Here is a 115,343-nt window from a genome sequence, read left to right on the forward strand (position 1 = left end):
AGTCGCTCCAGTCGAGCCCGTCGCTCCGGTCGAACCGGTGGCGCCAGTTGCACCTGTGGCTCCCGTTGCTCCGGTCGAGCCAGTGGCACCCGTCGAGCCAGTCGCTCCAGTCGAGCCCGTCGCTCCGGTCGAACCGGTGGCGCCAGTTGCACCTGTGGCTCCCGTTGCTCCAGTCGAGCCAGTGGCACCCGTCGAGCCTGTCGCTCCGGTCGAACCGGTGGCGCCAGTTGCACCTGTGGCTCCCGTTGCTCCGGTCGAGCCAGTGGCACCCGTCGAGCCTGTCGCTCCGGTCGAGCCGGTTGCTCCAGTCGAGCCGGTTGCGCCAGTTGCACCTGTCGAGCCAGTTGCTCCGGTCGAGCCAGTTGCGCCTGTCGAGCCCGTCGCTCCGGTCGAGCCGGTTGCACCTGTCGAACCGGTTGCGCCAGTCGAGCCAGTCGCTCCGGTCGAGCCGGTTGCTCCAGTCGAGCCGGTTGCGCCAGTTGCACCTGTCGAGCCAGTTGCTCCGGTCGAGCCAGTGGCACCCGTCGAGCCTGTCGCTCCGGTCGAGCCAGTGGCACCCGTCGAGCCTGTCGCTCCGGTCGAGCCGGTTGCTCCAGTCGAGCCGGTTGCGCCAGTTGCACCTGTCGAGCCAGTTGCTCCGGTCGAGCCAGTTGCGCCTGTCGAGCCCGTCGCTCCGGTCGAGCCGGTTGCACCTGTCGAACCGGTTGCGCCAGTCGAGCCAGTCGCTCCGGTATCACCCGTGGCGCCGGTCGCACCTGTGGCTCCGGTTGCGCCAGTTGCTCCTGTATCACCGGTTGCGCCGGTCGAGCCCGTCGCACCGGTATCGCCGGTCGCACCCGTGGTTCCTGTTGCACCAGTGTCGCCAGTCGCACCTGTCGAACCAGTCGCTCCGGTCGAGCCGGTTGCGCCGGTCGAGCCAGTCGCTCCGGTATCACCCGTGGCACCAGTCGAGCCGGTCGCACCGGTATCGCCGGTCGCACCCGTGGCTCCTGTTGCACCAGTGTCGCCAGTCGCACCTGTCGAACCAGTCGAGCCGGAGGCGCCGGTCGAGCCAGTCGCTCCGGTATCACCCGTGGCGCCGGTCGCACCAGTCGCACCTGTGGCTCCGGTTGCGCCAGTGGAGCCCGCGGCTCCGGTATCACCCGTTGCGCCAGTCGAGCCGGTCGCACCTGTCGAGCCAGTAGCGCCGGTCGAACCGGCGGCGCCGGTCGAGCCAGTCGCTCCGGTGTCGCCCGCCGCGCCTGTAGAACCCGTGGCGCCAGTGGAACCCGCGGCGCCGGTATCACCTGTGGCTCCGGTTGCGCCAGTCGCTCCCGTCGAGCCGCCCGCACCCGTCGCACCCGTGGCTCCGGTCGAGCCGCCTGCGCCGGTCGAACCTGTGGCTCCTGTTGCGCCCGTCGCACCCGCGGCGCCAGTATCACCTGTGGCTCCGCTTGCGCCAGTCGCACCCGTCGCGCCGCTCGCGCCCGTCGCACCTGTGGCTCCGGTCGAGCCGCCTGCGCCAGTCGCACCCGTCGCACCTGTGGCTCCGGTCGAGCCGCCTGCGCCAGTCGCACCCGTCGGGCCGCCCGCGCCCGTCGCACCTGTGGCTCCGGTCGAGCCGCCTGCGCCAGTCGCACCCGTCGGGCCGCCCGCGCCCGTCGCACCTGTGGCTCCGCCTGCGCCAGTCGCACCCGTCGCGCCGCTCGCGCCCGTCGCACCTGTGGCTCCGGTCGAGCCGCCTGCGCCAGTCGCACCCGTCGGGCCGCCCGCGCCCGTCGCACCTGTGGCTCCGGTCACACCCGTGCCGGTAGCGCCCGTGGCGCCTGTCGCACCTGATGGGCCACTTGCGCCAGTAGCCCCTGTTGCACCCGTCGCACCTGTGGCTCCGGTCGCACCCACGCCGGTAGCGCCCGTGGCGCCTGTCGCGCCGGTCGGGCCCGCCGGGCCCGTCGCGCCCGCCGGGCCTGTCGCGCCAACTGTACTGGTGCTGAAGCTCCCAACATCAAATTGATTGCCGCCGGCCCCATTGGAGGGACCCGCTGCGAAACTGTAAGTATTACCGACACCCGGAGTAAGTGTGCCATATAAATTGAAGCCGGCGTCGTAAATCACATAAGTATGAGTTTCATTTGGTATTGTAATAGTTATCGCAAATTCGCTGACAACGCCATTACCCGATTGTGGCAGTGGAAAGCTGCCAACCAATAAATCAGGATTTGCTGTTGTATCTATTAAATAGTAGGTGTTAATAGTTGAGGAGCCATTCTGATTAGTCAAATTGCCAGTGAGTGTCAGATCGACCGCAAGCACACCGGCGTAACTTGCCACCCCATCCGGGGTCAGCGGCGGCGTGGGCGCGCTCGTGCGTGCGGACAGTTCCCAGGCGCCGCCCAGGGCGGCTGCGCCAACCAGCGATCTCGATGCGCCGACGGCCGCGCCGACGGCCTCTTCCAGTGCCGCCACGAAGGTCTCGCCCGCATCCCCTAACGCCGTCTCGCAGCTCCACAGCCGCAGCTCGCCGTCCGCGGCAAGCGCCCTGCCGATCGCGGCAAAATCGTCAGCCGCTTCCTTCAACGTGCCGGTCGACCACTCTCCTGAGGTGAAGCCAACCCGGCCAGGTGCGCCATGTGCCATGATATGGATCGCATCGAGGCTTTCGTGCCCTGCGAGCGCGGCAGCGATCTGCTGCGCGGCCGGCCGGCAGCCATCGAGCACGACAGCCTGGACTTGCGCTCGCACGTTGCCGAGAACCGTCTCGAGGTCGGAGATTGAAGGATCCACGAAGAGAATTTCAGAGGCACGGGCCATGACTGGCTCCTGTTGGCTTCGAATTCGATTCAAGGGGAAACCGCCCACCGGCTTGGCCGGCGAGCGGTCGTAAGGAGAAGGAGCTTGGGCGCGGTCATCTTCCGGACGGGCCGACGGCGCCGTCGGGACGTTCAACAGCGGGGCTCTCTACGCGGAGGAAGCTGCAGGGCTGGAAATTCCCGCCATCTTCAAACGTGCCAATCGCAAATGAGCCGGCTGCGGCTGGAACCTTGACAGTGAGAGCGACGGCGAGGCTTCGCTTGACGGCTTTGGGAAGAACGACCTGACCGACGATGGCGTTCTTGGCCGTGTCCAGAATAAAATAAGGCACATTTTCGGTCGTATCGCCGATAGGCAAGACGCCTCTGACGGCGACTTCCATGACCGCAAACCCTGCTATGTAGCTCATCATTGTTCTCCTCGGTCGGCGGCGGCTGGGCCACCTGCTTCTCTTGTTCGTACCCTTAGGTTCAATCGCTGGTTTCAATCGCCGGCGAGCGCACGCGCTCGCCGAAGCCGTTCGCGCCTGCTATCGGTCCGGTGCGCATCCGCGTATGACGGGCAGGTCTACGAGACGGGCGGGCAAGGCTTGACAGCCTCTTCGTCACGCTCGATCGAACGGTGCGCCACTTGTCTTCGCTGAGGTGATTGAGGACCCCGCAGGCCCTGCCGGCGGCCAGCTGCGGATGATTGAGGGGTTGACCGAAGCGGGCGCCCGCGTCGCGGCCGCATCGTTTCATACGCCATATTACACTCACCACAGCCAACTCCCGTAACGCGTGTCTCGAATTCTCGACGACGACTTGCGAGGGAAGCGACTGCTTGCGAGGGAACATCAGGTTGGGAAACGCCGGCCTTGAGTTCAAGGCGTCACGACATCTTTACTTGCACCCCACCGCACACTCTGTGCGCCCTCACGCACGAAGTGACTTGCTCCAGACACTCTCTAGGCTCACAAACTGCGCAGACCGACAGGCATCCTGCCCGGTCCACGGCTACCCTCCATGCACAAGACATTAGTAAAATCTAAAATTAGCAAGTTGTAAATAACCCTGTTAACAATTTGTTAATTATTGAACACGGGTAACTACTTTTCGGTCGACATCTACATGGCGCTCGTGGGCCAAACGCGTCGAAAAATCCGAGGCTTAAGGGTGCCCCCCTTGGTTCGCGTCGTGCCCTCACGATATCGTGACGGAGTTGGCTCGTGAGCGATCGAGCCGAACGGAGCGCTTGATCGCCGAAGGCTGGTTCAGCGGGACGTCGAGACCCTTGCGGCGGCGGACAGCCCTAGCTAACAATGGATAGCGTGGGGGTCGCGTTTGCAAAGGAAGGGACGAGCGATCCTTTGCATACAGGTCATGCGAATGGCCGAGGCAGGGGGGTATTGCGCATGGGGCATGAAGGTCGGACAAATCCGCATCGGAGCGGATCGCTGCCCCAGACGGCACGATGGCATAAAAGTGACCGCCTCGGCCCGCAGTTATCCGGGGAGCAGACAGTCAGCATATGACAAGCCGCAAGCGCCTCTGCCTCAACATGATCGTCAAGAACGAGATGGCAAATCTCGAGCGCTGTCTCGGCGCGGTTGCAAGCCACATCGACTGCTGGGTCATCGGCGATACCGGCTCGACCGACGGGACACAGGATTTCGTCAAATCGTTCTTCGCCGCCCGCAACCTGCCAGGCGAGTTGCACGAATTTCCATTCCACAATTTCGAGCAGGCGCGCAACGCCGCGCTCGATCACGCCTATGCCTCGCCGCTCGCTTATGACTATCTGCTGTTCGACGACGCCGACATGGAGTTGGTGGTCGAGGACGCGGGCTTCCGCGAGGGGCTCGACAAGCCAGGCTACCGGCTGCTGCAACGCTCGGATTCCGGCCTCGCCTATTGGAACACGCGCCTTGCCAGGCGCGACGCGGGCGCACGCTACCATGGTGTAACCCACGAATATCTCGACGTGCCCGGCGGCGTGCAAGAACTACGCAGCGCCTGGTACAAGGACCACGCCAGCGGATCGAACCGGGTGGACAAGTTCGAGCGAGATGCCAGGCTTTTGCTGGAGGCGCTTGAAAAGGATCCGGACAATCAGCGCTACTGGTTTTACCTGGCGCAATCCTACCGCGACGCCGGGCGGACGGCGGAGGCCGCGGTGGCTTACGCCAAGCGCGCCGCGATGGGCGGCTGGGACGAGGAGGCGTGGAACGCCCGGCTGCAAGAGGCGCGCTGTCTGCGCACGCTCGGCGACGAGGCCGGCTTCATCGGCCAAGCGCTTGCCGCGTTCAACCAGCGGCCGCAACGTGCCGAGCCGCTGTATGACCTGGCGCGGTTCTACCGCGAGAAGGGAATGAACGACGCCAGCGTGCTGTTTTCGGAAGCAGGGCTGGCGGTCAAGCGACCCGAGGACATCCTGTTTATCGAGGACTACGCCTACACGACAGGCCTGCTGGAGGAGTACGCGATCGCGGCAAACTACGCGCGCGATCCCGTGCGCAAGGACCGCGGCTTCGCGGCGTGCAACTGGCTGGCGCTGAACCGGACCATCAGCGATGGCCCCAGGGAACTGGCGTGGTCGAACCTGTTCTTCTATGTGCAGCCCGCCAAGACGGTGATGCCGTCCTTCAGCGCGCGTCCGGTCGGTTTCACGGCGCCCGATGGCTACCGGCTGTCGAAGCCGTCGGTGACCCTGTGGGGCAGCCAGATCGTGCTGTTGCAGCGGACTGCGAATTACACCCTGGCCGAAGACAACCTCCAATACGACACGCCGGACGGAGTGCCGGCTCACACGCGCAATTTCCTGCTCCAATTGAGCGATGAACTCGCCATCCAGTCGGCAAGCGAGATTTTGCCGCCGGCCGACATGCCGGAACCTGCTTTCGACCGGGTTCTCGGATTTGAGGATATGCGCCTGTTCGCCTGGCGCGATGCGCTGTGGGGCGTCTCGTGCGTGCGCGAACTGACACCGGAGGGTTGGTGCGAACAGGTCATCGCGCGCATCGACGAGGGTGGCGCCTGCCGGCTGATCGATTGGCACGTACTCCGTCCGGCAGGGCCGCGGGTGCACGAGAAGAACTGGATGCCGCAAGTCAAGCCTCCCACGGCGGAGGCAGGCGGAGAGAAGCTGCAATTCATCTGTTTCGGTGACTCCATCCGGATAGTGGACGAGCGTGCTGCGACAGTCCTTGAGACGTCTCCCGCGATCGCAACCCACAAATTCAGGGGAGGAACCCAACTAATCGCTTTTGTCGGTGGTTGGCTCGCATTGATACATGAAGTCCAATGGAGGACTGCCGAGAAGCTACATTGGTGCATGCATCGGTTCGTCTGGTTCGACGAAACAACCGTTCTGCGAAAAGTGAGCCGTCCGTTCTTCTTCAACAAAAAAGGCCCTGAATTCGCTGCAGGTCTTGCCTGGCATCCGGATGAAGCGCGTTTGCTGATTTCTTACAGTGTGGCCGACAGCGAGTCCTGGATTGCGACCGTCGATGCGGGGGAGGTCCAGGCCTTGCTGGAGGATGCGGATAGCCTGCCATCGGGCGTGGCTGACACAGCGTCCAGGCTGACGCTGTCGTCACCGGCCTCGCGGCTCCAGCCAGATCATTCAGCGCATACCGCTCCTCCAACCGAAACGGGGATGAAGCCTGACCGTGCTGGTGATGGCGCGGCTGGGGACAGAGGCGAGGCGCTGGTCGAAGCCATCGCCTCCCGCCGCGTGAAATCAACGGAGGAGTTCTTCTATGAGCTTGCGCCGTTTCTGCGCGACGTCGATTCTCCGCTGGAACGGCGGGAACGATCGCGCCGGTTCGACGCGCGGATCAATCCCTTCCTTGGCAGCGACGACACCGCACTTCCCCAGATCAACTGCTTCTATCAGGTGATGTCCGACAAGGCCGAGCATCGTACGCTGATTGCCGCCACAACGTCGATGCGAGCGGCAGGGCATCCGGTGCGGGTGTGGAGCTATGCACCGGAGAAGCTCGAATTCCTCATCCCGCATGGGATCGAAATCCGCAATGCCGACGACGTCATGCCGCGCGCCTTGTTCGAGCGGATCGTCGCCGGCTCCGAGATCAGGTATTTCAGCGACGTCTTCCGCTACGCCCTGCTGTACGAGCATGGCGGGCTATGGATGGATTCCGATGTCGTCATGCTGCGGCCCTTCCCCTTCCGCGGCGATCATTTCTTCAATCTGCAATGGCGGGGAGCGCACAAGGGCCACTTCATCTGCGGCAACGTCATGTATGCCCAGCCCTACAGCCGCCACCTCAGGGCCCTCTACGAGATTTCGATTGAACGTTTCCACAATGCCAACGGCAAGGAGTTTGGAGATATCGGCCCCAAGCTGCTGTCTGACTATATTGCCTCCGATAGGGGATCCGAACTGCAAGAATGGGTGTTCAGCCCGATGTTCTTCAACACGATCGATTGGACTGAAATCGACCGGTTCGAGAAGCCGATAGTGGAACTGGCTGACTATCTGAACGATGATCGCGTAGTCGGCCTCCATCTTTGGACGGCGCGAAACGACGCTCAGCCGGGCGGCGAAGGGGCGCCGCTGATCTCTCAGCTGATCAGCCCGCTCGACAGTTTCCCCACGCTCACAAGTCTCGCCGACCGCTTCAACACCGACAAGAACCGGCACACAGGCAACCACCATTGCTACGCAAGGATCTACGATCGCCTGCTGTCGCCCCGACGGCTGTCCATGCGGCAGCTGATGGAAATCGGGCTGTGTCGTGGATTGGCGGAAGGCAACCAGACCGAGACGCCTTCGGTCAGCCTGTGGCATAGCTATTTTCCGTTCTGCCAGGTCGTCGGCGTCGACCTGACCGATTTTTCTCCGCTGAATAACGAACGTTTTAAGTCGTTCGTTTGCGATCAGTCCAAGCTGGGTGAGTTGCGCGGCGTCGCCGCGAAGCTCGAACCTGGCTCGCTCGACGTGATCATCGATGACGGCAGCCACGCCTCGTTCGACGAGCAGTTGACGCTCCGCGAGTTCTTCCCGCTACTCGCCGAGGGTGGTTGGTACTTCATCGAGGACCTCGATTGGCAGCCGCCGGGCGAGGACGCCGGCAAGATCACGCTTACGAAGACCCTGCTGCGGGAGATCCAGCAGCATGGTAGCGCGCGCTCGGTCGATCCGCTGGGTGTGAGCGCGCTTGCCGATCAGTTCGCCGAGATCCTGTTCTTCGACAGTCACTATGAGCTGAATCGGGCAAGGTTGCTCGGTGGCCTGGTGGCTATCCGCAAGGGCGCGTCGGGGCATGTTCATCAGGCGAGGTGTATTACAGCACGTTGAGTGAAGGGGCTTGATTTGAAAGTTGCGGTCTACACCATCGCCTTGAACGAAGCCGCAAACGCTGAGCGCTGGGCCAATTCGGCCGTCGACGCCGACTATCGCATTGTGGCCGACACCGGCAGCACGGACGACACGGTGGAGCGACTAACCCGCGCGGGGGTAACGGTACACAGGATAGCAGTCCGCCCGTGGCGCTTCGACGACGCCCGCAACGCCGCAATGGCCCTGATCCCGCCTGACGTTGATGTATGCTGTACGATGGACATGGACCGGTTTCTCGAGCCTGGCTGGCGGGCGAAGCTCGAGGCGGCATGGACCCCTGAGACGACAGCCCTTTATTGTCAGACGGTCTACAGATCCAGTGTCGAGGACCCGACGCCGCTGCGAAGCTGGCCGGCGAAGAACTTTCACCATCGCTGGGGATATCGCTTCAAGCGGGCTGTCCACGAGGCTCTGGTCTTGACCAGAGACAAGGAAATCACCGCGAATAGCAGTGATATCGTCATGTTCGAGGTGCAGGACCTCGCCAAGCCAACAAGGAGCAGCTACCTGCCGCTGATGGAAGTGGCACATAAGGAAGACCCCGGCGACGCTCAAATATGCTTCTGGCTCGGACGGGACTTGATGTGGGCCAACCAGCATGATCGTGCCGTCCAACTGCTTGAGCGCTACCTTGCATTGCCGACAAGCACATGGGGCGAAGAACGCTCCGAGGCAATGCGCTACATCGCCCGCATGCGGCCGGAGCAGAAATTGTCCTGGCTGGACAAGGCCCGGATGGAGGCGCCCCATCGGCGCGAAATCTGGCTCGACCTGGCCGAAGAGTTCCATGGCAAGGCCGACTGGCTGAACCTGTTCTGGGCCTGCACCAATGGGATCGAGAAGACGCACCGCACCGGCAGTTATCTGGATGACGCGCATTGCTGGGGGTTTCGACTTTTCGATCTCGGCGCCATTGCGTCGTGGCATCTTGATGTGATGGGTCGCGCCGTCGAGTGGGGGCAAAGGGCGCTTGAACTGGACATGGGCAATCAGCGCCTCAAGGACAATCTCGATTTCTTCATCCGGCGGCGAGAAGAGGCACGAGTACAAAATGATTGAGCTGTCGACATTGCCTCGCGCGCGGCTATTCACGACGTTCGGCACAGTCATGTATGTCGAGCCCTTCACGGGTGAATTGCGACACGGCCCTGTCGAGAGCTGCCCGGCGAACGCATTTTTTGAGCCGGGCAACAGTTCGGGAGGCACGAACCGGCAGGGTCGGCTGATCCATGCCGTCGACAGTTCGCATGAACCGATCGCCTGCAATCCTGACGTCTGTTTTTCCTTCTCACAGTCGCAACACGAAAATCGGGCAGTCGATCCCACGACATTCGAATTGATTCCGCTGGAGCGTGGTTTGCTGACGCTGAAATCCGGCACTCTTTTTTTGTCGGCCACGCCTGACGGCCAAATGAGGCTCAGCGCTCCTGTTTGCAGCACATGGGAGCTATTCATCGCTTCGGAGAACTGGTGCACTGAGAACCCTGGGGGCGAACTTAGCAATGCTTGGCGCTCCAGTGACCTCGCCTTCGATAGAAGAAGGATTGAGAGTTACATCGTTCATCCTTCAATACGGGCGAATGCGAACAGGCAACCTCGCGCCGGTAAGATACTGATCTACGGATACACAAAATGGTCGCATGGTCGGGTGTACTATGACCTATGTAGACACCTGCATGACCGTGGATATATTGTAGATATACTAGACTGGCAGGTAAACCACGCCGATTACTTTCAAAGCATTATCCAATATTATGATCTTATATTAGCAGCCCCCGACGGCATTTCGACTTTGATCGATGGATACCGCGTTCCATACGAAAAAATCATCGCCATTTCACATCATGAGTTTGACATACGAATGTTGATTGAACAGAAAGGGATAGAAGTATTCGACAAGTTTGCTAACTACGGTGTAGTGAGCGAGTATGTTTATTGTGCGTCTATGATGAGGGGGGTATCGAGGCCTCCCACGGTTGCGCCCCTCGGTATAAACTACGATGAATTCTATACCGATGTCCCAGAGTGCTTAACAACGGTTGGTTACGCTTCCTCCATGTCGGTCAAGACATTTGGTGTCGAGTGGAAACGTGGCGATCTTGCGGAGGCAGCCGCGCTAGATGCCGGCCTCGCGTTCAGAGTTGCTGGTTCAACCGGAAATCAAACCTCGTTTCACGACATGCCCAGCTTCTACAAATCGGTAGACGCCGTGGTGACCAGTTCGATCAGCGAGGCTGCTCAACTGCCCGTCATGGAAGCCGCCGCCGCTGGCAGACTCGTGATCGGCACGCCGGTGGGGCACTTCCCGATGAAAGCGTACCAGGGGGGCGGAGTTCTTGCGCCAATCGAGGCCGAAAAGTTCAAGGCTTTCACCTCCGCCACCTTGCGGTACTACAAAGAGAACCCGATTGCCTACGTCGATAAGTGTCGCGCCATACAACAAGCTGCCCGAAGTTTCGATTGGCAATACGCAATTGGCGGATGGATCGATCTAATTGAGCAAGCAAGATCACCGTCTTCACAGCGAACTCCGAGCGCCGGCGAAGATACCACCAATGAAGAGTATCAGTTTACAACTGATTGGTTTTCTAACAATATACCGGCCTGGAAGTCGCTGATTGACGAAAAAAAACCCACAAGGATTCTTGAGATTGGGTCGTTTGAAGGTCGATCAACTTGCTATCTCATCGAGAATTGTTCGAAGATCGGGCCAATCGAGATTTATTGCGTCGACACCTGGGAGGGAGGGGCCGAGCACGACAAAGATGCTATGGGCGAGGTGGAACGGCGCTTCGACTACAACTGTGCTCTTGCAAGGCGACGAGCCACACATGCGGCGTCAGTTATGAAGTTGAAGAAAACCTCGACCGAGGCACTTTCCGAAATGATTACGCGACGAGATGCGGCGTTCGATTTAGTCTATATCGATGGGTCGCATCAGGCACCAGACGTACTTGCCGACGCGGTACTTGCCTTTAAAATGCTTCGCGTTGGCGGTCTCATGATTTTCGATGATTATCTCTGGCGATTGGAACCGGACGGCCAGCAAGATCCGCTGAATATGCCAAAACCGGCGATAGATGCTTTCGTAAATATTTTCCAACGAAAACTTAGAGTCATGGCCGGATTTCCAATTTGGCAGCTGTATGTCGAAAAGAAGTTCCAATGATTTAGTTGCCCCTAGAAGGATGCTTGTGCGTTGTCTTTTTGGCAGGACCGGATAGTGTCTGAGCGAGCACTGACAGCTCGCATTCTATGCGCTATTACGTTTCACTTCGATCGGTCCCGCCTTGGTTACTTGGCGGAAGTCCTGCGTTCCCTGGCCGAATATCCGGTAGCCGCGATGGACGTCATAATCGTAACGAACGCAGTCCACGAAGATGAACTAGGTCTACTCAAGCGCCTTTGCAGAGAAACGCTATCGAAGAACGGGGGGGCGGTCCGCAGTTACGGCGATCTTACTGACCCTTGGGATCTGACGTGGTGTCACAAGGCGATTATCGCCAGGGAATTCCTCCAGGAAAATCACGGTCGCTACACGCATTTCATCTATCTAGAGAATGACATTCGCCTTAGCTTCCTCAATTTTTGCTACTTCGTCGAATTCCGGGAGGCGCTTCGCGGATTTGGGCTGGTGCCGTCGTTCATTCGGGTGGAATACAGTACAGCTTTTGGTGGCTTCACCTCCAGCGACGTTTTTTGGCCGGTTTACGTGCCGGTTCAGCCCCATGTGTTACTGGGCGACATCGTTCTCGCGAACATGCCAAATCCGTACAATCCCATGTTCATCCTCGATCTCGAACTGGGTGCGGAATATGTCCAATCGCCCTCATTCGACCGACAGGCAAGCGGGACAGTATGTCCGTGGGGTGTGGCGGAGCGGGCTGCTATGGGGCTGTGCTTGGAAAATGTCCCGGCGCCTTTCCAATGTCGCTACGTCGTTCCAATTTGTCAGAAAACAGACGCGGTTCCGGCCTTTGCATGGGTGTGGCACATGCCAAATAACTATGCCGGCAATCCGCACTCGCCGTTGGGCAAGGTCCGGATGGATCAGATGTTCGTCGGCGCGGGAGAACTGGGGCAAGACGGCCGCTGGAGCATGACAAATCCCGTGGGAGCCACCACTGGCGATCGGGAGGATGGGAGTTTGCCAACCGCCGATGAGTTTGCCCAACGTTACCACGTTAGGGTTTCTGGCGGAGCCGACATCGACGCCATAGATACCGACGCTTCGCTGGTAGTCGAGGATGTGCCGGCGTTCCGAGATCAGTATTATCTAATTACTCATCACGATACCGTCGTTTTCGCAGATACCGATTTGAGGCTGGTTCGCCACGCACCTTTTGGTATCGCGCCGTGGAACCTGGTGATTGAGTTGACCGATCAGAAGGGTCGATTGCTGATGCGAGGAAAATCTCCCGGAGAGGTTCGCCAGCTATGGGCCGGGAGATCGGACAGCGATATCAACGCACAAATGGGTCGCGCGAACCTCGATTGCGATATTGAGAATTTTTCCGATGGCAGCATCGGTATCCGTGCTGGTGACAACTATCTAGGATCGGACCTAGATGGTGTGGTTTACAGAAAGAGCTGGTGTCGGGATTGGGAGCGTTACCTACTAGTTAGAGCGGACACGATCGAAGGCCTGGCGCTTCTGCGCCGTTACTCTTGGTTAAGCCACACCGATCGACAGTTACGCTCCTTGGCCGCGCAGCCCATCGACTTCGGCAGAGAGCGCCCCGCTGAGTCCAGCGCGCTGGCGGCATCGTGTGCACCAGGAACCGCTGCGTTCCGTCGCAAGATCGCATTCGGGCCAACTTCTCTGAAACTGATCGAAAGGCGCCCGCAATTCGTCTTTGAGCCATGCAACCCGGCCCTCGGGCAAATCATTCCCGAGCGACTAAGAATATTCGACAGCGGCACGGAAACCCAAAGCGATTTCTCGCTCTTCCGACCGCTCGTCCATTTCTCGCTCGGAAACGAGGATTCGCAGCTTGAAAAGCTTCGGCATTCTCTGGACTCGTTGAGCCGCCAGACGGGACTTGCCGCCACGATCAGCATTGCGAGCGCTCAACCCAATGCGCACCTGAGGCAGCAGATTCCGGAGCCGTATCGCAGTGATGCCTTATTTTTGAATCTTGGATCAACCTATGACGACATGACTGGTGCTTTGGAAGGCATATTCGACTATCATCCTGTGGTTCTTGCGAATGCGGGATGCTCATTTGGTACCGATCTCGAGGAAAACCTCATAAGGCTGCTGCTCTTGCGCAAGGGAGAATTGGCGCTGGGCCCTGGAATGGCAGCGTACGCAACCGCGCCAAACCTTCCGGCGTAGTTCAGAGACTCGGAAGATCCCCGGCGCAGAGCGGCGTAGGCTGCAAAGCCAAACCCGACAGGAAACTCGTCATGAGTAGGCGCGATTTCGCGCTTCGTTTGGGATCAGCGCTTAGGACGTTTTCCGGGAGTCTGAGCCGTGATGCCACAAACGCCGTGCCTCAGTTCTTCGGCGACTGCAATATGGGGAGACTATCCCAATGCAAGTAAGCGTATTGAATCACATAGATTTGGAGCGGGAGTTCCAATACGTTAAAAATAGGGGTTTCTTACAACCGACTGAACTCTGTCAGATAATGTCGTCGTACGGTAGCGACAAAGGGATCGGGTTTCATAACTACACCGTGGCCTACGACTGGCTGTTCTCCAGGTTTCGCAACGAGAAACTCGCACTGTTTGAGTTGGGACTGGGTACAAATAAGGTGGGAGCGCCTTCTTCAATGGGTGCCGAGGGAAAACCGGGGGCGTCGCTGCGCGGCTGGCGCGCGTACTTCCCGAATGCACAGATATACGGAGCCGATATCGATTCCGACATTCTGTTTGAAGAAGATAAGATTCAGACATTTTGGACCGACCAAAGGAACCCTCATGCAATTCGGGGACTTTGGGAGGAAGTCGGAAATGTTATGTTTGACGTTATGGTGGACGACGGACTTCATGAAGCCGCGGCCAATATTTGCTTCTTTATCGAGTCTTTTGTGAAACTCAAGCCGGGTGGTGTTTACGTTATAGAGGATATCACACCACTTGATGCTGATCTCATGGCCTCCTTCGTGCGTTGTATGGCCAGCGTTTCCAAGTACACGATCTACGAGGAGTTGGATCATCCCCTGAACAAAATCGATAACAGGCTTGTCATCTTTCAAAAGGCCTGAGCTGCGAACATGGTCTCGTTGGGCTAGGAATATCCTCGCGTGACCAGCTGCGGAAAGATGGCGATAGCACCATCGCCTCGGCGAAGCGGCTCATGCGGTGAAGTGGGGGGCTTGGCCACCTGCCGCTGTCTGGGTCAACGATTGGCCTCGAACGATTTGACGGACGCGTAAGGTCGCAATAGCCTTTTCATCGACGGCGGCCAGGCTCGCTTGATACGCGCTATGCTTCCAAACCTTCCCCCTTGCGGATCAAGATGGCATTCTAATTCGGGGCGGTGGGACATCAGGCATCGAAATGCTAAGGCGAGATTTCGTTACACTGTTGGGGGGCTTTGCGGCTGCATTGAGCGGCCGGGACACCCCGGGAAAAGGTTACGCTGCCATGACGCCGCCGACCAATCCATCTATAACGCTCCTCACAGCCCCGATCGAGCTCGCCGGCGATTGGGGCCACATGCTGCCACGTTCGGCAGATCAGGTCGTCGAGCGTATGCGGCATGCCTGCCTGGATGACGTCCGCCTCGTCTCCGATCGCCAGCCGACGCGGCTGCGTGTCGACGAGCACACGTCCGGGCAGCCGGCCATTTGGCTGCATCCCGACGGCAGCAGCATGGCCTGGATCATCGTCGATATCGGCGAGAGTGACTGGTCGAAGCTCGCCTACCAGTTCGGCCATGAGCTCGGCCATGTACTTTGCAACAGCTGGCAGGCGGACGCCAAGCCGGCGCCGCCCTGCCAGTGGCTCGAGGAAGCGATGGTGGAGGCCCACTCGCTGCGCGGGCTCGGGCGTCTGGCGAAAAGCTGGAAGGAGGCGCCGCCCTTCGCCGGCGACAACGCCTTCGGCGATGCCATTGCCGGATATCGCGAGAACATCGTCCGAGGCTATACCGCACTTGCCGACAGCCAGGGGCTCACCAGCGACGCCGCGGCGTGGTTCGCCGACCATCGCGGCGAGATCGAAATACCCGGCCTCAATCCATTCGCCCAGGCGATGTCCGTGACCATCCTCGCCGAATACGACCGCGCGCCGGACTGCCTCGAGGCGCTGGGCGCACTCAACCGCTGGCCCGGGCGCACCGGTCTACCGATCGCCGAATATCTCGTCCGATGGGAGGCCAGCTGTGCCGAATTGGGCGCTTCGCCCAGCTTGCCGATCCGCCTGCGTGATTTGCTGCACGTTCCGCAAGTGGCCAAGTGAAGAACACCTCGAGGTCTTGTCTCGCCGATTGCGTTGTTCATCGGCGCCACCGGCATAGCTAGCAAGCCTCGACCAGCGCCGGACATGCAGGCCAAGGATGGTCAGACATGAATCATCGGCATTCCATGCCGATCCAGATTGCCAAATTTTGGTAGAGTGATTATACCAGTTGATAACATGACGATTGGTTGATCGATCGTTGGACATCGGGAGTAGTGATACATGACGACGATTGCACTGTTCGGTGCCGGCGGGAAAATGGGTTACCGGCTGTCGACCAATTTTCGCGGCTCGCCTTACACGATACGCCATGTCGAGGTCAGCGAGGCCGGCCGCGAGCGGCTGAAGTCGGGGCTGGGTTTCGATGCCGTCAGCGCCGATGACGCGCTCAAAGGCGCCAACGTGGTGATCCTGGCCGTTCCCGATACACATATTGGCAAGGTCGCGGCGAGCATCGAGAGCAAGCTCGCGCCAGGCACGATGGTGGTGGTGCTCGACGCCGCGGCACCTTTCGCCGGCCATCTGCCCAAGCGGCCGGACCTGACCTATTTCGTCACCCATCCCTGTCATCCGCCGATCTTCAACGACGAGACCGACATGGCGGCCAAGAAGGACTATTTCGGGGGCGTCAAAGCCAAGCAGCACATGGTTAGTGCGCTGATGCAGGGCCCGGAAGAGGACTATGCCAAGGGTGAGGCGATCGCCAAGATCATCTGGGCGCCGGTGATGCGCTCGCACCGCGTCACTGTCGATCAGATGGCGCTGCTCGAGCCGGGTCTTTCGGAGACCGTATGCGCCTCGCTGCTCGTCGTCATGAAGGAAGCTGTCGATGAAGTCGTTGCGCGCGGCGTCGACAAACAGGCGGCTCTCGACTTCCTGCTTGGCCATATGAACGTGCTCGGCGCCGTCATCTTCGGCGAAACCAAGGGCGTCTTCTCCGACGCCTGCAACAAGGCGATCGAATTCGGCAAGCCAGTGCTGATGCGCGACGACTGGAAACGCGTGTTCGAGCCGGAAGAGATCGCCGCCAGCATCCAGCGCATCACCTGAAGCGAAGCCTGGGCGGAACGGCCGGAAGGGCCGAGACACTTCGATGAAAAACCTCGCTTGCGAGCGTTTGGGCCGTCGACGCCCTCGTCAAACGCGCTCATCAGGTACATATCATCTGAATTTGTGATTGACTCATCATACCAGTTGGCTTAGCTTTTCTTATGCTCAGGCCACAGGGCTTGGCAGGGACTTCGTGGCCTGGACGAGCGGAGGACTGGCAGGGGGCACGACGGCCCGTTCAGGGTAATGCCGGCAAACAAACGGTTTTTGAAACTGAGACGATCCGCGGTCTGAAGGCAGACGGCGGCCTGAGTTGATCAAGGTTTTTTCAAACGGGAGGACTTCATGAAACTGACACGCAGACTGACACTAGCGGCTTTTGCCGGAATGCTGGCGCTTGGCACCGCCGCACCAGCCTATGCGGCCGATCTCATTGCCATCATCACACCCTCGCACGACAACCCGTTCTTCAAGGCGGAAGCTGTCGGCGCGGAGGCCAAGGCCAAGGAACTCGGCTATGAGGCGCTGGTGCTCGTCCATGATGACGACGCCAACAAGCAGTCCGAGCTGATCGACACGGCGATCGGCCGCGGTGCCAAGGCGATTATCCTCGACAATGCCGGCGCCGACGCCACCGTTGCCGCCGTGCAGAAGGCCAAGGACGCGGGCGTGCCTTCGTTCCTGATAGATCGTGAGATCAATGCCACCGGCGTTGCCGTCGCGCAGATCGTTTCCAACAACTACCAGGGCGCCCAGCTCGGCGCGCAGGAATTCGTCAAGCTGATGGGAGAGAAGGGCAATTTCGTCGAACTCGTCGGCAAGGAATCCGACACCAATGCCGGAATTCGCTCCAAGGGCTATCACGACGTCATCGACGACTATCCGGATCTGAAGATGGTTGCCCAGCAGTCGGCCAACTGGAGCCAGACCGAAGCCTACGCCAAGATGGAATCGATCCTTCAGGCCAATCCGGACATCAAGGGCGTCATCTCCGGCAACGACACGATGGCGATGGGCGCCTATGCGGCGCTGGTCGCGGCAAACCGCAAGGACGTCATCGTCGTCGGCTTCGACGGATCGAACGACGTGCGCGATTCGATCACCGCGGGCGGCATCAAGGCGACAGTCCTGCAGCCGGCCTTTGCGCAGGCGCAGATGGCGGTCGAGCAGGCCAACGACTTCATCAAGAACAAGAAGTCGCCGGCCAAGGAAAAGCAGCTGATGGACTGCCTCCTGGTCAATGGCGACAATGCTCCCAAGCTGGAAACCTTTGCGCTGACCAACTGAGCCGGCGTGACATGAATAGCGAGGGGCGAATCTCGGTTCGTCCCTCGCCGCCATTTTCTGCGGATGCCGACCATCATGCCGAGTAACAGACCACCATGCTGAACAAGCCGACCTGGCCGATCCTTGCCGTGACACTCGGCATCAGCCTGACCGCCTGCAAGGTTCTGCCGACTCCCTCGGGTGACAGCGGCGGCGCTGCCGCCTTCAATCCTGACAAGATGGTCGAGGCGTTGTGGGCGGCGAAGGTCGTGCCCTATCTCCAGCAGAAAGCCGGACCCTTTCCCGAGGTTCATGCCCTGGCGAAGACCGATCCGGCGGCTGCCGGCGTCAAATACGGCAATCCCAACAAGCAGGCGAATTCGCCGTGGACCTTCGCGGTTCGTGTTGACGGCAAGATCGTTGCCGCAAACACGGGCTCGCGCGCGGCGACGATGGATATCGATGTGGACGGCGACGGCAAGGCGGATGCACGCGTGCAGATCGGACCCGCCATGCGCGGTACGGCGTTGCGCGACAGCCTCGACTTCGTCCAGTTCAACGACTTCACCAACCAGATCGACTTCGCCCAGTTCGGCAAGGCGTTCAACGCCCATGCCGACAAGACCGTGCTTTCGAAGCTGCCGCGTGAAGCGCTGGAAGGCCGCACCGCCAAGGTTCTCGGCGCCTATACGCTCGAAGGCGGCCAGGACCTGCCGCTGGTGACGCCGGCGGAGGCAGAAATCGGGCCGCGGCCATGAGCGATCACGATGTCATTCTGAAGCTGGAAGACGTCTCCAAGGTCTATTCCGGAACAGTTGCGGTCAAGCGGGCGAATTTCGAGGTGCGCAAGGGCGCGGTCAATGTGCTGGTCGGCGAAAACGGGGCAGGCAAATCGACGCTGATGAAGATCATCGCCGGCGTCGAAAGACCAACTGCCGGCCGCATCCTTCTGGAAGGGGAGGACGTTTCCTTCTCGTCATCCGCCGACGCGGTGAACCGCGGCATCGGCATGGTGTTCCAGGAGTTGAACCTGTTCGGCAATTTGACCGTCGCCGAGAACATTTTCGCCACCCGCGAGATCACCAACCGGTTCCGCAAGATCGACCGCAAGCAACAGGAGCGCCGCGCCGCGCAGTTTCTCGAACGCCTGCAGGCCGGCATCCGGCCCGACATGCTGGTCGAGGATCTGCGCATCGGCCAGCAGCAGCTGGTCGAGATCGCCAAGGCGGTCTCGCTCGATGCGCGCATCCTGATCATGGACGAACCGACTTCGGCACTGAGTTCCGCCGAAGTAGAGATCCTGTTCAAGGTGATTGCCGACCTCAAGGCGCGCGGCGTGGCCATCGTCTACATCTCGCACCGGCTCGAGGAGCTGATCCGCATCGGCGACTACATCACCGTGCTGCGCGACGGGCACATCACCGGCCAGGAGGAGATGAGAAACGTCGACACGCGGTGGATCGTGCGGCAGATGATCGGTTCCGACGCCAAGGATTTTGCCAAGGCCGATGGCCATGTTCCCGGCGAAGAAATATTCCGCACCCACGACATCTGCCTGCCGCGTGCGACCGGCGGCCTTGCGGTCGACCACGTCTCGCTGTCGCTGCGCGCCGGCGAGATCCTCGGCATCTACGGCCTGATGGGCGCAGGACGCAGCGAGTTGTTCGACTGCATCATGGGCCGCCATGGCCAGGCCACCGGAACGATCTTCATTGCCGGCAAACAGGTCAAGGAGCGCGACACGACGCGGCGCATCCGGCGCGGGCTGGCGCTGATCCCCGAAGACCGCCAGCGCGAAGGGCTGGTGTCGATCCTCTCCGTTGCCAGCAATCTGACGCTGGCCAGCCTGTCGCGGTTTGTCCGCCTGTTTCATATCCGCGGCGGCCCCGAAAGGCTGGCGGTGGTGCAGATGGTTCGGGAACTGGCGATCAAGGTTGCCGATCCGGCACAGGAGGTCTCGTCGCTGTCCGGCGGCAACCAGCAGAAGGTGGTGATCGGCAAGGCCCTGCTCACCGGCCCGAAGGTGCTGCTGATGGACGAGCCCAGCCGTGGCATCGATGTCGGCGCCAAGGCCGACGTCTTCCGCACCATGCGCAAGTTGTCGCGCGACGGATTGGGCATTCTGTTCGCCACCTCGGACCTCGACGAGGTTATGGCGTTGTCCGACCGGATCGCGGTGATGAGCAACGGAAAACTGACCGGCATGTTCGATCGCGCCGAGGCGACGGAGGCGGCCCTTGTCGCCGCCTCGGCGCTTGGCCATGGCCCTGTCCCGCACACGGAGTACACCGCCCATGACTGACATCCCGGCCAAGGCGGCTATTCCCTCCGCATCGAGCGGCTCCCTGCTGCTGACGCTGATGAAGGCGAGGACCTTCATCGCACTGATCGCCGTGCTGGTCTTCTTCTCGATCGCGGCACCGAATTTCCTGTCGACAGCCAACCTGATCCTGATGTCGAAGCACGTGGCGCTGAATGCGTTCCTGGCCATGGGCATGACTTTCGTGATCATTACCGGCGGCATCGACCTGTCGGTCGGCTCGATCGTCGGCCTGTGCGGCATGGTGGCCGGCTATCTCGTGCTCAACGGCATCGACCTGCAGATCGGCTACACCATCTATTTTAACGTCGTCGAGATCGCGCTGATCACGCTGGCGGTCGGCATCCTGATCGGCGCCGTCAACGGATTGCTGATCACGAGGCTGAATGTCGCGCCGTTCATCGCCACCCTCGGCGTGCTCTATGTCGCGCGCGGCCTAGCGCTGCTGTCGTCGGATGGCCGCACCTTCCCCAACCTCGTCGGCAAGCCGGAACTGGGCACCACCGGGTTCGGCTTCCTCGGCGCTGGGCGGCTGCTCGGCCTGCCGGTGGCGATCTGGATCCTGATCGTCGTTGCGCTGGCGGCGGCCTATCTCGCCAAATACACGCCGCTTGGCCGCCATATCTTCGCGGTTGGCGGCAACGAACGGGCGTCGCGAATTTCGGGTGTCCGCGTCAACACAGTGAAGATGTTCGTCTATATGTTCTCCGGTTTCTGCGCGGCAATCGTCGGCCTGATCATCTCGTCCGAGCTGATGGCCTCGCATCCGGCGACGGGCGAAAGTTTCGAGCTCAATGCCATCGCGGCGGCGGTGCTCGGCGGCACCTCGATGTCGGGCGGTCGCGGCACGATCGGCGGCACCATAGTCGGTGCCTTCGTCATCGGTATTCTTTCGGACGGGTTGGTGATGATGGGGGTGAGTTCGTTCTGGCAGATGGTGATCAAGGGCCTGGTCATCATTGTCGCCGTCGTCGTCGACCAGGCGCAGCGCCGGCTGCAGAGCCGCGTGAGACTGATGCAGATGGCAAAGGCAGGCTGAGCATGGCGGAATTGCGCGGAGCACTGATCGGCTGCGGCTTCTTCGCCGTCAACCAGCTTCATGCCTGGCGCGACATCGCAGGCGCCACGATCGTCGCCATTTGCGACCGCGATCCGGACCGGCTGCGGATCGTCGGCGACCAGTTCGGCATTGCCCGGCGCTACACCGACGCGATGGCACTGTTTGCCGGCGAAAGCCTGGATTTCGTCGATATCGCCACCACGGCGCCCAGCCATCGTCCGCTGGTCGAGATGGCGGCGCAACACCGCGTGCCGGCGATCTGTCAAAAGCCGTTCGCGCCGACGCTAGCCGATGCCAAGGCGATGGTGAAGGCATGCACCGATGCCGGCGTACCGCTGATGGTGCATGAGAATTTTCGCTGGCAGTCGCCAATCCAGGCGGCGCGCGCCGTGCTCGACAGCAACGAGATCGGCACGCCGTTCTTCGGACGGATCTCGTTCCGCTCCGCCTATGACGTGTTTTCCGGACAGCCCTATCTGGCAACAGGAAAGCGCTTCATCATCGAGGATCTCGGCATCCACATCCTCGACATAGCCCGCTTCCTGCTGGGCGACGTCTCGACGATCACGACGCGAACGGCGCGCATCAACCCTGCTATCGCCGGCGAGGACGTCGCGAGCATGCTGATGGACCATGCCAGTGGCGCGACTTCGGTGGTCGACTGCAGCTACGCGACGAAGCTTGCCGTCGAACCGTTTCCCGAAACGATGATCGAGATCGACGGCACCGACGGCACGATCCGGCTTGTACAAGGATACCAGCTTACCGTCACCGGCAAGAGCGGCACGAGAGTGACCGACGTCTCGCCGCCGCTGCTGCCCTGGACTTCGCGTCCCTGGCACAACATTCAGGAAAGCGTCGTTGCCATCCAGCAGCACTGGGTCGACTGCCTGGCGAAGAGAACGGAGCCCGCGACCTCGGGTGCCGACAACCTCAAGACCTTCGCACTGGTCGAGGCCGCCTATGCGGGTGCTGCAAGCCGCGAGCCGGTGCAACTCGACACTTTGCTCAGATGACCGCCGACACCTTTCGCTTCTACGGCACGCATGCGACCGAGGTCGAGCCGGTCAGGCTGAGCGCGGGTGCTCTCAGCGCGGACTTCGTCAACGGCAATCTGCGCACCATCCGTCATGGCGGCACCGAAGTGCTGCGGGCCATCGCCTACATCGTCAGGGATCGCGACTGGGGCACTTACGATCCCGAACTGACCGACCTTGTCATCGACCAGGGCACAGACACTTTCTCGATCAGCTATTCGGCAAGCTGCACCGGGCCGGACGCAAGCCGGCTCGGCTTCCGCGCCACCATCAAGGGCTCCCGCGATGGCCGTCTGGTCTTCGACGTGAGCGCTCTTCCCGAAAGCGACTTCGAAACCAATCGCTGCGGCTTCTGCATCCTGCATCCGATCGCCGGCCTCGCCGGCAGCCCGGTAGCGGTCGAGCACACCGACGGCAGCACGGTGGCGACCAAGCTTCCGCTGCTGATCGACCCCTGGCAGCCTTTCAGGGATTTGCGTGCGATCACTCATGAGGTGCGGCCAGGCGTCAGTGCCGAATGCCGGATGGAAGGCGACGTTTTCGAAATGGAAGACCAGCGCAACTGGTCGGATGCCTCCTACAAGACCTATGTGCGGCCGCTCGCTTTGCCGTGGCCTTATGTGCTGCCTGCCGGCCAGCCCCTGCGCCAGACAATCAGCCTGCTGATCATTGGTGAAGGCAAAGCACCGGCTACCGCCGTGGCCAGCGAACCGGTCCGCGTCGAACTCGGCGAGGCCGGACCGAGGAAGCTGCCCGATGTCGGCATGATCATCTACCCCGACGATGTCGAGGCGGCACTGGCGAACCTGCCGCTGCTGTCGGCGCTTGGCCCGCAACAGCTGGTCCTCCACTACGATCCAACGCGCGGCCATGGGCTCGACGCCTTGCGATCCTTTGCCCGGCTCGCGGCAGCCTACCCGGCCCGGACGACGCTCGAATGCGTCGTTGCCGGCGTGGGCGATCTCGAGGCCGAATTTTCAGCCATCGCCGGCATGGTGCAGCAGGCAGGGCTAGAACTCTCGGCCATCGCCGTCTCGCCTTCGGTCGACCGGCAGTCGACGCCGCCGGGAAGCGCATGGCCGGAGTGCCCGCCATTGGAAACCGTCTATGCCGCCGCGCGCCGCGCCTTCCCCGATGTCCGCCTCGGCGGCGGTATGTTCGGCTATTTCACCGAACTCAACCGCAAGCGCGTGCCGGCGGACCTGCTCGACTTCATCACTCATTGCACCTGCCCGATCGTGCACGCGGCCGACGATCTCAGCGTCATGCAATCGCTGGAGGCGCTGCCCTTCATCACCCAATCGGTGCGGGCGATCTTCGGAGAAACACCCTACCGGATCGGCCCCTCGACGATTGCCATGCGCCAGAACCCCTATGGTGGCGCGACCAAGGCCAATCCCTGGGGACAGCGCATTGCCATGGCCGACCGCGATCCGCGCCACGCCGGCCTGTTCGCAGCCGCATGGACGATCGGCTATGCGGCACACGTCGCATCGGCCGGGCTGGAGATGCTGACGCTCTCCGGCTTCACAGGGCCGTTCGGCGTGCTGGCGGGACCGGGCGAGCCAGTCGCGGACGGATCACCCCGGCCGATCTACAGGGCGATCAAGGGGCTTTGCGAACTGGCCGGCCTCGCACATGTCGCGGCAACGACGAGCGATGAGACCAAGGTGCTGGCGCTGGCCGGGCGCTCCGCCTCTGGTCAGACGATCGTGTGGCTGGCGAACCTAACAGCGGACGACGTGCCGGTCGACATTTCAGCGCTTGGCAGAGGTCGCCTTGTCATGACGCCCTACGCGATCACCCGGTTCGGCTGAACCTGCGGATTCACTTTTCGGAGTTCATCACATAGAGCGCACGCGAGCGCTCGAGGTGCTTGATCATCGCCTTCTCGGCACCGTCGGCATCCTTCTTCTCGATGCGGCCGATGATCTCTTCATGCTCGGTCAGCGTGAACTTCTCCTTGCCGGTCCAGATCAGCATTTCGGTGTGATATTCCTTCAGCCAGCCCAGCATCGCCTCGCTGACGGCGACATAGATCGGGTTGCCCGAGATCGCCGCGATCTGGGTATGAAACTTCATGTCGGCGGATATGAAGGCTTCGGAATCACCGCGAAAGCTGCGCTGCTCGGCAACGGTTGCGCGCAACCGCTGTACATCCTCGGCGGTGGCTTTTTCGGCTGCTTCCCGGACCATCCCTCGCTCGAAGAAGATACGCGCCGTCTTGAGATGCTCCAGCGTGTCCTTCGACGACGACAGGATGATCTTGGCTGCGCCGTCGACCTGCCTGATGATCGACTTGGCGGTCAGTTGCAGCACCTTGGCGCGCTCGCCATGCGAGATCGCCACCAGCCCCATATTGCTCAGCGCCTGCATCGCCTCGCGGATCGCCGGACGGCCGACCTGGAAGCGTTCCATCAGTTCGCGCTCCGAGGGCATGTCATCGCCCGGCATCAGTTCGCCGCTGGTGATCAGGCGCTTGAGCCGCAAGAAGACCTCGTCGGAAAGCTTGCGCCGGACAATCGGTTCGGAACGGTTCATCGTCACGAATCACTCCCTTGATCCGGCCTATCTAACACTGCCGCCACAATTCCCGGAAATTGCGGTCGGTCGACCCGACCCAACTTCCACTCCGATATCTCTTGCAATACTTATGTACTCATTATACCAGATTTCAATCATCGGTGAACCTTTTTCGAACGCCCGGGCTTGAGACGACGGACCATGATCACCCTCACCTATCGCATCGAAACACCAGACAGCATCGAGGCGCTGGCGGCCAAGATCGCCAGCGACCAGTCGACCGGCACATTCGTCGCGCTGCCGGGCGAGACCGAGGAGTTGAAGGCCAGGGTGGCTGCGCGCGTCCTGGCGATCCGGCATCTGCCCGACGCCATGCAATCCTCCATTCCGGAAGCCGGCGATGGACCGTTCAAGCGTGCCGATGTCGACATCGCATTTCCGCTCGACGCCATCGGCACAGACCTTGCGGCGCTGATGACTATCGCCATCGGCGGTACCTATTCGATCAAAGGGCTGTCCGGCATTCGCATCGTCGACATGAAGCTGCCGGAGCAATTCCGCGGCGCGCATCCAGGCCCGAAGTTCGGCGTCGCCGGCAGCCGCCGGCTGACTGGCGTTGCAGATCGTCCGATCATCGGCACCATCGTCAAGCCGGCTCTGGGGCTGAGGCCGCACGAGACGGCTGCGATGGTGGGCGAACTGATCGAAGCCGGGGTCGATTTCATCAAGGACGACGAGAAGCTGATGAGCCCGGCCTATTCGCCGCTGGCCGAGCGGGTGAAGGCGATCATGCCTCTGATCCTCGACCACGAGCAGAAGACCGGCAAGAAGGTGATGTATGCCTTCGGCATTTCGCATGCCGACCCTGACGAGATGATGCGCAACCACGATCTGGTGGCGAAGGCCGCCGGCAATTGCGCGGTGGTCAACATCAATTCGATCGGCTTCGGCGGCATGGCGTTCCTGAGAAAACGCTCCAGCCTGGTGCTGCACGCCCACCGCAATGGCTGGGACATCCTCACCCGCCACCCCGGCCTCGGCATGGACTTCAAGGTCTGGCAGCAATTCTGGCGGCTGCTCGGCGTCGACCAGTTCCAGATCAACGGCATCGCCTCAAAATACTGGGAGCCGGATGCATCCTTCGTCGAATCATTCAAGGCGGTGACCACGCCGATCTTCTCGCCCGATGATTGCGCCCTGCCGGTGGCGGGCTCGGGCCAATGGGGTGGGCAAGCGCCGGAAACTTACCAACGAACCGGGCGCACGGTCGATCTGCTCTATCTCTGCGGTGGCGGCATCGTCAGCCACCCGGACGGGCCGGGCGCCGGCGTCCGCGCCGTCCAGCAAGCCTGGCAAGCGGCGGTAGGCGGCATTGCGCTGGCGGACTTCGCCCTGACTCATCCCGAACTGGCACGGTCGATCGAAAAATTCGGCGATGGCAAGGCGGCCTGACCCCATGCAGAACCTGCTGCTCAGCTACTATGGCGACGATCTCACCGGCTCGACCGACGTCATGGAAGCGCTCGAGCTCGGTGGCGTGCAAACGGTGCTGTTCATGCGCCAGCCGGACGAAGCCCAACTTTCGCGTTTCTCACATTGCCAGGCCATCGGATTGGCCGGCACCAGCCGCAGCGAGACGCCGCACTGGATGGACACGCATCTCAAGGACGCTTTCGCCTGGCTGAAGACGCTGAACGCCGCGATCTGCCACTACAAGATCTGCTCGACCTTCGATTCCAGCCCGATTACCGGCAGCATCGGCCGGGCCATCGAGATCGGCCGCGAGGTCTTCAGTCAGGACAGTGTGCCCCTGCTGGTCGGCGCGCCGCAGCTCAAGCGCTACACTGCCTTTGGACACCTGTTCGCCGCCTATCGCGACCAATATTTCCGCATCGACCGCCATCCGGTGATGAGCCGCCACCCGACGACGCCAATGGATGAATCCGACCTGCTGATCCACCTGTCGCGGCAGACCGGACTTGCCTCGGGATTGCTCGACCTGGCTACCCTGCAATCCGCGTCACGGTCGCAGGCATTCGATCGCCTCGTGGAGAATGGCGCGGCCATCGTGCTTGTCGACGTCGACAGCCGGGAGACCCAGGCACTGGCCGGCAAGGAGATCTGGCGCATCCGCAAACAAGGCGGCTCCTTTGTCGTCGGCTCGTCCGGCATCGAGTACGCGCTGCTGGCCGAATGGGCCTCGAATGACATCGTCGCCACTGGACCAGGCTTCACGCCGCCGGGCGCTGCCGACCGGATCGCCGTCGTATCGGGCAGTTGCTCGCCGACAACCGAACGACAGATCCGGCATGCCCTGGGCGACGGTTTCGACGGCATCGAGGTCGATCCTGTCGAACTGGTTTCGGAGGCTTCCGCGCAGGCGATCACGCGTGCGGCGGCAAGCGGTCGCGCCAGCCTGCAAGCCGGGCGCAGCGTCATCCTGTTCACCGCGCTTGGCCCCGCCGCCGACAGGGGCGCAGAAATCGACCGGCAGGAAGGCGCCCGCCACAAGCTCGGCCGCGGTCTCGGCGAACTGCTTCGCGCGCTGACGATCGAACAGAAACTGCGGCGCGTGGTCATCGCCGGCGGCGATACCTCGAGCCACGCGCTCGGCCAGATGGGCATCGACGCGCTGACGGTGCGGATGCCGCTGCCTGCCTCGCCAGGCTCCCCGCTATGCGTCGCCCATTCGCGCATTGCGGCGATCGACGGACTGGAGGTTGCGCTGAAGGGCGGACAGGTCGGAACCGACCGCTATTTCAGCGCGATCCGCGACGGCCTCGGTGGTTGACAGGATTGCTCCGTGGCGAACAACCTTGTCGCCAGCGGATAATCAGCGACCATGGTGGGCCCGGACGATGATGCCCATTAGGCATTGATTTTATCTGTTTTTCGTGGATCAGATGGGCGGTATTCCCGTATCGTTGCGTACAGTCCCCGTGCTCACAACACTTCTGTCCCGGTTGAGCCTCAGGATCCCCGGATTGTTCACGCCCGTAAGCGCGGCAATCACCGCGGCCGTTACTTCGGAGGTGTTGGCTGCGCCACCAAGATCCGGGCTTAGATATTCTCCTCGACCGGTAACGGTTTCGATCGCAACCATGAGACGTCGCGATGCAGCCTGCTCACCCAGATGGTCCAGCATCAAGCTCGCCGTCCAGAACGATCCAAGCGGATTGGCGACGCCCTTGCCGGCAATGTCGAAGGCCGAACCATGGATGGGTTCGAACATCGACGGGCGATTGCGCGACGGATCGATGTTCGATGTCGAGCCGATGCCGAGCGACCCGCCAAGTGCCGCAGCCAGGTCGGACAGGATGTCCGCGTGGAGGTTGGTCGCCAGAACCGTGTCGATGCTGCCAGGCTTGTTGACCATGCGCTGCGTCATCGCGTCGACCAGCATCCAGTCGACAGTCAGACCAGGGTGGTCGCGCACCACTTCGCGCACGACTTCGTCCCAGAGCACCATGCCATGGCGCTGTGCATTGGACTTTGTCACCACGGTCAGCAGCTTGCGGGGGCGCGACATGGCAAGGTCGCAGGCAAAGCGGGCGATCCGTTCGATGCCGGTGCGGGTAAAGACGGCGACATCCATGCCGACCTCGATCGGCAGGCCGCGATGGGCGCGACCGCCGACGCCGGCATATTCGCCCTCGCTGTTTTCGCGGACGATTACCCAGTCTATCTGCTTGCCGAGTTCGGGGCGCAGCGGGCCGGTCAGTCCGGGCAGCAGCGGGCCGGCCTGACATTGGCGTACTGGTCGAACCCCTGGCAGATGGCCAGACGCAGGCCCCAGAGCGTGATATCGTCGGGAAGGTTCGGATCGCCGACTGAACCGAAATAAATGGCATCGAAGCCCTCGATCTGAGCAAGACCATCTTGCGGCATCATGCGGCCGTTGCGGCGATAGTAATCCGAGCCCCAGTCAAAGCGCTTGAAATCGAAGGCAAGGCCCGGCTCGACGTCTGCCAGCGTTTCCAGCACCTTGACGCCGGCCTCGACCACCTCCGGGCCAATACCATCGCCGCCGATGACAGCGATCTTGTGCAAGGACATTTTCAGATTCCTTCTCGATGGCAGCGACGATGGCGCTGGTCATTCCTTCGGTGTTGGTGGTTCCACGTATGTCGCCCGTCCGCGTTTCGGGCCGCGAGAGCGCGGCAATGGTTGATTGAGGGCTTGGAAGATAGGAACGTTACAAGCGATGCTCTTCAGCCAGCCGCTTGAGCCGACTTGCGCCGCGCATCACTGACCGTCAACCAGACAGCGGAGACGAGAAAGTAGAAGGCGCCGAAGGCCGCATAGGGCGCGATATTGGTGATGTCGATCGTCGCGGTACTGCCCGCCATCTTGACGAAGAAAATGCCTGCCAGTGCCGACTGAGCGCCGCTCAGCACCATTGCCCACTGCGCGCCGGACTTCCAGCGCCTGATCGCGGTTGCGAGCTGAAAGAGGCCCGAAAGGACCGCCCAGACGCCGAAGACAGCCAGCACCGCATTCATGCTGTTGCCGAGGGCAATGGCGACCGCCACTGTTGCGATGATGCTGATGACGAAGTTAAGCAACTGCGTCTTGTTGCGGTTCAAACCGCCGGTGCGTTGGGCGTCGATGAGGTTGGCCAGCGCATCCCAAACCGGATAGGCGACCAGCATGATGGCAGCCAGGGCCGGCATTGCTCTGGCGATCGTGAAAGCCACGACGACCCAGGCGGCCGAAACGGCAAATCGTATGAAATAGTAGCTCTTGAGCCAGGTCTTTGGGGATTGGACCAACCTGGCTTCATTGGTTTCAGCGGGCATTTTGACTTCTCCTTGGTGTTTGAATGCCTACCTACTAGCAGGTAGATTTGGCGACGACAACCGGTTTTATCGTCGGTCCAATCAGGCTAGGCTCGCCCAAGGCCCAGACGGCGGGAAACGTGGCGACCAGAGCTCGGCACGACCGATCAGCGAGGCGGTGGCGGAGATCGTGATCGAGACGCGTTCCATGGCCACACGTAGCCCGGGCAGCCAAGCAGCCAGGCAGCAACTTCAACGGCCGTGTTGGCCATACGAAATGGTTGACCTAGGTTTTTCAGCAGCGATGCACTGGAGGTCTCAACGGCTCCCGTGATGTGCGAATTCGGTCGCGGCAGCTTGCCACAATGCCGCGCAAATGACTGGTCAGTGAGCCTTGGTCGATAACCGGTGCAAGGTCGGCGTCAGGATCGCGCCAAAGATGGCAGGGCTGCCATAGGCACGCGCCGACAGCATCGCGCCATGGACAGTCGCCATGAAAGTCTCAGCTTCCAGCTCGGCAGAGCCGGCGAATTTGAGAACTCCCTGTTCAGCGCCCCGCTCCATGACCTTGGTCAACCAGGACGACAGAAACCGAAAGTAAGCCCGCACCTCGACGGCAACCTCCGGCGGGAGTGCCGGGAGTTCGCTGGCAAGCAGGGCGCAAACGCAAAACGGGATGCTCGCGTCTTCAATGCATTTTGCCCAGTAGCCAGCATAGGTTTGAAGCAGTGCAAGCGGGTCAGGGAATTTACTTTCCAGATCTGCCATGCTGGCCTCGGTACGCTCGCGATGGCGCGCCACAAGCGTGCGAACAAGGTCGACTTTGCTGGGGAAATGATGGTGGATGCTCGCCTTGCGGATCCCCACCACCTCAGCGATATCAGCATAGCTGAATCCGTTGTAGCCGCCCGAAACAATGAAGTTGTGCGCGGACGAGAGGATCTGATCGGACGTCATCACAAGATTGCTCATGCGATATACCTACCTTCTAGTAGGATAGTTGTCAATCGGCCTTTGCTCCTTCACCCAGGGATGCTGAATTGGATCCAGCCTTGGATTGCGCATCACCCCGGGCCGTTCAGTCGCCGGGATATCCACCACGAATAAGCCACACATGCGAGTGCTGCGGTCAGCAGGATCGCCAGCACAGCAGGGCCGACGCGATCGTCCGACAAGCCGAAAAGAGGCAGCGACGCCGTGAGCAGCCCGGCCGCTGGAAAGACGAGGCCGCCGAAACGGTGGGTTCTCGTCCAGACGCCCCGATCCGCAAGCGTCCAGGGTGTTCTGATACCGAACCATCGGTTGGGCTGCAGGAACGGCATTCGCGCACCAACGATGATCATGATCACGCCGAGGGTGATCGGCATCAGCCGAAGGCGGTTCGTCTGGAATCCAAGCGCCGAAGCAATCAGGAAGGCCTGCAGCAGGATGAGCAGCACAAGGCCGGTGAGCCACACCTGGTCCGGCGCGAGGCTTCTTGCGGGTTCGACGGGTGCCTGCCTGTTCTCGACCTGGTGTCTCGGCCACAGCTGAAGGACCATCCACAGCGCGGCGAGCAGCGCCGGCGCACCGAGCAGTGCGACCCACCGGCCCGCAAAGACGTCCGCTTCGCCCGACGCCGACCAGTGGACCGCAACGCGTGCATCCGGCGACGTGAAGAGTGCCGCGACGATGCCGCTCAATACCATCACAATGAGCGCTATCAGCCTTCGGTGAATGAGAGATCTCCCTGTTCGACCATTTTGCCAGTTTAGGCCGCCGGTTCGCAGCGCCGCGTCCGCTCGCGCTACCGCGAAGGAATGCTGCGCCGAATCGGCGTCAGGATCAACGGCATGGCCAAATCACGGCTTCGCGTTCGACGTGAGGCCGATTGTAAATCCTTTGTTAACTCAAGTTAGCAATGGCTAAATAACGTACTTTTCTTGCCTGAAAACCGGCGGTAGGATAGTAATCTTTAAGTTTTCGCCACGAATTTGGAAACAATATTACGCTGGCAAACTGACGACTGTCACATTCGAGAGGCATTGCCGACGCGCTCAACGTAGGGGGGAACCTATGGTGTCGCCGTACGCAGATTTCATCAAGAAGCTCCACAGGGACAAAGGGTTCCGGCAGGCATTCGCCGACGATCCGCGCGGCGTTCTTCGGGCGAGCGGGCTCGATCCAGACCTCCTTGACCTGCCTTCCAAGATCGATTTCGACGCGCTGGAACGGCGGATCGACGCGCAAATTTCCACTGCTCCGCCGGATGCGGCCACACTGAAGCATGCGTCGGCACAGGAACTGTGGGACAGGTTCAATTTCATCCGCGTCAACTATGATCTTGCGTCGCCGTCGATCCCAGCGACGGGCATCATCTACGGCACGACGGCAACCACCTCGGTCATTTCCCTTGTTACGGCGCAGGGCAGCGCAGCCCGCATGGATGTGGAGTTGGCGCGTCTCGGCCGGCTGCGCAAATTGACCCGGCTGCCAGCAAAGGCCCTCAGTTTTACGGTGAGCGGACCGGACGGGAGATCACTGCACGGCCTCGGCATCGAAGCGATCAAGGCGCTGGTCGGCCGCCTGCGCTGAGCGGACGCCCGCAAGCATGCGGAGAACAAGGAGCTTGTCATGGGAACCGAAGCGGCGAGTTTCATCAACCGGTTGCGCAAGGACAAGGACTTTCGCCATCGGTTTGTCCGATCGCCCAAGGACGTGTTGTCCGAAGAGGGACTGAATCCCGACGTGCTGGCGCTTCCGGACCGCATCGACGAACGGGATCTCTTGAAGAAACTCGAACACGTGTTTTCAGGGCGAGAGTGGCAAGACGAGTTCGCACGGGCCAAGCCGGAGACGTTGACGGCCGGGGAGTTGTGGGAGCGGTTCGGCGTGATCGGCTGGAAGGGTGCGGCAGCCGGGGGCGGGAAACCCGGGATCGACGTGTCGGTTGCCTCGGCGGTGGTCATCTACGGCGTCTCCGTGGTGACGTCCTTATCTACGCAAGTGGCGGCCGCCGGATCATTGGCCATGACATCGGTCGAGCAGCTGAGGTCACTGCGCGAACTGGCTCGCTTTCCAAAGGAGAAGCTCAGCTTCTCCATCGTCGGGCCGGATGGCGTTGCCATCGAGGGCGTGAACGCCGACATGCTCGCCGCCTTTCTCGCACGTGTGAAGTGATGGTGCGCCGCAATGCTTGACGTTTACGACGGCGATCCGACGAAGACGGTGCGCTGGTGGTCCGGGCCGTCCGAGCCACCACGTGTCTGCGTCTGGGAAATCACGCTGAAGTGCGATCTCGGATGCCGGCATTGCGGTTCGCGGGCAGGCGCTGAACGCCCTGGCGAGCTGACGCTCGAGGAGGCGCTCGACACCGTGAAGCAGCTTGCGGCGCTTGGCGTTCGCGAGGTCACTCTCATCGGCGGCGAGGCCTATTTGCGGGATGACTGGGTCGACATCGCCAGCGCAATCACCAAGGCCGGAATGGCCTGCACCATGGTGACCGGCGGCTATCGCCTCGATGATTTCCGCATCCAGGAAGCGCTCGCGGCGGGCATCAGGCGGATCGGCGTGTCGATCGACGGCATCGGGGCGACGCACGACCACCTTCGTGGTCGCATCGGCAGCTACGAAGCAGCACTCGACGCGGCGAGACGGATCATGGCCACTGGCCGGATCGGGCTGAGCGTCAACACCCAGATCAACCGGCTTAGCCTGCCGGAATTGCCGGCGCTTGCCGACCTGTTGGTCGAGATCGGCGCGAGCGCCTGGCAAGTGCAGCTGACGGTCGCTCTCGGCCGCGCGGCAGACCGTCCGGATCTTCTGCTGCAACCCTACGATATGCTCAACGTGATGCCGATGCTCGCAAGGCTCAAGCGGACGATACTGGAGCCGGGTGGTGTCCAGCTCTTCCCTGGCAACAACATCGGCTATTTCGGTCCGCACGAGCCCTATCTGCGCTATGGCGGCGCCGACGGGCATACATGGAGCGGTTGCCTCGCGGGCCAGGCTGCGCTGGGCCTCGAAGCAGACGGCACATTGAAGGGCTGTCCCTCCTTGCCGAGCGCCGACTATGGTGCGGGCTCGGTGCGCACCAGCACCATCGAGGACATGTGGCGGTCGAGCGAGCGTATACGCGGCCTCGGCGCCAGGACGCGCTCCGATCTGTGGGGTTTCTGCGCCACCTGCGAACACGCCGATCGGTGCAAGGCCGGCTGCACATGGACGGCACATGCACTGTTCGGGCGCCCCGGGAACAACCCGTTTTGCCACCACCGGGCACTGACGCTCGCGGGACAGGGCCTGCGCGAACGGATCCGTCTGGTCGAGCGTGCCCCCGGCGTGCCGTTCGACTACGGCCGCTTCGAGATCATCGAGGAGCCGCTCGATGGCGAGGAAGGCGATCAAGGCGGGCTCGAGGAGCTTGCCGCGCTCGCAACGCTCCTGGGCGCAGCCGGCAGCGGTGTCTGGTCGAACGCCGGGCTGCGCGCGGCGACGGCAAAGACGGCGCAGCCCCGTCACCGGGAGGCCGCACCATGAATGCGACCGGCACCGACGTTCAACGTCCGCTCGAACTGGGAATCATGTTCACGCACCGTTGCCCGATCGCCTGCCGCCATTGCGGCATCCTTTCCGGCCCGGATAATTTCGACAGCATGGCCATGGAATTGGCGGAGCGCTGCATCACCGAGGCGGCCTTGCTCGATCCCAGGCCGGCGACGATCGTCTTCACCGGCGGCGAGCCGATGATGTACCCGCAGCACCTGGAGCGCCTGCTTGGCGTGGCCAACCAGCTGGGATTTGCGACACGCGTGATCACCAACGGTTTTTGGGGTCGCAATCAAGCCACAGGTCGGCGCCTGCTCTACCGGCTGCAGCTCGCCGGGCTTGATTCCCTCAACTTCAGTGCCGACAAATTTCACCTGGAATTCCTCCCGGCCGAGGTTTTCCGTCGCGCAATCGAGATCGCCTGGGAGGCAGGCTTTCCGGTCATCGTCAACACGGTCCTCAATATGCCTGGCGATCCTGTCGCCCTGTTCTCGCGACTCTATGGCATACCCACCGAGAAGATCCGGCTCTTCGACGAGGACGAGTTCATCAGGCAGGTGGCTACCGATACAGTGCCGCCCGAATTGACCCAGATGGTGAACCTCTCGTTTGGCAGACTTGTCGGCCTCGGACGAGCCGCCGAATACCCCGAAGAGCACTACCGCTCGGATCTCGCCGCCTACACGTACACACCCTGCCAGGAAGTGGTGCACCGGCCGGTCATCTACCCCGACGGCAGTTTTCAGGCGTGCTGCTGCGCCGGCGGCAAGATCGCAAGCTTCACGGTCGGTAACGTCCGCGAGCGTTCGCTCGCGGATCTGTTCGACGAGATGCGAACGCGAACGCATTTCCGGTTCATAAATCAGTTCGGTCCGCGCGCACTGCATGAGGCGATTGCGGAAATGAGCCCGGAGCGCTCCTCCGACCCTGACGGCTACGCCTCGATTTGCGACGTCTGCGTCGCGGCCACGAAAGGCTTGTGCGCGAAGGACGTCGACGCGCGTCTCGATCACTGGCTGCTCAAGCGATTTCTCGAGAAGGATGAAATCTCGGCCGCGAGCGGACCAAGGCGGCCGGAGCCGGCGGAGCGTGACGAGGAAGGCGTGATCGCGGCTGGCTTTTTCGACACCGGTCGGCGACTGGCTGGCTCGCCGGAAGATATGAAAATTTCAACTGGATCGCTTGAAAATGTAATATGAGTAACATATAATAAAAAAATCTTGAACAGTGCTAAAATCTGTGCTGATATTTAGTCGGCGCGGTATTTATATTTGCCTACAAGACGGATATATCTCGCATCTCTTGATTGATATTTATTTGTGCGGGTGTAATTCTGTGGTCAGGACGGATTTTTGGAGTATCGATGGTTATATCGATGCGGCAGGAGCGGCGTCCCATGAGTATGCTTTCTCCAGTTGACCAAGCGACGTCGTCGACGGTCGCGTGCTGTCTTGAGCTGGAAATACGCGACGAGCACGGACGGCTTCCACAAGGAAACATGTTCCCGGTGCTGACCCATCTCGACAGCGGACGCACCTGGCGCATCCTTCGCTATGCCCGCGCCTTCGACGGTCTGCTGTTCAGGGATTTGCCGCCCGGCGAGTTCAGACTGCATGTTGCGAGCCCGCGCCACGAAACGGTGCAGATGGAGATCATGCTTGCCGCGGGTGGGCGCGAGCGGATCAATCTGCAACTGAAAAGAAAGCCGGGGCGCGAACCGCTGATCATCGATATCGGCGGCGCCGACGAGGATACGCTGACCCCTGCCCGCCATTCGGTCTCTCGGCTCGTATCCTGTCTCCTCAGTGATCGCGCCGTCCTGAGCGCGGTCGAGGCGCCGCTCGATGCGTTGGGTGGGATCGAGGATAGCGAGCGGCACCATGCCCGGCGGCTGCTTTGCGTCGGATTTCCCATCCCGCGCCGGCCGCTTGCCCAGCGTCTGTTCTGGAGCATTGTTGACCGGCGCTGCCGTCTCGAAGCATTGCTCGCCACGGTGTTCGCCAATGAGGCGGTTGCCGAAATGCTGAACTGTGAACCAGATCAGGTGGCGGATGAAGCGCGGACGGCAGTCGACGGACTGGACCGCCTGGATATCGCCGACGCGTTGATGATGCTGGCGCTCTACAGCGCGCCCTGGAAGGCGGTGATGTCCGAGGTTTGCCGCACTCAGGCCGGAATTCGCGACGTGCTGATTCCAGCCGGCCTTGCCCACATGCTGCAGCCCGATGCAAACCCGGCAATCCCGACACGGCCGAGCGCGCGCGGGCGCTGGGCCGGCGAGCCGTCCGACCAGACTGTGCTCGAGGCAGGTCCGCTGATAGCGCGCATCGCCCTTGTGATAGCTGGCGCGTCCGAGGCACAGCCGGCCTATTTCGCGCTGTTCGACCCGGTCCTGAGACAGATGCGGGAGGGCAACGCATGAACGCCGGCAGGAAACCAACCACGCTGACCTTGCTGACGTCCTACCAATGCACGGCGGCCTGCGAGAACTGCTGCTTCGCGTCGCATCCCGGGATCGCGGAGAAACTGCCGTTGTGGCGCATGCTCGATGCCATCGAGCAGGCGGCCGAGATGCCGTCGATGAAGCTTGTGGTCTTCTCCGGCGGCGAATGCTTCATGCTGGAAGATGAGCTTGTCGTAGCGGTTGCGCGCTGCACCGAGCGAGGGCTCGCCAGCCGGTGTGTCACCAACGGCTATTGGGCGAAGTCGGCGCAAGCCGCCCACGCACGCCTCGAGCCGCTCTACAGGGCGGGCCTGCGTGAAATCAACTTGAGCACCGGCGATCACCATCAGCAGTTCGTACCGGTCGAGCGCATCGCCTACGGCGCAGCCGCAGCGATCAGGCTCGGCATGAATGCCGTCGTCGTGGTGGAACGCGAGATGGACCGGACTTTTCATGCCCAGGGACTGCTCTCTCACCCGGAAATGGCAGCGATCCGCGACCATCCCAACCTGATTGTGTTCGACAGTCCCTGGATGGCGATGGAGGATCGCAATTCCGTGCGGCATGGCCCCGCCAGCCTCACCAACCACCTGAACATTCACCGCCGCGCCCCGTGTGAAAGCGTGCTGGACACGATGGTGGTCAATCCGCGCGGCGAGGTCGGCGCTTGCTGCGGTTTGACGCGCGAACAGATTCCCGAAATGCAGATCGGATCGCTTCAAGACGCCACGCTCGTGGAACTCGCGGAAGCCGCCGGCAATGACTTCCTGAAGATTTGGCTCGCGGTAGAGGGGCCGGAGCACATACTCGCCTGGGCTTCCACGATCGATCCACGCATCGACTGGGAGAACCGTTTCAATCATCACTGTGACGCATGCCGCGCGCTCTATGACGATGCATTGGTGCGCGACGTGCTTGCCCACCATTGGCGCGAGCGGCGCGACGACGTGCTTTACCGTTATCGGCTGGCTCATCAAAAACCCGAGGCAGAGTGGCCGGACCAGTCCAGCCGGCATGCGCCAATCGCCTCATCCCGGCAGGAGGCCATGGATCATGCACGATAGCGATCTCATCAGAAAACTCGTCACCGATAACCCTCCGGAAAAAGTCAGGAACCTGTCCGAAAGACTCGCGTCCGACCCGAGCCTGCTCGAGAAATTCGTCGACAAGCCGTCAGCCGTGCTGAAAGATCACGGCCTTGCGGTGAGCGGCGACATCAAGCTCGGCGACCGTGAAAAGGCGATGATCCGGATGTTCTCCGATCCTCGCGTCATCGAATTGTACAACAACGGCAAGATCGACGACCTGCGCGCCCACATCACGGACAAGTACAGGGAAATCGTGATCACCAATCCCGGCGACACCCACGCAGTGGCGGTCGCGGACTTCGACGTGGCGATCGAGGTCGAGGTCGTCGCCGTCGCGGTGGCCGTCGCGGCGATCGTTGTAGCGGGTGCTGCCGACAGGTTTTCCAAGCTGGCAACGATCGAGGCCGAGGCGGGAATTCTCAGCGCCAAGGTGGCGGCGCTCGAGGCTCGGGTCAATCTTGTCGACAAGCTCGATGCGAAGGTCACCCGTCTCGAGCAGCGCATTCGCTGACGCGGCATCACCGGGTGAGCGCCACGGCGTTCACCCCTTCTCTTCGTCCGTGTGGACAAAGGAGGGCTTGCATGCGGCAAAGACTGTTGCGGGAATTTGTGACGGCACCTCCACCGGTCGGGCTGACCCGGTTGCGCGACGACATCGCTGCCGATCGCAGGGTGCTCGACAGTTTCTGCGATCATCCCGCAACGGTCTTGCGGACCTATGGCGTGGACGCCGACCAGACGATTGCGCTTGGCGACCGCGAGAAGGCAATAATCCGGCTGTTCTTCGACCCTCAGGTGGTCGAGCTGCATAGCCGCGGGGAACTCGACCGGCTGCGCGAATACATCCTTACGCATCATCCTGAAGTCGGTATCGCCAACCCGACCGATCTGGCCGGGGCGTTTGCCTATGTCGACGTCGACGTGGCGATCATTGCCGAAGCCGTGGCAGTGGCGGTTGCGGTGACGGCGATCGCCGTCACCGGTTCCTTCAAATCTGGAAGCACGGTTGGCAAGGCGATCGAGCCGCTCGCCGCGCGCATTACGGTTCTAGAGGGCCGGTTGGCGAGCCTGTCGCGGCTGGAAGTCCGCCTCGCCGAACTGGAACGGCGAACACAGTAAGCCTTGGAGGCCGCCGATGCGCAAAGACAAGATGGCCGCTAAATCGAGAGTGCTGCTGTGCGTGATGCCGTTCCTGCCGATCGAAAGGCCGGCGCTCGGCGTGAGCCTGTTTGCCTCACGTCTGCGACAGCAAGGCATTGCGTGCGACGTGTTCTACGCCAATCACCGCTTTGCCGACCGCATCGGCTTTCCGCTCTATCAGCGGATCGCGCAAAGCGCTCCGACGCACGACCTGCCGGGGGAATGGGTGTTCAGCCGCGCACTCTGGAGGCACGACGCGCTACCCGACGAGGCCTTCGATACGTACGCCAGGACCACGCCTGGCGATTACTATCCCAACGCCTTCCTGGGCCAGATCCGCTATGCACGGGAGCAGGCTCCCCAGTATATCGACGATCTGGCGGAAACGATCGACCTTGAAGACGTCGACATTGTCGGTTTCTCGAGCACCTTTCAGCAGAACATCGCGAGCCTTGCCATGGCCAAGGCGCTCAAGGCGCGTGCGCCAAACCTCCATGTCGTGTTCGGCGGCGCCAATTGCGAGGGTGAGATGGGGCTTGAACTGCATCGCAGCTTTGCCTTCATCGATGCGGTCTGCCGCGGCGAGTCCGATACGAGTTTTCCGCAGTTGATCGAGGCCGTTCGCAAAGGTGCGGACATGTCCACCATTGGCGGCCTTGTCTATCGCGGTGCGGCAGGCGAAACGGTCGAAAGCCTCGTGCCACAAGCCGCGATCCGCGACATGGACAGCCTCCCCTTTCCCGATCACAGCGATTTCCTCGCCGCGTTCGAGCGGTCCACTGCCCCGCAATTCATCGAACCGGAGCTGACCATCGAAACCTCGCGCGGATGCTGGTGGGGCGAAAAGCACCACTGCACCTTTTGCGGCCTCAACGGCCTCGGTATCGGCTATCGTGCAAAGTCGGCGGACCGCGCGCTGGCCGAGTTCCGCCATCTGCGCGACAGCACGGGGATTCATACCTTCTTTGCGACCGACAACATTGTCGACATGCGCTACTTCACCACGGTGTTCCCGTCCCTGGTGGAGGACGGCACCAGGCTGCAGCTGTTCTACGAGACCAAGGCAAACCTCAAGAAAGACCAGATCGGGATTCTCAGGCGCCTGGGAACGACCTGGATGCAGCCCGGAATCGAGCACCTAAACACGCATGTGCTCAAGCTCATGGACAAGGGCATTCGCGGCATCCAGAATGTGCAGACCTTGAAATGGGTCCGCCAGCACAAGATGCTGGTCACCTGGAACGTTCTCTGCGGCTTTCCTGGGGAACGGCCGGAGGACTATGAGGAAGCTATCCGTTTCATGCGGTCGATCCGTCACCTGACCCCGCCGTCGTCCTTCGCTGCGTTTCGGCTGGACCGTTTCTCGCCGATGTTCGACCGGCCGGACGAATTCGGGCTTTCCGGCATCAAGCCATACCCATCCTATGACCTTTGCTACCCGGGTGTTTCACCAGATGCACGGGCGCGCATCGCCTATTTCTTCACTTACCGCGGCACCACCGACGCGCAGACGCTGAAGGGGATCAATCGCGCCTGGAGCGAGGCGCAGGACTGGAAGCAGGAGCACCGGCACGCCGCGCTGAGCGCTATAGTCGGCACCGACCTTGTTACCATCATCGACCTGCGGCCGGGTCACCCGGTTCGCCCTTACATTTTGATCGGGGACGATCGGCTCGTCTATCTCGGCCTCGACAGCATTCAATCCATTGCTTCCCTCACCGCCAATTTGCGCAGCGTTGCGCCCGATCGTGCATGGGACGAGGCAGCCGTGGCCAAGACGGTGCAAGACTTCATCCGAGACGACCTCGTGCTCCAGGAGGACGATCTCTACCTTGCGCTGGCGATCCAAGTTCCCGCCGACACGAGCCAGGATGCCGAGCACGTGGATATGGCGGCACCATCGATGCGCTTTGCCCGACAAGACGAAGCTGTGGTGACCTGAGCCGGTGCAATGAAGCCGATCGATTTACCTCGCATGGAGGGTTTCCAAATTTTGCTTCGCGGCGAACTCTTCGTTGAACAGGCGCGGCGGCGCGTGTCGCCAGCCGTCGACGAATATCACTGGACCACGCACGCCGAAAAGGTTGGCGGCCCCAAGCCTGTTCAAGAAGCGGCAGTCATTGAAATCGGTGATGACGGCAAGGTTGCGAACTATTCGCTGTTTTCATCGGGCGCCGTGCTTCAGCACGCCGTTTTCGGTCGGAACCGCGCGCTCCTGACCTTGCGCGACGGCAACGAGCATGAGTTGACGCTGACTGTTGCACCCGACCTCGTGCTCCAGCAGAATTTGCTTCTGCAGCTTTCGCGCTCACTTGCCGCGCTCGATCGCGAGGAAGGTCCGCGCAAGCTTCACTACTTTTCGCCCGAAGCACTGGCGGTGCGCGAGATCGAGGTCGCGCCGGCTGGAACGCTGGACTGGGAGACGTCGATCGGCATACGGCTCAACATGAGCGCCAGTGGCGCCCTTGTCTCCGCTGTGGGAATGGACGAGAAGGGAACGCTTGTCGGGCGGGCGGGCACGCCGGTGTTCCACACGGTGTCGATTGAGACGCTTCGCGGCGCCGAGGAAAGCATCGAACCGCCACCGCCTCCCCCTGGCATCGACCGCGAAGAAATTACGATCGAGAGCGAGGATATCACGCTGCACGGCCTGTTCGTGCACCGCCGCGAACCCGCCGGGCCTTGTCCGGCCTGCCTGTTCCTGAATGGATCGGGCTCCATCACCCGCTGGGGCGGTGCGCCCGGCATGCGCCTGAAGACACTCGAGACGATGGATGCGCTCGCGCAAGTCGGCGTAGCCAGCTTGGCGATAGATGCGCGCGGAGCAGGCAAAACCGGATTCGGCAAAGCCGACCGCCCCTTGGGTGCGACGCGGCTGGCCGATGCTGCCGCCGCCTGGCGTTGGCTCGCCGCGCGCCCCGATGTCGATGCCCTGCATCTTTTCGCCGCCGGTCATAGCCTGGGCGCCCTTGTGATCCTGCAACTGTTGACTGCCGACCCGGCCCTGACCCCAGCCGGCCTGATCCTACTTGCGCCCCCGGGCAGGCCGTTGCGCGATATCCTGATGGAACAGAATGCACGCGAGAGCGCTCGCCTGCAGGTGTCGGAGGAAGAGGCCGGCAAGCGGGACGCCGCACTACGGCAGTGGCTCGACCGGGAAGCAAGGACAGATGGCACGGAACTGCGGCTCGGGGGCCTGAGACCGCTCACCGATCCAGCCGTCCTCGAGGCCGATCCACGCGCGGCGGTTGGAGCCGTCCGCTGTCCGATGCTGATCTTGCACGGCGATAAAGACATACAGACATCGGCCGACCGTGATGCCAAAGCGCTGCATCGCGCCGCCCGCAGCCACAACGTCCGCTCTACATACAAGGAAATCCACAACGCCGACCATTTGTTCCGGCTCGAGCCCGAAGCGTCGACGCCGGAGCGTTACCGGCAGGATCTGCCACCGAACCCGGAGTACCTCGCGGCCGTTACAGAATGGGTTTCTGGACTTGCTTCCAGTGCGCCCAAACTGCGACGTTGACGCCAATAGAGTTACGCTTGGCCAAATACATTCTGGCGAAGCGTCTGACTGGAATAGCAACTAGCGGCGCCTGATTCAGTCAGAGCGCTTTTGGTAAAGTTTTTAAGTATTTCTTTCTATAACAATTTTATTCAATAATATATGTAACAATAAATCTATTGACGATAAGCATTGCAATCTTTAAGTTGTTTGAGCGGCGCAGATGGGAGCCGCTGGAGTGTAGTGAAGCCGTCCGATTTGGAGGCCGATCACCAGTCTGTTTGTCTTGAGTGCGACAGACGAGACCGTTCGGCAACGCTGCCTCCGACTGGTTTTTTCGGGAGGGCCGGCATGGTCCGACGTAGAAGTCGCGCGTCCGACGAAGTCGCTTCCAAGCGACGTTCTGCGCCTGAGCCGTCAGAGGGCCCACGATCGCGGGAGCTCGCCATGAGTGCTGAAAATGCCTATTCGAACTACTGCCTGAAAGGGTTTGAGGTGGCGCAGCAATATGCTGCGCGTGCGCAGGAACTCTACGGCCGTAACCGCCAGCAGTTGGAAGAGGCCGAAGTCCCGGCCCGTGATCAACTCCAACAAATCATGGCCTCGTGGCAGCGGGCGTTGAGCGAGGCTGGCAACGGCGACGACGCGCAACAGCGCGCCGCCTCCGCATGGCTCGATCACGCGCGCCAGTACGGACAAGTGATCAGCAAGCATCAGAACAGCGTCGGGCAGACCATGAAGGACTTGAGCGAGCAGTTGGCGTCCGCATATGACGAGGCTCAGCAAAAGGCCCGCGCGAATTTTTCGGACTATCTGGCCGACCTGCAGGCACTGGCGAGCGGCAAATCCGACGAATGACAAGGCTCTTTTCGGGGTCGGCATATGACGGCAATCCCCATATCCGGCAACATGAGTGCCGAACGTCGTTCGCTGCTCGGCAGGTTGCTTGGCTCGGCCGGGCTGCAGCCCCCCGCGTCAGATGATCCGCCGCTGTCGCCCGGCGGTCACGCTGGCCCGGCAGCGCTTTCGTGGGCCCAGCAGCGCCTGTGGTTCATGCAGCGCCTCGCGCCGGCAAGCCCTTTCTACAATGTGCCTCTGAACTTGCCCCTGCGCGGGCCTCTAAACGTTGCGGCGCTCAAGCGCGCCCTTGATCACGTGGTTTCACGCCATGCCGCCCTGCGCACCGTCTTCACTGACATTGCGGGCGAGCCGATGCAGCAGGTGATGCCACCCGGCCCGGTGCCGATGCCACTGCTCGACCTTATGCATCTTGAGCCGAAGGAGCGCGAGAAGGCAGCGCGCCGCGAAGCCGGTGAACAGGCGCGGCTGACGTTCGATCTGCAGCGTGGCCCCATGGTGCACGCACGTTTGCTGCGGCTGTCGATGCACGAACACTGGCTCCTGCTGACCCTGCATCACATCGCTTGTGACGGCTGGTCCATGCAGATCATGCTGCGAGAACTGGCTGCCGCCTATGGGGCCTTCGTCGCCAACCGGCCCTCCCCACTCCAACCCCTGACGATCCAGTATGCCGATTTCGCCGAATGGCAGCGCCAGCACTTCAGCGGCGAGCGGCTGGAGACGGAACTGTCCTATTGGCGCCGGCAGCTCGCCGATCTGCCGCAATTGGCGCTGGTGCCGGACCGACCGCGCCCGGACGAGCCTAGCTTCGAAGGCGATTTCGAGGAGTTGAGCATCGGGGCCGCCGTACTCGTTTTGTTGAAGCGGGTGGCAAGCGAAGAAGGTGCTACCCTGTTCATGGTGCTGTTGGCAGGTCTTGCCACGTTGCTGCAACGCTACACCGGCGACGAGGACATCGCGATCGGTGCCCCGATCGCCAACCGTACGCGGCCCGAGGTCGAGGCGCTGATCGGTTTTTTCGTCAATACGCTGGTGTTTCGCATCGACGTCAGCGGCAGGCCGACCTTCCGCGAACTGGTGCGCCGCGTGCGGCAGACCGCGCTCGATGCCTACACGCACCAGGACATGCCCTTCGAGAAATTGGTCGAAGCGCTCCAGCCCGAGCGCCAGCCTAACCGCAATCCGTTGTTTCAAATCGGGCTGGTGCTGCAGAACGCGTGGAACATCGATAGCGGCAGTGCACTACCGGCTCAGGATTCGGTGGTGTCAATCGAACGCGGAACCTCCATTTTCGATATCGCATTCCACCTGCATGAGCATGCCGGCGGAATTTCCGGAGGCATGGAATACAGCACCGCGCTGTTCGATCCCGAGACGGCCGCGCGCATGGTCAGGCATTTCTGCTTCCTGCTGAACTCGGCGGCGGCTGACCCCGACCAACCGATCGATACAATCACGATGCTCGACCGGGACGAGCAGCGCCGGTCCTGGCACGCGTCCGAGGGCAAGACGGTCGCTTTCGACGAGACGCCGCTCTGCCAGCAATTCGAGCGCTTCGCAGCGAACGCACCTGAGCGTATCGCACTTGCCGGCCCCGCGGGCACCTTCACATATGGGGCGCTTGATCAGCAGGCTGAAAGACTCGCCGCCGGACTTGAGGAGGCCGGCGTTCGGCCGGGCGAACCGGTATTGCTGCTGCTCGATCGCTCCCCTGCGGCGGTCGTCGCGATACTCGCCACGCTGAAGGCAGGCGCGGCCTTCGTACCTCTCGATATCGATCTCCCGATCGAGCGCTTGCGCTATATTGCGGAGGATACCGGAGCGCGCCACGTCCTCACCGAGCCTGCGGCGTGGGAGCGCGTCGAGGGCGCGCTGTCGTTGCTCGAATGCCGGCCACTTTTCGTCAGCGCGATGGCGCGCGACGACACCACGGTCCCGCGTGCAACTGAGCGCGCATCGGGTGAAGTGGCCTACATCATCTACACTTCGGGCTCGACGGGCCAGCCGAAGGGCGTGGTCATCGGACAGCGGGGACTTGCCAATGTTCTGGCGGCCCAACGACGACTGCTCGGGACGACGGCACAAAGCCGCGTGCTGCAGTTCGCCTCGCTCAGCTTCGATGCCGCCGTGTTCGAACTCGGCCTCGCCCTCGGCGTCGGCGCCACGCTGGTGATCCCGGGACCAGAGCAACGCATGCCCGGTCCCGGGCTCGCCCGGCTCATCGACGAGGTGCGCGTCACCCACGCGGTGTTGCCGCCTTCCGCGCTGTTCGCGTTCGATGCCTCGGGGTTGCGAACTCTCACCACGCTGATGGTGGCAGGCGAAGCCTGTCCGGCCTCGATAGTGGCACACTGGGCGCCCGGCAGGCGCTTCTTCAACCTGTACGGCCCCACGGAAACGACCATCTGGGCGACGTGGGAACGAAGCGAGGATTTTTCGCGCGCGCCGACCATCGGCGTGCCGATCGACAATATGCGCGCCTTCGTCCTCGATGCGCATGGGGAGCCGGTGCCGATCGGCATCCCAGGCGAGCTCTGTCTGGCAGGGGTCGGACTGGCGCGGGAATATCTTGGCAGGCCGCAACTGACGGCCGAGCGGTTTGTCGAGCTGCCGCCGGGTAATGGCCCTGCCGAAAGACTCTATCGCACCGGCGACCGCGTGCGATTGCTTGCAGACGGGCGCATCGACTTCATCGGCCGCATCGATCGTCAGATCAAGCTTCGCGGTCACCGCATCGAGCTCGGCGAAATCGAGGCGGCATTGCAATCGCATCCAGAGATCGCCGAGGCGGCGGTCGCGGTGCGCGAGGTCGGCGCTGGAGATGCGCGTCTCGTCGCATACGTGGTGCAGCGCGACGACCCACGCGCACCTGACGCACAGTTCGAGAGCGCAGCTTCCAGCGAGCAGGTAGAACACTGGCACCGCATCTACGATGAAACCTACGGTACGATCACGGACGCTACCGACCCGGCATTTGTGATCGATGGTTGGAACAGCAGCTACACGGGCCTGCCGCTGGACGAGCGGACGATGCGAGAGTGGCTGGCAAGCACGGTTGAGCGATTGAATTCTCTCGCCACCGAGCAAACCCTCGAAATTGGATGCGGCACGGGGTTGCTGGCTTTTCGCCTGGCACCCAAGGCCCGGCGCTATGTGGCAACCGATATCTCGCAAGGCGCGCTTGACCATATGGCCAAGCATGCGGCCAGCACCGGGATCAAGGGTATCGAGTTCCGCCGTTGCGCTGCGCACGAGGTCGCAGCCCAATCGATGGGCGCGGTGGACCTGGTGATCCTCAATTCGGTCGTGCAGTACTTCCCGAGCGAGCGCTACCTAATCGACGTGATAGGCGCCGCATTGTCGACTCTGGGCGCATGCGGCACCGTATTCATCGGTGATGTGCGGAGCCTGGCGCTGCTGGAGTGTTTTGCTGCCTCCGTGGAGTTGTACCGGGCCGAGTCCGACCTGTCGTTGGCCACCTTGCAGGAACGTGTCGCGCGCCGCCTGGGGCTGGAGCAGGAGCTGGCGGTCGATTCCGAATTTTTTCTCGCGCTGGCAGCGGATTTCCCCGGCATCCGCGCCGTTGAGATTCTGGCCAAACCGTGCCGCGCCGACAATGAGCTGACGCTTTTTCGATATGACGTCATGCTCCATGTCGGCTGGTCGCCTGAGGTCGTGGAGGCGGCTGACACCTGTGACTGGGCGAGCGTGGGCAGCGCCGAGGCGCTGGTGCGGACGTTGCGGGCACTTGACCGGAAAACCCTGTTGGTTGCCGACATTCCAGGCCGAACCATCGCGGCGGAGATGCACGCCGCCGCAGAGGTCATGGGCAGCGATGGATCGCGCTGCGTCGGTGACCTGCGCTCGAACGCGGGACAGGTGACCGTGCAGGGGCTTGATGCGGACCAGTTGCTCGCTTGCGCAGCCGAAGCCGGCTGCAAGGTCGAGCTTCATGTTGCGGGACGCCACGCGACCGGTCACATCGACGCCGTGTTCAGTCCGCTTTCAATGAACCGGTCGGGCCGCGGGCCAATCCCGCGGCGCACTCTTGGAGGCGGCCGGCGACGCTGGACCAACAACCCGCTGCAATCCGCCTTCGCGCGCAAGATGGTGCCGCAGGTCCGCGCCTTCCTTGCCCAGCGTTTGCCGGCCTACATGATCCCATCGCGCTTCCTGCTGCTTGACGCGTTGCCCATGACCGTGAGCGGCAAGATCGACCGCCACCGCCTGCCGAATATAGACGGTATGCGGCCTGAACTCGGAGCCGAGTACGTTGCCCCATCGACAGCCGCCGAACTGCGGCTCGCCGCCATCTGGGGCGACATATTGCGGCTCGAGCAGGTGGGCATCAACGACAATTTCTTTGAGCTCGGCGGCGACTCCATTCTCGGCATCCAGGTCGTCAGCCGCGCGCGTCAAGCGGGGCTGTCGATCGAGCCGAACGACATCTTCGTCCACAAGACACTGGCCCTGCTTGCTCGCGCCGCGAAGCCGACCGAATCCGTCGAAGAGGACGTTGGTGAAGAAGAGGACGTCGGGGGGTTCGCCCGTCATATCAAGGCGGAGGACCTGGTCACGTTGATGTCGCGCCTAAACCGTGGCCAGGGAGACCAGATTGAACACGAACAGCGTTGACGTTGAAGATTTCTGGCCACTGGCGCCGCTCCAGGCGGCGATGCTGGTCGCCAGTCTGCGCGCGCCGGAAAGCGGCGTCTTCGTACAGCAGGAGGTGATGTCGCTGCCCGAGCCCGTCGATGCGCGCACGTTCCAGACGGCGTGGCATGACCTGGTTCGGCGCACGCCCGCACTGCGCACATCCTTCCATTGGCAAGACCTTGAGCAGCCGGTGCAAGTTGTTCACCGTCACGTCGCGCTGGCTTTCGAAGAACTCGACTGGCGAAATCTCGACGCGGCCGCCTTCGAAGCTCAGCTGGCACGGTATCTGGGGGACAGCCGCCGGGCCGGCTTCGTGCTCGATCGTCCACCTTTGATGCGGCTGGCGCTGATCCGCGGCCGTGCCGGCCAAGTGAGATTTGTCTGGCAGTTCCATCACATCCTGCTCGACGGATGGAGTGCGCAACTGCTGGCAACGGAGATGATCGAACATTACCGCGCGCAGGTCCGCAACATCCCTTACCAGCCTCCGGTGCGACGCTCGCTACGCCACTACATCGACTGGCTGGCCACGCGCGACCTCGAAGCAGCGCGCGAGTATTGGGCCGATGTGCTTCATGGCTATGACGAGCCGGTGGAGATTGGCCTGCCACGGCCATTTGGCCGAGCGACTCTTGCAGATGCAGACACCGAGGTCAGCGGCAACCTTGATGCAGAAGAATCGGAGCGGCTCAGAGCGTTCGCGCGCCAGCACGGACTGACGTTGAACACCGTGTTGCAAGGTGCGTGGGCTTTGCTGCTCGGCCACTATACGGACCGCGACGATGTCGTTTTCGGTGCCGTCGTTTCCGGCCGACCGCCTGAGGTTCCTGGCATCGAGCAGATGATCGGTCTCTTCATCAACGCGGTCCCGGTGCGGGTGCGCGTGGATCCGCAGGCAGCATTGGTGCCATGGCTCAAGGATTTGCAAAGTGCACAGGCACGCGGCTCGGCTTTCCACCACCTCGACAGCGCCGCACTGCGACGCTGCTGCGAGATCGCCCCTGACCGACCTCTGTTCGACACGCTGGTGGTGTTCGAGAATTTCCCGCAAGCAGCGGCTAAGCTCGAATCCGCGACCGGCAGCCTCGACTTGGCGCGTGCCAATGTGCCGCTCAGTTTGCTCGCTGTTCCGGGTGATCGGCTGCACCTTAAACTGCGGTTCGACCGCAGCCGCTTCCATGGCGATGACATGGGAGCCCTTATCGAGCATCTGCTCAACCTGTTGCGGGGCATATACGCTGCGCCCTTTGCAACTTTGGCGACCTTTTCGCCGCTCTCCGATGCTGAACGCCGGCGGCTGATCGAAGACCCAAACGTCGGCGATGCCGATGCATGCGTGGATCTGGATCCGCTCGAACTGTTGCGGGGTCTAGCGCGTGACAAAGCCGCAGCTCCGGCCTTCATTGCCGACGATCGTGTGCTCGACTTCGACACGTTGGAGCGCGCGTCGTCGCGGCTCGCACGACGGTTGCGCAATCTGGGTGTGGATCGCGGCGTGCCGGTCGCCGTGTCTGCACCCCGCTCGTTGGAGCAAGTTGTGGCCTTCTACGCCGTACTGAAGGCGCACGGTGTCTATCTGCCGCTCGATCCGGCCTATCCCAGGCACCGCTTGGAGCAGATGGTGGCGGACGCCAAGCCGGCCGTGCTGCTGGTAACCGGCCCAACGCCGCCGGACGGGCCGGCGACCGTGATCGACATCGGCGACATCCTCGATCCCTGCAGCGACGATGCGGCAAACGACGAACGGGTCCGTTGGCGGTGCGACGACCCCGCCTACATCGTCTTCACATCGGGCTCGACGGGCCGGCCGAAAGGAGTGCTGGTTCAATGGGGCCAGGTGTCGAACCGGCTCGTATGGATGTGGCAGGCCTATCCCTTCGGCGCGAACGAAATGGCCTGTCAGCGTACCGCAATCAACTTTGTCGATTCGCTGTGGGAGCTGTTAGGCGCCACGCTGCGAGGTGTGCCGACCACGATCGTTTCCGAGCGGGTCGCAACGGATGCTTCCGCGTTGATCCGGCTGCTGGCATCGCGCGGCGTCACACGGCTGTGGCTGGTGCCGTCGCTCCTGAAGGCGATGCTCGAAGCGCAACCCGACCTCGGGCGGCACTTGCCGCGCCTGCTGTTCTGGGTTTGCACCGGCGAGCCGCTCCCGGCAGACCTCTACCACCATTTCCGCCGACACCATGCAAAGGCCACGCTCTACAATCTGTACGGGACTTCGGAAATCTGGGACGCCACCTGGTTCGATCCCGATCAAGAACCTCCTGTGCTGGCCGCCGTCCCGATCGGCCGACCGATTACCGGGGTGCGTGCCTATGTGCTCGACAGCAAGCTGCGCCCCGTTCCGCTTGAGGTGGCGGGCGAGCTCTACATCGGCGGCGCAGGTGTCGCGCTTGGATATCTCGGGCCTACCGACCTGACGCGCGAGCGCTTTGTGGCCGACCCTTTTGCTGGCAGCAAAACGGCACGAATGTACCGCACCGGGGACCTGGCCCGGGTGCAGCGCGACGGCTTGATTGTCTGCCTCGGCCGGCGCGACCAGCAGATCAAGTTGCGTGGTTTCCGGATCGAACCGGCCGAAATCGAGGCGGTTCTTCGCCAAGCCCCCGAAGTCAGCGATGCGATGGTCGTTCTGCGGGAGGATCGCCTCGTTGCCTACGTCGCCGCGCCCGCTTCCAGCTTCGATGTTCGGCGATTGTCGGCCTGGTTGCGGGAACGGCTTCCCCATGCGTTCCTGCCCGCGGTCATCGTGCGTTTCGACGCGCTGCCGCTGACGCCAAACGGCAAGCGCGACAGACTGGCGCTGCCGCCGCCGGGAGAACTGCCGGATGCAGGCGATGCGGATCCGGTGCTGCCATTTGAAAATGAGGTCCAGGCGTGTTTCGCGCAGGTACTGCAGCTTGATGTGGTGACGCTTGACGCAGACTTCTTCCTCGATCTCGGCGGGCATTCGCTGGCAGCCTTGCGCGTCAGTTCACGCCTGTCGCGCCAACTCGGAACCGATGTGCCGGCGGGAGTCGTGTTTGACCACCCGTCTGTCCGCCAGCTTGCCCGTTGGATCGCGGAGCGCCAGGCCGCGATACCGGAAGCCAGCGACGACGAGCTGTTGGAGCTGTTGACGTCGCTGCCGGCGGCCGAGCGCGAAGCGCTGCTCGCCTCACGGGAACCAGCTGAATCGAGAGGGGCGCCTTGAACAGTCTGCAAAACCGTATCACCGCAATGACCCCGGAGCAGAAGCGCTCGCTGCGCGAGCACCTCATTCGGGTTCGGCCGGCGCAGGAAATCCCTGTCCAGCCGCGCGACGGGCGCGACTTCCCGCTTTCACATTCGCAAGATCGCCTGTGGTTCCTCGACCAACTCGTTCCGGGCAATCCCTTCTACAATATCTCGATCGCGCAGAGGCTGCCGTTCGTCCCCCTCCGGCGTTACCTGGAAAAGGCACTATCGGCGGTGGTCGCCCGTCATGAGGCGCTGCGCACCGTGTTCCCGCTCGTCCGAGGACAGCCGGTGCAGCGCATTCTGCCTGCGACGACGGTGCGATGCGAGATCGATGACCTCAGTCGCGAGCCGGATCCGGAGGCGCGCGCCGCGCAGATTGCCTCGGCTGCCAGCCAACAGCCCTTCGCCCTTGCCGAAGGCCCGCTTCTGCATTGTCGGCTGTTGCTGCTCTCTGGCGGTGAATCGCTGCTGCTGCTCGTGATCCATCACATCGTCGCCGACGGATGGTCGCTGGAGAAATTGCTGGCCGAAATCGGCCAGGTCTATTCCGAGCTGCTGACCGGCAGGCTTCCGTCCTTGCCACCATTGCCGGTGCAATATGCCGACTTCGCCGTCTGGCAGCGCGAGGCAATGTCTGGTGAAAAGATGGCTCAGCACCGCAAATACTGGGTGCAGCGGCTGGAGGGCATGCAGCAACTCGAACTGCCCACGGACCATCCTCGTCCCGCCCGGCCAAGTTATCGCGGGGCGCGCGCACCGATCACCATCGACGCAGCCGCAACCGAGGCCGCCGAAGCATTGGCGCGCCGCCTGCACACCACACGCTTCACCGTGCTGTTTGCCGCTTTTGCCGCGCTGCTGCACCGGCTCGCCGGACAGGACGAGGTGACCATCGGCACTCCGATGGCAGCGCGTCCCTATTCCGAGCTCGAAGACGTCGTCGGCTTTTTTGCAAACACCGTGGTTTTGCGGCTGGATTTCAGCGGTGGCTGCAGCTTCGAGGACGCGGTGGAGCGCACGCATGCGCGGCTGCGTGAGGCGCAGAACCATCAGGACCTGCCCTTCTCCATGGTGGTGGCGGCCCTGGCGCCCGAACAGGATCTGTCGCGCAACCCGCTGTTTCAAGTTTCGTTCCAGGTGCTCTCTTCCAGCCAGGTGCGTCGGGCGATCACGGATGCCGCGCCGGCGTTCAACTTCGCGCGTGGCACTTCGGCCTTTGACCTTACCCTGCAGCTTACCGAAACGGCGTCGTGCCTGGTCGGTGAACTGGAATACGCTACCGATCTCTTTCAGCAGGCAAGCGCCGAACGACTCGTGGAGCGCTTCCTGCGACTGCTTTGCGCGGCCCTGGCCGACCCCGAAGCGTCGATGGCGGATCTGCCGCTGATGGATGCCGCCGAACCGCATCAGTTGGAAGCCTGGTCGCGAGGCCCTGTGATGCCGTCGGCCGAAACCGACCTGTGCGAGCTGTTCGAAGCACAAGCGCGTCTTAGCCCGGATGCAGTCGCCTGCCAGGCACCCGACGGAAACCTCAGCTATGCTGAGCTCGACGGCGGCGCCAACAGTCTCGCTCACCAGCTCATCGCACACGGCGTGGCGCCCGGCGATTGCGTCGGGATCGCGATCGAGCCGTGCACATACCTGCCGATGGCGCTGCTCGCCGTGCTAAAGGCCGGCGCTGCCTATGTGCCGCTGGGGCCTGAATTGCCAGTTCAGCGCGCCCGCGACATGCTCGTTGATGCAGGGGCGACGGTGCTTCTTGTTTCCAAAAGCACGCAATCCGACTTGCAGAGCGGGCTCACCTCGATCGCGGTGGACCGCGAACCGCCGCAACCCGGCGTACCACCACCGAAGGTGCGGCGCGACGCCGAGAGTCCGGTCTACATACTGTTCACTTCCGGTTCCACCGGACGGCCCAAGGGCGTCTCGGTGCCGCACCGTGCATTGCTCAACTACCTGCGCTGGTGCATGAGCGTCTATCCGGTGGACGATGGCGATGGGGCACCGCTGTGCACATCGATCACCGCCGACATGTCGGTCACCACGCTTTTCGTGCCGCTCCTGTGCGGCAAGACCGTGTTTTTGCTGCCTGCCGGCGGCGGCCTCGAAGCGCTCGAGGAAGCGCTTCACTCAGGCCGGCGCTACAGCTTTGTCAAATTGACTCCAAGCCACCTCGAAGGTTTGCGCCAGCTTGCCAGAGGGCGGGCGCCCGCCTGCGCAACCGGCTGTTTCATCGTTGGGGGCGAAGCCTTGCACGGCGAGACGCTGGAGCCTTGGCGCGCGCATATGCCGGGATTGCTGATCGTCAATGAGTACGGGCCAACAGAAACCACGGTTGGCTGCTGCGCGCATTTTCTGCGCGCCGGCGACATTCGGCCAGGCCCGGTGCCGATTGGCCGTCCGATTGCCCTCACGCGGTTGAATGTGTGCAACAGGTCCGGTGCGCCGGTCCCGGTCGGGGTGGTTGGCGAACTGCGAATTGGCGGTGCCGGCGTTGCGCTGGGCTATGTCGGCCAGGCCGGTCTCACCGCGGAGCGTTTCGTACGCGGACCGGACGGATCGCTGGTCTACCGTTCAGGCGACCGAGTACGGTACCGTCGTGATGGGACGCTCGAATACCTCGGCCGAGCCGACAACCAGGTCAAGTTGCGTGGCCACCGCGTCGAGCCAGATGAGGTGGAGGCTGCATTGCGCACACACCCGGCGGTGGCTGAAGCGGCCGTAGTGCTGCATCGCGCCGGACCAGGTGACGACCGACTGCATGCGGCATTGCTGCTTTCACCGGGGTGCGACCTCGATCAGGCCGACTTGACCGGGACTTTTCGCAGCCATCTCCAGGATAAACTGCCGCCGTTCATGATCCCGAGCGCCTTCAAGGTGGTCGAAGAAATCCCGCTCACCGCCAATGGCAAGGCAGACCGCGATCGGATTGCCGGAATGCTTGCCGACGCCGCCCCGAGGGAGCGGCGGCGCGTGACACCGCAAACCGCCCTTGAGACATTGCTCGTCAGGTGCTTCTGCGACGTGTTGAAGGTGCCGGAAGCCGGCGCGACCGACGATTTCTTTGCTGATCTCGGGGGCCACTCGCTATTGGCTACGCGACTGGTTTCGCAACTGCGAGAATTGTTGCAGATCGAGATTCCGCTGCGTCGCGTGTTCGAGGCCCGATGCGCACGCGAGCTTTCGCGCGCGATTGCCCCTGACGATTCGGCGCGGCAGCGGCTGGAAGCGGCCGCAGCCATCGTGCTGCAGGTGCTTGAAATGAGCGATGCCGACGTACGCCAACAATTGCATGAGCAAGGAGATGGCGCATGCGTGTGATGCTGGATGTGTTCTCCGGTCGTCCCAACCCGACATGGCAGGTGCCGCCGGCTTTGGCCCAACATTTCAGGCAGTTGATGTCGCGCCAGGGCGGGCCGGCCTCTGCCACCCCGATGCCGGCGCTTGGCTATCGCGGCCTGCTCGTCGGGACTGGTCCGGAAGACGCCGACGCGCCGGCAGCCTTTTATGTCGGCGTGCCACCGGTTGCGACAGTGGAGACCAGTGAGGAGCTCGTCTCCGCACGACGGGCGCGGCTGCCGGATGAGGAGCGCGAGGCCGTTTTGGCGCTGTTGGAAAGCGCCCGACCGATCGTTGCGCGCACTGTGATCGATGAAGCAGCGCGCTGCGTCGAATTGCGGGGTGACGGTGTGGCACCACGTGCTAGCCGCAGCGCAGCGCTACGCGCCAGCGGCGCCGAGGCGGCCACAGCTGCCGAACAGCCGGAGGTCGGGCCGCCCTGCGAGCCGATCCTAGCCGCTTATAGCCCCTGGTTCTGGAACACAGCTTCCGTGCGCCTGCGCAACAATTGCTACAATTATGCCAGCAACTATGTCTCCAATTTCGTGGCGCAGCCCGGACGCAGGGTCGGTCGCCAGTATGACCAGTTCAGCTGCGAGGCGGTCGCGCGGGCTGCAATCGCCGATGGGTTCAGGGCGAACTGCGACGGTCCGGCGCGGCTGGCGGCGCTGGCTGTTTGGCCGGGACACGATTTCCACTGGTACCGCTCGCATGGCGCCTTCTGGGGCCACAAGCTGGGCATCTACAGTGCCCGCAACGTCGACAACCAGGGCCGCGTCATTGCCGGCGCACTGACGCCGGCCACGTGCGACCGAGGCCCCTACACGCAATTTTGCAGCTATCTATTCGTACCGCCGGGCGTGGAGGTCTTGTAGTGCGCGTGGTGTTGGACATGTTCTCCGGCAGGCCGAATCCTTCGTTCGGGCTGGCACCCAATGAGGTCGCGGAACTGGGAGCCCGGGCGCGGGCGTTGTCGGTTCCAAGCGCCGCGCCGGCCTGGCCTCAGGCGGGCTGGCGCGGGTTCATCGTTCTGGGCGACGGCCTGCCCGGTTCCGAGCCGATCTGGTTGCGCGTCAAGGAGAAGGTGGTTGAGATGCAAAGTGGCACCTGGCAGGACAGCACCGGTATCGAGGCATTGCTTGAGGCGTCTGCGCGACGTCACGGCTATGGCGCGTTGCTGGATGAAGCGCGCAAACGGACCAACTCTGGAGCTGTGTTATGAACCCGGAGCAACAATCGCCTTGGCAATGGACCCATGACGGTCCTCAGCTTGACTTCGCCCGCGCGTTCGCACGCTTTCGCGGCGTCTTGGAATCTGCCTGGACCTCGCCCGAGGATGGCGCGGCTGTTGCCGAGACCTTCGCCCGCTGCGCCGAGGCGATGCAGGAGCCGCTCCAGGCCCCCGAGGCGGCGGAACGCATTGCTCAGTCATTTGCCACCTATCACGAGGCGCTGCGTGCAGCGACACTGACGCCGGAAGCGCGAAGGACCGTGCGGGAGGCGCTGCACGAATATGTGGCCGACCTCATCAAGGCCTGGGCTGCGGTCGCGCCTGATAATTTGGCTGCTGCGGATCTTGTGGCGATCGCGCAAAGCATGAGCTGGATCGCCAGTGTTGCGGTCGACATCGAAAATGCCTGAGCCGCCGGACGTCGGCAAGGTTCACTTGTGGCTGCTCGATGTGCGGCCATGCATTGCGGCTGAAGCCGATGCGCTGGAGCTGCTCGACGATGAAGAACGCGCGCGCGCGGAGCGGCTGTGTTGCCCCCGGGCGCGGGCGCAATTCGTGCGTACGCGAGCGGGATTGCGCCGCATCCTGGCGACTTACTTGGCGGTGCCGCCACGGTCGGTGCCCATTGCGTATGGCGCTCACGGCAAGCCTCGGATGCCGTGCGGACGGTTGCGCTTCAACGTCTCGCACGCGGGTGGGGCGGCGCTTCTCGCATTTGCATCTGAATGCGAGGTTGGCGTCGATCTGGAACGCATCGAGACCATCGATGCCGCCGAAATCCTGACGACATGGGCATCGCCACGCGACTATGCCGCCTGGAGAGCCTCCTCCCCCGGCGACCGCCTGGCCGCCCTCTACCGCGGCTGGGTGCGCAAGGAGGCGATACTCAAGGCGTGGGGTTGTGGATTTTCCGTGGCGCCTCAAGAGCTTGACGTACCCATGAGTGCGAGGGCCGGAGAACATATCGTCGTCGGTACGGCCTTGCACCGACCCAACTGCCGAGTGCTCGATGTGCCGATAGGCAGTTCCTGGACGGCGGCGCTCGCAGTGGAAGGCGATGCCCCTTGTACGGCCTCGTTCATTGTCCAGCCTGCGTAAGACCGACCCGGCTGTCTCGAAAGATGCCCAGCAATTTGGTTCTGGAGAACAGCTTTCCTTGACGGGAGCGGCTAAGCCACCAATGTACGGAGACCCTCTTGTCTGCAGGAACCTTTGCCCATGACAGCCTCGATCTACGATATTCCGTTCAGCCGCGCCGACGGCTCAACCACAAGCCTTCGTGCATATACCGACAGCGTCCTGCTGATCGTCAACGTCGCCTCCAAATGCGGCTACACCAAGCAGTATGATGGACTGGAGGCGCTCTACGGATCGTATCGCGAGCGTGGCCTGGTGGTGCTCGGCTTTCCGGCCAATGACTTCGCCGGCCAGGAACCGGGCACCGACGCCGAAATCCAGGAATTCTGCCGGCTGACCTATGGTGTCGAATTCCCTGTGTTCGCCAAGATCGTAGTCAAGGGACCACAGAAGCATCCGCTCTATCAAGCGTTGATCGAGGCGCTGCCGAAGGCTGTCTTCCAACCGGGTAGCACGCTGGCGGCGCGGATGGCGGGGAAAGGTGCCGCGCCCGGACCCGACGAGGTGAGTTGGAACTTCGAGAAGTTTCTGGTCGACCGCAAGGGGATCGTTGTCGCCCGCTTTGGCTCCGACACCGAGCCGCAGGACGAGGCGATCGTCGGCCCTCTCCGCAAGCTCCTGGCGGCGTGACGCAAGATACAGCCTGCTGGTGCGGTCCTTCCATGGCTGCGTGCTGCAGGTTTTTGGCACCGCTGCGTTGCAGCTTCAGTGGTAAAGCCACCCATCTGAGCCGAGGAGAGTAGGCCATGGATCTGCAACTGGACGGAAAACGCGCCCTGGTCACCGGCGGCAGCAAGGGAATTGGTCGTGCCATCGCCCGGCAGTTGGCCCTGGAAGGCGTCGATCTCGTCATCGCCGCCCGCAACGTTGCCGATGTGGACATCGCCGCACGCGAACTGGCTGCGGAGACCGGGCGCAAGATCGTCGGACTGACCGTCGACACACAGGACGACAGCTCGGTCAGAGCGCTGGTGGCCGGAACGGTCGCGGCGCTCGGCGGCCTCGACATACTGGTCAACGCCGCGGCCAAACCGGGCGGGCAGGCACCGCCGCCGAAACTGGCCGAGATCACGGACGACCTGTTCTGGGATGACATGAACGTCAAGGTGATGGGCTATCTTCGCATGGCGCGCGAGGCTGCTCCTCACATGGCTGCCGCGGGCTGGGGCCGAATTATCAACATAAGCGGCCTCGCGGCGCGCCAGACCGGCTCGATCATCGGCTCGATCCGCAATGTTGCCGTCTCCGCCCTGACCAAGAATCTCGCCGACGAATTGGGCTCGAAGGGGATCAACGTGACGGTGGTCCATCCTGGCCTGACCCGCACCGAGAAGACCGCTCCCCTGGTCGCCGCCCGCGCGGCTTCGGCAGACGTTTCGCCCGAGGAGATCGAACAGCGTCTTGCCGCCAATGTCACGATCGGTCGCCTCGTCGATATGGCAGAGATCGCCGACGTCGTTGCATTCCTCGCTTCGCCGCGAAGCGTTGCCATCAACGGCGACGCGATCGCCTGCGGCGGCGGGGTCAAGGGGCCGATACACTATTAGCCGGCAACGGCCGGCGGCTGCGGCGATCTGCTATTTGTGCGTCAAAAATTCTCCACCCAAGGCCGCAATTCGATCTCCCACGTCCAGGCGCTTCGATGCTGCTGATGGATCGCGAGATAGGCTTCGGCGATCGCGTCCGGCGAAAGCCAACGGTCGGGCGGGGTCGACTCCGGCGACCGCACCGGGTCGCTGGATGCTATGCCGCCATCGATGACGAAATGCGCCACGTGGATGTTCTTTGGCGCAAGCTCGCGCGCCATCGACTGCGCCAGCCCACGCAGGCCAAACTTCGGCATTGCGAAACCGGCGGAATTGGCGAAGCCCTTGACGCTGGCCGTGGCTCCGGTGAACAGGATCGAACCGGCGCCTGTGGCCTGCAACCGACGTGCGGCTTGCTGACCGAACAGAAAGCCGCCATAGGCACCCACGAGCAGTGCTTTTTTCACCTCCTCCGGATCGAGATCGGCAATACCGCCGCGCACGCGGCCGGCCGCATTGAAGATCGCCAGCGAGAGAGGACCGATGCCATCCACCGCATGGAACAGGTTTTCCACCGATGCCGGGTCCGACACGTCGGTTGAGATCACGTCGGCGCCGGTCTCGGTGGCAAGCGCGTCGAGCTTCGCAACATTGCGCGCCGCTAACACCAGTTTGAACCCTTGGCCGCTGAAGACCCTCGCCAACGAGGCGCCAAGGCCGGATCCCACGCCTGCGATAACGGCAACTTTGCTTGTCATGGTTTTCTCCGACGTTACGCCTTTGTGATGGGGATAGGCCCTCAGTCAGGCAGATGAATAGCTCGCTGGTTGTAAAGGATCTTGCGGATGTGGGCCTGTTCCTCCGGCGCAAGCTTGCTCTGGTCGGTTGACAGGTCGGCGCCCACCGCAAGGCCGCGCTGCACGCCCGGGCGCGCGCCGACCTCCTCGAACCAGCGTTTGAAATGCCTGAACTCATTGATGTCCTGGCCCTGTGCCTGCCAGTTGACGGTCCAGGGATAGCTGATGATATCGGCGATGGTGAAGTCTTCACCTGCAAGGTAGCGGCGATCGCGAAGTCGCATGTTGAGGACGCCGTAGAGCCGGTTTGCTTCGTCGGTGAAACGGCGCACCGCATAGGACTGATCGCCTTCTCTGTCGCCCAGCCTGCGGAAATGACCCGCTTCTCCCAGCTTCGGCCCCTGGTTGGCCATCTGCCATATCACCCATTGCGCGACATCGTACTTGGTGCGCAGGTCCTGCGGCCAGAGCTTGCCGGTCTTCTCCGCAAGATAGAACAGGATCGCGCCGGACTCGAACACGCCGACGGGGGCGCCGCCGTCCTTCGGTTCGGTGTCGACGATGGCCGGCATGCGGTGGTTGGGATTGAGCTTTAGGTATTCAGGCGTGAACTGGTCGCCATGTGAGATGTCCACGGGCTTCAGTGTGTAAGGCGTGCCTGTCTCTTCCAGGAAGATCGAGATTTTTTTGCCGTTGGGCGTCGGCCAGTAGTAGAGATCGATCATGCTGCGTCCTGCCTGTGCTGTTGGGGAAGCGGCATCAGCTTCGCGCTATTCGCTCATGAAGCAAGCTAGACGAAATCGAGATCCGGTTCACGAAGCGACGATCTACGGATGCACGATTTTGAGGAAAAACACTTCCCGGATGACGGCAAGTTTGACCATTCTTTCTGTGGGCGGCTGGAGCGCAGGCTTTGGAGCCTCGGCGCAATCGGAAACCCTTCTCCGTTCCTGCTTGCGCTCGTTCCGCCGCTCGTCCTGCATTTCTCGAAGTCGTCATGCACACGTGCTTCAGAAGATGGAGCGAGTGAGTTGCGGCCTGATCCGACAACCGAGCCACCACACGCCCGCTGCAGGCGAAGGCTGCGAGCAGCTGCGGCACCAGCGCCGGTCAAGCCGGAATGAATACCGTCAGCCGCGATCCGGCTGCAGACAATTGCTTACGTTAGTCGTGCTCGCGTGGTGCGCGGCGTGGCCAGGAGCAGGCTCGTTTCGCTGCCCGTTATGCCGGCAATCAATCGGATCCGCCGCAGCACAGCATCGAAGTCAGTCAGTGATGCCGTCCCGAGTTCGACCACCAGATCCCACCGGCCATTTGTGGTGTGGATGGTCGAGACTTCCGGGAAGCCGCCCAGTGCCCGGACCACGCGGTCGGCGGCATGGCCCTCAATCTCGATGAGCATGATACCGCGGATGCGCTGATCGACGGCGTCGGCGCGCAGCACCACCGTGTAGCCGATGATGTCGCCTGACCGTTCCAGGCGCTCCATACGCGCCCTGACTGTGGCGCGCGAGACGCCGAGATCGATGGCCAGATCCGACACGCTGCGCCGCGCATCATGCCGCAGCAAGGTCACGAGGCGTTCGTCCAGCGCATCCATCAGCTTACCATTTTGACTAGTTCCGCTGCCAATACGATAAACAATGCATTTCGAATTGCCAATTCTGCCTGTTCATATCGCCGGCTCGCCGTGGTTCTCTTGCGGCCGTTCGAACTTGGCCGCGGGAAAAACAATGCGTTGCAAAATCGTCGGGGCACCGGTGCAGGACGGCGCCGGCAGAATGGGCTGCGAAATGGGGCCGAGCGCCCTGAGGACCGCCGGACTTGTTGAAGTGCTGTCCGGCCTCGGCCACGCTGTTGAGGACATGGGTGCCGTCCAGGCGATGCCGGCGAGACGCATTTCGCATGGCAATCTGGCGCTGAAGGCCCTGCCCGAAATATCGGCCTGGACATCCGCCATTGCCGCGGCCGCCTACGCGGCGAGCGAGGACGCCATGCCGATCTTTCTCGGCGGCGACCATTCGATCTCGGCCGGGACCGTGTCGGGCCTCGCCCGCCGCGCCGCCGAAACCGGGCGGCCGCTGTTCGTGCTGTGGCTCGACGCGCATCCGGACTTCCACACGCTCGACACCACCGCCAGCGGCAATCTGCACGGTGTTCCGCTCGCTTACGCCAGCGGCCAGCCGGGTTTCCACGGCTATTTTCCGGATCTGCCGGCAGCGGTCGATCCCAAGCGTATCTGCACGATGGGTCTGCGCAGTGTCGACCCGGCCGAGCGCAGCGCGCTCAACCAGGCGGGGGTCACCGTGCACGACATGCGCGCCATCGACGAGCATGGCATCGCGCCGCTGCTGCGCGCCTTCTTGGCGCGGGTATCTGCCGAAGACGGGCTGCTGCATGTCAGTCTCGACGTCGACTTCCTCGACCCGTCGATCGCGCCCGCAGTCGGCACCACGGTTCCAGGCGGCGCGACGTTCCGCGAGGCGCATCTGGCGATGGAGATGCTGTCCGACAGTGGCCTCGTCTCCAGCCTCGACCTGGTCGAGCTGAATCCCTTTCTGGACGAGCGTGGCCGCACCGCTACGCTGATGGTCGACCTGACCGCGAGCCTGATGGGCCGCCGCATCATGGACCGGCCGACCCGCAGCCATTCCGGGAGCTTTTGATCATGACCACGGCAAAGCTGAACATCGTCCCCTTCGTCAGCGTCGACCGTATGATGAAGCTGGTGAATGTCATCGGTGTCGAGCGCTTCCTGACCGAACTCGCTGGCTACATCGAGGAAGACTTCCGTCGCTGGGACCTGTTCGACAAAACGCCGCGCATCGCCTCGCACAGCCATGACGGCGTCATCGAGTTGATGCCGACAAGCGATGGTCGCCTCTATGGCTTCAAATATGTCAACGGCCATCCGAAGAACATGCGCCAAGGTCTGCAGACGGTCACTGCCTTCGGCGTGCTCGCCGATGTCGGGAGCGGCTATCCGATGCTGCTCACCGAAATGACCATCCTGACCGCGCTTCGCACTGCCGCCACGTCCGCTGTCGCGGCCAAATATCTGGCGCCGAGGGGTGCGCGCACCATGGCCATCATCGGCAATGGCGCGCAATCGGAATTCCAGGCGATCGCCTTCAAGGCGTTGACCGGCGTCGATCGGCTGAGGCTGTACGACATCGACCGGTCCGCCTCGCGCAAATGCGCCAAGAACCTGGCTGGCATGGGTTTTGACATCACCATCTGCGAAACCGGGCAGGAAGCGGTCGAAGGTGCCGGGATCATCACGACCGTTACCGCCGACAAGCAGTGCGCGACCATTCTCACCGACAACATGGTCGGCTCCGGCGTCCACATCAACGCTGTCGGCGGCGACTGCCCCGGCAAGACCGAACTGCACAGGGACATCCTGCTGCGCTCCGACATCTTCGTCGAATTCCCGCCCCAGACTCGCATCGAGGGCGAGATCCAGCAGCTGGATCCCGACCATCCGGTGACCGAGCTCTGGCAAGTGATTGCCGCCAAGGCGCAGGGCCGCCGAGATGCCAAGCAGATCACCCTGTTCGATTCGGTCGGCTTCGCGATCGAGGATTTTTCGGCGCTGCGCTATGTGCGTGACCAGTTGCAGGCGACTGGCCTCTATGAGGAACTCGACCTCCTCGCTGATCCGGATGAACCACGCGACTTGTTCGGCATGCTGCTGAGAGCGGCCGTGCAGCCGGCAGCCTGACAAGGCTCGTCCCGAGAACAGCAGGTCCCTGGCTTGTCAGCCGAGCCAGATTTCCTTTTAAGTTTGAACAGAAGTTTTTCAGGGAACTGGATCGAAGGTGCGGAAAAGACAGTTCTTTACGATCCGTTAACCGCGTCGATACTTTGGCACAAATTTCCGTTACGGAAGCCAAAAACCAGGTGCATAGGTCGCCAATCCGTTTTAGTTTACATTCTATAAATGCGTTATTTGGCGAAGTTGACTTTGAGATAGCCACGCTTTTTGTGGCCGATCCTCGCTGTAACGATTCAATACAAAATCGATCTTGCAAAGATATTGCCTGTAAAGAGCGATGAGGCTGCCGCTTCGGTGGCCGGGGGGCTTTCGTGCATTTTCTTTTGCTCGTCTTGCTGAAGAGATACGTCTTCAATCCAGCGCTCGTCTTGGCAGCCCTCCTTGTCTGCGGCGAAGGAATCAACCTTGCCGTAGCTCAGCAAATGTGCGGCCAGGCACTGTCGCAGTGCGACCTGCAGACCGACTCCGCATGCCTCGAGCGCACCTATGCATGCGGCGAATATGATACCGTTATCCAGTCGCTCTTCGTCGAGCGGTTCGAACCGACGCCCGACCAGAAATACTTCGTCGGCGCATCGTTTTACGGCCGCCACATCCGCGAGCGCGCCGCCGGCGTGCAGTGCGAGATGGTGAAGTTCGCGCGCGAATACCTGATCGACTACCTGTCCGGCGTCGAGGCCGAGTTCACCACCAGCGGCTCGTTCGGCACGATGCGCCAGATGGATCAAATCTATCATGCCGCGCAGATGCTGACCGACCTCGGCGACGTCACCGGCTGCCCGGAATCGGCGCTGACTCGCGCCACCGTCGAGGACATCGCGCGTAGCGAGGCCGTACGCTATGCGCGCTCGGTATTCCTGCAGCCGCCGCCGGAAGCTCGTTCCTCGTTCGACACGCTGCAATTGGCGCTGAGAAGCTTCGTCAGTCGGGCATCCGATCTCGAAACGGGGATCGCCCTGCGCCGCGTCGAGATCAAGTCGGCCGAAACGCACCTGAAGGCGATCCGCGCCATTTTCGCTGAGATCTTCGGACCGGTTACAGGAGCGGGCGCGACGCTGGTCGCCAACATCTCGATCCTCGACGGCCTGGCCGCGAAGACGACGCAGATGCTGCGCTCGGTCGAAGTCTCGGAGGGAGAATTCAAGCGGGCGCTCGGCAACGTCACGCCGGAGCAATACGCCAATCTCAACCGCAACACGGTGGCCAGCGCGGAAGATTTTCTCAAGGTCTCCGCCTTCCACATCAACATGATCGGAGTGCTGCTGCCGACCGACCCGGCAAAGCCCTTCTGGCGGCTGGACGCCGAGGTTCATGCCGACAACGCGGCACAGGGCGCATTCAACGATCTCGCAAAGGTAAAGGCGGACTGGAAGGCGCACGGCGCGGCGACCGGCATCTGCGCCCAGGCGGGCGCTGCCGACAGGGTGTGGTACTGCCGATGACAACCCTCCGAGCCATCGCGTTGTCCCTGATCGTCAGTGGCGTCCTGGCCGGCGCGGCCAGTGCCGCATCGATCCTGGAGCGCGCCTACACTTCGGAGAAACTCGACGGTTTCTGGAACGCGACGCTCTCCAATGCGACGCCCGAGACGAGCCGCTTCAGCTTGCTCGCCCCCGGTCCCGCCGCCGTCGAACCGAGCCACGAGGCGACGCAGCCCGATTTCGGCTTGCCCTTCACCGGCGAGGTGGTCGGCGAGGCGTCAGGGGCCTCTGGCGGCAGCCGCAGCGTCGGTTTCCCGATCATCCCGCTTTCCGCCGATGACGCCTCGGTGCTGATGCGAAGGCTCGCTTGGTCAGAGATCTACCTCAGCCGCTACCGCTTCTTCGCTCCGATCTCGACCGACAGTGCCGATGAGCTCGCCGCGCTCGTCGGCCGACAATACGCCGCCGCCGTCGAAGCCTATCTGATTACCGGGCGGCTTTACTTCTCCGGGGCCGACCTGCCGGAGAAATGCCGGCACCTGACGCGGATGAACGAGATCAATGCCGGGCCTTTGTCGGGCGCCAGCCTGGATGCGCTGCCAGCAGCCTGGCGTCCGCTGTTCCCGATCGTCGAGGCGGTGCGTGCACGGCTCGGCTCGGACGCGCTGGCGAAACTGGTCTGTTCGGTCAAGCCGGTACGCGGGCGCGCAGAGACGACCGGCCTGATCGAGACGCGGGTGCGCGCGCAGATCGTCAAGGCGGTCAGAACGAAGGTCGACGACACGCTCAACCTGATGAACGCCGCTTCGACCGAATACCAGTCGTTGGTCAACGAGATGGACGTGTCGATCAAGTCGGCCGAGGTGATGGAGTTGGAGCGTGTGCTCGGCAACGCGCAGGCCAACATGGTGCTCGTCAAGGAGGATCAACTGAAAGCAGCCGAGACGATCGCCACGCTGCAGGCCGTCGACCTCTCCAGCCTCAACCAGCCGGAATCGCTGAAGGAGTTCGAAGACGGCAAGGCACGGATGACGCAGATCGTCGGGCAGATAGAAGGCGTCATGACGGCTCTGTCCGGCCTCGCGCATGTCGTCGACGATCCGGCGATCACCGCCGAGCTTTCTTCCTGCGCAGGACTGGCCGGAGCGTATTCGAGGCTTGATCTCGCGCTCGACACCGGTGCGCTGACCGCGATGATCAACGGCCCTTACGAGGACTGCATCAACCATGCCCGGGCGGTGGTCGGGCGGTTCCAGAATCCATCGCTTTCCAAGGCGCAGATGGCCGAACTTGCCCGGCACGTGCGCCAGATTTCCGAGGTCTTTCTGTCGACGGGGCAACCATGAGACGGTTCTTCCTGCTTTGCGGACTGGTCGTCAGCATCGTTTTCGGCGCTGCGGGAATGGCGCGCGGGCAGGACTGCATGGCGCTCGACGTCGACGCGGCGGCCGGCCATGCCGGCGAGCTGACGACGCTGCTCAAGATCGCCAATTTCCGCGCCGACGTGAAATACATGGGCGAAGTCGCCACCGAACTCGAACAGTTCCTGACGACCTGCGGCGACGAGGCGACCGGACGGCTGGCGATCGTGTGCGATTTCGACTGCCACCTGCAACTCGGGCGCTATCGCCTGTTCCTCGCCGCCGACATGCCCTTCCTGTCGTCGGCGAGCGGCGTCAGCCGCAACGATACGCCAGTCTCGCCGCAAGCGGCGCAGGAATTCGGCCGGCAAGGCATCGAGATCGTCGACCGGGGTCTTCGCATTCTCGCGCGACAACAAGGCGGTGACCAGGGCACCGCGGCAGGAGCAGATGCGAGTTACCGCACCTTCGTGCGGCAGCTGACGGCGCTGTCCTCGCTGAAGATCCAGCTGCTGATGAACACCGGGGACGTCTGGTACCAGACCGTCTCGGAGGCACGCGTCAAGGCGCTCGACTTCCTGGTCAACGATACGCTGGGCGCCGTCGGAGGCGCTGGCCTCGACAGCCAACCCAACCTCTCCAAGGCCTACACAAATTACGAGGCCGCGATGTGGGTGCTGGTAGAGACGCAGATGGATATTCCGGGCGAGTCCACCTACGACGACCTGCGCGCCGACCTGCTGCTGCAGCAGAGCGACCTCGATGCGCGCATGGACAGCGTGCGCAAGGGCTTCCTGTTCCTCAACATCGACCCGATGCAGTTCACGACGATCCCGTTCGAGGAACTGCAGCAGGCCCTGACCGAGAGCGAGCAGCGGTTGACCGAGGTCGAGCGCAATGTCGAGGCGCTGGTCGAGCGGTGGTACGCCAACAAGGAAGGCGAAGCGACGCGCGCGCTCGACGAGGAGCGCACGATCCGCAGCCAGGAAGTCAACCTGATCGCCCACAAGATCGGCAAGCTGGAACACGAAGCGCAGACCTTCGCCACCACCGTCCAGCAAGAGATCAACGCGGTCGACGCCGAGAAGGACACGTTCGGCTATCGCCAGCAGATCAGATCGCTGGAGATCGAGCTCGGCACCAAGATCGCCGAGTTCGAAAACCAGCGCCGCCAGATCAACGACAGACAGGAACTCGACCTCATCGTCCTCTCCAAAGAGGCCGAAGTCGAACGGCGCAACGAACTGCGCTGGCTGCTGAACTGGGAAATGACGCAGATGAATCTCGATCTGCAGATTTCCTCGCTCGAGAGCCAGATCACCGAGTATGCCCGCCAGACCGAGCGCAACGCCAACCAGCTCGAACAGGCGGTTCGCCAGCGGCAGATCCTTCAAACGCAGATCGCCAACAACCAGGGCGCGATCGCCCGCGCGAACGACACAATCACCGAACTGCAACTGCGCCAGACCGACCTCTATCAACGCCGCCGGGCCGTCGACCGCGAGCAGCTTTGCGGCATCGAGAATCAGCTCGCCCTGATCGGAGATACGGCCGACCATCCGTTCACGCCGCTGCTCGCGGGCGAACAGGCATGCCAGACCGTGACGCCGGCCTTCACGCGCAACCAATACGTTGCCCAGATGTGCGGCCCGGACGGTCAGTCGGGCCTCAGGGCCCAGCTCTTGAACTCGCAGACACAAGCGAAAGCGTTCCTGATGAAGTGCGTCATCGGCAGCGCCGACTTCGCCGATGTCGAGCCGCTGATCGCCGACCAGCAGATGATCACATCGAACATCCCGCTGCCGCAGGAACTTGCGAACGTCGATTGCGGTTCTTTTTCCCAAACGGAAACGGACTTCGCCAAGAAACTCTACGAAGCCGAGCGGGACCTCTATGCGAAGAGGAAGGCGGACCTCGAGGAGGCGCGTGACCAGGTCGACGGCCAGTTGTCGGAAGTGATCGCCTGGTTCGTCGCGTTCAACGGCACCACACAAGCCGCGCAGGTCATCCTGACTTCAGTGCAAGGTGCATACTCGATCGGCGCCGCGGTGCCCGAAATCATCACCTGCGCCTGCGGTTTGGGCAGTGGGGTCGCGACTGTGGTGGACGTCGCCAAACCGATCAGGGCGGCCTTGGAAGCCGCCCAATCCATCCTGTCGACGATCATCACCACCGGCCAGATCACTCAGGCGAACATAAATGAAATCAACGCGCTGAAGCAGCGCCTCACGCAGCTCCGCCAGGCGATCGGGCAACTCGACCTCGACAAGGCGCTCAAGGCCCGGGCGCTGATCGACACGCACTTCCAACTCGCCGGCCGGCTGGCGCAGGGGGCCGAGGAGATCAAGGAGCTGACGCTGCAGGGCTCGATGGCGGCGGTTGACTGCCAGAGCCAGGATCTCAGCATCGACGAGCAAGTGGCACGGCTCAAGTCCGACCATGAACGCATACTCGCCGGGCTCGACCTTCAGGCGCGCGAAAACGACATGCTGAGTTTCCAGATCACCGACCAGCAGCGCACGATCGACCGGCTGACCAACGAGATCGCGATCCTCAATCTCGAACTCGACAAGCTGTCCCTGTCGGAAGCCCAGCTCAACCAGGACAATGCACGTGTCGCCGAACTGGTCGCGGCAACCAACGGCCGCATCGACCGCGTCCGCGCCGCGCAGACGACCGTGACGGGCCTCGCCGAGGAATCGAATGCCTCGACCAACCTGATCAATGAACTGCGCGACCGGCAGAAGGACAAGATGCTGGCACTGAACGATGCCGAACTCGCCTTCGTCGAGCAGCGCATCACGCAGTCGCGCGGCAACACCGAGGAACTCGTCGCGGGACTGAACCAGGCCAAGGATCTCGGGCTTAAGAGCCGTGCGCTCCAGGACAGCATCCTGAAGTTCCAGAGCAACGTTCAGGCCGAGGTGACAAAGCAGCAGGAGGACATGACGAAGCTCGTCACCCAGATCGACGATCCGGCGACGCGCAAGAATCTGTTCATCGCGACCCAGGACACCATCGCCGACCTGATGAAGGGCATTCCCGAATATCTGGTGACCAAGCGGCGCGTGCTCGAGACCGCCAACCGGCTGATGCACCTGATGCGGCGCCGCTTTGAAGTGGTGCAGGCCTTCACCGGCGACGCGGCGACAGTCCCTGTGGTCTATGTGCGCAACGCCACCCAGCTGCAGGCGATGATCGACGACATCGTTGCCAAGCGCTTCTTCGATGAGCGGCAGATCAATATCGATGTCGCCCAGATCGTCGTGCCCGCCAATTCAGGTTTCGCCCGCAAGCTGGCGCTCGACGAGAATGTCGAGTTCGAGGTTTCGCCCTTCGCGTCGACCGACGCGCTGATGAAGGCAAACGGCTATTTCGCGCTGTGGGCGCCCAACAAATTCCGCGAGCGCAAGAACCTGACCCTGATCGATGTCTTCGCCGGCACAGACTACCAGTGCACGGGGGCGCAGTGGAACCGCTTCGCCTTGCAACACCGCGGCAGCGGCTTCGTCTTCAAGCCGCTGACCAAGGGATCGAGCGAGGTCCGCGCGGACATTTCGGTCGGGCCCGAGCGCGTCGCGTTGCAGACTTTCTTCAACCAGGCCGACAGTGGCGACGAGATCAACCGGATCATCCGCTACTGGGTGCAGGATCGCTACCAGGCGCGCAAATTCCCGCGCGCGCCTGGACCGTCGAACGACACCAGCCTGATCCTGCCTTATCTCGGCGCGCCGCTGATCGGCTCGTACCGGCTGTCGCTGCAGCCGAGCGATTGTCCCTTCGACGGCGCCGTGTTCACCCTCTATTTCATCTTCGCGAGCGCGCCATGAGAGCCGCCGTCGCCACAGCAGCGCTCGGTCTGGCGCTCAGCGCTACGGGAGCAGCCGCGCGCGACCTATTCGTCGACAACCTCGCCGGCTATACGATCGAATCGCGCGTTCTCGACGCTCCCAACTGCGAAGGGCCGGCCATTCCGGACGGCACGCTGAAAACCTTCGAGCAAGGCCTCTGCGTCTTCCATCGCCCGGCCCGCAGTCCGAGCGACAGCCAACGTGCGGCCAACCTGATGCGGGAGGCGCAGACACGCGGACTGCCGCCCGTCCACCAGCAACTCGCCGGGCTGATTTCAGGCTTGGCGAACTGTGCGGAGGCGACGCGCCACCTCGACGCCTACCGCGCTTCGGGCAACCAGAGCCGGATGGAGCAGACACTGTTCTGCCGCGACCGGCGCCACAGCCAGGCCGACCTGAACGCGATCGAATGGAACCATGCGCTGTTCGAATATGCCGACGGGCTCACTTCGAACCGGACGCTCGACCAGAGGCTGGCCGAGATGAGCGCCTGCCAGGCCGGGCCCTTGAGCGCCGATTTCGACGCCCAGTGCGGCCTGATCTCCAATCTGTCCGACACCGAGATCGATGCCTTCGCCGACGGAGCCGCCGGCAAGGTGATCGAGAGCTACTTCGCCAGCGTCGAGAGCCCGATCACGGCGATGTTTTCGCGCAAGCTGAAACGAGCCGAGGGCCTGGTCCAGAGTTCGCGCGCCGGCATTGATGACATCAAGGCGGGCGCCGACACAGTGAACAAGGAATACGCCGCATTGAACCAGGTCTACGAGGCGGCGCGCGATACCAAGATGGGGCCGATCTACAACGCCTACCGCGAGGCGATCCTGAGGGCGACCTCGATCCTCGACGAGTTCGACCGGTGGAAGGGCGGGCTGTTCATAACCTCGGAAAACATCAACCTGATGCCGAAGATCGCCGAACGATCGGGCGAGATCGCGGGCGAGAAGACGCGCGTCGACGGCCTCGCCTTCGAGGCCAAGGCGAGCGCGCTGGTCGGCGACATCAAGCGCATCATCAATGCCGACGCCGAGAACCGCGCCGCGGTCGCCGCGTTCTGTCGCATCTATTTCTGCGAACTGACCAACCGCCGCGCGATGGCCGACGTCATCCGAACCTGCCGTCGCCCGGCGCTCGCCAACAATCCGCTGTGCGTCGGCCAGAACGGGCAGATCACCAATGGAACTCTTACGGTCGACTTCCAAGGGCCGCATTCGATCACGGTCCAGGCGCTGTGCCAGTCAGCAGGCCTCGATCCGTTGATGACCGAGGTCAATATGGACCCCGCCCGCGCCGCAAGCTGCTTGAGCGAATTGAGATGAGACAGGCGGTCGTGTTGCTCACCCTGGTTCTCGCGGGCGCTTCGGCAGCCCGCGCCGAGCCGCAGCTTGCCGCTTTCGTCACCGACCAGAACAACGACGTCTATGTCGCGCTCTTCGATGGCAAGGCGGTGGAACTCGCCGGCTGCTCCAGCGCGGGCCAGGCGAAAAGGCTGCTGCACCTGCCCGACACAGCGCTCGTCTCGGAGGCGACGCTCGCCAAGCTTCAGACTGAAAACAGCTTTGGGGCGCAGCCGCGGCTGCCATGCCCCGGGACGGCATTCAATATCGACTGGCCGGCGACGACCGCTATCTGGGCCGATGTCGAGGCATCCGGCAACTACTATCTGCCTTCCCCCTCGGGCACCGGCTATTTCGCCGTGCCCACCGCCTGTGCCGAGGTCAAGGCGGCACTTGCCATCCGCGAGCGGCTGCAACTGCCGGGCGTGCTCCAGGGTTTTGCCGCGCCGCCCGATGTCGGGACACCATTCGTACTCGATTGCGGGCGCGGCGATCTCGGCGGCCCATCGGACATAGCGGCGGCGAGCGTGGCCCGCTGGAGCCTGCACCGGTTCGAAACCTTCCTCAGTGCCGAAAGCATCGGCGACACCGTCTATGTCGTGCGTTACACGCCGCCGGGCGAAGGCGCTCGGCCTTCCTACCTGCCCATTGCGCGCCTCGACGGCAAGGCGACGCGCGACATCATCGCCGATGCGGCCACGGCCGAAACGGCGGAGACGAAGCTGCGGGCATTCTTCGGCATTGCCGAGGCCGATGGGGTAACCCTGCTCGGCGCCGACGCTGTAGCGGCGCTTCGTTCGGCGCCCTTCGTCGACCTGTGTCTATCGAACTGCGATGGCTATCAGCGCGAGCACGCGGCCTTCGCGCAGCCTGGCATCGACCTCGGCCTGTCGCCGCTATCCGCTAGCCTGTCCATCACCTCGCTCGACCCCCTCGGCAATGCACGGCTGGACTGGACCTTCGCGGAAGGCCGGACGCTGTCCTTCACGGGTTGCCCGCTTCTAACATCGGCACTCGGCCTCTCCGCCCCCGGCATTGGTGACTGGATGGGCGAGACGGATCGCGCGCTGACCGCCGCTCCGCCGCCGGGTACCAGCTTCGACTGTCGGGGGTCGGCCAGCGATACGTGCGTTCGCCGCATCAATGATGGCGGTACGCTGACGCTGGCGCAATTCTCCTCCGAGGGCGATTGCGCAGGGCGGGCGAATCTCAGGCTCGAACTTCCCGCATCGATCCAGATGCCGCAGACGCTGATCCTCAAGGGATTGCCGTTCAAGACCGTGCACATGGCGCCGGCCCCCGGTGTCGCCCGGACACGGCTCATCGGCACCGCCAACCGCGTGCCGGCCGGCACCTCCTCATGCATCCTGTCGGCGACAGGCGTCATCATCGTCGCGGATGGATTGCCGCGGCTCGAACTCGAGCGGATCGACCTGGCGCGGGCGGCCGCTCAAACGACCGACGAGGTTGTCGCCGTGATCGCGCAAAACGGCGCGGTCGCGCTCGACGATGTGACCATCGGCACCGTGGCGGACGGACTGTCGCCGATGGCGCGCGGCGCGTCGCTGTGCCTGGCCGACCTCTATGCGCGAGGGCTCAGGGTTGAAGCAGACATGCTGGCAATCCAGGGCGTTCGGGCACGGCTGCTGATCTCTGCCCAAGCGCCGGTCCGCTCCACCCTTGTGCGCGCGCGTTTCGGCGCGGTGCTCACCTCCGACAGCCTGATGCGGATGGACTTCACCGACATCGCCGCAGCAAATCCGCTGGTGCTGCGCGGGGCGGTCGTGGCGGGCCGCTCGGACGGGCTCGCGCCGACGGCAGCAGGCCTTGCGGTCGGCTCCGCCATCCAACTCGAGCGCGGTTCGTCGGCGAATTTCACCACCTCGACGGTGTCCGGCTTCCGCTGCGCGGTCAGTTTCGCCGACAGCGCCTCCAGCGTCAGTTTCCTGCTGCCGGGCAACGACATCGCACACGACAATACCAGCCGGGCCTGTGGGCCGGGCCGCTTCAGCCTTGTCGAATAAAGCGGAAGGAGGATTGGCAGATGAACCGTATCGCCCGATCGCTGCTCCACCTGCTGGCGCTGCTCGCGGTGATCCAAGCCGGTCCGGCCCGCGCCGAGGAACCGAAGGTCGTCCTGCTGGAAGACCCGACGCTGAACGCCACCCGTTTACACTATCCCCTGCTCATCTCCGAAGGTCGCGGCTACCGTATCCGCTGCAACGACCAGGCAGACGAGGAAGCGGTGATCCGCGGACTGGGCTTCGCCACAGTCCCCTCGCAAGTGCTGACCGTCGTCGACAACGCAGTCATCGCGGCCGACCCAGCCGCCAATCCGCTGTTGTGTCCATCGGGCGAAAACTACCCGATCAAGGTCTTTGCGCACGATGGCGGCAGCGGCATCGTCTACTATCTGCAGTTCCCGACCGATTTCGGTTCGCCATCCTTTTCCGACCAACTCTACATTCCCGGCTGCGCGCCTTTGGTCGAGGGACTGAAGCTCAACCTCAATCAGGCGATCGACGCCGACCCGACCCCATTCTTCGTCGGAAAGGTCCATACCATCGCATGCGTTGCGGGGCCGCCGGTTGTCGGAAGGACGACGACCTTCGCCAGTTGGTGCATCAAGGATGACCTCGATCCGGCCCAGCGGACGACGGTCGAGGAACTGCTCGACCTGACACCCGGCGGCGGCGCCGCCCTTGGCAATCCGGTGGCGTGCGCAAGCGCACAGGATTTTCTCGCGTCGAGCTCGACGCTCGACCTTGCCGGGCGACGGCTGACAAACCTCGAGCCGCTGGCGACGCTTACCCATCTGACGAGCCTGACCTTGTCCGGCAATGACATTGCCGACATTCGCGACCTGGAAAAGCTGACCAAGCTTACGTTCCTCGATCTGTCGCGCAATCGGATCAGCAACATCAGCGTGGCGGCCGTGATGAAGGATCTCGCCGACGCCGACCTCAGTTCCAACCAGATCGCCGACCTACGGCCGCTCGCCTCAGCCCGGGCGCTGACGCGGCTGGTTCTGTCCAACAACAAGATCGTCGACGTGTCGCCGCTGCGGTTTCTGCAAGACCTCACAACGCTCGATCTGTCGAAGAACCGGATCGCGGATGCGCGTCCCTTGACGAGCCTGACCAAACTCGCCGCTCCGAACCTGCGCGCCAACCGCCTGGCCACGGCGCAATCCGTCAGCGCCATCCTGCCATTCAATCCGTCGCTGGACGGCAATCCGGTCTGCATCAGTCGACCCGAGCAATCGACCGTGGCGTCCGGCAAGATTTTTGAAGCCTGCATCACGACAGTGAAGGAGGCCGACGTGGTGCTGGCAAACATGCAGACCGGCAAGTGCCTGGCTGTGGCCGAGGGGCGCCTCGACAACAACGCCCCGGCCGTCCAGTTCACCTGCGACGGCGACCAGTGGCGCCGCTGGAAGCTGGTCGAGACGGATGACGGTTTTCAGCTGCAGAACGTACGGACCGGAAAATGCCTGACGATTGCCGGCGGGGTCAGCACCGATAACAACGTCCCTGCCCTCCAATTCGACTGCGACCGGGACGCATCTCGACATTGGAAGCTGACCGCGACCGGAGACGGCTTCCAGGCCGAAAACGTGCAGACGGGGAAATGCCTGACCATTGCCGGCGGGGAGAGCACCGACGACGACGTGCCTGCCCTGCAGTTCAACTGCGACCGTCATCCGTCGCGATTCTGGAGCATCCGGGCGGCTGACCCCGAAGTCATGCTGGTGAACCGACAAACCGAAAGGTGCCTTTCGGTCGCGGAAGGACGAACAGACAACAACGCGCCGACGGTGCAATTCGATTGCGACGGCAGTCAATGGCAGCGCTGGAGGCTGGTTGAGACAGGCGACGGCTTCCAGGTGGCGAACGTCCAGACGGGCAAGTGCCTGACGATCGCCGGCGGGATCAGCACCGAAAACAACATCCCGGCCTTGCAGTTCAACTGTGACAGCGATCCTTCGCGCCGCTGGAACCTGGTCGAGACGCGCGACGGCGTTCAGGCGGAAAACGTCCAGACGGGCAAGTGCCTGACCATTGCCGGCGGAGTTAGCAACTTGAACAACATCCCGGCCCTTCAGTTCACCTGCGACCGCGATCCGTCAGGCTACTGGACCATCAAGGCGGCGGACGAGAGGTAGCGCCGCCAATGCTTCGGGCCGGTTGAGCCGCATCGATCAGCCTGAGCCTCGAAAGGAGAGATCCGATGAACCGCATCGCCCAATTGCTCCTTGTTGTGGTCGTGCTCGTGGCCGCCGGCACCGGCCCGGCCCGCGCGGACGAGCCGAAGGTCGTGCTGTTCGAGGATCCGGGGCTGGAGGCGAACCGGCTGCATTATCCGCTGCTTATCTCCGACGGGCGCGGTTACCGCATCCGCTGCAAGGACCAGGCGGACGAGGAAGCGGTGATCCGCGGACTTGGGTTCGCGACGGTTCCTTCGGAGGTGCTGACCGCCGTCGACAGCGCGATCATCGCCGCGGATCCCGCCGCAAATCCACTGCTGTGCCCGTCGGGCGACACATATCCGATCAAGGTTTTCGCTCACGATAATGGCAGCGGCCTCGTCTACTACCTGCAATTCCCCTCCGACTTCGGCGCGACGACTTTTTCCGACAGGCTCTACATTCCCAGTTGCGCGCCCCTGGTCACCGAGCTGAAGCTCAATCTCGACCAGGCTCTGAACGCCGACCCAACGCCGTTCTTCGCCGGCAAGATCCACACCATCACGTGCCTCTCCGGCCCGCCGCTGGTCGACAAGCCGACGACCTTCGCGAAGTGGTGCGTCAAGGGCGATCGCACGCCGGCTGAAACGGCGACCGTGATGGCGGTGCTCGATTCAACGCCCGGCGGGGTCTCGGCGCTCGGCGACCCCGCCGCCTGCGCCGCCGCACAGGCCTTTCTGGAATCGATCACAACGCTGAACCTGAACGGCAAGGGCGTGCAGTCGATCGAGCCGATTGCCGTGCTGAAGAACCTCACGAGCCTGTCGATCGCCGACAATTCGATCGCCGACCTCGGGCCGCTGACCAAGCTCAAGACGCTGACCTTCCTCGACATTTCCGGCAATCACGTCGGCAACATCAACGCGCTGGCGCCGCTCATCGCGCTGACGCGGGCCGACGTTTCCGACAACGACATCACCGACATCCGCGCCCTGTCGGCGCTGGCGCTGCTCACCAACCTTACGCTCGACAACAACAAGATCGCCAGCCTCGAGCCGCTGCAATTCCTGCAGGCGCTCTCGATACTATCCATCGCCAACAATGAACTGACAGGCGACATGCTCGATCCGCTCAGCGCGCTCGGCGGCCTGACCAGCCTCAACCTCGCCAACAACAAGATCGAGACCTTCGCCAATCTCGGCAGCTTCCCCTCGACGCTGGCCATCAACCTCAACGGCAATCCAATCGTCGCGGGCGGCGGGCAGAGCTTCGTTGACTTGTGCGTGCTGCATCGCGACGCGCCGACCCCGCTTGGGCAGACGATCCGCGCCATGGTCGAATTGGAGGGTGGCGGGACGTGCGCCGCGGTCGGCAACAGCCTGCTGGCAACCACGGCGCTCGACCTTTCGTCGAAGATCGTCAGCGACCTGCGTCCGCTCGCGACCTTGCCGCAACTCACCTCGCTCAACCTGTCGAGCAATGCCATCACCGACGTCGCGCCGCTTGCCGGCCTGACCAACCTCGGCATACTCAACCTGTCAAAGAATTCGATCGCCAATGTCAGGCCGCTGGCGGCGCTGCCGGGCCTGATCAATCTCGATCTTTCCGACAATCCCGTGCAAGCGACCGACTTCGTGTCGGCATGCCTGATGCGGAACCAGACCGACTTTCTGACGCCCGCGCAAACCTCTGAAGTGAACGCACTGTTGGCGATCTCGGGTAAGGCTGTCTGCGGCAAAGCCTATGACGATCTCAATTCACGCCAGTTCGCCGACGCCAAGAACCGCGGGCTGACCAGTGTCTCGCTCTTCCCGGTGATGAGCAATCTCACCTCCATCGATCTGTCCGACAACCAGTTGTCCGACGTCTCGGCGCTCTCGGCAGTACCGGGGCTGACGAAGCTTTGGATCCGTAACAACCAGATCGCCTCGATCCAGGGCGTCTTGCAACTTCGCCGCCTCGAACAACTGAACATCGACGGCAATCCCCTGTCGAACCTGATCGGCATCGGGATGCTCAACAAGCTGACCAAGCTCTATTTCTCGAACACACACGTGCAATCCGTGACACCGTTGGCGGACCTGCCACTGCTCGACGACGCCGGTATGCGCAACCTGCCGCTGCAATACGCCAGCTTCGCTGAATACTGCATTGTCTACCGGTTCGATTCTATCGCGCTCGGCGACGCCCGAGGCTTCATGGCGGCACTCGACAGCCGCATGCAGGCCGACCACGTCGACAGCGCCGATTGCAGCGCTGCGCAGAACTGGGCGCAGTCACTGACCAGCCTGACGCTGAACAAGAAGTCGATCATCGCCGTCAACCCCGTGGTCCATTTTCGGGCGCTCGGGGAGCTCAACCTGTTCGACAATGTGATCACCGACGCGTCCCCGATCGCTTCGCTGACGGGACTTCAGAAACTGAACCTCGCCACCAACCGGCTGTCGGCGATCCCGCGCTTCAGCTCGAGCGGGCTCAAATACATCTATCTGAACGACAACCAGATCACCGATGTCGGCAATCTGTCGAACATGCCGGCGTTGTCGAATGTCGATCTGCGCAACAACCGGGTCTTCAATGCGCTGCCGCTCGGCTCGCTTCCGGCGCTGTCGATCGTCGATCTGCGAGGCAACCGGATCGAGAACTTCGTTCACGTTCATCCGGTGATCGGAAAGTCCTATCTCGGCAATAATCCGATCTGCTCGTTCCCGCAGCCTCTCACCCCGCAAGTCGCCGAAGCCTGCAAGCGCGAGCCGCCGCGCATCTGGGACGTCAATATTCATGTGTTCGATGAGATTGCCGTCCAGCCTTTGGTCGTCTGTCCGCGTCCCAGCTGCCTGCAGCTCCAGCCCCACGTCATCGTGGGCCCGCTCATTCACCAGTAATGCCTGCACCCGGAGGTAGTCCCATGTTCGCCAAGACCCTTACCGCCCTCGCAGCCCTGACCGCTGGCGCCGCAGTACTCGGCTCCCCGGCTCGCGCCGAAGACAAATCAGCGACATCGATCGTGCAGTTGCCCGCCGCAGGCGGCACCGTCACGCAGGAGGAAGGCAGCTTCTCGCTGAACAACAATACGGGATCGGCGAACTTCACCCTGCCGCTACCAACTCTGCCGACGCGTGGCCAGTTCGGGCCGCAAATGAGCCTCACCTACAGCCAGTTCGCGGGCGATACCGGCAACGGGCTCGGCATCGGCTGGCGGTTCAATACCCAGGAGATCGCCGTCAACGACGATCTCGGCACGGCCGTGCCCGGCACCAAGCCGGGCGGTGATTTCTTCTCCCGCTTGTCCTACATGGGCACGCGGCTCGTCTTTCTCGGAAACCAGAACGGCGTCTGGGAATACAAGCCCGAATACGCCGAGGATTTCGTCAAGATTCTCTACCATACCGGCGCGTTCGACGTCGTTTCGCTCGACCTGACTGGCGGCTTGCACACCGACACCATCCCCTCCGGCTTCGAGGTGACCAACGCCGACGGAACGCGGCTGATCTTCAGCGGCGATCCCTCCGTGGCGGAGGGCAATTTCGACATAGCCAAGCCCTACGTGACGAAATGGCCGCTGGTGCTGCAGCTCAGCGCCAACCGCGAAGCCGTCCGCTACGACTACCAGCGTTTCGGTGGACGCAGCTACCTGACAAAGGCCAGCTTCGCCGGCGGTCAGAGCAGCTATCAGTTCGACTTGATCGAGACGCAATCGACCCTCGTCAGCCACACCAATGGCAGCAAACAGGAGAACGCCCGGCTTTACGGCAAGGTGACGGCGAAATTCAAGGACACCGTCTACGCACAATGGTGCATGGGATATGTCGGCCGTGACACCAATGACACCTCGAAGTTCGTCGTCAGGGCGCATCCGGACTGCCTGGCGAAGGCTCAGGCCGACCTGACGCCGCTCATCGACACGCAGTCGGTCAATGTGCTCGACCAGCTGCGCGTGCTCTACCGGTATGGCGACACCGGCGGCGGGGCGCTGGCGCAATCGACGCTGAAGTTCCCGGACATCAATTTCGGCTATTCGTCGTGGACAAGCGCCGAACTGGCGTCGCGCCCCGTCGTGTTCGAAGCGCCGAAGATGGCGTTCGCCGGCGACATCCCCCCTCAGAATTTCGAATTGGCCGACCTCAACATGGATGCACTGGTCGATATCGTGCAGACCAAGGATGACGGCGCGACCGTGCATCTCGGCAGCGGCGACCTGAACAGCGCCTTCGGCGACACCGCCCAACTCGTGCTGTCGCGTCCGACCGAGGCTGGACTGATGCGCCAGATCGCGCCCCGGCTCACCGACAATCGCTTCGCTTTTGCCGACATCCTTGGCGACAGCTTCGTCGATATCGTCGAAATCGAAGACGGGCTGATGCACGTCTATGACGGCAAGGCCGATGGGACCTTCCCTTATCTCGGCCGCTCGATCCCGCTGCCCGGCGTCTCGCCGATGACATTCGCCGGCGGCAACGGCCGCTTCGCCGACATCAATATGGACAGCCTGTCCGACATCGTCACGACGCGCCTCAACGCTGATGGCCGCACCGAATGGCGGATATTTCTCAATCTCACCCGGCGCCAGGCCGATGGCGGTTACAGCGTCAATTTCGGCGCGCTGACCAAGGCGTTCCCATTCAACAGTCAGGACGGCCAAATACTCGGCCGCAACAATGTGCGGATGGTCGACATCAATGGCGACCGGCTGCCCGATCTCGTCGTCATCCGTCCAGCCGACCAGGGCTTCTGCCTCTACGAGAACCAGGGCAACATCTTCTCGACGGACCCGAATGCCTTGCTGTTTGGCGACGCCGCGATCAACGACCCGGTCTGCGGTCACGGCACCTTCTCGAAGATTGGCGGCATGCAGCCCGGCGAGAACCTCGCCACGATGTGGTACATCGACGCCAATGGCGACGGCATCATCGATTTCGCGTCGATGGGCGAGCGCACTGACCAGATGCGCATCTGGCTCGGCTTCGGCGACGGGACCTACCTGAAGGATCCGCTCAACATCGCGCTCAATCTGCGGGTTCAACTCGGCACGTCGACGCAGACCTTCGCCTCGCGCGTCGCCGACATCGACGGCGACGGCCAGACCGAAATCATCGTGTTCCAGAAACCGTCCGGCGACGAGGTGAAGCCCGTCGTCATCATCGACTTCAACCGAACCGCGACCATGCAACTCGTCAAGGCGAACCTGTTGACGGTCGTCGACTTCGCTTCCGGCCGTCGGCACGACATTCGCTATGCGACCTCGATCGACGAGATGCTGCGCGACCGCGCCAACGGCCAGCCGACGCGCAACCTGCATTTCCCCGTTGTCGTCGCCAAGCAGCTCGTCACGTCGCAGGGCATACCCGGCCAGGTTCGCGCCCAGGTGCAGACGGAAGAATATTTCTACCACAATCCATTCTATGATGTGATCAATCGCCGCTTCATCGGCTTCTCGGAGGTCGAGAAGGTCGCTTACGGCGACGAGAACGCGGCCGGCCAGCGCGTCACGCAGCGTTCCAGCCTTGATCGCGAACAATACTACACCTTCGCGGAGAGGGCGGCCGACCTGAACCTCGCCGGCAAGCTGAAGATCCGCAAGACCTACGAAGTAAAGCCCGAGGCGACGCTCGTCGCGAGCGCGGAGACAACCGAGACGCTCGATCCGTCGGCGGCGGCGCTGCACTCGCTGTCGACCGCTACACGCAGCCAGAAGCTGCCGACGACCGGCATGATGCTGAAATGCGAATCGTCGGTGTGGGAGGCGTTTTCGCGTGGCGACGGCTCGTCCTATCTCAGGAAGGTCAAGGACACGCTGACCGAATCCGCAGGTCAGGCCGAGCAGCAGGATCCGGCCGATCCCGAATGCAAGGATCCGGTCAAGACCCAGTCCTATGCCGACTTCGACGCGTTCAACATGGCAGCTTCGGAGACGGTCCGGGTGCGAGACGTCCCTGGCCCGGAGAATCTTACAGTTCCCGGTTTCAGCCGCACAACCCAGACAGACTACGCTCAGTCGCGGACCGATCTCGCGGCGCTCGGCATCGTCAATGCCGCGTCCGAGCGGCGTATCCTCGCCGGGACGCGGCTGCTCAGCCGCGAGAGCTTCACCTACCTGCCGAATTCCGGCGGCAGGATGGGATCGCGCTCGCTTGAGGTCCTCTCAGGCCTGGGCGCGCTGCCGCCCGCACTGGAGCAGTTCCGCAACGCCAGTCGCAAGCTGGCGAAGACGATGGGCTATGATGTTTTCGGCAACAGCATTTCGGTTGCCGACGAACTCGGAACGACCGAGCTTGCGGTCTACGACGCCACCGGCACGCTGCTGCTTAGCCACACCAAGCCGTCCGGTGTTGCACCAGAACTCGACCAGACGACGAAGATGACCTACGACGGCCCGCGGCAGGGTGCGGTCGCGACAACTACCAGCCCGCTGGGAATGGTCCTCACGACCAGTTACGACGCGCTCGGACGCAAGACCCGGGAAGCGGCCACAGACGGCGCCGAGAAGTTCTATACCTACAAGATCGGCGAGAATGGACGACCGTCGCTGATCCTGACTGCCCGCCGGCGCTACGCGAGCGCTGCCGAGACACCGGAGGGCGAGAGCGAGTTCATAGCCGATCTCGCCGCCTATGATGCGCGCAGCCAGAAGATCGCCGACCTCGAGAACGTCGCGGAAGGCGGCGTGCGGGTGTTCCATTTCTCACTCTACAACCGCAACGCGAAGCAGGTCTTCCGCTGGACGCCCTTCGTGGTGAAGAGCTTCGGCGGGGTCGACGACTTGAACCTGCAGAAAGTTTTCGATCTTGGCGAAATTCCGCGCCCGGATCACGAAGTCGGCAACGCATACACCTACGACGCAGCCGATCGGATGGTCCGTGAAACCCACCCTTCGGGAAAGATATCCGACATGGACTTCGGTCCATGGGGCACGCACACCGTCACAACCTACAATGATCAGTTCGACGGCACCGTTCACAGCGGTGAGTACTCCTTGCGCAACGAGAATGGTGTGACTGCCTTCGTCGCCACCGATGGCAATGGTACGACACATATCTCCCGTTTTGTGCGCGATACATTTGGCTATTTGAGCGAGATCTGGCTACCAGGCGAAGCGACGCCCCGGAAGCTTATCTACAATTCGGTCGGCGATATCGAATTCCAGGCGATCCCCGGGATGGGCGACCGATACGCCTTCTATGATGGGCGCGGCAGGCAGTCGGTGATCGCTCGCGTGGGAACCAATGGCGAAAGCTCGATCCAGACTTACACCTACGACTTCCTCAACCGAAAACTCACCGAAGTGAACGACGGCGTCCTTCACCTCGAATATCAGTACGACAGAGGTGTCCAGGTCGCATCCGCGGCCGGTTTCGACACACCGATCGATCTTCCGCTCGGAGACACGACGCAGATTACCATTCACGATCCCAACGGCGCGTTCGATGCGATCCAGCGTTACGCGTATGACCGGAACGGCCGGATGGTGACGCATGAAGTGGAGATTAACGGCGCGAAATACGCCGACCATTTCCACCATACGCTCGACGGACGCATCGATTCGTCCGAGGGTCCGCGCGGCCTGGCGTCGAAATTCGCGCTGGGGCCCGACAAGAACCTGCGGTCAGTGACGGTCACGCATCCCGATTTTTCGGAGTCCCAAAAAGTCATCGAGAATATCACCTACAATGCCGAGTCGCGCATCGAGCGGGTCGATTACCGCCTCGGCGCATTCACGCAGATGTCGTACGATCCGGCGACCCTGTTCCTCACCCACATCGTAACGCAGGCCGGAGACAAGCCGTTGCAGGATCTGACCATGACCTTCAACGGCAATGGATCGATCACCCAGATCGTCGATGGACTGCCGCAAGGCGCGGGCGATCAGGGGCATGTCGACCGGTCTGGAACGTTCCACTACAATTTCAAGAACGAGCTCGTCCGCATCGATCGCTACGGCCAGCCCGCCGAATTCGCCTATTCACCAGCCGGAACGTTCGCGCGCAATGACGAGTTGGATCCTGGCGCGCCAATCGCGCCAGCGACCGGTTCGGCAACAGGGCTCATACCGACTGGAACCGCCGCAAAGCCCTACGCTTTCGACGGTTTCGCGCAGTTGGCGAAATCGCCGACATTGACCGGGACGGTGTTCGACATCAACGGACGGCTGATCCGCGCGCAGACGGCAACGAACGAAGTGCTCTACGGCTACGACCAGACCGGTCGTCGCCTCTACAAGAAGGTGACGCCGACGAATGGGCCGGAACAGCTCTATCTCTACCCGGTCGAGACGTTCGAAATCGGCCCCAAAGGCGAGGAAAGCTACGTCAACATCGCCGACTCCAAGCTTGTGCGGCTGGAACATGGCACAGGCAAATGGTTCTACTACCTGAAGGATCACATTGAGAGCAGCGACTACGTCATTGCTTCAGACGGCGTCCCGGTCGAGCAGATGCTCTACAAAGCCTACGGCACGGAACATAAGCCCGAGACGCTGTCTCCCGCCTGGGCGACGCATCTGACGGATGTCGCGGCCGACCTGCCGCGTGAAAAGACCCATCATCGTTTCACCGGCAAGTATCTCGATGACGACACAGGCCTCTACTACTATGGTGCCCGGTACTACGATCCAGCGCTCGGACGCTTCATCTCGCCCGATCCGCTGTATGTCGATGATCCAGAGCGATGCACGAGCAACCCAACGTCGTGCAATCTCTTCGCCTACGCCAACAACAACCCGATGGCCTTCGTCGACCCAACAGGTCTCAAGGAGATCGTGGCCGATGATGCTGCCTACAAACGCCAGGTAGAGCAAGATCTACAGCGAACCGACCCAACTGCTCGTGTCGACAGCAAGACCGGCGAAGTGTCGCAAAGCTTCCTGCATGGCGTTTGGCTGGACGTGAAGAGCTTCGTTACCGGGTCGAATTCGTTCGACGCGGGCCGCGAGCTCACGCGCCGGGTGATCGACGACCCACAGACGACCACGATTCAGAATGTCGCTGGCCACACTGAAGCCGACGTGAAGGATCCGAAAACCAACCCGGAGACGACCGCCGGGGACGTCGTCATCAGGTATGACCCGGCGACAGCGAGAACTCGAACCTCGGATGAATTCGACAAGTCGACGGGCAAAGTTGTGCTCGATGCGCCGGCAGATCCGGGTATCGTGCTGGCGCACGAACAGATTCACGCCACGCACATGATGGCCGGCAAGGACACCGGCATGGCTGAAGTCCGCTATACCGGTGTCGACGGCAAGCCATACAAAGCCCCTGACGCCGAAGCTCGCACCGTCGGAGTTGGCGGTACGATGCGGACGGACGACATAACAGAGAACCAGTTGCGGGACATGCTCGGTATCAGGCCGCGCAACAACTACTAGTGGTGGCTGGTGACCATAGAGGAATGGAGGCATGACATGCTCAAGAACCAATGGCTTCCGGCCATTCTTGCCGGGGTCACACTCATGACCGCAGCGACAGTTTCGACGCAATCGATGGGCGAGGAAGTTCGACCGCCGGCTGCTGTGCCATTGGACTTCCTGGCCTGGATCGATCGCGATCGGGCCTGGCTGGAGCAGCAGATTCTCGCGATCAGCGGCTCCAGCAGCATCAAGATCGGCGCTGCCGCGCTTGAGACCACGGACCTTGACGCGCTGAAGGCGGCCAACCGCATACGGACCTTCGCCTACCTCGCGGCCAAGGGGCTGCGGCCCCCCTATTTCGATCTGCAGGTGGCGGCCGCGGATAGAACGGTCCGGTGCATTACAAAGTATCCGGCTAGCATTGCCCCCGACATCGGGCCGATGGACTTCGCGAGGACGTCGTTTCCGGCGGAGGCCGCCGACCAAACAGAACTGAAATCCTGCACGGTCGCAGGCAAGGGCGGAGACTATGCCGAGCTTGACCGGGCGGCCTTTCGCGATCGCTACTTCAACGCGTCAGGCACATTGAAGCCGGAATTCCGGGACCTGCGCGACGATTCTGCTTTCAAGGCCAAGGCGATCGACGAGGGCTTCTTCCTGACGACGGAGGACTATAGCGGCCTGCTGCAGCTGGATCTGCGGTAGGCGGCCAGGACGTAGTAGGCAGAATGGCCGCGCCGGCGAAGACAGCCAGACCACCGCTCTGTCTCGCGGCCTGGCTGCTGAGCAGCCAGGCATCACATAGGGAAAGCTGGGGCTCCGTCATGACTTGCCCGGGCGTCGAGCGCCAGCTGCCCGTTGGGTGCGCGACCGCGGCTGTTGTCTGATGCCTGAAGGAGACTTGGTTGCCTGAAGGAGACTTGGCGTAAGAGTGTCTACTCCACGCCTGTGGCCGGCACCCCGAAGACGCACCATACCCCGGCCTTGTTGGTCGCTTCAAGCGGATGCACCACAGTCGTGCGCGCGCTGAACGTGACGACCGCGAAGGAGCCTGCCGCCCCCGGCCATTCAGTGCGGGTCCAGTAATCGGTCTCGCTGCGCTCCAGCGGTGGCAGCTTGTATTCCGCGAACGCCTCGCGCTGCCTTGGCCAGTCCGCCGAATCGAGGCTCGTCAGTTCCGCCATCGTCGGAAGCTGCCAGCCCATGTCGCCGTTCGGACCGCCTTGTCCTAGGGTAGCGCAGTGCCCCATCGCATCGCTCAGCGTGAGCGGCTGATCAAGCCTGTCCAGCCTGGCGACAAGGCATGTGCGCTGGTCGACGAAGGCCTTGCCGTCGTGTTCAGCGAGCAGCCAGAAATTCTGGTCATTCAGCGGCTGGCGGGTCAGTTTGTGGACGGTGCCACATGGTTCGGCCTGGGATGGCGGCACTGACACCATGGCGAAAAGGGCAAGCGCAGCGTTGAAAGTCGCAAGAGACGCGATCCGAAACATGCCGTCCTCCTCGCTGGTTTGGCATTATGACGGGCGTTCGATATGGCAACCGAACAAGTATACTTGAAGCGGCGAACAATGGAAAGTCCTGTCGCTTCCCGATGCGTCAACTTTTCAGATAGATGTCCGCCTGTTGGCTTCTAATTTAAATCAAATCATGGCGAACAACGCCGCAGCCACTAACCCACCCCCAACTACGAAAATCAAGAACCTGATCGGCTCGACGTCTCGGTCGACAATCCATCCGCTCAACGTGAAGTGCCAGGCAGAGTGACGAAGATCTCGTCGGCATCATGGTCACGATGACAAGGCAAACTTACTCTAAGTTTGGCTCTGGTTGACCAAAGAATGGTCGTCGACGGTCACGGCGTTCGTCCTTAGGGTGCGACCGAACCATCCCACAATCATCCTTCTGGCTGGAACCTCGGCCAGATGCAGTGCGGTTGATGCGGCGAGAACCGTAATCAAAAAGACCCCAATCGCCGTCCGCTGCGACACCCCTTCCAAGATTTGTGGGTGCATGACAAAAAACCTGATGACGAGTTGGTGTGTGAGGTAAATGGCGAACGAAATCTCGCCAAGGAACCTCACGGGGCGGCAGCCGAGCATCTTCGCCAACGGCCCGGTGCTCGATGCGAGAATAATGAGCAGCAAGGCCGCCGGAACGACAGGGGAAAGTGTCTGGGCCGTCCAATACTGCATCGCAGCCGAGCGCATGAAGGGCTGTAGGGTCGTGTTGATCCAGCCGGATCCCCAGGTCAGCAGCAGGACGCCGATCAACTCGAAGGCGGCCCATGTGCCAAATCCAACATGGGCAAGACGGTCTCGGAAACGCGTCCACAGCAACGCCGCCGTCATGCCGAGGCAAAATTCGAAGACCCTTGCGACCGGGTTGACCATCACCAAGCCCTGGACAACGGCATCATTTCCACCACTGTAAAAAGGCAGTCCGAGTTGCCAGGCAAGGAGACCCATCGCCGAAGAGGCGACAAAGCATGCGGCGAGTTTCCAGGGCCATGTCGATTCGAAATTGCGGATCAGAAACGGGAAAACGAGATAAAAACTCATCTCGGTTGAGATGCTCCAGCTGACCGCATTGTAGCTGAAAAAGTAATCGCCGGTCGGAATCCAGCTTTGCAGCAACAAAGCATTTGCGAGGAAATACGGAGCCGCGAATGGCACGCCTAGCGCGACTGCCGCCAGCAATGTCACCAGATGAGCTGGCAAAATCCTGGCAATTCTGCCGATATAGAACTGACGTGTTTCACCTGGCTTGTTGAGAGCAGGATAGGAATAGGTCAGTACGAACCCTGACAAAACAAAAAAAACGGTGACGCCATTAGCGAGGTTCCAGCCTTGAAACGCAGTGGGAGATACACCGAAACTCCCCTGGATGTGATGGAGTACAATGGCAAAAGCGGCGAAGAACCGCAGTCCGGTGAGCGGAAAGATCAACGCCTTCGAATGTTTTTGTCCGCCCATATCCGCTCGCATCAACTTGTCTGGCTGGTTCGAACGGACAGCGGCGCGGTCACCGGTCGATTTTGCAGTGCGAGAATATCATGGTGATTATCCCACGCCCGTTCACTCATCAGGACCAGGCGAGTGCCCTCTAGCCGTTCCGCCAGCGAAGTGGCCCAAGCTGGCTTGGAGAGCGAGATCCCATATGCGTCCTGACCAGGATAGTCGGCGTACCCATAGCCTTCTGCAAGATACTGCCTCTCGATTTCCTCCCACCCAGAGGCGACGCCATAGTAGTTGAACTCGGGGCCTCGGAAATGGACGAAACGCCCGTGCAGGCTGACGATAAGGAGGCCGTCCGGTCGCAGCCATGAGAGCAGCTTCCTGACCAGACGCTCGGATATGTTCGCGGACAGGTGCGTCAGAACCGAGCCGACCCAGATCAAGTCGTACCGCGAGGGAGCGACGAAGCCGTCCACATCGGTGCCAGACAGCCACGTGTGCGCACCAAATTCGCGTGCACAGAACCCGAGATCCTCGACGCGCATGTCTGTCGCCGAAATCTCGGCGCCCGCGTACGCGGCCCGCAGCCAACGGGTGACGCGTCCGGCACCAGCCCCGAAATCGAGGATTTCTTTTGGCTCTATTCCAGCCAGGCCGACCGCCGCCGCGATCACGTTTAGCGCTGATCCCCCACAGGTTAGGTAGTGCCGGCTGTTCCCGTGAAACATCCCGTCGCTCTCATGGAGGTTCAGCGACACCATTTCATGCAGTGTCGCAGCGAACCCGCTGAAAGCAGTATGGTCCTGTCGGTCCAGGTTTTGCATTTTGGCGCGAAATCGCCGCTCTCCATAACCGCTGATGGCATAGCACGCGAAACACCTAGCATCTAGATTAGTAAATTATGAACAAGTAAACCATGAACAACCTGCCCGCGAGGGCGGTGCGGGCGATGCACTTAATCCGACGCTTCCGCCCCGGCACATGCTCTGGCTGGTAGGCGGCAAAAGTCGTCATCTACGGCACAGCCGAATAAATGCTGAGCGCAATAGCAACACATCCTTTCCGTCAACCCGATAAGCTTTGACGCACTCGCGAAGTCAGAGTACGGACCTACTTGGGAATTGCGGTTCGCTATTCTGATTCCCCAACCGCAGTTAACCGTATTCGGGAGCGGCCGAGCATATCCGGATGTCATCCAAAACAGAAAAATCGGACATCGTCGAACGACATCTGATTCTTGGTGGAAGCGGCTTCATTGGCCGACACGTTGCTGCAATCCTGGTGCAAAGCGGGTGTGAGGTCGTTTTAGCCGGGCGCTCACTTTCGAAGCCGACATTTACCCCTGCACTTGACGAGCGAGTCGCATGGCGCAGTTTCGATCTTGCCAACGCGCAATGGGATAGCTTGATCGATGGGGTCACCGTCATTCACCATTATGCATGGTCATCCGTCCCTGCCACCGCCAACAACGATCCCACCCTTGATCTGTCGACCAATGTCGTGCCTACGCTGGGTTTGCTGGATGCGCTTCGGAAAAAAGGGGCGGAGGCGCCAAGGGTGATCTTCGCTTCGTCCGGCGGTACGGTTTATGGCAAACTGCTGCGCGTTCCGGTGCATGAAGATCACCGTTTAAACCCGATTACCGCCTACGGCGCTGGCAAGGCCGCTGTTGAACTGTATCTGGGCACCTATCGAGCTCTCTATGGGCTCGATTGTCGTGTGGCGCGTCTGGCCAATCCGTTTGGAGCGGGGCAGAATTTGGCAAGAGGCCAGGGTGTGGTGACGACGTTCCTGCACCGCGCATTGTCGCAACGGCCGATAATCGTCTGGGGCGATGGCGAAGTCGTGCGCGATTTCATTCACATCTCCGATGCCGCAGCAGGCTTGGTTGCACTGGCACGCGCAGCACCGCTCGACGGCCATCAGGTTTTCAACATCGGCAGTGGCGAGGGAATCAGCCTTAACGGTGTCATTGCCGAACTTGAATCAAAACTCTCCCAAAGACTGGACGTTCGCTATGAGCGCGGACGGAAATTTGATGTTCCAGTAAGCGTGCTCGATATCTCGCTCATTCGGGAGGCGCTGGGGTGGCGACCTACTCTCTCATTTTCTGAAGGCTTGAGCCAAACACTCGCGGATCTTGGTGGTAGCGTAGTGCATCGTGACAGGTCAGCGGTAGGCGGCTCCGCACACTAGACCAGTGAGAGGAATTGGCGACACTCAAATGGGAGAAATATTCGAACGGGTCCTGCCGCGGCAAGCACTTGAGTGGACCGGCGAACGGTTGACAACCGCTACGGCGGGTCAGGTGGAGATCGAGCATCTTCATCGTTACTTTCTTGCCCGGGCTCTTTGCCGCGACCTTGATGTTGTCGATGTCGCCTCAGGCGAGGGCTACGGCTCCGCTCTTCTGGCCCAAGTCGCGCGATCGGTTGTCGGTATCGAGTTGTCCGAGGAGGCGGTAGCGCACGCCCAGCGGGGCTATGTCGCTGCCAACCTTCGCTATCGGCAAGGAGACGCTCGCAAGTTGCCGTTGGAAGATGCGAGTGTCGACGTGGTCGTATCGTTCGAAACGCTCGAGCATTTTTTTGAACATGAGCTGTTTATCGCAGAGGTCCAGCGCGTTTTGCGGCCAACCGGTTTTCTCGTCCTTTCGTCGCCTGAACGAGATGTCTATTCTCCGCTCGGAAGCCCTGCCAATCCCTATCATGTGCACGAACTCTCGCGTGTGGAGTTCGAGGCCCTGCTGAAGGGGGCGTTCCGCCACGTCTTGATACTCCTTCAAAGACCGCTGCTCGGATCAACGCTTATCGCGGATGACGAGGCCGGAATCTCGAGAACGCTAACGTTCGAGCGACGAGGAGAGACGCATTACGAGGTCAGTCATGGCTTGCCTCGACCGCCCTACAATATTGCGATTGCGTCCCAATCAGAACTTCCAACTATTCCTAATTCGTTGTTCATCGAAACAAGCGAGATCGGTGAAATCCTGGCGCGAGCAGAAAGTGGCGCTGTCGCTCACGCGGAACTTCGCAATCACATGGAGCAAACGGAGTTGCTGGCTTCCGGTCTCCGCGGGGAAATTGAAACAGCCAGTGAAACCATCAAAGCTCAAGTCGAACGGGCCGAAAAAGCGGAAGCCGCATTGGCATTGGCTCAGTCTGGAAGCCATGCCGCTCAGGCAGAGCTTCGCAGCCACATGGAGCAGACGGAATTGCTGGTAACCGGTTTCCGCCGCGAAATTGAAACGGCTAGTGAAACCATCAAAGCTCAAGTCGAACGGGCCGAAAAAGCGGAAGCCGCTCTGGCCTCAGCTCAATCGGGAAGCCGTGTTGACATTGAGGGGCCGCTGGGCACCTCCGGACCTGCTAAGGACAAGCAGCACCCCACCGGGACCTTTGATGCGACGGCAACCGAAATTCAGTCTTCGGCGTCGGCACGCTGGGCTGAACTCGAGCGGCTGCGGTTCGAGTTGGCGCAAGTACGCTCCGAACTCGCTGCGGCAGCTGTGCAGCGAGACGTATTGAGAACGTCTTTCCGGAGCCACGCAAGCCTCCTCACGGAGTCGCGTCTTAGACAAGATGCCGAGACCAAAGAACTGCGACAGCGAAATGCTGAATGCGAAGCCAGGATTGCGGAGTTGGAGCGCAAGGCTGCCGAATGGGAGCAACGCTACTTGGGCCTGCGCAGCCGCCTCGAGGCCATTTTGAAACGCTTTGGGATACTAGGCGCGTCGCGTCTCTTTCCTCGCCCGCTTCGCGCCTTTGTCCGCAATCGTGTTCTTGGACCGGGACGCACACAATGAATAGCCGCGAGAGCGTAAAGGCTGATGAAATTCGCCGTGAATTCGTCGCTATGCTGGAAATGACCGGGTTCGTAGATGCCGACTATTATCGTTCCTCCCTTAACCGGCCGGAACTGCGGGATCCAGTGGGACACTATGCCGAAATCGGCTGGCGGATTGGATTGGAGCCAAATGCGCGATTCAACGGCGATTTCTTGCGTCCCTTCTACGAGACGGCAGGCATGTTCAAGCCGCCTGCTTATGTCTGGCTAGAACTTTCGGCTCTGGGGGAACCGCTGCCCGCGAACAAACACGAGGCCGAGGAACTTGCTGCAGCCTTCCGACGGTCGCCGTGCTTCGATGCTGAATTTTACGCTGACCGTTTGCCCGCCGGTATGGACCCAGCGTTGCACTATGCAGTGGTCGGTGAGCCGATGGGCTGGCGCGCATCGCCTCTTTTTGATTCGGCTTATTATCGGGAGCGCTATCCTGATGTCGTGAGCGCCGGGATGTCGCCTTTGCTGCATTACCAGCACGATGGCAGGCGCGAAGGTCGGCGAGGAGTTTCCGTCGTCGATAGGCTAGAGTTTTCGCCCTTGCCGCAGTCCGAAAAGCCGGTTGTGCTTTTGATTTCGCATGAGGTTTCGAGAACCGGCGCGCCAATGTTGGGCTGGAACCTTGCCCGGGAACTCGCGAAACAGGCAACGGTGGTTTCCCTGATGATGCGCGGTGGAGAACTGGAAAGCGACTTCATCGCGGTTGCCGCCTCGTCCGTAGGTCCGTTGACATGGGAGGACTGGAACCCTGTGGATGCGGCCCGGCTGGCCAGGCGGATCACAGAGGAATTCAGACCACTTTATGCCATCGCCAACAGCATAGAGACCCAGATCATGGTGCCTGCCTTGGCGTCTTGTGGGGTGCCGAGCGTTGCTTTGGTGCATGAGTTTGCCGCCTACACGCGCCCTGTGGCCAAGATGCGTAACGTTTATGACTGGGCGCAGCATGTCGTATTTCCAGCCGAGATCGTCGCGCAGTCTTCGTACGATTCCTTTCCTGGCCTCGAAAGGCGCCCCGGAATTCATATCATGGCTCAGGGGCGCAGCGATCCGCCGCCAACGTCCTCAACCGATGAGCCGGCTGACAAAAAAGACGACGAGTTCCTGCTTCGTTTGCGGCCCGAGGGTGAGGAGGCCTCCTTTCTAGTGCTCGGCGCCGGCATGGTGCACATTCGTAAAGGCGTCGATCTTTTCATAGGCGCTGCCGCCACTGCGAAACGACTGCGACCGGATGTTCGCTTTCGGTTTGTCTGGATCGGTGATGGGTACGATCCGGAGAATGACAGTGGCTACTCCGCGTATCTCGCCTACCAGATAGCCCAGTCGGATCTGGGAGATAGCTTGGTGATGCTTGATCCGGTATCGGATTTGGAGCCCGCATATGCCGTTGCAGACGCCTTCTTTCTCAGTTCCCGCCTTGATCCGCAGCCAAACGTGGCCATCGATACGGTTGTGCGCGGGATACCGACCGTGTGCTTCCAGGGAGCCTGTGGAACGGCGGAAATCTTAGCGGCCGACGCTGCAACACGTCCTCTCATTGCACCTCACCTCGATACTCATGCCGCAGCTGCCATCTTGTGTGGGCTGGCAGACGACCGCGACAAGGCAAAGGCCTTGGGAACGGAAGTGGCGCGAGTAGGACATGCGGCCTACAACATGAGTGCCTATGTTCAGCAAATCGACCAGTGGGGCAAAACATCCTCGGCAGCACTTCATGACGAGGATCTTGCCACACTGATGGCGGCCACTGCCGTCGATCTCGAAATGGTTCTTCCTCCAGGTATGGCGCCAATTGCCGAGTTGGAGGCCGGGCGGCGCACGCTCCAGCAATGGAGCATCATGGGCCTTTCGGGCGATTCGACAGCCAATCCACAGTTCCGTCGTCCTTGTGCAGGCTTCAATCCGCAAAGCTATGCACAAGCCAACCCAGACGAGTGCGGACCGGGAAAAGCTCATCCCTTAGCCCATTGGCTCCGCGCCGGGCGCCCCGCCGGCCCCTGGTCCCGGGACGTTTTCAATCCTGTCAACGGCACTTACCGGCCGTCGGAGCAGCGTGTGGCCCTTCATGCCCATTTTTACTATGAAGATCTGGCTGATGATCTTGCCTTCCGGCTCAAGCGTAACCGCACGCGCTGCGATCTGTTCCTGTCCACGGACACCGACGCCAAAGCCAGACATCTTCGAGCGGTGTTTGACGACCACCACGGTTCCGTTGAAATCGCAATCGTTCCCAACAGGGGGCGCGATGTCGGACCGCTTCTTACTGAATTCCTGCCACGGCTGCTTGATGGCCGCTACGATCTGATCGGCCATGTGCACGCCAAGAGGAGCGTGGGCACGGACGCGGCCATGGGTGAGGCATGGCGCCACTTCCTTTGGGAGAACCTGGTTGGTGGCGAACACGCAATGCTCGACCTGGCTGCCGAGGTCTTCGCATCGAAACCGGCGATAGGGCTTTTGATGGCCGAGGATCCACACCTCGTCGGTTGGAACGACAACAGGAAAATCGCTGAAGACTTGGCGAGACGGATGGGCATCGCCACGCCGCTGGCGGACTTTTTCGATTTCCCGCTGGGAACCATGTTCTGGTGCCGACCAAAGGTATTGCTTCCGCTACGCGAACTGGGTCTCGATTGGAATGATTACCCATCGGAGCCCGTTCCTTATGACGGCACCGTCCTGCATGCGATCGAGCGCTTGATGCCGTTTGTTGCGCGAAAGGCCGGATTCGATACTGCTGGTTTGCGCGCGCCCGGCACGAGTTGGTAACAGGAATTGAGCTGGCAGCCGAAAATGCCTTCATCGAGGGTGTTCAACGGGCGGACTGCGTCATCGCCCCATCGCTACTGGTTGATGAGCCTGCTCTGAGAATGAGGGGAGTGCCCCGGTTTGTATTCTGAGGTGAGATAGCGTTCCGGTGGAGTAGATCGGATCAACCCTCAACGTCATGCCGGCTAAATCCTCCGGCAAAACAAGCCAGAAGTCGCGCGCCCCCGGAGCGTCCGTGAGCATCAACGAGAACCCCTCGAAGTATGGCCCGTTCTGGTTGACCTGGTCTTTGATCGGCAAATAGACATAGGTGTTTTGTCTTACGGCGGTTTCAAACGAGATCCGCACGCAAGGCCTGCCATGCTCTGCCAATCGTATGAGAATCTGAGGATCGACTCCCGCGGTGAAATCGCCCGATGACTGTTTGTTCAGGTTCTCGAATTTCAGCCCATCTTCCGCAACGTCCGACATTCTGCACCCGCGAGCGGCCTTTGCGTTGGCGTCCATAAGCGCCTTGCCGAACACCCCTGTCCAGGACAACTCGCCGTGGAGAATTCGGGACAGCATGTTCCGCTCGACTAAGTTGACCAGGACATGCTTCGGGGACTTCGCCAATGCATTGGGGACTTCCAGTTCGATATTCTCGCTCCCGTAGGATACAAAAATAGGATTCAAAAAGACGCGCTTTAACAAATCATAGCTTACGCCATAAAATGAGTCGTGAAGTATAAATGTATCTATTATCCTTTGATCGCTATTATCCGGAAATGTTCGAGATGCGTAGTCGTCATAACTTTCTTCAGCTTCTTTGTGCTCGATTCTCAGCAACCTGTTCGGCATGTCGGTGGCGTGCATGATCTGGCCGCTTGCGAGGATCGGGCCGTCCACTTTTCTGCCGGTCAACTCGAAGACGAGTTGCCTGACGGCTTTGAGTTTCCCAAGCTCGTTCCAGTGGGTATCCGTTCTGAAGTAGAGCAGGTCATCGGCTATGTCGTGACCCATCACATCGAAATGGTCTATTATGCTCGATTTGCTGGTCTTTGCGATGCGGCGCCACAAACGCGATGAAAGGATCTTACAGCCGGCAGCGGACGCAGCGGCAGGCCCAAGTTTCTCGGGATACACAACCTCCTTGTCTGGCGAGACCGACATGCGAAAGTCTATGCCGCTCCCCTTGGCTATCGTTCGCAATGCTTCAACATGCGCCAGCATGACGCCAATATCGTGCTCTGACATACATGCGCCGTTCTGGAACCCAGGCTTGTAAAACAGCCAACCATCCAGGCCGGAGATGACTTGGGATGTATTGACGAAGCCGAACACCTTAACATCCAGGGCATTCTTGGCGCGGATGGCGTCCATTCCGACTGGAGAATTGCTGACAAGCCTTCTGGCTATGTCGTTCCGGTACTTCTCGTCATTTGGCGTCAGAAGTTTAGCCGACGTGAGTTCGGTCAAGGTGATCGCTCCTTCAGCGGCCGGGTCGGGTCCCATCGTGACGAGGCTGCCGACGGGCGCAGCCAGAAAGGCCGCGAAGGCTGCGATGGTTGCGAGATTCGCCAATTTCATACTCAGAACCTGAAATAGAGGAACGGCGAGAAGGCCTGAGGTACGATGTAGATCGCGCAGATGACTGCTGCGACGCTGACGAAGACAAGCCGGGCAAAGCGCGCGGCACTGCCCGCTGCCCCGGCGACGACCACACCCAAGGGGCTGACCTGCCCCTGGATGACAATGAGGAGGCACGCCAACAGCATAGCGACTTTGCTCTGAGGCGAAAGCGCGAGGTCCATCGACCCGGGCAACCCGAACGCCCCGCGTGCCAGCGGCAACAGCATGGCACGCACATGACTGGCGAAGACTGACAGGTCGTTTGCGCGAAACAGGACCCATCCGAAAATCACCACGGGAAAGAAATAGATCATCCGAACGACCTGTGACGAAAACGCCCTTCCTGCAAGGATCAGGCGTTCCGCTACGAGAAAAATTCCGTGGTATGCGCCCCACAGGACGAACGTCCATGCCGCCCCATGCCATATCCCGGTCGCAAGGAACACGATCATCAGGTTTGCGTAAGTTCGCACCGGGCCTGCCCTGTTTCCCCCCAGCGGGATATAGAGATAGTCACGGAACCAGCCCGACAGCGACATGTGCCAGCGACGCCAAAACTCGGTGATCGTGGACGCGGCGTAGGGGTGGTTGAAGTTCTCCTTGAACCGGATTCCAAACATCATAGCGAGACCGATCGCCATGTCCGAATAGCCAGAAAAGTCGAAATAGATCTGGATCGCATAGGCGATTGCCCCGAGCCAGGCAGAGGCAAAGGTTTGCTCGGCGCCGGCCAGGGCAAAGGACGCGTCCGCGACGCCCGCGACGCTGTCCGCGATAAGGACCTTCTTGCAAAGGCCGACCATGAACCGACCGGCCCCGGCGGCAAAGATATCCGCATTGAGATCAGGATGGTGGAAGTCCTTCTCGACGTCCCGATACCGTACGATCGGGCCGGCAATCAGCTGCGGGAAGAAAGCCTTGTAGGCGCCAAACACCACTAAGTTGCGCTCAGCCTTCACCTCGCCACGCCATACGTCGATCACATAGGAGATGCCCTGGAACGTGAAAAACGAGATCCCTATCGGGAGAATGATGGTTTGCGCGAAGTGCTGCAAACTCTCGGAGCCGAAGAATCCGACGGAGCCAAGAAGGAAGGCCGTATACTTGAAATAACAGAGGACCAATACGTTCAGAGTGACGACGGCGGTGACCACTATTTTGTGATGCCAGCGTCCCACCGCGATCGCGCCCGCGAAATTCAGCACAATGCTGAAGAGCAGCAGCAGAACGTAAACGCCAGAAGACCAATAAAAGAAGATCAGGCTGGACAGAAAGATGAATGGCGAGAACAATCTCGTTCGACTCAGGAGCGAACCTAGCAAGAGTGTGATCGGCAGGTAGAGGAAGAGAAATGCCTGGTCGGAAAATACCATTGTGCGCCGATCGGTTTCGCCCATTTGTCCTTCCGGATCGCAAATGGGCGGATTGAAGTCAATACGCAGGACTTGGCCTGGATTCCTTCCCGAACCGGCGCCGCGCTCCCCCGTGACAACGGGCTATCTGTGACTTGAGTTCGGCAAGTTGACCGGCGCCGCTTGGGAGTTGCCGCGCGATAACGCGCACTGGGGGAATGAGGTCCACCACAGCGAGAAAATGGTTGATTTGCTGGCGCGGTGGATGATGGCGATAGCCTGGTCCAGTGGCGAATTGCTACTATTATTCGTCTCGCCCTGTGTGCGAATTGCCCTCAGTCCGTGCCTTATGGAGGATCCCTTTGTTGGTGTGCACAGTTTGCGGGAATGATGAGTTTCGGGACAGCAAAGTTCTTTGGCCTCGGCTGATCGCTGAGTGGAATTTGTCGTCGGCCGAGGTTGCCTATATCGACCGGCAGCAAGGCACTCAATGCACGCGTTGCGGCTCAAATCTAAGGGGGATTGCCTTGGCCAACGCAATTCGCGAAGTTGTCGCTACCGCCAAAACCTTGGTGGATTTTGTCAATACAAGTGAAGCGCGCCGTCTCCGCATTCTCGATATCAACGGCTCGTCACTGTCTGCGACACTTTCGGTTCTCCCACTGTATACCCGTGCCGACTACCCCTCGGTAGATATGCAGTCCATGCCCTATGAGGATGATCAGTTTGATCTCGTCCTTCATTCCGATACGCTGGAACACGTGCCATTTCCGATTGAAGCTTTGAGGGAATGCGGACGCGTCCTCTCGGATGATGGGTGCTTATGTTACACCGTCCCAACAATTGTCGGTCGTTTGACGCGCGACAGAGAGGGGCTTCCGCCAAGTTACCACGGGGATTCGAACCAAGGGGGATATGACTTCATGGTGCACACCGAGTTTGGGGCCGACGCTTGGACATTTCCAATTCGAGCTGGCTTCACATCGGTCAACATAAATACGGTTTCATATCCAGACGCCACGGCAATAACTGCTCGTAAGAAGCTATTTATTAGATAATATTACTTCTAAGTTCGTATAGTCGTTTTCCTCATGAGACATATCGTTTGTACGGCAAGCTTATTGATCGAGCTTGCGGACGACATAAAGGTCTTGGTGCGCCCACCAAAACGCCTGCTGGAAGCGGATCAGTTCGGCCCCTTCGATGTCGGACACTGCCTTTTGAACATAACCAAGGGAAACGGCGCTTGTTCCATAGTCGCGAGCGTCCAGATCGCGCTGGTCGCTCTTCGAGTTCCAATAAAATCCTGTGTCATCAAATTGCGCGGGCGAACCCCCAGCTCTCATATTTCGGAGAGTGACGGCTCCGTGAGTTGTGAAAACAAAGATGCCCCCCGGCTTCACTGCCGTGAAAACGCGAGAGAGCCAAGGCGCGAAGGTAGCGTCTGGCATGTGCGAAAAAAACGATAGGGCGAAGACAACATCAAACTCGTCGTCGATGCTCCAGTCCTCCGGTTTTGTGGACGAGAGGTGTGCCCTAACGCCGATCTTGCTTGATAGGAATTCGACGGCATTAGGGTGAACGTCGCTGGAAACCCATGCTGTATCCGGCAGAACATGCTTCGCGTAGCGCGCGACGCGGCCATAACCCGACGCGAACTCAAGGACGCTGGATGGGCCAGATGAAAGGTGTTCGCGGCAAAGGTTGGCGAAGCGCTTGGCGCAATCTTCTCCCCCTGTGAAATAGGCTTCGATCGCGTTGCGGTGATCTGTCGGAAACACGGCCCGGACGAAGAAATCGAGCAGCATGTCATCCTTGCTGATCTCATAGGCGACCTTTTTGACTTCGGCGATCGACCGGGCGAGTGGTTCATGCTCTGCCAGTATGCCGGTAATATCGATATCTGACATCGATTCTCTCCGAGCCCTCTGCCGCCAACCTACAAGCCGTCTGCCGCCAACCTACAAGCTGGAGACAATTAAACAATCTGCAGCCTGCCTTTTAGGTCGCGTTTGTCTGGCGTGGAGGACCGACACGAATTTGCGTCGCGGCGCGTTCGGGTCATCCGGGCGCTGCGGAAATCGCTTATCGGTCAAAGCGGAACGAGAGAACAGACAGGCAGCGCCGACCGTTGCTCAACCGGGCCGACTAGGCGTAGGAAGAGCGAGACAAGTCCGTCATAGAGCCTGCACTCATGCCCAGGGCAATCCTTCATATCGGCCTCGCCAAGACCGGAACGACGTTCCTGCAGAACTGGCTCCGATACAACAGTGCTGTCCTGCGCCAGGCCGGCTTCTACGTCGCTCCTGACATGGCCTCCCATCAAGTCGCCGCAAGCCTGGTCCAGGACGTGTCTCGGCGCGCCTTGGACGATATCAGGGGTCTCGCTAGCCTTCCTGACGAGAAGGAGACGCTGTTCTCGTACGACCCCGATCTGGTGTCGATCATATCGTCAGAATACTTTCATATCTGCGATCCGCTGCATGTGGCGGAATATTTCAGGCAGGAGAATGTGGACGTCGTCATGATCGTCTGTGTCCTGAGGCGGCAGGACATCCTGTCAGCTAGCGGCTATGCGCAGGACATCAAGTCGCTCGGGCGCAGCGATATTGTAGACGGCGCCGAATATCTCCCCCATCTTGACTGGAATTGCCTCTACGAGAGCTGGGCCGGCGCATTTCCCGATGCCGCCATGCGGATGATCAACTATAGCCCGCGTTCGCTGCTGAGCGCGTTCAAGGTGCGGCTGGGTATTTGCATCGACACGATCGATCAGGTGCAGGAAATTCATGCCAACCGCAGCCTTAACGCCGAACTGACCGAGGTGGCGCGAATGCTCAACGAGCGAGGTCTGCCACCGATGTCAGAAGCGCTTTTGGCTCTTCAACGACACCGGCCAGGGCCGCCGTTCGGGTTGCCGGCGTATGTCGTAAGACAGTTTGAGGACGCTTATCTCGGTTCCAATCGCAGGCTGGCCGACCGGCTGCGGGATCCTGAATTTGAGGAAATGTCACGGCCCGGATGGCATACGGACGGAGTGTGCATGGCCGGACAGATCGACGACGCCAGATTCGCCGAAATCATCAAACTGGCAGAGCGGGAAGGCGCTAGCATTGGGCATCTCGAGACATCGACTTGAAATTCGGTCGAGCTTCTTTGCCTTTCCATTTATACTCGGATTTCTCACAGACAATTGCTATCAGACGCTCGAATGCGCACATCGGCGTTCCGCGAGAGCTGGGGGCCAATTGTGCCAGGTTCGAGTCGGCCTCGGACGTCGTCACGCAGCGTGCCCATCACTTATCCGGCTACAGCGACAACAGCGTCGACAAGGGCCTACGGTGCTTCCTGGGGCAGGTTGTGGCCGATGCCTCCCTTGATTAATCGGTGCTCGTATTTGCCCGAAAACATCTTGGCGTACGCGCTTGGGTCCGGATGGGGCGCCCCATTGGCGTCACCCTCGAGCGTAATCGTGGGGACACCGATCACGGGAGCCGTGGCGAGCCGCTTCTCAAGGTCGTCGTACTGTGCTTCGCCCTCTGCCAGCCCAAGCCGCCAGCGGTAATTGTGGATCGTGGATCGCGACATGATCGGGATTGTCGAAAGCTGTTGCCGATCGCGCGAAAGTGGCGTCGTCGAACTTCCATTGCGGCGAGGCGAGTTCCCAGATCAGGCGCACGAAGTCGCGCGTGTATTTGGCGTAGCCGGCCGCGCCACGCTCGGTCGCGAAATAGTACTGGTAACCACCACTGCAACTCGGCCTTTGGGGGCAGTGGCACCTTGCCAGCTTGCTGATTGCCGATCAGATAGCCGCTCACAGACACCAGCGCCTTGCAGCGCTCCGGCCAGAGCGCGGCGATAATATTGGCGGTCCGCGCGCCCCAGTCATAAGCGCCGAAGACGGCGCTATCGATTTTCAGCGCGTCCATCAGTGCGATGATGTCGACGGCGAGCGCCGCCTGCTGGCCTTTGCGCGGCGTTTCGGCGGACAGAAAGCGGGTAGTACCGTAGCCGCGTAGATAGGGAACGATCACCCGATAGCCGGCCTTGGCCAGGATCGGAGCCACGTCGACATAGCTGTGAATGTCGTAAGGCCAGCCATGCAGCAAGATCACAACAGGGCCATTTTCAGGGCCATCTTGAGCGTATCCAACATTCAGCACGCCGGCGTCGATCTGCTTTAGCGCCGCGAAGGAAAGTATGCGCTCCAGCCTGAACTGTGGAACCTGAGTCCGTCTGTTGTGCCGCTGCCGCCGATCCGAGCGTGCCGAGCTGAGCGGCAACGAAGCCCGTCGTGGCGACCGCAAAGAAATCAAGACGGCTTGGTGCGACCTGATCCAAGGCATTGAAGCTCTTCATCTGTTGGTTCCTTCTCTTCGATGGTTCAGGATCGGACCGCAGGGCACCCATCGGTACTCGGGAGCGTTCGGGTGCGAGATCATCGCGACATTCGTCAGGTCGCCTATGCCTGTTTGCTGTCTGGCGGCGGCCCATAATGGGCGCCGCCAGACAAGCCATTCAAGCGTTACTGCAATTTCGCCTGCAGCGCGTTGACGTCGTCGGTGGTCATTTCACCGTCGGTTGTCACCTTGCCGTCGACGATCTTCCAGAGGCGGAACGGGCCGGTGATGTCGCCATATTTGTCGAAGGCGACGGGACCGATGACGCCTTCGTAGCGGATCGGCTTGCCGTCCTTGATCAGGCCGAGCGCCTTGGCGAACTCGTCCTTGCCGGCAAAGATCGGCGTGCCGGCCGGGTCGACCGCCTTGTACATCGCGTCCTTGATCTTGGCTGGATCCTCGGAGCCGGCAATCGCGATGGCGAGGCCGACGATGGCGCCGGCATCATAGGAACGGTCGGCCGCCGGATTGGACGGCTCGATGCCGGAAAATTCCTTGTAGTTCTTCGTGAAATAGTCGGTGGAGGCCGTCGGGCTGGTGCCGGACGACGTGCCATAGGCGTCCTTCAGATAGTCGGCGCCGACGGACTCGATGAAGTCCGGACTGTTCATGCCGTCGTTGAGCAGGAATTTCTGCACACCGCCCTGCGAAATCCAGGTGCGGGCAACCGTCGCGCCGTCGACCGGCGTGCTGACGAGGTAGAGCCCGTCGGGTTCGCCAGCCATCGCGGCCGTGACTTCCGAGGCATAGCTCGACTGCTTTTCGTTGTAGGGCGTGTCGGAAACGATGGTGCCGCCGAGCGCTTTGTAGGCACGCGAGAATTCGGCCACCATGTTGACGCCGAAGTCATTGTTGACGTGGATGATCGACAGTTTCTTGAAGCCCTTGTCGATGGCATATTTGGCGGCGGCGACGCCCTGCAACGCATCCGAGGTGATGGTGCGGAAGAAGATGCCGTTGGTCTTGCCGTCGCGGCCAAGCGCCGTCAGCGTCGGCGACGACGAAGCCGGCGACACCTGGACGATCTTGGCCGGTGCCGTGACCGAGGTCAGGATCGGGATCGACACCGACGAGATGATCCCGCCGATGATGACCGGCACCTTCTTGACCTGAACCAGCTGGGTCGCGGCGTCGACAGCGATGTTGCCCTGGCTCTGGCTGTCGCGCGTGTCGGTCGCCAGGTCGCAGCCGCGCACGCCGCCGGCGGCGTTGATGTCGCGGAAGGCCATCTCGACCGACTTGGCGCCGGCCTGACCGTATTCGCCGGCCGGGCCGGTTAGTTCCATGACGAGGCCGACGGTGATCTTGCAATCGGCCGCTTGCGCTGCACCGGCCATAGTTACGATGGCGAGCGCGGTGGTGAGTTGAAGTATCGTCTTTCTCATTGTTGTTCCCCTTGGAGCTACACGAACTGGATTACATGTCTCTTTGTTTGCGCATCGGACTAACCCAAAAACCGCTTCGCACTCTTTGTCCGATGCTCCTGTTCAGCCTTCCGGCACCTGCAGCCAGGTTTCATGCAGATGTCGCCATAGGACACCGTTGGGCGCCGATGAACTGGTGGTGAAGACGGCGCTCGACTGGCGGCGGCTGTGCTTGCCACCGCGCAGTTGCGCCTCGACGTAGAAGACGACGATCGTCTCGGCATCCTGCCAGCCCGGCCGGATGCCCTCGATCGAAATGGCGAAGCCGTCGTCACAAGTGGCGCGGCTGGTGCGGACATGATCGACGACCGCGTCGCGATCGAGGATCTGGCCGTCCGGTGCGACCATGGCGAAGCCGTCGCCCATGACGCGCTCGAAGCGGCTGAAGTCGGCTTTATTGGCGCGGGCCGCGACGAACCAGTCGACGAAAAAGCGATGCAGGTCGACGATTTCGGCGCTGGCGCGCGAAAACAGGGAGGGCTGGCCGCTCATTGTTTCCCCGCATTGAGGTTGTAGTGCATGATCGAACCGTGGCGGCCGTGGCGGTCGCGCTCCAGCGTGTAGACATCGCCCTCGAGGCCGGAGCCTTGCGCGATGACGCCGGTAATCCGCGCCCGGTCTTCGGCATCGAGCGTAACGTCCATGATGCCGGCGTTGGCAAGCGCATGCGCCTGGTTGCGAGCACCGACGATGACGGCCGCCACTTGCGGCTGTTCCAGCACCCAGGCGCTGGCGATGGTGGCGATGTCGACGCCGTGGCGGTCGCCGACTGCCTTCAGCACCTGAAGCAACTGCTGGAACAGGTCCCAGCCGCCAAAGTCATCGATGATCAGCTTGTATTTGACCAGCGAGCGGTTTTCGAGCGGGGTGGCCGGCTCGGCCATGCCTAGCCATTTGTTGGCGAGGAAGCCGCCGGCGACGGAGCCGTAGCAGAGGAAGCTGACGCCGTTTTTCGCGGCGAGTGCGGAAAGGCTGTTGCTCGGTCGCTGGTCGAGCACGGAATATTGCAGCTGCTGGCTCACCAGCGGAATGCCGGCCGCGAGGATTTCGGCCAGCCGCGGCGTGTCGAAATTGGTGGTGCCGAGATTGCGAACCTTGCCTTCAAGGCGAAGCTCGTTGAGCCAGCCCATCGCCTCGACATAGCGCGGCTGCGCATAGTCCCACCAGTGGAACTGCACAAGATCGAGCCGCTCGGTCTTCAGCCGCCGCAGCGATTGCTCGACGATGCCCCTGATGTAATCGCGGCTGACGTTGGCCAGCCGTTCAAGGTCGGGCACCAGCTTGGTGTGCACCTTCATCCTGGCGGCGACGTCGAGACCGCGTTCGTTGGCCAGCCGCAGGCGCGCCGCACCGATCAACTCCTCGACGCCGATGTAGATATCGGCGCAGTCATAGGTGAAGATGCCGGCATCGAAGGTGGCAATCAGATCGGTCACCGCTTGCCCGCGGTCGATCGCGCCATGGCCTCCGGCGAGCTGCCAGCCACCGCGAATGACACGCGAGATGGTGTAGCCGGGGCCGAGTTCGAACGTCTTGGCACTCATTTGTCGTCTCTCTGCTTCGGCAGCGGCACTGCCGTCGTCTCGGCATGGCTGAACCGCCGCTTGGCTACCCTGACGATCCTCAGCCGGCTGGCGCAATTGGGATCGGGACAAGCGATCTCGGCGTCCGAGGTCATCCAGTCGTTGGGGTGGGTCGGGCGCTGCTTGGCGGCCAACAACGGCAACACGGCCGCAATCGAATAGATCGAAAAACCCTGGCCGGCCGGCATCGACAGCATCTCGCCTTTGAGCTCGAAATAGTCGCCGGCCCTGGCGCCGCAATAGATCGGCTTGCCTTCCGGGATGACCGCCTCGACGCGGAGATCGAAAAGCTCGAAACTGTCGTCGGCCATGTCAGGCCTCCACCAGGCTGAAGGTGACGTCACAGGCGCCGTTGTGACGGATGACGCCGCAGGCTGCGGCGAACCGATCGCGCTCTTCGGCGCGAACTTGCGCCACCACGCTGCCGGCGAGCCAGCCGATCGGGAACAGCAGGCGCGCGCCCTGCCCGTAGTAGAGACCGATGTCGAAGATCGCATTGGGATTGCCACCCCACAAGCGCGGCGGCACATAAGACAGCACTATGTCACCCGGCTGCGGCGTCAGCGTCGCGTTCTCGGCCGGCAGAGGCCTGGCATAGGGCTGGCCCTCGAGATCGGCAGCGGGAACCGGGCAGGAGATTTCCGGTCCCGTCCACATCGCGTGGATGCCCGGGACGACGCGTGGCGTGCCGAGATATGCCTCGAGAAAGGCAACGTTTTCCGGTGCCTTCTGCGGAAGCAACAGCGCCGTCACGGAAAGCTGAGAGCGTGGCTCGGTGATCCTGATGGCGGTCATGTCTGGTCTTTCGCGGCGGCGGATTGCAGCTTGCTGCGCAGGAAGGTGAAGGGCCGGCTGATGTCGGCGGCCAGCGACTCGCGCGCGGCCTGCGCATCCTGGGTGGCCAGTGCCGTGACGATGCGGCGGTGATACTGGGCGGTATCGACCTCGCCGGCTTCCGAGAAGGCGTAGATGGCAACACGAATGCAGGGGCCCGATTGCAGCCACAGGCTTTCGATCATCGGGATCAGCACGGCCGAGCCGCAGGAACGGTAGATCTCGAAATGAAAGCTCTGGTTGAGCGTCACTTCGCGATCGACGTCTTTCTTGTGTTTCAGAGCCCGCATCTCGTCCCATTCGCCGAGAATGGTCTCGATGGTGGCGATCTGGCGCGGCCCCATGCGGGCGGCGGCCAGTGCGATGGCCTCGCCCTCGATCAGGATACGGGCACGCAAGAGATCGTCGAGGCGTTCCAGCGTGATTGGCGGCACCCGCACCGAACGGTTGGGCAGCGCCTCCAGCGCCTTTTCGGTGATCAACCGACCGAGCGCTTCGCGCACCGGCATGGTCGAGGTGACCAGCGCATCGGCAAGGCCACGGATGGTCAGCACCTGGCTTGGCTCGAACAGGCCGCCGATCAGGGCGCGGCGCAATTCCGAATAGACGCGATCCTGCACGGTTTCCCGGCCGACAGGCGCCAGTTGGGCCGCGATGGCCTCATTGTTCTTTTCGATGGCGGCCTTTTGCATGGAATTCCGTTCTCGGCCGGTTTTCGGCTTGCAGACGAAATTAAAGCCGAATAGCGTGATCAAAGCAAGTGTGATCACAAATCAAAATCAGGAGACGGCAACGATCGTCTTCGGCCAGAGGGTTTGATGAGCGAGGCAGCGGAACAGCAGGGGCAAGAGACCCGTGCACCGGTTCTGATGGCGAGGAAGGTCGTCAGGCGGTTCGGCGGCCTCGTCGCCGTCAACGATGTCTCGTTCGACGTAAGGGCAGGAGAAATCCTCGGCCTGATCGGGCCGAACGGCGCCGGCAAGACGACGATGTTCGATCTGCTGGCCGGCAGCATCCTGCCGACCAGCGGCGATATCCTGCTCAATGGTACGCGCGTTTCGGGCGAAGCCGCGCATCTGCGCATCGGTCGCGGCCTTGGCCGCACCTTCCAGATCCCGCGCCCGCTGCCCAACCTGACGCTGATCGAAAACATCATGCTGGCGGCGCAAGGCCAGGCCGGTGAGAAGCTGCTTGCCAATTTCGTGACGCCATGGCGGGTGGCGGCGCAGGAGAGAGCCGCCAGGACCAAAGCGCTCGAACTGCTGGAGTTGGTCACCCTCACCCATCTCGCGCATGAGCCGGCGCGGGTGCTTTCCGGCGGCCAGCGCAAGCTGCTCGAACTCGCCCGCGTGATGATGGCCGATCCGGCGATCATCCTGCTCGACGAACCTGCGGCCGGCGTCAACGCAACGCTGCTCGAAGTCATCATCGACCGCATCCGTGATATCAACGCGCGCGGCATCACCTTCCTGCTGATCGAGCACAACATCGACATGGTGACGCGGCTCTGTCATCGCGTCCTCGTCATGGCGAGCGGCCAGTTGCTGAGCGAAGGCACGGCGGAAGAGGTCGCCCGCGACCCGCGCGTCATCGAGGCCTATCTCGGAGGCACCACATGAGCGAGATCGTCCTCGATGTTCGCAATCTCGAGGCCGGCTACGAGCCCGGCGTACCGATCGTGCGCGGCGCCTCGATCACCGTTAGCAAAGGCGAGATCGTCGTCGTGCTCGGCCCCAATGGCGCCGGCAAGTCGAGCTTCATCAAGGCCATCGCCGGCCTCGTCCCGATCACCGGCGGCACGGTGTTTCTGGACGGCAAGGACATCACCGCCGCACCGGCCCACACCATGGTGCGGCTCGGTCTGGCCTTCGTGCCGCAGACCGAAAACATCTTCCCGCTGATGTCGGTCGAGGACAATCTGAAGGTCGCCTGCGGCATTCTCGAGCGGGGCGAAATCCCTGCCCGCATCGACGAGATGTATGCAGCCTTCCCCGACCTCATCCGCCAGCGACGAACCGCCGCCGGCAATCTCTCGGGTGGGCAAAGGCAGATGCTCGCCGTCGCGCGGGCGCTGATCGTCCACCCCAAGGTGCTGGTGCTCGACGAGCCATCGGCCGGCCTGTCGCCGAAATTCGTGTCGATGGTGTTCGAGATGCTGGCCGGTATCCGCAAATCCGGTGTCACCATCCTTTTGGTCGAACAGAACGCCAAGGCAGCACTCGCCATCGGCGACCGCGCCTATGTGCTGGTCGAAGGCAAAGACCGGCACGAAGGCATTGCTTCCGAACTGTGGAACGACCCGGTCGTGGCCGAACTCTACCTTGGCCAGCGCCCCCTCAAGGCAGAAAAAGCGCCGCACGCCGGTGAGGGAGGTGCGGCATGAGCCTGCAATTCATCGTCGACGGGCTGCTGACCGGTTCGATGATCGGTCTCGGCGCCATCGGCGTGACGCTCACCTATTCGATCCTGCGCTTTTCGAACTTCGCCCATGGCGACTTCATGGCCTGGGGCACCTATGCGACGCTGGCCGTCGTCAGCGCCATCGGCGCGACATTCGGCAAGGTGGCGCCGATCGGACCGCTGTCGTTCGGCTGGCCGCTGATTGTCGCGCTGATCGTCGGCATGGCCTTCACCGCTTTGCTGGCGCTGCTGCTCGACAAGGTTCTGTTTGCGCGGCTACGCTCGCAGGGCCAGGCGATCATCGTGGTGATGGCGAGCTTCGGCGCATCGATGGCGCTCAGAAGCCTGCTCGAATTCACCTTCACCTCTCGGCCGACCTATTTCAGCCGGGCGATCCAGATCGCCATGCCGGTCGGCTTCGGCATTCGCATCACGCCCGACCAGATCGCGCTGCTACTGCTAACCGCCGTGCTGGTGCTCGGCGTGCATCTGTTGATGACACGCACGCAGACCGGTCGCGCGATGCAGGCCTTGAGCCAAAATGCTGCACTGGCCCGCATCGTCGGCATCGACGTCGCCAGCGTGGTGCGCGTGACCTGGATCATCGGCGGCGCGCTGGCCTGCGTCGCCGGGGTGATGATCGGCATTCTGGTGCAGATCCGCCCGTTCATGGGCTTCGACATGCTGCTGCCGATGTTCGCCGCCGCCATTCTCGGCGGCATCGGCAGCATTCCCGGCGCCGTGCTCGGCGGCCTGATCATCGGGCTGGCGGAAGCCGGCGCGGTACAGCTGATCGGCGCCGAATGGCGCGCCGCCGTCTCCTTCATCATCCTGATGGCGGTGCTGTTCGTGCGACCAATCGGGCTGTTTGGAGTGAGGGAACGCTGATGGATCTGCTCGGCTACGGCGCCTTCTTCCTGACCACGGCGCTGATCTTTTCGCTGGTCACACTGGGGCTTAACCTGCAATGGGGGCTGACCGGCCTGTTCAATGTCGGCCTCGCCGGCTTCGTCGCCATCGGTGCCTACACCTCGGCGCTGCTGACCACACCTGACGATGCCGCGCGGCTCGGCGGCTTCGGCCTGCCGATCCTTGTCGGTTGGCTCGGCGCCATGGCCGTCGGCGGCATCGCCGCAGCACTTACCGGCATGGCCACGTTGCGGCTGAGATCCGACTATCTGGCGATCACCACGTTCGGCGTCGCCGTCGTCGTGCAGTTGGTCGCGCTCAACGCGCAGGGATTGACCGGTGGCCCGTTCGGCATCGGCTTCATCCCGCGTCCCTTCGGCAGCCTTGCCGAGACACCGCTGCTGTTCAACCTCTCCAACCTTGCCGTCGTCTCGGCCGTGACGCTCGTCGCCTACCTCGCCTTGGAGCACCTGTCGCGCAGCCCGTGGGGCCGCGTCTTGAAGGCGCTGCGCGAGGACGAACGGGCGGCGATCTCGCTGGGCAAGAGCGCGCGCTTCTTTCGCGTCCAGGCCTTTGCCGTCGGTGGTGCCATCATGGCGCTGGCGGGCGCACTGCAGGCGCATTTCACCGGCTTCATCGCGCCGGACAATTACCTGCCGATCCTGACCTTCCAGGTGTGGGTGATGCTCATCGTCGGCGGCTCGGGCAGCAATCTCGGCGCCGTCATCGGCAGCATCCTGGTCTGGGCGATATGGGCCGGATCGGGCACGTTGACCAGCGTGCTGTTCCCGCCGGAGCAGCAGGCCCGCGCCGCAGCGCTACAGATTGCCGCGATCGGTGTCATGCTTTGCGTCATCCTGCTGATCCGGCCGAACGGCCTGTTCGGCGACCGGCCGCGGCGGCCATGGTTCAGCAAGCGGGCGAAGTTGGTCGCGGACAAGAGCAGTTCCGGGTCATGAGTGCCGCTGTCCGGCAGGAAGCGCATGACGTTTCGCTCTGGCATGCCGTCAGTCGCAATCGTCGCGACCGGCCGGCGCTGCAAGGCGAGCTCAATGTCGATCTCGCCATTGTCGGCGGCGGCTTTTCCGGTCTTTCGACAGCATTGCACGCCGCCGAGAAGGGGATGTCGGTCGCCATCCTCGAAGCCGAAACCATTGCCTGGGGCGCCACAGGCCGCAATGCCGGCCTTGTCGTGCCGAATTTTGCCAAGCGAGACCCCGACGACATCATTGCCGAACTCGGGCCTGAGCGTGGCGAGCGGCTGGTCGACTTCGCCGCCGGCAGCGCCGACCTCGTCTTCGACCTGATCAAGCGGCACAACATCGAATGCGACGCGCTGCAGAATGGCTGGATCCAGCCGGCACACACCCCGGCCGCCTTGAAGAAGACGCGATCGCGCGCCGAGCAATGGGCGCGGCGCGGCCGGCCGACCGTCACGCTGGATAGCGCGGCGGTGACGGAACTCACTGGTCTTCGCGGTTACAGCGGCGGCTGGATGGACCGTTCCGGCGGCGTCCTCAACCCGGTCGAGTATGCGCGCGGTCTTGCCGATGCGGCCGAGAAAGCCGGCGCTCGGCTTTTCGAGCACACACGTGTCGCTTCGATCGACCGCATGGCAGACGGCTCGACGTTGAGAACCACAGCCGGCGCGGTGCGAGCAGGAAAGGTTCTGGTCGCGACGAATGCCTATGGTAGCGCTTTGAACCCGCTCCTGGCGCGAACCTATATCCCGCTGAAAGTTTTCCAGATCGCCACCGCGCCGCTGCCGCCCGACATACGCACTCGCCTGCTGCCCGGCGGCCATGGCATCGGCGACACCAGGCGCAACCTGTTCACCTGCCGCTTCGACAGCCAGAACCGGTTGATCAGCGGTGGGATGCAGATTGTCGGCACCGGTGCCGAGACGCGCGTGCCGCAAACGGTCTGGCGACGGCTCGCCAGGCATCTCGATTTGCCCGACCTGCCGCCGCTTGCCTACAGCTGGACGGGGGTGGCGGCGGTGACGCCAGATTTCCTGCCGCGCCTCATCGACCTCGGCCCGGGTCTGATCGCCGGCTTCGCTTGCAATGGCCGCGGCATCGCCATGACCACGGCGATGGGCAAGGTACTGGCGGACTGGGCGAGCGGGGTGGACACCCAGGACTTGCCGCTTCCCTTCGCCCCGCCGTCGCCGGTCCCGTTCCATGGCGTGGTCCGCTATGCACCCAATGTGCTGCTCCCCTGGAGCATGCTGCGAGACCGGCTGGACAAGCTGGGCCTGACTGGTCTCTAGCGCCTTGCCAGAGCCGCACCTGTACACCACCGTCGCTTCGTTCGCATGACACGCCTGATCTGGCCTGACGCCAATGCGGTCCGGCATCCGTCGGTCCAACTACAGCCGACATTTGAGCGCCAGCGCTAGCCTTCCCGCAATTTACGCAATGAAATCAATGGTCATGGAAGGCCCGGAGCCTCGGACTTTTCTGCACAAAATCAACATGTTAGCGGATGGCTCGCCAATCCGTTTCCCTCGTACGGTCTGGCGAACCTAGAGACAATGAACGAGATTAACTAGCAGCTTTGAACCGTCCGTTGCTGGCCTGTTGCCTTGGTCGAACGTTGACTGCCGCCACGGCCCGGTTCACGCTCAGAATCACTCTCAGCCGCAAGGCAGACAATACCCAGAAGGTTCGAGGACTACCCAAAAATAAGGCGGAAGACATTGTGAGGCAGCCCGCAAAAAGCGGCCAACAGCATTTTATCGCGGCGGAACTGATTGCGGTGTTGGTCGCAGTGACGATTGGTCACCCGCGCGTCATGACCATCGAGCGTGGTCAATCCTTGCCTTCCGGCCCATTCGAACTTGGACATCGTTCCCTGCAGTCGGGCCTTAGGGATTGGGTCGAACAGCAGACACGCCACCCGTTGGGCTATATCGAGCAGCTCTACACTTTCGCCGATCGCGACAGGACGGCAAACGGGAGCGCGCAACGCGTGGTTTCCATCAGCTATCTCGCCTTGACCCGGGAGGAGCAGGCTGCACCTGCCGACAAAGCCGCATGGCGCAACTGGTACGACTATTTCCCTTGGGAAGATCATCGTGCAGGTGTTCCCTCTACATTACCGGACCTGATCGTTCCGGGCCTGAAGGCATGGGCGGATGCCGCGGACGATCATCAAGTGCGTCTCGACCGCCGGCAACGAACCGCGATTGCCTTCGGTGTCGATGAACATTCATGGAACGAGGAGTTGGTGCTGCAACGCTACGAGTTGCTCTACGAAGCGGGTCTTGTCGGGGAAGCGCGTCACCAGCGAGGGGAAAACGGCACGCTATCGGCCTTCGGTCTGGCAATGGCGGCCGATCACCGCCGTATTCTGGCCACAGGCATCGCAAGGTTGCGCGCCAAGATCAAATATCGTCCTGTCGTTTTCGAACTCATGCCGTCGGTCTTTACGCTCCTGCAACTCCAGCGCAGCGTCGAAGCGCTGGCCGGCCGGCTCGTCCACAAGCAGAATTTCAGGCGGTTGGTAGAGCAGCAGGAACTTGTCGAAGAGACTGGCGCATCAACAACCGACACTGGCGGCCGACCCGCCAAGTTGTTTCGCTTCCGGCACGGCGTGCTGGCCGAGCGGGCAGTCGCCGGGACGAAATTGCCACTTTCACGTGCTTGACATCCCTTATACTCCATATAAGCATATGCCCTATATATACTCACAACGAGCATATGTGAGGCACGCAAATGACGCTGAGTTCCACGCTGTACGATCGAGTACGGACGGTCATTCCGGCCATCGAATGGCCGGTATTCGCCGATGATATAGAGGCCATTCTCGATCTGAAGCGGCAGCGAAACGCCGTCATCCTGGCGCACAATTATCAAACACCGGAAATCTTCCACTGTGTCGCCGATATCGTCGGCGACAGCCTGGCACTTGCCCACAAGGCGATGACGGTCGAAGCGGATATCATTGTGCTGGCAGGCGTGCATTTCATGGCCGAGACGGCAAAGCTGCTCAATCCGCAAAAGACGGTACTCATTCCTGACCTGCGCGCAGGCTGTTCGCTGGCCGACTCGATTACCGCCGAAGACATCCGCCTGCTTCGGCAGCGCTATCCCGGCGTGCCGGTCGTCACCTATGTCAACACGTCAGCCGAAGTGAAAGCCGAGTCCGATATCTGCTGTACCTCCGGCAATGCGAAGGCTGTCGTCGAGTCGCTTGGCGTTCCCCAGGTGATCATGCTGCCAGACGAATATCTGGCCCAGAACATCGCCGCCCAGACCGAAGTGCAGATCATCTCCTGGAAAGGGCATTGCGAGGTGCATGAGCGCTTCACGCCTGCAGACATCCGCCAGTTGCGCGAGGACCATCCGGGTGTGACGGTGTTGGCACATCCCGAGTGCCCGCCAGAAGTGGTGGCCGAGGCCGATTTTTCCGGCTCGACCGCAGCGATGTCCGACTATGTCGGGCGGCAAAAGCCGCCCCGCGTCATGCTGATGACGGAATGCTCGATGAGCGACAATATCGCGGTCGAACACCCCGAGGTCGAGTTCATCCGGCCCTGCAATTTGTGCCCGCACATGAAGCGGATAACGCTCGCCAACATCCGTACGGCGCTCGAGCAGAACCGCCATGTGGTGACCATCGAGCCGGAGATTGCCGGGCGCGCGCGGCTGGCCGTCGAGCGGATGCTGGCGGTATGAGCGTGGACGTCCGCGATCTCGCCGGGCGACCGGTCATCATCGGCGGCGGCATAGCCGGGCTGATGACCGCGCTGCACTTGGCGCCCGAACCGGTGCTTCTCCTGTCCAGGACGCCATTGGGTGCTGACGCCTCCAGCACGTGGGCACAGGGCGGCCTCGCCGCAAGCCTCGGCGACGACGACGATCCGGCGCTGCATCTGGCCGACACGCTCGCCGCAGGCGATGGGCTCTGCGACCGGGACGTGGCGAACCGCATCCTCCAAGCCGCGCCCGGTGCGATCGAGACGTTGGCGGGCTTCGGGGTCCGCTTCGACCGCACGCCGGAAGGGACGGTGCTTCTTGGACTGGAGGCCGCGCACAGCCGACGCCGCATCGTTCATGCCGGCGGCGACGGCAGCGGGCGCGAGATCATGCGTGCCCTGGTTGCGGCCGTCCGCTCGACACCGACAATAGAGGTCGTTGAGGACTTCGAAGCGCGCCAACTGGCCGTCGAGGACGGCAAGATCGCCGGTGTTCTGGCGAGCGGTCCGACGGGCCCGGTGTTCTTCACCACGGGACGGGCCGTCGTTGCCACCGGCGGAATCGGTGGGCTGTTTCTCGACAGCACAAATCCTCTGGGCAGTTGCGGACAGGGCCTGGCGCTTGCGGCCCGCGCGGGGGCTGTCCTTGCCGATATGGAATTCATCCAGTTCCACCCGACCGCGCTTGATGGATCGAACCGCCCCATGACGCTCATCAGCGAGGCGGTTCGCGGCGAAGGCGCAACCATCGTCGACGAGACAGGGCGGCGTTTCCTCGACGGTTTGCGAGGGGAACTCGCACCACGCGACATCGTCGCGCGCGCCGTCTGGAAGCATCTTGCCGATGGCCATCGCGTCTTTCTCGATGTACGGGAAAAGCCCGGCCCGGCATTCGGGCGGCAGTTCCCGACGATCGCATCGGCCTGCGGCAAGGCGGGCATCGATCCGACGCGTGATCCCATTCCCATCCGGCCGGCGCAGCACTATCACATGGGTGGTGTGGCAGTGGATCTGGCCGGGCGCACATCAGTTCCGGGACTTTGGGCTTGCGGAGAGGTCGCCTCGACCGGGCTGCACGGCGCCAACAGGCTGGCCAGCAATTCGTTGATCGAGGCCGTCGTCTGCGCGCGCTGGGTCGCCGAGAGTGTTGCCGGTTCGCCCGGAGGTGGCGGAAAGCCAGCGATGGCACCTCGCCTGCTCGCCCCCGATCCAAGGCCCGTGCGTCCTCTTCTGTCCCGAGCCCTCGGCGTCATACGGGACGGTGAAGGGTTGAAGGAGGCCGTACGGGCCTTGTTGCTGCTGTTGCAGCGGCGCGACATGGCCTCCGATCCCGCGGCCGTCGGGCTGATGATCGCGGCTGCCGCCTTGCAGCGCCGAGAAAGCCGAGGTGCTCATTTCCGGACCGACTTTCCGCATCATGCGGCTCTCGCCCGCCGCTCCCAAATCACGCTCGACGCGGCCATTGCCGCGGCGCGGGAACTCACATCCTCCCCGACTCTGGAAAGCGTCTCGTGATGAGCCTCGCACCACTCCCCGCAATCATGCTCGAGCCTCTGGTGCGGGCAGCTCTTCTCGAAGATCTCGGCAGGGCTGGCGACGTGACCTCGGATGCCGTCATACCGAAAGACCATCATGCGACAACCGCCCTGACAGCGCGCCAGGCCGGGACCGTCGCCGGGCTCGATCTGGCCATGCTCGCCTTCCGGCTCATCGACCAGAGCGTCGACATGACCGTACATCATGGGGACGGCAGCGAAGTGGAAGCCGACGAGATCGTTGCAACGGTGAGCGGTCCGGCCCGGGCCATTCTCACCGCGGAACGGACGGCACTCAATTTCCTCTGTCACCTGAGCGGCATCGCCACCGCGACGGCATCGGTCGTCGCGGCGGTTCGCGGGCACGGCGCAAAGATCGTCTGCACCCGCAAGACGACACCTGGATTGCGGGCTGTCGAAAAATACGCCGTGCGTGCCGGTGGCGGATCCAATCACCGCTTCGGCCTCGACGACGCGATCCTGATCAAGGACAACCACATCGCCATCGCCGGCGGAATTCGCCCCGCAATAGAACGCGTGCGAGGCAGCGTCGGCCATCTCGTCAAGATCGAAGTCGAGGTCGATACGCTAGCCCAGCTCGAAGAGGTTCTGGCGCTCGCTCCCGACGCTGTGCTGCTTGACAATATGTCGGTCGACGAGCTTCGCCAGGCTGTCGTGCTGGTTGCCGGCCGGACGATCAC

General features: G+C 62.0%; 83 protein-coding genes and 1 pseudogene (1 of these 84 only partly in view). 60 read left to right on the top strand and 24 right to left on the bottom strand.

What is annotated here, in order from left to right; translation table 11 throughout:
• The coding region (locus tag HNQ71_RS06865) for a DUF4347 domain-containing protein (RefSeq protein ID WP_184872265.1) at positions 1-2,790 on the bottom strand (2,790 nt) is incomplete at its 3' end.
• A 94-nt stretch (positions 2,791-2,884) separates the two neighbouring features.
• Positions 2,885-3,199 carry a hypothetical protein gene (locus HNQ71_RS06870; protein ID WP_184871764.1) on the bottom strand — a complete coding sequence of 105 codons (315 nt, stop codon included), beginning with the start codon at positions 3,197-3,199 and terminating at the stop codon, positions 2,885-2,887.
• Positions 3,200-4,590: 1,391 nt separating this feature from the next.
• Here HNQ71_RS06870 and HNQ71_RS06875 point away from each other — a divergent pair.
• From HNQ71_RS06875 to apnL, 13 genes are all read left to right on the top strand, one after another.
• Entirely contained in the window at positions 4,591-8,091 is a 3,501-nt protein-coding gene (locus HNQ71_RS06875) for a glycosyltransferase (protein ID WP_184871765.1), read from the top strand.
• Between the two features lie 15 nt (positions 8,092-8,106).
• Positions 8,107-9,192, top strand: coding sequence for a glycosyltransferase (locus HNQ71_RS06880; protein ID WP_184871766.1), 1,086 nt, complete (start codon positions 8,107-8,109; stop codon positions 9,190-9,192).
• A complete protein-coding gene (locus HNQ71_RS34620) occupies positions 9,185-11,302 on the top strand; it encodes a class I SAM-dependent methyltransferase (protein ID WP_210333753.1) in 2,118 nt (705 codons plus the stop codon). Before HNQ71_RS06880 ends, HNQ71_RS34620 begins: the two co-directional genes overlap by 8 nt.
• 174 nt (positions 11,303-11,476) lie before the next feature.
• Entirely contained in the window at positions 11,477-13,471 is a 1,995-nt protein-coding gene (locus tag HNQ71_RS06890) for a hypothetical protein (RefSeq protein ID WP_184871767.1), read from the top strand.
• 199 nt (positions 13,472-13,670) lie between these two features.
• A complete protein-coding gene (locus HNQ71_RS06895; protein WP_184871768.1) occupies positions 13,671-14,345 on the top strand; it encodes a hypothetical protein in 675 nt (224 codons plus the stop codon).
• A gap of 382 nt (positions 14,346-14,727) precedes the next feature.
• Positions 14,728-15,543 carry a hypothetical protein gene (locus tag HNQ71_RS06900; protein WP_246461235.1) on the top strand — a complete coding sequence of 272 codons (816 nt, stop codon included), beginning with the start codon at positions 14,728-14,730 and terminating at the stop codon, positions 15,541-15,543.
• A gap of 222 nt (positions 15,544-15,765) precedes the next feature.
• Positions 15,766-16,593 (top strand): phosphogluconate dehydrogenase C-terminal domain-containing protein, encoded by an 828-nt coding sequence (locus HNQ71_RS06905; RefSeq protein WP_184871770.1) that lies wholly within the window; start codon positions 15,766-15,768, stop codon positions 16,591-16,593.
• A 345-nt stretch (positions 16,594-16,938) separates the two neighbouring features.
• Positions 16,939-17,880, top strand: coding sequence for a D-ribose ABC transporter substrate-binding protein (locus HNQ71_RS06910; protein WP_184871771.1), 942 nt, complete (start codon positions 16,939-16,941; stop codon positions 17,878-17,880).
• Positions 17,881-17,975: 95 nt separating this feature from the next.
• Entirely contained in the window at positions 17,976-18,617 is a 642-nt protein-coding gene (locus HNQ71_RS06915) for a DUF2291 family protein (protein WP_184871772.1), read from the top strand.
• The gene (locus HNQ71_RS06920; protein ID WP_184871773.1) at positions 18,614-20,161 is read left to right on the top strand and encodes a sugar ABC transporter ATP-binding protein; all 1,548 of its coding nucleotides are present in this window, start codon (positions 18,614-18,616) and stop codon (positions 20,159-20,161) included. Before HNQ71_RS06915 ends, HNQ71_RS06920 begins: the two co-directional genes overlap by 4 nt.
• Positions 20,154-21,218, top strand: coding sequence for an ABC transporter permease (locus HNQ71_RS06925; RefSeq protein ID WP_184871774.1), 1,065 nt, complete (start codon positions 20,154-20,156; stop codon positions 21,216-21,218). The genes HNQ71_RS06920 and HNQ71_RS06925 overlap by 8 nt, the downstream gene beginning before the upstream one ends.
• Positions 21,219-21,220: 2 nt before the next feature.
• Positions 21,221-22,255 carry a Gfo/Idh/MocA family protein gene (locus HNQ71_RS06930; RefSeq protein WP_184871775.1) on the top strand — a complete coding sequence of 345 codons (1,035 nt, stop codon included), beginning with the start codon at positions 21,221-21,223 and terminating at the stop codon, positions 22,253-22,255.
• Positions 22,252-24,093 carry a D-apionate lactonase gene (gene apnL / locus HNQ71_RS06935; protein ID WP_184871776.1) on the top strand — a complete coding sequence of 614 codons (1,842 nt, stop codon included), beginning with the start codon at positions 22,252-22,254 and terminating at the stop codon, positions 24,091-24,093. The genes HNQ71_RS06930 and apnL overlap by 4 nt, the downstream gene beginning before the upstream one ends.
• Positions 24,094-24,103: 10 nt before the next feature.
• On the opposite strand, the gene HNQ71_RS06940 is transcribed toward apnL, so the two are convergent.
• Positions 24,104-24,817 (bottom strand): transcriptional regulator NanR, encoded by a 714-nt coding sequence (locus HNQ71_RS06940; RefSeq protein ID WP_184871777.1) that lies wholly within the window; start codon positions 24,815-24,817, stop codon positions 24,104-24,106.
• A 183-nt stretch (positions 24,818-25,000) separates the two neighbouring features.
• Between HNQ71_RS06940 and oiaX the strand changes: the two genes are divergently transcribed.
• Complete coding sequence (oiaX, locus tag HNQ71_RS06945) at positions 25,001-26,251, top strand: 3-oxo-isoapionate-4-phosphate decarboxylase OiaX (RefSeq protein WP_184871778.1); 1,251 nt, start codon at positions 25,001-25,003, stop codon at positions 26,249-26,251.
• 4 nt (positions 26,252-26,255) lie between these two features.
• Positions 26,256-27,590, top strand: coding sequence for a four-carbon acid sugar kinase family protein (locus tag HNQ71_RS06950; protein ID WP_184871779.1), 1,335 nt, complete (start codon positions 26,256-26,258; stop codon positions 27,588-27,590).
• A gap of 108 nt (positions 27,591-27,698) precedes the next feature.
• On the opposite strand, the pseudogene HNQ71_RS06955 reads toward HNQ71_RS06950, so the two are convergent.
• The 4 genes and pseudogenes from HNQ71_RS06955 to HNQ71_RS06970 form a co-directional block, all read right to left on the bottom strand.
• Positions 27,699-28,855, bottom strand: a pseudogene (locus tag HNQ71_RS06955) (tartrate dehydrogenase).
• Between the two features lie 155 nt (positions 28,856-29,010).
• Complete coding sequence (locus tag HNQ71_RS06960) at positions 29,011-29,598, bottom strand: DUF308 domain-containing protein (protein ID WP_184871780.1); 588 nt, start codon at positions 29,596-29,598, stop codon at positions 29,011-29,013.
• A gap of 363 nt (positions 29,599-29,961) precedes the next feature.
• Positions 29,962-30,549: a TetR/AcrR family transcriptional regulator gene (locus tag HNQ71_RS06965; RefSeq protein ID WP_184871781.1), complete on the bottom strand. Its 588-nt coding sequence runs from the start codon at positions 30,547-30,549 to the stop codon at positions 29,962-29,964.
• 92 nt (positions 30,550-30,641) lie between these two features.
• Positions 30,642-31,259 carry an SdpI family protein gene (locus HNQ71_RS06970; RefSeq protein ID WP_184871782.1) on the bottom strand — a complete coding sequence of 206 codons (618 nt, stop codon included), beginning with the start codon at positions 31,257-31,259 and terminating at the stop codon, positions 30,642-30,644.
• Positions 31,260-31,635: 376 nt separating this feature from the next.
• Here HNQ71_RS06970 and HNQ71_RS06975 point away from each other — a divergent pair, with 376 nt between their 5' ends.
• From HNQ71_RS06975 to HNQ71_RS07070, 20 genes are all read left to right on the top strand, one after another.
• On the top strand, positions 31,636-32,151 hold the full coding sequence (locus HNQ71_RS06975; RefSeq protein WP_184871783.1) for a hypothetical protein: 516 nt from the start codon (positions 31,636-31,638) through the stop codon (positions 32,149-32,151).
• A 39-nt stretch (positions 32,152-32,190) separates the two neighbouring features.
• Complete coding sequence (locus HNQ71_RS06980) at positions 32,191-32,736, top strand: hypothetical protein (RefSeq protein WP_184871784.1); 546 nt, start codon at positions 32,191-32,193, stop codon at positions 32,734-32,736.
• A 12-nt stretch (positions 32,737-32,748) separates the two neighbouring features.
• Complete coding sequence (locus HNQ71_RS06985; RefSeq protein ID WP_184871785.1) at positions 32,749-34,095, top strand: radical SAM/SPASM domain-containing protein; 1,347 nt, start codon at positions 32,749-32,751, stop codon at positions 34,093-34,095.
• Positions 34,092-35,303: a radical SAM protein gene (locus HNQ71_RS06990; protein WP_184871786.1), complete on the top strand. Its 1,212-nt coding sequence runs from the start codon at positions 34,092-34,094 to the stop codon at positions 35,301-35,303. Before HNQ71_RS06985 ends, HNQ71_RS06990 begins: the two co-directional genes overlap by 4 nt.
• Positions 35,304-35,479: 176 nt before the next feature.
• Positions 35,480-36,526, top strand: a complete 1,047-nt coding sequence (locus HNQ71_RS06995) for a carboxypeptidase-like regulatory domain-containing protein (protein ID WP_184871787.1) — start codon at positions 35,480-35,482, stop codon at positions 36,524-36,526.
• Positions 36,523-37,611, top strand: coding sequence for a radical SAM protein (locus tag HNQ71_RS07000; RefSeq protein ID WP_184871788.1), 1,089 nt, complete (start codon positions 36,523-36,525; stop codon positions 37,609-37,611). The genes HNQ71_RS06995 and HNQ71_RS07000 overlap by 4 nt, the downstream gene beginning before the upstream one ends.
• Positions 37,601-38,146, top strand: coding sequence for a hypothetical protein (locus HNQ71_RS07005; protein ID WP_184871789.1), 546 nt, complete (start codon positions 37,601-37,603; stop codon positions 38,144-38,146). The genes HNQ71_RS07000 and HNQ71_RS07005 overlap by 11 nt, the downstream gene beginning before the upstream one ends.
• Before the next feature lie 71 nt (positions 38,147-38,217).
• Positions 38,218-38,754 carry a hypothetical protein gene (locus tag HNQ71_RS07010; protein WP_184871790.1) on the top strand — a complete coding sequence of 179 codons (537 nt, stop codon included), beginning with the start codon at positions 38,218-38,220 and terminating at the stop codon, positions 38,752-38,754.
• Between the two features lie 16 nt (positions 38,755-38,770).
• Positions 38,771-40,717: a RiPP maturation radical SAM C-methyltransferase gene (locus HNQ71_RS07015; protein WP_184871791.1), complete on the top strand. Its 1,947-nt coding sequence runs from the start codon at positions 38,771-38,773 to the stop codon at positions 40,715-40,717.
• A 9-nt stretch (positions 40,718-40,726) separates the two neighbouring features.
• Positions 40,727-42,304, top strand: coding sequence for an alpha/beta hydrolase family protein (locus HNQ71_RS07020; RefSeq protein ID WP_184871792.1), 1,578 nt, complete (start codon positions 40,727-40,729; stop codon positions 42,302-42,304).
• A 426-nt stretch (positions 42,305-42,730) separates the two neighbouring features.
• On the top strand, positions 42,731-43,141 hold the full coding sequence (locus tag HNQ71_RS07025; protein ID WP_184871793.1) for a hypothetical protein: 411 nt from the start codon (positions 42,731-42,733) through the stop codon (positions 43,139-43,141).
• A gap of 24 nt (positions 43,142-43,165) precedes the next feature.
• On the top strand, positions 43,166-47,779 hold the full coding sequence (locus tag HNQ71_RS07030; protein ID WP_184871794.1) for a non-ribosomal peptide synthetase: 4,614 nt from the start codon (positions 43,166-43,168) through the stop codon (positions 47,777-47,779).
• Positions 47,760-50,996 carry a non-ribosomal peptide synthetase gene (locus HNQ71_RS07035; RefSeq protein WP_184871795.1) on the top strand — a complete coding sequence of 1,079 codons (3,237 nt, stop codon included), beginning with the start codon at positions 47,760-47,762 and terminating at the stop codon, positions 50,994-50,996. The genes HNQ71_RS07030 and HNQ71_RS07035 overlap by 20 nt, the downstream gene beginning before the upstream one ends.
• Positions 50,993-54,343, top strand: a complete 3,351-nt coding sequence (locus HNQ71_RS07040; protein WP_184871796.1) for a non-ribosomal peptide synthetase — start codon at positions 50,993-50,995, stop codon at positions 54,341-54,343. Before HNQ71_RS07035 ends, HNQ71_RS07040 begins: the two co-directional genes overlap by 4 nt.
• On the top strand, positions 54,334-55,236 hold the full coding sequence (locus tag HNQ71_RS07045) for a hypothetical protein (protein WP_184871797.1): 903 nt from the start codon (positions 54,334-54,336) through the stop codon (positions 55,234-55,236). The genes HNQ71_RS07040 and HNQ71_RS07045 overlap by 10 nt, the downstream gene beginning before the upstream one ends.
• On the top strand, positions 55,236-55,583 hold the full coding sequence (locus tag HNQ71_RS07050) for a hypothetical protein (RefSeq protein WP_184871798.1): 348 nt from the start codon (positions 55,236-55,238) through the stop codon (positions 55,581-55,583). Before HNQ71_RS07045 ends, HNQ71_RS07050 begins: the two co-directional genes overlap by 1 nt.
• A complete protein-coding gene (locus HNQ71_RS07055) occupies positions 55,580-56,002 on the top strand; it encodes a hypothetical protein (protein ID WP_184871799.1) in 423 nt (140 codons plus the stop codon). The genes HNQ71_RS07050 and HNQ71_RS07055 overlap by 4 nt, the downstream gene beginning before the upstream one ends.
• Positions 55,995-56,690, top strand: coding sequence for a 4'-phosphopantetheinyl transferase family protein (locus HNQ71_RS07060; protein WP_184871800.1), 696 nt, complete (start codon positions 55,995-55,997; stop codon positions 56,688-56,690). Before HNQ71_RS07055 ends, HNQ71_RS07060 begins: the two co-directional genes overlap by 8 nt.
• 120 nt (positions 56,691-56,810) lie before the next feature.
• Complete coding sequence (locus HNQ71_RS07065; protein WP_184871801.1) at positions 56,811-57,359, top strand: glutathione peroxidase; 549 nt, start codon at positions 56,811-56,813, stop codon at positions 57,357-57,359.
• Between the two features lie 116 nt (positions 57,360-57,475).
• Entirely contained in the window at positions 57,476-58,276 is an 801-nt protein-coding gene (locus tag HNQ71_RS07070; protein WP_184871802.1) for an SDR family NAD(P)-dependent oxidoreductase, read from the top strand.
• A gap of 41 nt (positions 58,277-58,317) precedes the next feature.
• Here HNQ71_RS07070 and HNQ71_RS07075 read toward each other — a convergent pair whose 3' ends face one another.
• The 3 genes from HNQ71_RS07075 to HNQ71_RS07085 all read right to left on the bottom strand — a co-directional run bounded on the left by HNQ71_RS07075 (position 58,318) and on the right by HNQ71_RS07085 (position 60,652).
• Positions 58,318-59,013 carry an SDR family NAD(P)-dependent oxidoreductase gene (locus tag HNQ71_RS07075; protein WP_184871803.1) on the bottom strand — a complete coding sequence of 232 codons (696 nt, stop codon included), beginning with the start codon at positions 59,011-59,013 and terminating at the stop codon, positions 58,318-58,320.
• A gap of 41 nt (positions 59,014-59,054) precedes the next feature.
• Complete coding sequence (locus tag HNQ71_RS07080) at positions 59,055-59,777, bottom strand: glutathione binding-like protein (RefSeq protein WP_184871804.1); 723 nt, start codon at positions 59,775-59,777, stop codon at positions 59,055-59,057.
• A gap of 434 nt (positions 59,778-60,211) precedes the next feature.
• Entirely contained in the window at positions 60,212-60,652 is a 441-nt protein-coding gene (locus tag HNQ71_RS07085; RefSeq protein WP_038644816.1) for an Lrp/AsnC family transcriptional regulator, read from the bottom strand.
• A gap of 133 nt (positions 60,653-60,785) precedes the next feature.
• Between HNQ71_RS07085 and rocF the strand changes: the two genes are divergently transcribed.
• Together rocF and HNQ71_RS07095 are read left to right on the top strand one after the other, a co-directional pair.
• A complete protein-coding gene (gene rocF / locus HNQ71_RS07090; protein ID WP_184871805.1) occupies positions 60,786-61,718 on the top strand; it encodes an arginase in 933 nt (310 codons plus the stop codon).
• 2 nt (positions 61,719-61,720) lie between these two features.
• Positions 61,721-62,776: an ornithine cyclodeaminase gene (locus HNQ71_RS07095; RefSeq protein WP_184871806.1), complete on the top strand. Its 1,056-nt coding sequence runs from the start codon at positions 61,721-61,723 to the stop codon at positions 62,774-62,776.
• A gap of 287 nt (positions 62,777-63,063) precedes the next feature.
• Here HNQ71_RS07095 and HNQ71_RS34760 read toward each other — a convergent pair whose 3' ends face one another.
• Positions 63,064-63,252, bottom strand: coding sequence for a hypothetical protein (locus tag HNQ71_RS34760; protein ID WP_246461237.1), 189 nt, complete (start codon positions 63,250-63,252; stop codon positions 63,064-63,066).
• On the opposite strand from HNQ71_RS34760, the gene HNQ71_RS07100 reads away from it, so the two are divergent.
• From HNQ71_RS07100 to HNQ71_RS07140, 9 genes are all read left to right on the top strand, one after another.
• Positions 63,253-64,272, top strand: a complete 1,020-nt coding sequence (locus HNQ71_RS07100; RefSeq protein WP_246461239.1) for a hypothetical protein — start codon at positions 63,253-63,255, stop codon at positions 64,270-64,272.
• Entirely contained in the window at positions 64,269-65,597 is a 1,329-nt protein-coding gene (locus HNQ71_RS07105) for a hypothetical protein (RefSeq protein WP_184871807.1), read from the top strand. Before HNQ71_RS07100 ends, HNQ71_RS07105 begins: the two co-directional genes overlap by 4 nt.
• Positions 65,594-69,442 carry a coiled-coil domain-containing protein gene (locus tag HNQ71_RS07110; RefSeq protein ID WP_184871808.1) on the top strand — a complete coding sequence of 1,283 codons (3,849 nt, stop codon included), beginning with the start codon at positions 65,594-65,596 and terminating at the stop codon, positions 69,440-69,442. The genes HNQ71_RS07105 and HNQ71_RS07110 overlap by 4 nt, the downstream gene beginning before the upstream one ends.
• Entirely contained in the window at positions 69,439-70,779 is a 1,341-nt protein-coding gene (locus HNQ71_RS07115) for a hypothetical protein (RefSeq protein ID WP_184871809.1), read from the top strand. Before HNQ71_RS07110 ends, HNQ71_RS07115 begins: the two co-directional genes overlap by 4 nt.
• A complete protein-coding gene (locus tag HNQ71_RS07120) occupies positions 70,776-72,821 on the top strand; it encodes a hypothetical protein (protein ID WP_184871810.1) in 2,046 nt (681 codons plus the stop codon). The genes HNQ71_RS07115 and HNQ71_RS07120 overlap by 4 nt, the downstream gene beginning before the upstream one ends.
• 20 nt (positions 72,822-72,841) lie before the next feature.
• Positions 72,842-74,962, top strand: coding sequence for an RICIN domain-containing protein (locus HNQ71_RS07125; protein ID WP_184871811.1), 2,121 nt, complete (start codon positions 72,842-72,844; stop codon positions 74,960-74,962).
• Between the two features lie 65 nt (positions 74,963-75,027).
• Positions 75,028-77,868 (top strand): leucine-rich repeat domain-containing protein, encoded by a 2,841-nt coding sequence (locus tag HNQ71_RS07130; RefSeq protein ID WP_184871812.1) that lies wholly within the window; start codon positions 75,028-75,030, stop codon positions 77,866-77,868.
• Positions 77,869-77,891: 23 nt separating this feature from the next.
• Positions 77,892-84,347, top strand: coding sequence for an RHS repeat-associated core domain-containing protein (locus HNQ71_RS07135; protein WP_184871813.1), 6,456 nt, complete (start codon positions 77,892-77,894; stop codon positions 84,345-84,347).
• A gap of 150 nt (positions 84,348-84,497) precedes the next feature.
• The gene (locus tag HNQ71_RS07140) at positions 84,498-85,034 is read left to right on the top strand and encodes a hypothetical protein (protein ID WP_210333754.1); all 537 of its coding nucleotides are present in this window, start codon (positions 84,498-84,500) and stop codon (positions 85,032-85,034) included.
• A 230-nt stretch (positions 85,035-85,264) separates the two neighbouring features.
• Here HNQ71_RS07140 and HNQ71_RS07145 read toward each other — a convergent pair whose 3' ends face one another.
• The 3 genes from HNQ71_RS07145 to HNQ71_RS07155 form a co-directional block, all read right to left on the bottom strand.
• Positions 85,265-85,819 carry an Lcl domain-containing protein gene (locus tag HNQ71_RS07145; protein ID WP_184871815.1) on the bottom strand — a complete coding sequence of 185 codons (555 nt, stop codon included), beginning with the start codon at positions 85,817-85,819 and terminating at the stop codon, positions 85,265-85,267.
• A gap of 321 nt (positions 85,820-86,140) precedes the next feature.
• Positions 86,141-87,301 carry an acyltransferase family protein gene (locus HNQ71_RS07150; RefSeq protein WP_184871816.1) on the bottom strand — a complete coding sequence of 387 codons (1,161 nt, stop codon included), beginning with the start codon at positions 87,299-87,301 and terminating at the stop codon, positions 86,141-86,143.
• Positions 87,302-87,312: 11 nt separating this feature from the next.
• A complete protein-coding gene (locus tag HNQ71_RS07155) occupies positions 87,313-88,107 on the bottom strand; it encodes a class I SAM-dependent methyltransferase (protein ID WP_184871817.1) in 795 nt (264 codons plus the stop codon).
• A 364-nt stretch (positions 88,108-88,471) separates the two neighbouring features.
• Here HNQ71_RS07155 and HNQ71_RS07160 point away from each other — a divergent pair, with 364 nt between their 5' ends.
• From HNQ71_RS07160 to HNQ71_RS07170, 3 genes are read left to right on the top strand one after another with little or no spacing between them, the layout of a single operon-like run.
• Positions 88,472-89,479 carry an NAD-dependent epimerase/dehydratase family protein gene (locus tag HNQ71_RS07160; RefSeq protein WP_184871818.1) on the top strand — a complete coding sequence of 336 codons (1,008 nt, stop codon included), beginning with the start codon at positions 88,472-88,474 and terminating at the stop codon, positions 89,477-89,479.
• 28 nt (positions 89,480-89,507) lie between these two features.
• Positions 89,508-91,088, top strand: a complete 1,581-nt coding sequence (locus tag HNQ71_RS07165; RefSeq protein WP_184871819.1) for a class I SAM-dependent methyltransferase — start codon at positions 89,508-89,510, stop codon at positions 91,086-91,088.
• Positions 91,085-93,892: a rhamnan synthesis F family protein gene (locus HNQ71_RS07170; RefSeq protein WP_184871820.1), complete on the top strand. Its 2,808-nt coding sequence runs from the start codon at positions 91,085-91,087 to the stop codon at positions 93,890-93,892. Before HNQ71_RS07165 ends, HNQ71_RS07170 begins: the two co-directional genes overlap by 4 nt.
• A 60-nt stretch (positions 93,893-93,952) precedes the next feature.
• On the opposite strand, the gene HNQ71_RS07175 is transcribed toward HNQ71_RS07170, so the two are convergent.
• Positions 93,953-95,461, bottom strand: a complete 1,509-nt coding sequence (locus HNQ71_RS07175) for an alginate O-acetyltransferase AlgX-related protein (protein WP_184871821.1) — start codon at positions 95,459-95,461, stop codon at positions 93,953-93,955.
• A 2-nt stretch (positions 95,462-95,463) separates the two neighbouring features.
• Positions 95,464-96,900 carry an MBOAT family O-acyltransferase gene (locus HNQ71_RS07180; protein ID WP_184871822.1) on the bottom strand — a complete coding sequence of 479 codons (1,437 nt, stop codon included), beginning with the start codon at positions 96,898-96,900 and terminating at the stop codon, positions 95,464-95,466.
• Between the two features lie 482 nt (positions 96,901-97,382).
• Between HNQ71_RS07180 and HNQ71_RS07185 the strand changes: the two genes are divergently transcribed.
• On the top strand, positions 97,383-97,913 hold the full coding sequence (locus HNQ71_RS07185) for a class I SAM-dependent methyltransferase (protein ID WP_246461241.1): 531 nt from the start codon (positions 97,383-97,385) through the stop codon (positions 97,911-97,913).
• Positions 97,914-97,973: 60 nt separating this feature from the next.
• Here the strand turns inward: HNQ71_RS07185 and HNQ71_RS07190 are convergent, their stop codons facing one another.
• Positions 97,974-98,765 (bottom strand): class I SAM-dependent methyltransferase, encoded by a 792-nt coding sequence (locus HNQ71_RS07190; RefSeq protein WP_184871823.1) that lies wholly within the window; start codon positions 98,763-98,765, stop codon positions 97,974-97,976.
• Positions 98,766-99,049: 284 nt separating this feature from the next.
• On the opposite strand from HNQ71_RS07190, the gene HNQ71_RS07195 reads away from it, so the two are divergent.
• Positions 99,050-99,994, top strand: coding sequence for a hypothetical protein (locus HNQ71_RS07195; RefSeq protein ID WP_184871824.1), 945 nt, complete (start codon positions 99,050-99,052; stop codon positions 99,992-99,994).
• Between the two features lie 346 nt (positions 99,995-100,340).
• Here the strand turns inward: HNQ71_RS07195 and HNQ71_RS07200 are convergent, their stop codons facing one another.
• From HNQ71_RS07200 to HNQ71_RS07230, 7 genes are all read right to left on the bottom strand, one after another.
• A complete protein-coding gene (locus tag HNQ71_RS07200; protein ID WP_184871825.1) occupies positions 100,341-101,138 on the bottom strand; it encodes an alpha/beta fold hydrolase in 798 nt (265 codons plus the stop codon).
• A gap of 242 nt (positions 101,139-101,380) precedes the next feature.
• A complete protein-coding gene (locus tag HNQ71_RS07205; RefSeq protein ID WP_184871826.1) occupies positions 101,381-102,640 on the bottom strand; it encodes an ABC transporter substrate-binding protein in 1,260 nt (419 codons plus the stop codon).
• A 102-nt stretch (positions 102,641-102,742) separates the two neighbouring features.
• Positions 102,743-103,171 (bottom strand): DUF4440 domain-containing protein, encoded by a 429-nt coding sequence (locus tag HNQ71_RS07210; protein ID WP_184871827.1) that lies wholly within the window; start codon positions 103,169-103,171, stop codon positions 102,743-102,745.
• The gene (locus tag HNQ71_RS07215) at positions 103,168-104,223 is read right to left on the bottom strand and encodes an aldo/keto reductase (RefSeq protein WP_184871828.1); all 1,056 of its coding nucleotides are present in this window, start codon (positions 104,221-104,223) and stop codon (positions 103,168-103,170) included. The genes HNQ71_RS07210 and HNQ71_RS07215 overlap by 4 nt, the downstream gene beginning before the upstream one ends.
• Positions 104,220-104,573: a TIGR04076 family protein gene (locus HNQ71_RS07220; protein WP_184871829.1), complete on the bottom strand. Its 354-nt coding sequence runs from the start codon at positions 104,571-104,573 to the stop codon at positions 104,220-104,222. Before HNQ71_RS07220 ends, HNQ71_RS07215 begins: the two co-directional genes overlap by 4 nt.
• A gap of 1 nt (position 104,574) precedes the next feature.
• Entirely contained in the window at positions 104,575-105,057 is a 483-nt protein-coding gene (locus HNQ71_RS07225) for a DUF3830 family protein (protein WP_184871830.1), read from the bottom strand.
• Positions 105,054-105,788: a GntR family transcriptional regulator gene (locus HNQ71_RS07230; RefSeq protein WP_095081116.1), complete on the bottom strand. Its 735-nt coding sequence runs from the start codon at positions 105,786-105,788 to the stop codon at positions 105,054-105,056. The genes HNQ71_RS07225 and HNQ71_RS07230 overlap by 4 nt, the downstream gene beginning before the upstream one ends.
• Positions 105,789-105,914: 126 nt before the next feature.
• Here HNQ71_RS07230 and HNQ71_RS07235 point away from each other — a divergent pair, with 126 nt between their 5' ends.
• The 9 genes from HNQ71_RS07235 to nadC form a co-directional block, all read left to right on the top strand.
• Positions 105,915-106,715 (top strand): ABC transporter ATP-binding protein, encoded by an 801-nt coding sequence (locus tag HNQ71_RS07235; RefSeq protein ID WP_184871831.1) that lies wholly within the window; start codon positions 105,915-105,917, stop codon positions 106,713-106,715.
• Positions 106,712-107,479 (top strand): branched-chain amino acid ABC transporter ATP-binding protein, encoded by a 768-nt coding sequence (locus tag HNQ71_RS07240; RefSeq protein WP_184871832.1) that lies wholly within the window; start codon positions 106,712-106,714, stop codon positions 107,477-107,479. The genes HNQ71_RS07235 and HNQ71_RS07240 overlap by 4 nt, the downstream gene beginning before the upstream one ends.
• The gene (locus HNQ71_RS07245) at positions 107,476-108,384 is read left to right on the top strand and encodes a branched-chain amino acid ABC transporter permease (protein WP_184871833.1); all 909 of its coding nucleotides are present in this window, start codon (positions 107,476-107,478) and stop codon (positions 108,382-108,384) included. The genes HNQ71_RS07240 and HNQ71_RS07245 overlap by 4 nt, the downstream gene beginning before the upstream one ends.
• Positions 108,381-109,364 carry a branched-chain amino acid ABC transporter permease gene (locus tag HNQ71_RS07250; RefSeq protein WP_184872269.1) on the top strand — a complete coding sequence of 328 codons (984 nt, stop codon included), beginning with the start codon at positions 108,381-108,383 and terminating at the stop codon, positions 109,362-109,364. Before HNQ71_RS07245 ends, HNQ71_RS07250 begins: the two co-directional genes overlap by 4 nt.
• The gene (locus HNQ71_RS07255; RefSeq protein WP_184871834.1) at positions 109,361-110,677 is read left to right on the top strand and encodes an NAD(P)/FAD-dependent oxidoreductase; all 1,317 of its coding nucleotides are present in this window, start codon (positions 109,361-109,363) and stop codon (positions 110,675-110,677) included. Before HNQ71_RS07250 ends, HNQ71_RS07255 begins: the two co-directional genes overlap by 4 nt.
• Before the next feature lie 428 nt (positions 110,678-111,105).
• On the top strand, positions 111,106-112,056 hold the full coding sequence (locus tag HNQ71_RS07260; RefSeq protein ID WP_184872270.1) for an NrtR DNA-binding winged helix domain-containing protein: 951 nt from the start codon (positions 111,106-111,108) through the stop codon (positions 112,054-112,056).
• A gap of 68 nt (positions 112,057-112,124) precedes the next feature.
• Entirely contained in the window at positions 112,125-113,087 is a 963-nt protein-coding gene (nadA, locus tag HNQ71_RS07265) for a quinolinate synthase NadA (protein ID WP_184871835.1), read from the top strand.
• Positions 113,084-114,622, top strand: a complete 1,539-nt coding sequence (locus tag HNQ71_RS07270) for an L-aspartate oxidase (protein ID WP_184871836.1) — start codon at positions 113,084-113,086, stop codon at positions 114,620-114,622. The genes nadA and HNQ71_RS07270 overlap by 4 nt, the downstream gene beginning before the upstream one ends.
• On the top strand, positions 114,622-115,343 hold the 5' portion of the coding sequence (gene nadC / locus HNQ71_RS07275) for a carboxylating nicotinate-nucleotide diphosphorylase (protein WP_184871837.1). The gene runs 133 nt beyond the window's last position; only the first 722 of its 855 coding nucleotides appear in the window; the start codon lies at positions 114,622-114,624; the stop codon falls past the right edge of the window. The genes HNQ71_RS07270 and nadC overlap by 1 nt, the downstream gene beginning before the upstream one ends.

The sequence above is a fragment of the Mesorhizobium sangaii genome, assembly GCF_014207355.1.
GTDB lineage: Bacteria > Pseudomonadota > Alphaproteobacteria > Rhizobiales > Rhizobiaceae > Mesorhizobium > Mesorhizobium sangaii.

Excerpts from the sequence above, each read along its gene's own strand:
- HNQ71_RS06910 (WP_184871771.1), top strand. The coding sequence starts at position 16,939 with ATGAAACTGACACGCAGACTGACACTAGCGGCTTTTGCCGGAATGCTG.
- HNQ71_RS07145 (WP_184871815.1), bottom strand. The coding sequence starts at position 85,819 with ATGTTTCGGATCGCGTCTCTTGCGACTTTCAACGCTGCGCTTGCCCTT.
- HNQ71_RS06920 (WP_184871773.1), top strand. The coding sequence starts at position 18,614 with ATGAGCGATCACGATGTCATTCTGAAGCTGGAAGACGTCTCCAAGGTC.
- HNQ71_RS06995 (WP_184871787.1), top strand. The coding sequence starts at position 35,480 with ATGCGGCAGGAGCGGCGTCCCATGAGTATGCTTTCTCCAGTTGACCAA.
- HNQ71_RS07245 (WP_184871833.1), top strand. The coding sequence starts at position 107,476 with ATGAGCCTGCAATTCATCGTCGACGGGCTGCTGACCGGTTCGATGATC.
- HNQ71_RS07155 (WP_184871817.1), bottom strand. The coding sequence starts at position 88,107 with ATGCAAAACCTGGACCGACAGGACCATACTGCTTTCAGCGGGTTCGCT.
- HNQ71_RS07160 (WP_184871818.1), top strand. The coding sequence starts at position 88,472 with ATGTCATCCAAAACAGAAAAATCGGACATCGTCGAACGACATCTGATT.
- HNQ71_RS07170 (WP_184871820.1), top strand. The coding sequence starts at position 91,085 with ATGAATAGCCGCGAGAGCGTAAAGGCTGATGAAATTCGCCGTGAATTC.
- HNQ71_RS07195 (WP_184871824.1), top strand. The coding sequence starts at position 99,050 with ATGCCCAGGGCAATCCTTCATATCGGCCTCGCCAAGACCGGAACGACG.
- HNQ71_RS06990 (WP_184871786.1), top strand. The coding sequence starts at position 34,092 with ATGAATGCGACCGGCACCGACGTTCAACGTCCGCTCGAACTGGGAATC.
- HNQ71_RS07130 (WP_184871812.1), top strand. The coding sequence starts at position 75,028 with ATGAACCGCATCGCCCAATTGCTCCTTGTTGTGGTCGTGCTCGTGGCC.
- HNQ71_RS07085 (WP_038644816.1), bottom strand. The coding sequence starts at position 60,652 with ATGGATGCGCTGGACGAACGCCTCGTGACCTTGCTGCGGCATGATGCG.
- HNQ71_RS07255 (WP_184871834.1), top strand. The coding sequence starts at position 109,361 with ATGAGTGCCGCTGTCCGGCAGGAAGCGCATGACGTTTCGCTCTGGCAT.
- apnL (WP_184871776.1), top strand. The coding sequence starts at position 22,252 with ATGACCGCCGACACCTTTCGCTTCTACGGCACGCATGCGACCGAGGTC.
- HNQ71_RS07150 (WP_184871816.1), bottom strand. The coding sequence starts at position 87,301 with ATGGGCGGACAAAAACATTCGAAGGCGTTGATCTTTCCGCTCACCGGA.
- HNQ71_RS06895 (WP_184871768.1), top strand. The coding sequence starts at position 13,671 with ATGCAAGTAAGCGTATTGAATCACATAGATTTGGAGCGGGAGTTCCAA.
- HNQ71_RS06930 (WP_184871775.1), top strand. The coding sequence starts at position 21,221 with ATGGCGGAATTGCGCGGAGCACTGATCGGCTGCGGCTTCTTCGCCGTC.
- HNQ71_RS06915 (WP_184871772.1), top strand. The coding sequence starts at position 17,976 with ATGCTGAACAAGCCGACCTGGCCGATCCTTGCCGTGACACTCGGCATC.
- HNQ71_RS07025 (WP_184871793.1), top strand. The coding sequence starts at position 42,731 with ATGAGTGCTGAAAATGCCTATTCGAACTACTGCCTGAAAGGGTTTGAG.
- HNQ71_RS07270 (WP_184871836.1), top strand. The coding sequence starts at position 113,084 with ATGAGCGTGGACGTCCGCGATCTCGCCGGGCGACCGGTCATCATCGGC.
- nadA (WP_184871835.1), top strand. The coding sequence starts at position 112,125 with ATGACGCTGAGTTCCACGCTGTACGATCGAGTACGGACGGTCATTCCG.
- HNQ71_RS06900 (WP_246461235.1), top strand. The coding sequence starts at position 14,728 with ATGACGCCGCCGACCAATCCATCTATAACGCTCCTCACAGCCCCGATC.
- HNQ71_RS07095 (WP_184871806.1), top strand. The coding sequence starts at position 61,721 with ATGACCACGGCAAAGCTGAACATCGTCCCCTTCGTCAGCGTCGACCGT.
- HNQ71_RS07110 (WP_184871808.1), top strand. The coding sequence starts at position 65,594 with ATGAGACGGTTCTTCCTGCTTTGCGGACTGGTCGTCAGCATCGTTTTC.
- HNQ71_RS07235 (WP_184871831.1), top strand. The coding sequence starts at position 105,915 with ATGAGCGAGGCAGCGGAACAGCAGGGGCAAGAGACCCGTGCACCGGTT.
- HNQ71_RS07190 (WP_184871823.1), bottom strand. The coding sequence starts at position 98,765 with ATGTCAGATATCGATATTACCGGCATACTGGCAGAGCATGAACCACTC.
- HNQ71_RS07005 (WP_184871789.1), top strand. The coding sequence starts at position 37,601 with ATGCACGATAGCGATCTCATCAGAAAACTCGTCACCGATAACCCTCCG.
- HNQ71_RS07015 (WP_184871791.1), top strand. The coding sequence starts at position 38,771 with ATGCGCAAAGACAAGATGGCCGCTAAATCGAGAGTGCTGCTGTGCGTG.
- HNQ71_RS06875 (WP_184871765.1), top strand. The coding sequence starts at position 4,591 with ATGGAGTTGGTGGTCGAGGACGCGGGCTTCCGCGAGGGGCTCGACAAG.
- HNQ71_RS06905 (WP_184871770.1), top strand. The coding sequence starts at position 15,766 with ATGACGACGATTGCACTGTTCGGTGCCGGCGGGAAAATGGGTTACCGG.
- HNQ71_RS07020 (WP_184871792.1), top strand. The coding sequence starts at position 40,727 with ATGAAGCCGATCGATTTACCTCGCATGGAGGGTTTCCAAATTTTGCTT.
- HNQ71_RS07125 (WP_184871811.1), top strand. The coding sequence starts at position 72,842 with ATGAACCGTATCGCCCGATCGCTGCTCCACCTGCTGGCGCTGCTCGCG.
- rocF (WP_184871805.1), top strand. The coding sequence starts at position 60,786 with ATGCGTTGCAAAATCGTCGGGGCACCGGTGCAGGACGGCGCCGGCAGA.
- HNQ71_RS07010 (WP_184871790.1), top strand. The coding sequence starts at position 38,218 with ATGCGGCAAAGACTGTTGCGGGAATTTGTGACGGCACCTCCACCGGTC.
- HNQ71_RS07065 (WP_184871801.1), top strand. The coding sequence starts at position 56,811 with ATGACAGCCTCGATCTACGATATTCCGTTCAGCCGCGCCGACGGCTCA.
- HNQ71_RS07120 (WP_184871810.1), top strand. The coding sequence starts at position 70,776 with ATGAGACAGGCGGTCGTGTTGCTCACCCTGGTTCTCGCGGGCGCTTCG.
- HNQ71_RS06890 (WP_184871767.1), top strand. The coding sequence starts at position 11,477 with ATGGACGTCATAATCGTAACGAACGCAGTCCACGAAGATGAACTAGGT.
- HNQ71_RS06870 (WP_184871764.1), bottom strand. The coding sequence starts at position 3,199 with ATGAGCTACATAGCAGGGTTTGCGGTCATGGAAGTCGCCGTCAGAGGC.
- HNQ71_RS06965 (WP_184871781.1), bottom strand. The coding sequence starts at position 30,549 with ATGAGCAATCTTGTGATGACGTCCGATCAGATCCTCTCGTCCGCGCAC.
- HNQ71_RS06985 (WP_184871785.1), top strand. The coding sequence starts at position 32,749 with ATGCTTGACGTTTACGACGGCGATCCGACGAAGACGGTGCGCTGGTGG.
- HNQ71_RS07165 (WP_184871819.1), top strand. The coding sequence starts at position 89,508 with ATGGGAGAAATATTCGAACGGGTCCTGCCGCGGCAAGCACTTGAGTGG.
- HNQ71_RS07030 (WP_184871794.1), top strand. The coding sequence starts at position 43,166 with ATGACGGCAATCCCCATATCCGGCAACATGAGTGCCGAACGTCGTTCG.
- HNQ71_RS07075 (WP_184871803.1), bottom strand. The coding sequence starts at position 59,013 with ATGACAAGCAAAGTTGCCGTTATCGCAGGCGTGGGATCCGGCCTTGGC.
- HNQ71_RS07100 (WP_246461239.1), top strand. The coding sequence starts at position 63,253 with ATGTGCGGCCAGGCACTGTCGCAGTGCGACCTGCAGACCGACTCCGCA.
- HNQ71_RS06950 (WP_184871779.1), top strand. The coding sequence starts at position 26,256 with ATGCAGAACCTGCTGCTCAGCTACTATGGCGACGATCTCACCGGCTCG.
- HNQ71_RS07045 (WP_184871797.1), top strand. The coding sequence starts at position 54,334 with ATGCGTGTGATGCTGGATGTGTTCTCCGGTCGTCCCAACCCGACATGG.
- HNQ71_RS07175 (WP_184871821.1), bottom strand. The coding sequence starts at position 95,461 with ATGAAATTGGCGAATCTCGCAACCATCGCAGCCTTCGCGGCCTTTCTG.
- HNQ71_RS34620 (WP_210333753.1), top strand. The coding sequence starts at position 9,185 with ATGATTGAGCTGTCGACATTGCCTCGCGCGCGGCTATTCACGACGTTC.
- HNQ71_RS07060 (WP_184871800.1), top strand. The coding sequence starts at position 55,995 with ATGCCTGAGCCGCCGGACGTCGGCAAGGTTCACTTGTGGCTGCTCGAT.
- HNQ71_RS07180 (WP_184871822.1), bottom strand. The coding sequence starts at position 96,900 with ATGGGCGAAACCGATCGGCGCACAATGGTATTTTCCGACCAGGCATTT.
- HNQ71_RS07115 (WP_184871809.1), top strand. The coding sequence starts at position 69,439 with ATGAGAGCCGCCGTCGCCACAGCAGCGCTCGGTCTGGCGCTCAGCGCT.
- HNQ71_RS07220 (WP_184871829.1), bottom strand. The coding sequence starts at position 104,573 with ATGGCCGACGACAGTTTCGAGCTTTTCGATCTCCGCGTCGAGGCGGTC.
- HNQ71_RS07105 (WP_184871807.1), top strand. The coding sequence starts at position 64,269 with ATGACAACCCTCCGAGCCATCGCGTTGTCCCTGATCGTCAGTGGCGTC.
- oiaX (WP_184871778.1), top strand. The coding sequence starts at position 25,001 with ATGATCACCCTCACCTATCGCATCGAAACACCAGACAGCATCGAGGCG.
- HNQ71_RS07000 (WP_184871788.1), top strand. The coding sequence starts at position 36,523 with ATGAACGCCGGCAGGAAACCAACCACGCTGACCTTGCTGACGTCCTAC.
- HNQ71_RS07240 (WP_184871832.1), top strand. The coding sequence starts at position 106,712 with ATGAGCGAGATCGTCCTCGATGTTCGCAATCTCGAGGCCGGCTACGAG.
- HNQ71_RS06960 (WP_184871780.1), bottom strand. The coding sequence starts at position 29,598 with ATGCCCGCTGAAACCAATGAAGCCAGGTTGGTCCAATCCCCAAAGACC.
- HNQ71_RS07215 (WP_184871828.1), bottom strand. The coding sequence starts at position 104,223 with ATGAGTGCCAAGACGTTCGAACTCGGCCCCGGCTACACCATCTCGCGT.
- HNQ71_RS07135 (WP_184871813.1), top strand. The coding sequence starts at position 77,892 with ATGTTCGCCAAGACCCTTACCGCCCTCGCAGCCCTGACCGCTGGCGCC.
- HNQ71_RS07225 (WP_184871830.1), bottom strand. The coding sequence starts at position 105,057 with ATGACCGCCATCAGGATCACCGAGCCACGCTCTCAGCTTTCCGTGACG.
- HNQ71_RS07230 (WP_095081116.1), bottom strand. The coding sequence starts at position 105,788 with ATGCAAAAGGCCGCCATCGAAAAGAACAATGAGGCCATCGCGGCCCAA.
- HNQ71_RS06940 (WP_184871777.1), bottom strand. The coding sequence starts at position 24,817 with ATGAACCGTTCCGAACCGATTGTCCGGCGCAAGCTTTCCGACGAGGTC.
- HNQ71_RS07080 (WP_184871804.1), bottom strand. The coding sequence starts at position 59,777 with ATGATCGATCTCTACTACTGGCCGACGCCCAACGGCAAAAAAATCTCG.
- HNQ71_RS07210 (WP_184871827.1), bottom strand. The coding sequence starts at position 103,171 with ATGAGCGGCCAGCCCTCCCTGTTTTCGCGCGCCAGCGCCGAAATCGTC.
- HNQ71_RS07070 (WP_184871802.1), top strand. The coding sequence starts at position 57,476 with ATGGATCTGCAACTGGACGGAAAACGCGCCCTGGTCACCGGCGGCAGC.
- HNQ71_RS06980 (WP_184871784.1), top strand. The coding sequence starts at position 32,191 with ATGGGAACCGAAGCGGCGAGTTTCATCAACCGGTTGCGCAAGGACAAG.
- HNQ71_RS07205 (WP_184871826.1), bottom strand. The coding sequence starts at position 102,640 with ATGAGAAAGACGATACTTCAACTCACCACCGCGCTCGCCATCGTAACT.
- HNQ71_RS06925 (WP_184871774.1), top strand. The coding sequence starts at position 20,154 with ATGACTGACATCCCGGCCAAGGCGGCTATTCCCTCCGCATCGAGCGGC.
- HNQ71_RS07055 (WP_184871799.1), top strand. The coding sequence starts at position 55,580 with ATGAACCCGGAGCAACAATCGCCTTGGCAATGGACCCATGACGGTCCT.